The following is a 115,343-nucleotide window of genomic DNA, read 5'->3' as shown; positions in this document are numbered from 1 at the left end:
GTTGTGTCCATCGATGTTGCAAACGAAGTTTTTTTAACTGGCTCATTGTCTTCTCCCTTCCAGTTTTGTGTATCTCGTTTGTATTCCATCTGAATACATTGTATTCTATTTGAATACTTATGTCAAGGGGTGATTATATGTTTTTTTTCTTTTTTCCTCCATCTTTTGCTTTAAGATTAAAAGAACTTAGAACAAAAAGGGGACTTACTATGGAACAGTTGGGTAATGATATTGGAATTACAAGGGCATCAATTAGTAATTATGAAAATGAACAAAAAAAACCAAGTTTGGATATAGTAATAAGGTTGGCTGATTATTTTCAAGTTTCTATCGATTATCTTGTAGGACGTACCGACGACCCTACTTTTCACCGCGCAAAAAAGGACTGATTTCTCAGTCCTTTTCATAATGAATCTTAGATTTCATTAACATTTTTAGCAGAAGAATCTTTATCTTCTTCTTTATTTTCAAATTCTCTTAATTTATCATAAATCACTTCATAACTTGGCAGCTTATTACTGTCATCAAATCCTAACCTAAAACACCGATCTGTCAATCTATTCATATAAGAACCTCATTTCTTCTGTTCCTTGATCTAATACTTATCTGATTCTATCTATAATATCCATTATCTCTTGCTTATAAATTACTTTACCAATATCTGTGCTTGAACAATATGGATTATCGTAGTGTTTTGATATTTCTTCTTTCAGAATATCCTTATATTTTAAAAGTTCTTCATCAACGATAGCGCCAACTGATATATCAAGAAATTCATTTTGCATATATCTTCCCATAAATTTTAATACTCCTTTCAAAGTAAACTCAAATTTCATCATAATATATTGTTTTTATGTAATTCTTTCTGTATGCTTTTTGCTCTATCTTTAGTACAATATTGCATAAATAATTCTGGTGGATATTTATCAATTTCGTCCGTACAGAAGCACTCAACGTCTTTTACATTACAAAGACTCATTAATTTTTTCTCGCTAATATAATTGCTAATATAAATACTTCCATTTGTCACAATGGGAAAACATTGACACCTTTCTGCTTTCTCTAATAACCTCTGCGCATCTTCATTGTTTAAATTTCCATAATAATAATTCATGTATTGCCAAGACGTAAAATCTATAATGATACCGTTTTCGTTAGATATATAGCTATGTGGACGCGGCACATCACTAACGAATTTATGTTTAAATGATTCATCAAAATAATAATTCAAATAACCGCACAATAAATTCGATGCTTCATGACAGCAGCCCGGAAAAATACTCTTATAATTTTCATACAAATAAAGTAGATATTCTCCTTTTATCGAATAGATAAATTGACTTAAATTCATTTTATTACCTCTTCATAGCTAACTATTAAACTATTAATTCAACTGATTTACTGTTGCAGATTTATATCATAAATTTCTTCCACAACATTCAGTAAATTATATCCATAACCGCCAAGTAATCCTTCCCATATACAATATTCATTAAACACATCTTGCTTTGTCATATTCATAATCTCGTCATCTTTTGAACCATCATCAGGCTCTAATCCTCTACGCTGCCTAATAGCTTCCATAATTTTTTTACTATATGTTTTTGGAACCAATTCTAACCAATTCACACTAACATGTTTCTGTTCCATTTCTCCATCTTTTGTTTCAAAATCTACATCACATTCACTATCTAATTCCCATGCATATCCTATAAAGAATCCGTACTGTTTTAAATTTCTATGATAAACTCTATCTCCATGCTTAAATTTATCGTCCATAATATCAAACCTTTCTCTTCTTGAAACAATCATTTTAACTCCAACGCTTTAATAATACTTCTGAGTTGATCCAATGAATATTTCCCTTCATTCCCCCCAATCAGAGAATGCATTTTTTATTTTACGATACAAATTCTCGCACTCTTGATCTTCTAAAATTAATTCCTTGGTTAAATAGAGTTTATAATTTTGCTCAACATCATGACGATGAGTAGAAATACTTAGAATATTAAATTTTTCTTCCCCGCCTCTATTTTCATTATCAATCGCCACAGTTATAAATTTACTTCCAATTTTTATTACAACCCGTTCTTTAATCCATTCATCTGGTTTGGTTTTATCTATATATCTCGCGACATTACTTCCCGGCAGGACTTTTAAGTATACTGTTTGACCTACATGAAAATCCTTTTTATCCATTTTTCCTCCCATCTCTTATGAAATAATCCTTTCAATTGTATTGATCTACTAATTCTCAATTTTGTATTTACTTCTATGCTGTCAAAAAATATATCCCAACTTTATTCCAATGCGCTTTCGTTTCTATATATTGCCTCCACAATAAACTTCTCTCTTTCAATTGGTTCTTGTCCATAAATTTTTGCTCTAAATTTCTCAAGTTCTTCATATATTTCTTCACAAAAAGTATTAGATATAATATCATAATTATTTTGTTCATTTGACTCAACTGAAAATATATTTGACTGTAATTTAAAAATATAATCAAGCATAACATGAAGATTACCATTTTTCGCATTTTTGTATTCCCTAAAATGAAAATTAGTATCTTTTATTTTTCTGAGCATATCTTTCTGTGGGGAATGAATCTTTTTATATAGTTCACGTTTCCTTTTTTGTCTAAAGAAGAAATATATTAAACCATATGCAAATTCGTTATCCCCATATTTTACAATATCAAACTCTAAATACTTATCGATAACTATTTCAACTTTATTTTTTAAATCAATTAATTTTTGATCTAATTCACTAGCTGCCTTATCTTCTAAAACATTTTCTAATTTATAAAATTTTACAGCATTTATATATTTATCAGAAATGTCGCCAAGATATTTACAATCTTTGAAAACTATATATTTTTCATAATCGGCTAAAATATAGTATTCATCTCTTTCTTCTAAGTACTTAATTTTAAGAAAGTTATTTAAAAAACTATTAGATATTATGTAGTAATTCTCCAAAGAGCTTCTTCTCTCGGTAGAATATTCTGCAATATAAATAAATACCGAGACTATTGTACCTGAAAATATACCGCTTGTTATAGTAAACACAAAGGATAAAATATTACTTTCACAATTGCTAAAATAAATTATAATTGATGCTAATAGCGAAAGGACTGAAATAATTATTGCAATTCTTAGGGTAAGAACCTTTGACTTCATATATTCTCCTTTCTTTATCACAATTATCACTAATTTGTTTTATATTCTCTGTAAATACTTCTTTTCGGACATAACCATTCTATTATATTCTCCAACGCTCATAGTACACGCAGCGTTGGTCATCATTATCACAAGCAAGTTATTTCCACAGCATTGAAAACTTGATAATATTTTGTAATCTTTATTCATTTACTTCTCCTCTATTATACTTTTTCCCAATGAAAAAAGCCACTAGAATTTATCCAGTAACTTTTTTCATTTCTATATCTCATATTCTATTTTCCACCATACTTCCAATTGGTTGTGTCTCCACTTTTGTCAGGACATCCGAATTTGTCTGCCTTAACATCATAACCGCCCCGGTTGAACTTCATGTCTATCTCTCTCTGTGACATTCCATTTGTCCGATCCATATTCATCTGACCCCAATCTGTACACTTTCCTTTCGGTGACGTTCTATTGTGGGCTTCCCAGCTAGGGGCTTTACAAATAATATAAGTGATTCCAATAATAATTATTGCTGCCCAAAATTCTCCAACTCCCATTTTATACCTCTTTCTGCCTACTTTGTAGGTCTTTAATTATTCTTATTTAAATTTCTCTTATAAAATTATCTTCCCCACACAACATACTCAAAATATCAATTGACTTGGTAAAACTATTCATACTCCTGACATATTGAGCCAGATTACCAATTTCATTTACTCTACAGTTATGGAGATTTTCCCAGTAATATCGCGGAAGGTAAACTGTTGAATTGTAAGACAATGGCTTTGGGACAAAACACACTTTATTTCTATATCCTAAATTATCGAATCGTTTTAACAAATCATCGTTATTGTTTTTAAGTGTCAATTTTATAAATAGGTTATTATTATGAATTCTTACTTTTCTTTTATCCCAGTCAATCTTTGCCTCATTAAAAGAAGAATGGTGATTAAAGTTAAAAATAATCTTATTATCACCAAACCCCAACGAACCCCTAGATGGAGAACAAGAATATATGTCACACTCCTCTTCTAATATCAGTTCTTGTTTTAAATAATAGTCTAAGTTTTCTAACAGCTTTATATAGTCTATAGAAGAAGTAAAAAAATTAATGAAAGGTGAGTTAAACTTCAACGACAGATAGTTATATACTGTACCACCCCAACAGTCATCTGATATTATTGTTACCGGATTCTCAACAAGGGAACAATATCTTTTGAAGTCAAAGTAAGGAATATTAAATACTTTTCCATTTATTATTTTGTTTTCAGGAACACCTACTTCTATTGCCTCCTTTTTTATGTCCAGATATCTTGATAGATTGAATATAATTATATAATCATAGTCATAATTACAAATATCACGCTTATCGATTAATAATTTACCATCAATATACTTCGCATATTTATCTTTAGATATTATTGCTTCTACCGATAGGTTGTTTTTTAATTCTTCAAAAAGCAGTTGGTTACAAGCCAAATTGTATTCATTACCAGCTCCCCAAACTAAACACTTCTTCATAGCCATTTATCCCCGTTTCTCTCAGTATTTCAGACCAATACTTTTTTCATAATAGTTTAATATTATTATATCTAACTATTAGGCTTACGACAATGTTTACTTTTAAATCACTCGGATTACTCCCTTAATCAGTCTAATTACAGAACTCATATTAAATCCATCATCAGCAGTCTCATCAATGCTTATTTGAACAATATCTCCAATCATAAAGACCCTCGCAATTTCAAATATTAGTTTATTGTCAACCTTTTCTCTGTACGCAACAAATAACAGGGCATCATTTTCCGTCAATTTTAAAACCTCATATCTCTGTAGGGTATCTCCATACCATTCATTCAGTTTATCTAAATATTCTTGTTCCATTTTTATTAACCTCCTTTAGTGCTCACGAAAGAAACATGTATTTCATCCTCCGAAATCCTTCATTATCTCTCCGTATGAGTCTTCTATTTTAATTAATAACGATTGTAGTGTTTTATACTGTTCACCATCTGTCTGATCTATGATCTTATTCTGTAATCCTATAATATCGGCAATAATGCAATCCCTGGCATAAGCAGCACCTTTATTAAATTCACTTTGCATTAAAAGTCTTTTCCTTTCTTGAGTTGAGGTAAAATTAAAAGCAACCGGTTTATATTCTCCGATTGCTTTATCTACGACTAGAGTTATTGATTTTTCGTTCTGATTTCACTTTCAATCTCTTTTAAAAAATCTTGTGCGGTTCTGCCCTTGTTTTCGCCTATTGTAAAGAAGTATCCGTTGGTATAACAATATACATACTTACGTTCTATTATTAACCAGTGTAGTTCTTCAACAGCTACAACTTCTGCTCCAATATCTTTAAGCTGATTTAAAATAGTATCTTTATCAAATGCCATAGTGATACCCCCTTTGATTAAGTTTAACTTTTTTACTTGTAAATGCAATATTTATAACATATTGCAAAAGTTAAATCAATTCCATTTTCATTCTTGTAAAGCTTGAGTATTTAGGTTCTTGAAATCCCAGTTTCCTATACAGTGGCATGCCTAATTCAGATGCCATTAGCTCTATAAGAGATAAGTCCTGCCTTTGCGCTTCTTCTATCAATAAATTTATAGCTTTTGTGGCATAGCCCCTTTTGCGACATTCAGGATATGTAAGCACATTGAGAATCGTTCCCTTTTTCCCGGTTGGTACTGACAAGTTTGCGGGCATTTCAGAAATCGCCAAGAAAGCACACGATACAACATTTTCATTATCATTTTCTACAAGGGCAGCAAAGAAATCAATATTGAGATGCTTGGAGTAGTATTTCAATAATTGAGAATGAAATAAGTCACTCATTTCTTTTGTAACTTCCCAGTTTTCAGAGGTATAATAATCAAATCTCAACTTTATAAGCGCATCAATATCTTTGTGATTTGCCAGCCTTATATTCATTTTGTTACCCCCTACTATAATAATCTTCACGAATAGAATACCACTCAACTCACCAACTATCAATATTAAGTTTTCACTATGCGGTAATTCATTAAACTCTATTTAATTATTATCCGACTCTGTGCCACAGGAAAGGTACATTTTATTCCCAATCATATTTAAATCGGTTTTCTTTTTGATCCTTAATTCGTTCTTGCATATCTATTAATTCTCCAATCAAATCTTCGTACTTTTCATCTAGTAGTTTTTGTGCTTTATTAGTAACCAGATCGCCAATTTCCTCTTCAACTCTTTTCGCGACTTGTGAAAAATTCAATTCAATTCCTCCAACAGAAAATATAATCGGATAAGACCCATCTTCTTTCTTTTCCATTTGATCAATTAATTCATGGTTTTTACCAATTGCAGCACATATCATCCACATTTCCATACCTTCGTTCTTTGGTTTGTAATTTATCATTATATCCCTCCTTATCTCCTATAAACTGTGAATTTTACTGGTCATACACCTTTCTTATAGCATCATTATATTCTAAATCGTTATTAGTTATAAGTTTAACGTCTGATTTAGACAAAAAGGCTTTGAACGCCGGTGATTGTATAAAAGTCATAACTTCTTCCGACAATTCAAACATTCTATAATTCTTATATATTTTAGTGCTTCCGCCCCAAACATTGAAATTATCCATAAAATTACTAACGCTCCATGGGCATTCAAATTCCAAGTAACACATATATCCGTAACCAATACAAATATTAGTTTCTAATATAAGATTTTTCATATTTTATATCTCCTTTAAGTTTAATAATATAGTCTTCTGTTATTCATCCGTTAATAATATGCGGTCAGCGACTACCACTCATAGCAGCCGGTGCTATGTATTACAATCTCATGAATCGGATCGCCTCGTCAGCGTTAAAATCCTTTCCTAAGATTGCTATTAGCAACGCCATCCAGTTTTCTTTATTCTCTAATGTGTTCATAGTTTTATTCTCCTTTTATACAGTGCTTAACTTTTTCTGTTCATTTAGAAGGACTTCTGCAAAATCCAGTACAGCCTCTTTTAATTCTCCTGTGTCACAACGTTGTTCTCTGTTACCATTCTTCAGACAATAATGCCCGTGTTCAGGTATAACCTGTATTATAAGTCCATCGTAGTATATTGACATATTCATGATTGTTCCTCCTTTGTCTTATCTCAATAAAACATCTCGTATTTCGTCTATTCTAATTTGGGGTATCATTTTATCTAACCATTCACATCTCTCCGATATAATCTCGATTTTTTCTGATTCGTCAAGAATATTCTGTAGCATACCTCTGGTAAATGAATTATGAAATACACTTGAAAATTCATCAATAATATAATTGTATAATTCATTCATGGCACTAATCATTGCACTCATGTTTAATCCCTCCCTTAATCAACTATCAATCGGCCAGCGCCTAATAGAAAAAGAACCAGCGCGCCGGTTGCATCTTCATTTACGGACAAAATAAAAGAAGCTATGCTTAGTAGTATTAGCGCAGCTCCTAGTAGTTTCTGAAATACATTTCGATTCTTTAATATTTCTTTAAGTTTGTCCAGGAAGGACTTCTTCTTGTAGTAAGTATTTTCGTATTCAATTTTGTATGCTGGTAACATGGGTTCCTCCTTTTAAGATTGTTCGTTATCCAAATGCTTTCTGATCCACGCCATTTTATCTACAAATGGGACAGATTCCCAAACAATAGGCATCTGTGCAAAGTCATTCTCACTAATGTTTTTAATATCAATAAACTTTAAAAATGAATTCATATTATGGCTCATGTTTTTCTCCTATTCACTTATTAAATAGTAGCCAATAATGACACTTTCCTTGAATGAAATTATTATATTTCTATTTTTTACCCATTCTGGTTGACTATCGAGTATATTTATAGCTTCTGCCCTTGAATTGTAATGTAGAGCCTCTTGTAATGGTGAATATCCTATAATATCTTCTTCTCCACCATAATTATGTGCTAATTCCGAAATAAAATCGAAACTATTAGCATTCCTATAATGCGTTCTAGCAATTGCGTATTTTACATCCATAGTAATTTTCCTCTCCTTCTGTCACATCCAGCATACGAAACCTGTTTTTTATTGTGTTTTAAAATATGTTTAGTAACCAAATTCAAAATCTAATATATTACTAGATGTTTCTGATTCTATCCACAATTTAGCAGATTCTAAATTTTCTTTTAAAGAATATGGTATTTGTAGAAAAATGTATTGACAATCGTTAGCCATGTCTTTCAATGATTTATTGGGTTCATATTCAACTGTTAAATCTAATTTTTCACAATCTAAGCAATTAGCCCATATTCTATATTTATAATAACTTCCATCTGAAATAAACCTTACTTTATTCCTGAGTTTTTCATTAGTAACTAGTTCCATGTAAACTTCCATAGCTTCTTTTGTTACTAAATTTTCAGACACTAAGTCTTTCATGATATTCATAAACCGAAGTAGTCCTTCACCGTCCCAATAAGCACTTTTGAGTACATACTCAATTATCATGTTTTTGTTATCTGGACTATATCCGCGAATTCTTTTATATTCTTCAACGTGATCTTTTAGATCAGAAGTATAAAAATTTACCGTTTCGTCAATTGCTCTCATATCTAATAAATTTAAATCAAAATTATTATTTCCCATACTTTTTTCTTCTTTCTACCTGTTTAGGCTAAAAACAATGCCATATATCAAGTTTATCCAACTCTTCTATTAGTAAATTCGTATCGACTTCTTCTTTACCACATAACACTTCTGTTATAGGAATAGAGCCTCTCCCATTTAATTTTGACAAATAATAACCTTCTATTTCGGCATTACCATTTGTATATCCAAAATCCACCTCTAAATCAAGAGCTGCGTAACCAGTTTCTAACTTTCTATTAATTTCCGTTAATATCTTTTCCATATATTTAACATCACCTTTCTTAATTGCTATTTGATTATTATTTCTAATACTGAATCTTTATTAACATACCAATCATTCACTTCACAATAATTGTATGTTGTTTGCCCTTTATCCTTAAGATCAATAACTCTACATTGCCACGATATAATATTTTTCAATTTTGACTGGTCATTCTCATATATGACAACCTTAGTTTCACTACTGAAATGTGAAAGCAGACTTTTTATTTTCATAACGCTTTATCCTTTCTATTAATAATCAATTTATAAATTTCGTAGATAATTTTCTTTGCCGAGATAATTAGATTCGTCTATCGCATTTAGAACTTTAATTGTACATTTTGCATCATATTCAGCCCCTAATTTCTCTAACATTAACTGTTGATTTCTCAATATTTGTTTTATTGAAATCCATAGTAAATCTTTTTCTGACATATCCACGTCCTACTCCTTTCATAACTCACATAAAAACCGTCTCTTATTGTTGTTGTAAAAAAATTTCGTATTCTTTCTTATAGTTTTCTTGTTTGTATTCTGGTAATTCTCTAAACTCTTTCTTGGTCATAAACTCATAAATGTTTAGCCACTGGAAAAATGTTAGTTGTTCAACCATTCTGTTATTAACTACAGACATTGTTCTGTTCTCCTTTTAACATAAAATCTATTTTTCATGGTGTATTGACGCGCCTAATCTATTGCCACATGTACATTTAAACTCCAATGTTATTTTAGCTAATTTGCCATTAATGGATTCAGAGTAATGATGAGTGGGAATCGCCCAAGCTTCTTTTCCGCATTTATTACACATAATACTAAAACTTTCTTTACTTCCGTATTCTTCTGTCCCGAATGATTGAATCATGTTAAATTCTCCTTCTCTTTTTTTATTTTTACATAGGAAATTACAAATTCATGCGACATTTATTTTTAGTTTCTTCTGTTCTGTCTTATTAAGACTTCTAACAAGTTTACCTTCTTTGTTTCCTGTCCCAATAAGCAAACCCTCTTGAATCATTACATCAATGATTTTTCCAATATGTTCTATTGTCTGTCCAGTTCCTGCATTCCTTCCGTCATTTAACCCGACTCTTCTCAATCTAAACTTATCAGAAAGACTTCTGCACACATCAAAAACATAATAAAATTTATTAGTTCTTGTAGTTCCATAATTTTCAAATAATGCCTTACGTATTTCTTCATCTTTCCCGTTTAAATATTCCTCATACTCACTATCAGAAATATCATAAACCGTATCATAAAGATCTACCCATCTAAGGTAAAATGTATTATGTTTCTGTAAAGTCTCCGCAATTTGCTTGACTTCATTCTTTAAAACTTCACCGCTAAAATTTTGTGGGTGCAAATATAGGTGCTGTTTGCCTTTCTTGATATATTCACAACCCCACTCTTCTGTATCAATTTCTGTTTCCCATCCTAAAGGCTGCAATGCTGCTTTTACCTCTGAATAAAATGCTTTCCTGTCTTCTTCTTCAAAACTAAATGAAGGATAACCGTATCCGGACGCTTCTATTCTAAAATAGATATTCACATATTCATTTTCATAATCAGTTTCAGGATTCCAATTATTTGTTAATGTGTGGTCTGCTCCATATTCGTTACCGATTCCATTTTGATGATATTTAATTGATTCCATATAGTACCTCCATTCTACAATTCATTTCCAATAATACTGACAATCTCATTCAATTTTTGATAAATCATATCTTTATTAATTCTCTTTGCTTCCTCGATATAATCCGTCAATCCCTCTGCAATTTCCAACACATCACGCAAACAACATTCCTTACTTTCCAAGTCAGATAAGTAACTATCTGCATCTGTTTGAGCACGTTCCTGGGCATATAATTTTTCTGCGTCTACATCGACCAATTTAGACGATATAAGGCCCGCAAGTTCATAGCTGCAATGAGTTTCAACTGCTTCTATAATGTCCCTATTTGAGCCGATTAAGACGGTTTTACCACTGTTTAATGCTATATTTTCCATCGGATATGCCTCCATTTCTTTAATTAACTTGCTATGTAATTTTTATCATTCTCAAGTAATACTTTATAATCCATCAAGGCAGTATATAATTTTTGAGGAATAACATTCCTATATTCCCGCGCAATCTTTTTTATTTCATTTTCCTTTTGATTAGCATATACATAATATGCGTCATCTAAGGTTTTAAAGGTTCCAAGGTGTTTTGTATTATATGATGCCGTGTAACCATTTTTTGATCTTCCAATACCTGACGGTAAACCCGTTTTATTTGGGTGAAATACAAACAACATATTAATCCTTTGTGGAACAATCAAACACTTTTCAGGAGAATATACAGTATTCCCTTGAACTAATATATCTTTATCGATATGCATTCGCCCTTCACCTATGGTATAATAATTTTCATCAAACCATTTAGCAAAGTTCTGATAATTGTGCCACTCTTCACATACTGTACAAATTCCATAATAAGAAGGGAATTTATTTTTCAATGAGGTTTTATAACATCGTTCAATAACTGCGTTCCATATAATATAAGATTGTGGGTGCTTACCATTTTCAAGAGTTGTCTTATATTCTCCTATCCCAACAAAACCAACACCACAATGAGTTTTGTCATATGGATTTTTAATTTGTCCTTTCTTAAAATTCATGTAAATTGTTTCGACCCGATATTTGTGTTTGTCTTGAAATTCTACAACAATTGTATTTTTCTTATCTTCTATAATTTTCATTAAAGTACCCTGATTGTTTGGTTTTATTTCTCCGATTATGTTCTTATTCCTCAATTAACCCTCCTCCTTTTATGCAAACGTCTTTCCGTCTGACTCCCTTACTTTAAAGTTCCTGTATTCAACTACTGGCTGACCAAAATATTTAATACAATCTTCAAAATACCTAACATCAAAACAACCGTATTTAGACTGACGTAAGTTATCACTTAACTTTATATGCGTTTCTTCTTCCGGTAAATCGTGCCAACCTTCATATATTGCCATACTGCAATCATAGAAGTTTATATACACGTCAGAGCGCTTTCTTGCCCTCCTGACTGTCATTTTTATAGCATCGGTATATTGTGCATATTGACAAGGTGAAGCCCCTTTAAACACGATTTTATCAGCTACAGGAAAGCCAAACTCATTCATATAAACAAGCGTATATTTGTTGCCTATAACTAATTTGGCGTTGATAATTGCTTTCTGAAATGGCTCTGCATTTTTAATATAGAACTGTCTGAACTCCGCTATTATGTTTGGCTCCATTTCACCGGATTCTACAAAATAGGAAAGAATGTCATTATTTGTAAGTTCCTTCTGCCATCTTTTACAAAAAGAAAAGAGTAGTTTGTCATACTCTTCCTTTGTTTTTGATTGTGAAGTGACTGTATAATATTCTCTAGCAATACGATTATAAAATCCTGCGTTGCTTCTGATATATGGTAACATGGCTATACCTCCTATAAGTCTTTCTTGCGGTCAACGTCAGTAACTCTAAATGAAATATTCTTCATTCTTATAAAATCGCTGTAATTGTCAGGAACTTCATAGCCGTTCTGTTTAAGTAGTTCATAAGCTGTCTGTCTGTATGCGTCTTCATATCCATAAGTAAAAGCCTCTGTTAATACTTCATCATTTACATACACTTTTACACTATGATAGGTGTTACCGTATGACTTCTGAAACCATCTTTTACCTACTACTTCAATACTTCCGTTTATCTTCTTCATAATAAATACCTCCATATGATTTATTTTTCGTGTTATTTCCACTATAAAAGCCACTAGAGTTATATTCTCTAATGGCTTCTGACTGGAAACAAAATATTGGGTGTATTAGAATTCACGGCCTTTCTACCATAGTAGTTTATCGCCCATATACCGTTGCCCCTCTAGGGATACTGTCAGCATTGACTCTTTCTAATAATCGCTATATCGGTTTCCCTCTATGCCACCCAATCAAATAAGAATTTTATTGTTTCTCGACTTCCTCTATTGATAATATTTTATATACATCATGCCGATAGCATTCTTTAAAATCATGTCCGGCTTCCTGTTTGGAGTTTGCTGTAAAAACATCTGATCCAATAGTTTTATTACTTCTCTCAAAAGTCACTTTGTAATTTTTCATTTTCTTTACCTCTCCTTTATCTCTTCCTTTATAAATTCTTCCAGCTGCTCTATTCCGGCTTGCTGTAGGTTGGTCAAATTATATCTAACCAGGAACTTAATAAGTAAATTACCGTATCTGTCACTATGGTTTGATATTATGGTTATAAGTTCATCACGCCTTTTCTCGTCCATGCTTTACCTACCTTTCAATGAAGATAACCGCTTCGCTATCATTGGCGGTTATGACTCTGATTCTATAAATTTTGCTAAACAACTTGAATTGTGAAAAGGTAACTCTTTTGATCATGGTATAACCTCCTGTGATTGTGTGTTGTTGGGTTTATTACTTATTAATACGGACAATATTATAATCATCCGCATTGTAAGTAATAATCAAACGTTTTCTTTAAGCTCTAAATCGTGGAACATTTCACTAGGTTCTAATTCATAATATTCACATAAAGCAGAAAAAGACTTGATAACCTTTTGCCATTCATCTTCTTTTATGTATTGAATCCACGGTTGTTTTCCTCTGCTTTGTAGATCAATATGATACTTATTTTTGAGTTGCTTATATAATTCTGTCCATGCTTTAGGAACTGAAATTCTCGCGAAAGCAGCCATTTTACGTACTGCAAAATTAATTCGGCTCCTATCTTCCCATTCAAGTATGCCCTGTGCTAGTGCCCTCTTAGACTCTTCTAGCTTTTCAATGTGCCGATTCTTAAAGTTCATCATCTTTGTAGTAGCAATAGCAAAAGCGTTAAGATCACCGCTAGCATAGGCCATTCCAACGGATAACATTAACGCCTGTTCATTGTCAATATCTTCAGTTTTAGTTGAGTTAGAAGTCTTTTCTTCTATATTAAGTAGTTGAGTGCGGACTTCCTTTGCTATGGGTGAATCTCTTAGAAGCATTCCTATTCTTAAAATAGCTCTGCGAGGGATTAGGGTGTTACCTCTGTTACTAAAGCGCATACCTTCAATTTCAAAACCACCGCGAAAGTTAGAAGGTAACAACTTGTTACTTTCTAAAAATTCCTTCGTTCCTGATCCACTAAGTGATTGAAGCCCATCTTCTTCAAGTTCACTTCTATTTCTTTGAATAAGCATTTTAATAGCACTTTCTTCAACCTCGTAAAATTCTGCTACCTGCCTAACAGTAGCAACTTCGGTTCCCGGAATAAGCAAAAGTTTCTTTACCTTTTCCAGAACTTCGGTTTTAGAAACTAACTTTTCCCTTAGTTCCTTACTTTCTAATAAATCTAATTCAATCAAATGATTTCCTCCTTTTCTTTTTGGTGTTTGATTTATTACTTATTCACACTCTTAACCGTGGCTTTTCAATTAAAAACTATGCTATCAAGCGTTACCATATGTCCTGTTTGGCAGTGGTTAGGAATACTGTTAAGATAGTTTGTTGTTTGATCCTCTATCAGTTAAGAGCATGATAAATAATAAAAAAAAGACTTCCTATATAATAAGGAAAGTCTGTAAATTCATCTTTGTATGTCTGATTCCTATATATTTCTATACCGCTTTTTATCTTCCTTTTATTAGCAGTGCAATCCATCTTTCCAATAAATCTTATAGCGGTCATTGATAAATTATAACCGGGATAATTCGGCTATTTGATAGAGTATCAATATTCTATAGCGGTTCTGGCAGCCAGCCTATCTATGTCGCAATTTCATATTTTCAGATTTATTTCTATATGTCCTCTTATCTCGTGTCCTTCACATCTTGCGATGCTATCCCCAATTACTACATATAGAAAACTTATATTATTATGTGCGTTATCATTGTTCAAGTGCCGTTTAGGTCTTATTACAATAGCTACAACGCAAACTTTTGCGACTAGCGGTTGACTGTGTGGTGATTGTCAATCGGTTGTGATGCTTGTAAATATTTATTCTCTATTTAGAATGGGATTTTCGTTGTCTGATTTGACAACTATTCAGAAATGTTGTAAACTTATCTTGCGACGGAAAGGTTTATACTTTTTCTGAATTGTCCTTATTCTGCTTTGTGGAGTGAGGACTTTTCTTTTTTCTAGTCCTCAATTTTTAACTTTATACCAGATTTCCCAATTTCAACTTTGAACTGCTGTTCTGAAAACTGTTTCATAAATGCTTCAAGAACGACGTTCATTTTTAAATCGTATTTTTCACAAGCTGACCGAAAACTATCTGATATGTCAGTATCAATTGAGGTTGCAAACTGTTTTCTCATTTTGCTTACCTCCTTTTGATATATTAATCTTATCATATATTTTACTAGTTGTCAACTAGTTTTTAATATATTTAATTCAGATTTGAATTTTTCTATAAAATGTGTTATACTCAACTTGCATTTGTTTGTTGAGTGGACACTCTCCATAGTGTTCCCTCGAATTGGGTGGTGTTTGCAGCACTGCCCTTTTCTTTTTTAGTAATTAGTTTCGGTCTAATGACTTACTTATGATACCACCGCGAAAAGGTTTACTATTTGGTATCGTGTTATGCTGTTTTGTATCTCTTAACTTATATTAAGTATATCATATTAGTTTCTATTTGTCAACCGTTTTTATTTCTTTTTGTGATATTTATTTACTTTTGTACATTACTTTGATATACTGTTGTAACAAGAAAGTAGGTGTTATTTTGAATCAATTAGCTTTGTTAGTTGATGAGCATATCAATAATCACGGTTTAAAGTATAATTATATTGCCGACAAGGTCGGTATATCACGTCAGGCTTTATATAATCTGTTAAGAAAGAAAAACTTTAATATCGATGATGCTAACCGTATTCTTACTGCTATTGGTTATCAGATCAGTTATGAAATAAAGCCACTAGAACTATGATATTGATAATGTACAAATTAAAAAAGAGTGTAAAACCCTAATAATTCAATAGGCTTTACACTCTTTGTTTTTATGTATATATCTTATGCGATTCTTTTTTCTAAATCTTCGATACGCTTTTCCAGTTGATCTATTTTCTTGATAAGGATAGACACTGATTCTCTTTCAAGTTTACAGGCATTTACTTCATGTTGCATACTTTCGAGTTTATTATCCATTTTGTCGAAATGTTTGTCTATCTGGTCAAAGCGGTTATTCATATTAGTTTCAACACGTCCAATCTCGTTTATGATGGCGTTTAACATTTCATTCATTTCTTTATCCATAAAGCGTCCCCCTTATATATAAATATGTCTCATGCGATTGTCGATAATTTATCTTTAACTTTTCGTAATTCGTTTTCAAGGATATTAACACGAATGACTAACATTTCTTTTTCATTTTCAACCTTTAAAGCTTCGTCAAGTTTTCTTGATATATCCAGATGACCTTCGGCTACTCGCATAATATTGCGGTTCGTCTCATTTTCAAGCGTAAGTCGGATGTCCTTTATATCTCTTACAACATTTTCAAGCTGTTGCTCGATTGGAGTTATTCTTTTATCGAATAAACCGGATATAGCTTGTAATAATTCATTGTCAGTCATGGTCTATACCTCCTTGTACATGCGATTATAGCATATTCGGAGTGTAAAGTCTATTCAATTATCAAGGTGCTTTGTAATACTAAATACCTATACTAAATAAGGTTTAATGTCGATAGTATCGGAAATATCAGACAATTTGGAGTTGAGGACATTTTCTATTTCCTCGGTGATATCTACTTTATAAGCGAGTGATTGAAATATTGATATACACTTACTGATTATTTCGTCTTGTATGGATTGTGGTAATTGACATACGTATATGGACATTGTGTGATCTCCTTTATTATATATTGATGTTTCCGACCTACTCCCAAGAGGGAGTAACGCGCTAGGCTTATTGGTTACTATCTTGTGTTCTTTAACTGTCTTTATTATACTACTTTTAAAGTAATATGTCAAGCGTTTAAAGTAATATTGTTTACTTATTTAGATATATTTACTACTATATTTGACATATATACTACTTTTAGAGTATAATTTATGCTATTCAACATGTGTGAAAGAAGGACGTTATAATGTTAAAAAGTAGACTAAAAGTATTACTTGCTGAGAACGAAACCAATCAACGTCAGGCAGCTAATAAATTAGGAATTAGGGAAGCAACCTTGAATGCTATTGCGAATAATAAGATTAAACAAATACCGGTCGATGTTATATGTAAACTGTGTAAAGAATTTAATTGCAATATTGGTGACATATGGACTTATATAGAAGATAATGAGGAATTGTAGAGAATGATAGGAATAGAGGGTAAAAGGGGAATGTATTATGGGATTGAACGTAGATTTATATGAGTATATCAAAAGGGTATTGAAGATACGTAGGGTAAGTGATAGGCAGCTTAGTTTGTGTATGTCATGTATGGATAATCCGGTAAGAAATATGAGCCGGAAATTAAGGTCTGATATGAAGATTTCTTTTATTGTTGCTATTGCCGATTGCTTGAATTGTGATGTTGATATTAGGTTTATTGATAAGGATAGTGGGAATGAGATTGTGTTATGTGGTTAGATGTGATGATGTCATTATAGTATATTGTTACCATAGCTTATTAACGTATATTTGAATTGGAAATAGTTTTAAACTATTACAAGATGCATAGTCCGAACGCGACAAGTATACTTGTCATAATGTGATATATTTCTAACATCATATGTGATATATTGAATCTTAATTACGTCAATAATATATCAACAACAAGTATATTTTTATTTGGATAAATGTACATTTACCAAATAGTTACACTTTCAACATAACTGCAAGTCCAGTGTTTATGCGGTTTTCAAGGGTGGGGGTAGGTTTACATTCTAAAACCGGGTTCGTTTTGCTGAAAAGCCCCTATCTCTTCCACTCACACACCACTTTCAAATCCCAACCTCGAATTACATCTAAATCTTACACAATTAACTAAAATCACCAAAATTCACTTCGGTAGCCAGTTCGAGCAAATCCCACAAATACAACGAAAACTAAATTTTCAGACAATTTCAAAACACCAAATTCCCACATTCAACACCCTTCAAACCCTCATATTTACTAGCTTTTCTCGAACTCTGCTTAAAATCATACTTATAATAGAAGAAACACATCCATTTTAACCTTTTCCCGTCACACCCAAATATCCAACAAATCCAGTATAATCAATACTTTCACATCACTCTTCTACTCGAAACCGAATCACTCTACCGAACTCTCATATTTTTATCAATATAATCGACATCCAATATTCCAACAACAATTCAATACAATTCATAATCAGATTCAAAAGTAAAAATAGACATCACATTTAGATCAGTAAAAATAATTACTGGTCTTTTTTACACCATTACATGCTTTTATATTTCATAAAATCTAATCTCAAATGGAGAATTATATATTAGAAACCAAATCACAACGCTTTCACAAACAAAGGAGAGATTATTTATGAGCAATCTAAAACTTATTACAACAGAAGAATTTGGAGAGATTGAATGCAACTTCTATCGGAATAGAAACGATGAAATTTTACTCACACGAGAACAAGTAGGGACTGCATTGGAATATTCTAATCCATCTAAAGCAATACAAAAATTACATCTTAGTCATAAAAACAGATTAGAGCCATTATGTATTAGGACAAAATTAGGATACCCCAATATTGGGGGTGACCTATCCAAAAGTGAAGAACAAGAATGTGTATATTACACAGAACGAGGTATTATGGAAATTTGCCGCTATAGTAATAAACCCAAAGCAAATCAATTTATGGATTGGGTATGGGATATTGTTGAGAAATATCGTAACAATGAATTACTTCCAAATATGAAACCAATAACGGATGCAATAACTACATTAGCGCAATCAATGGCGACATTAACTACAAACATGACTGCGATGCAACAAGACATTCAAGAATTGAGGCAATCTCAAAAGAATCGTTATTTATTAGAAAAGCGTTATCCATCATCATGGTATAAGAAAACGGCTCCAAAATACAAGTTATTGCAGGAATATTTTGATTGTTCCAGATCAGAACTATATTCTAATATCTATAAAGAGTTAGAGGATACATATGATGTGGATATTAACCAAATTCATGAAGACTATTGCTATGAAAATCATCTACTCAAAGATGAATGCTATCCAATGGATGCAATAGAACACGATTCCAGATTACGTGATGCGCTTACATTGCTTATAGACTCTAGCTTAATTAAATTCGGATTACAAACTGAAGATGAGATAAGGAATTTTAAGCGAAGAACACTTTTTGATAATGTACCAGATAAAACAGAGAATAAGTAATTACACCACCCTAGTCCCCACTCGCAAAATCCCAAAATAAACGAAAATAGTAGTCTTCTTTTTAACTATATAGTCTTCTCTTTAAAAGGCTCGCCCAAATCGACACTCACAGCAACATATATATTTCAATTTTCAGCCAATATATATGCTGCCACAACAACACATATATTTTATTTTAGGAGGAATCTGACTTGAGGAATATCAAGAAAAAAGAACAAAAACCAAGAAGAGAAATACCATATGAAAGTGAATCATTTAAAGACGGATCATTTACTAAGGAAGAATTAATTCAATATGGATTATCAGATGATGATATATTCACAATCCTTGAATATCAAGCTCTTTTGCCAGTTTTGCAAGAGGAAAACGAGAATTGGATTAGTGCAAAATTATTACATACTCAGTTAAAAGTAGGCAAAGACTTTTCGGAATGGATAAAGAAACAAATTGATGATATGGACTTACAAGAGCCAATCGACTATAAATTTGATTCCCCTTCAAAGGGGTTTCAAACTACACGAGGTGGTGACCGACGTTCTATTGACTATTTTCTTAAAGTTTCTACCGCAAAAGAAATTGCTATGGTTGCTGGATCTAAGGGTGGTCGTACTTCTAAAGAGTTGAAAGAGATGTCAAGGTTAGTACGCAAATATTTCATTATTATAGAAAAGGCTTTTAAGAATCGTGCGAAATGGAATCATAACCGTAAAAATACACTAATTAATTGTAAAGAACTACGAGGAGCGCTGATTACTAAAAGAGAAGAATTACTTAATGGCGTACCTGAATGGATCTCAAGTGTAAATTTATAGTAAGGCAAGAACACCCGCGACTTTAGTCGTGGGATGAATTGCCACTACAATTCGAAATAAATAGAGAATAATACTATGAGGTGATGATTATAGAAGTAACTCATGGTAGAGGCTACGTATATTCAATACAGTATCATATTGTATGGTGCGTAAAGTATAGACATAAGATTTTAACTCCACAAATAGAGAATAAATTAATAGAGATATTAAATATGATTGCTGATTGTGAAGATTTTCAAATTATCGAATGTAATACTGACAAAGACCATATTCACATTCTTATTAACTGTTCACCACAACATTATATTCCTAATATGATTCAAAAATTAAAAGGTGTTTCTTCACGATTGCTCATGAAAGAGTTTGGAGAAATATTAAGAAAAAGATTATGGGGCGGACACTTATGGAATCCTAGTTACTTTGTAGCAACTGTATCAGAAAATACTGAAGAACAAATAAGAAAATATATTAAAAATCAGAAAAGAAAGTGAGGTGAAATAATCAGTGGAAAAGGCTTATAAATATCGCATATATCCAAATAAAGATCAAAAAGAAATAATTCAGAAAACTTTTGGATGTTGTAGATTTGTATATAACAAATATTTAGCAATGAGAATTGACAAATATAAAGAAAATAAAGAATCCTTTACATATAATCAATGTGCTAGCGATATGAAAAATCTAAAATCAGAACTAGAATGGCTTAAAGAAGTTGATTCCACTGCTCTTCAATCCTCACTTAAAGATTTAGACAATTCTTATCAAAAGTTCTTTAAAGAAAAAACAGGATATCCTAAATTCAAAAGCAAGAAGAATAATCATAAATCATATAAGTCTAAGTATACAAACGGTAATGTTCAATATTTGGATAGATACATCAAACTTCCTAAACTTGGTTATGTAAAAACAAAGAATAAACTAATTCCAGAAGGTAGAATTGTAAACGCCACTATTTCACAAGAACCTAGTGGAAAATATTTTGTATCGTTGTGTTGTGTAGATGTTCCTGAAATGGAATATAAACCAACTGGAAATGATATTGGAATAGACTTAGGACTAAAAGAATTTGCAATAACTAGTGATGGTGAAATGATACCAAATCCAAAATATCTTGCAAAACAACAAAAGAAACTTGTTAAATTACAAAGAGAATTATCTCGAAAATCAAAAGGTGTTTCTAATCGTAATAAAGCAAGAATTAAAGTAGCAAGATGTCATGAAAAAATTGCAAATCAACGTAAAGACTTTTTGCAGAAATTATCTACTCAGATAATCAAAGAAAATGACATTATCTGTATTGAGGATTTACAAATTAAAAATATGGTTAAAAATCATAAATTGGCGAAATCAATCTCTGATGTGTCGTGGTCTGAATTTGTGAGAATGTTAGAGTATAAGGCAAAATGGTATGGAAAAGAAGTTATAAAAGTAAATAAATTCTATCCATCTAGTCAAATATGTTCCTGTTGTGGAGAAATTACTGGTAAGAAAACATTAGATATTAGAGAATGGGATTGTCCATATTGCAACACACATCATGATAGAGATGTAAATGCAGCTATTAATATATTAAATGAAGGATTACGAATTAGAGTAGTCTAGACATAAAAGCGGTAGGGACTACCGTGTTAGCTTGTGGAGAACATATAAGACCAGTCTGTATGATGGCAAATTCTGTGAAGCAAGAATCACGTGGCTTTAGCCATGTGAGGTTCAATCTTATGAAGAACGTAAGAGAATCTTACAGACTGAATACAATCGTGTGAAAAGTAGAAAAACAAAATATGTATAGAGAATATATAGATGAAAGGTAGGTGAACTAGACAATAACCGTTTCAGAAAATAATAAATCACCAACAAAAAACGAAATCATACCGGTTCTTCCACAAATACCAAACCATTACATAAAAGTTCCAAAGGAGGTTATATCGGCAAGCACTTTGCCAGAACACCGAATTTCCCTTCTTATTTATTTTAACTACAACCAAACGTGGGACACCATGATTCACTACTCTCCCATTTATATGATTCAATGGTGTTCTTATAAACCTAATTGGAGAACGGCATCAGATGGCAAAAAAAATATTTATGAAAAATTTCTTAATTGTATGGATTGGTACTTTATAAACGGATACATATTGGACTTCGATTCTGGAAGATTTATACAAAATTTATTTCAATCTTCTTTGTTAAATATGGATAAGATATTACCCCCTAAAAATTTTGGAATAATTTATGATTTTGAAATTGAGGCAATAATGAATTACAAAATATCTTATAAGCCATTAAATAAGAGTATTATTCTTCTTTTACTCTCATATATAAGGGCATTTACATGGGTTCGTAGTAATGAAATGAGTGGACATTCTGAAAAGTCTAAAAAGAACAAGCCGGAAATATTTCATTCTCAATTTGAATTTATGGAGAATTATATAGGTGTAAGGGCAAAGATGATTTCTAAGGCAACAATTGTGTTAGAAGAACTGGGAATTATCAAAACATATAGAATGCCCTCATATAGAGACGATAAAGGTCAATGGCATACTGATGATATTATTTATATTTGTCCATATAAGATAGTTTCAGAAAGAAAAACGTTTAGATTATGTTCTAAGGATGAATATGACTGGGAAAAAGAATTGGAATATGGAATTCAATATCTTCGAGAATGTAAATATTCAAGTAGGAAATTTTATCAAGAATAACAAATCAAACAGATAAACAATTGTAACCATTAACAATATTGGAAAATCACCAAAAAGGAGAATCCAAATGACACCTAAAATTTTGAAGATGAAAGGAAACCTATTAACGAATGACAGAAATCGAAACAAGCACAACTACAAAATCAAGTAATTACTACTATACTCTTCTACACTCACACCCTTGTAAGTCCCGTAATGAATTACATAGAACTTTTGGAGGACGAATTTATAATAGTGACTTTTCTGATAATAGAGGAAAAGATAATATAAACGGATCTCCCATCGCAAGCCGTATTGAATCGGATGCTAGATGGGAAGAAAAATTGAGAACCGGAAAGGACGGTAGAATATGGAATTGGTAGAAAATATGATGGAATTTATATCCGGTAGCAGGACGGCTACTGTTACATTTTCAAATCAGAAACACATTAATAGAATAAAGAAGTTATATAAAGAACGTCCCGACGAGTTTAAATACTTTCATCAGAATAAAGATGGCTCCATTGTAGCGAAATTACCTCTTAAATGGCTAAAAATCAATCCGGGTGCAAAGGTAGATCCTGATAAGCCGAAAAGAATAGTTTCGGAGGAACACAAGGAACGGATGAGAGCTGCGCTTGCAGAATATAGAAATAGTAAGAATAGGTAATACTACAATGTCCACAACTCTTCTATTTATTAATGAATTAGGTATCAAATCGGAATGAAAATGTATTTTAGGTAATCTACTGTGCCTAAATGTTTAAAGTGCAAATTTGATTAAAATTTTATTTAAAATTAAATAGATTAATAACTACATACCCTTATTTGCCAGAAATCAAATGATATATATTAGAAAATTAAAATATAAGACCCTTTTGGGTAACTACATAGGGTAAATACATTACTACTAAAAATAAACTATACATCTTAGAACAGAAAGGAAGAATTATTATGACTAATAACACCCATAAATATAGAAAAGAAGGTTTTGCAATTATCGTTCCAATTAATGACGAATATCTGATTAGGGCAAATATATCAAAGGCCGGTAGGGATTTACCAAACCATTATAATTTCACATTAGAAATATCAGAAACAAATCGTAACATTTTCCAGCTTATTGGCGATAACGAAGTATATTGCATGGAATCCGATTTTATCAATAGGGATGTTACTGATTATATATTGAAAATCCATAACGAAGGATTCTTTGATGCTATTGCTTCCAGATATACATATGCCATGAAATTTCTGGATATAAGTATGGACATGCTTGTTAGGGTAGATGAAATCCATAGGGAAGGCGGTCAGAATGTTTAGATTTATACGCTCATTATTTCACTCATATGATGTTGGATATGAGTATTGGATTAGATTGGGTGATATACAAATCACTCCACAATTTCAGTCCATTAAAATCGGTTCAATAAAGTACGAAAGGAAATGGCAGTTTTATCGTAGAAATGGTTATTGTGAAAGTAAAATAATTCTCGATAAAGACTTTGTGCTCTTAGACGGATATAGCTCGTATAAGATACTGAAATCTGCCGAGGGATTAGACGCAAAAGTTCCGGTTTATTTTGTGGAAACCTATATTTCCGAGAAGGACTAGCAAGTGGTTATGGAGATTAATTATTAATATTGATTTGAGCGATTTTGGCGAGTCGTTTAGAGAATAAATACATGTAGTATAATTCAAAAATTCGAAAAAATAACTGAATAGAGGAGGGTTTAGGTATTTTAGACGTACAATGTAATATGTACTCTGTTGATACTGGGCATTTTTATAGCAATCGAGAAAAATATTTACATAATATGAATTGTAAGTATCGTAGAGAACGTAATTATTTAAATAATAAGATTCCTAACTTAGAAAAGAAATTAAAGGATTATGGATATTCTAAAGAAGATATATCATTATTTAAGTCAGATAAATTAGAAGAAGTTGAAGCTGAAATACTATCAGAACATATAGATACTATTCAAGAATATATAAAATGGAATAATCTTATAAGGCATAAAAGAGAAAAGGCGAAAGATTCCAAAGACAAATTACTTGTTCTTCTGAAAAATAAGGTAAATCAAAATGAAATAACCGATGGTAAAGATCATATCCGAGAAATAAATGAGGATAGTTTAACCGACAATAATGTAATATCTGTTTTTGATTCTGCCCTCACCAGGACGATTGGAATAAAACAAGATGAACTTACAGACGCATTGATGGTTGTACAAGTATATTATTTTGATGTTTTTAAAGATATCTCGTTTTATGGATTTACATATAAAGGTGAAAAATATAAGTATTTCACTTCATCTGCCGGGCAGATTCGTAAGAAAAAGGCAGTTTTTATAAAATTATCTGTCTGGAACCGCATTGAAAAAACTGTAATGTGTGGCTTGACTATTGATAAAATCAATTCGAAGGGTGGGAATAATGTAAACAAGCATCTTGCCTACATGGCACTTACCAATTCTGCCACCGACTTATGGGGGGATTTTGACATTGAAAAATCAATAGTAATTGATGATTTTGAAACGAATGTATATGGTACTTTTGATTTCATAGACGAATTAGATTATTCTATCACCAGAAAAACTGATTATGTTCCAATTACTCACACGGACGGAGCTGGTATGATGCTACCAAGTGTAAGCCAAAAAAACTTTATGTTTCGCGCACCGTGGATTAAAGGATTATTAGGAGTATTTGACTTTAGAAAGTTTGTTGAAGTCAGCCAACACTCTCCTATCATTAAAGATATTTATGGACAAGAACATGATGTTATTAAAGAAGATATCAAAATAATATTTACTAAAAGTCAGTTTAAAATGTATAAGTATTATGAGTCGTGGGATGAGTATAAAAACTTTTACAAAAGGTATAATTGTACTGCCGGTATTTGTAATATTGAAGAAGACAGAATAAAAAATGCAAAAATCAATTATCAGATGCTTCAAACTCTCACGAATATTACTGATACAGAGATAGATGTTTTAACACAAAAATCCGCTGAAAAAATAGAGAATGTATGTACGTCAAAAGATACAATGATGAATATTCTGGGAGTTACTCCATATAACACTAAAATGACTCCTTTCCAAAAAGCCATCAAGATATATCCCCCACTTTTATCAGATACATATGCGAAAGATGCAATTCGCGAGGTTAAAGATAGTCTTTTAAAAAAATACCGTAGTGGGAAACTTGAAGTGGTTGGTAAATATACATTCCTACTTCCAGATTTTTATGCGGCTTGCGAGTATTGGTTTGGAGGTATAAAAAACCCCAAGGGACTGTTGTCCGATAAAGAAGTTTTTTGTAATCTGTTTAAAAAGAACGACAAACTGGATTGTCTTAGAAGTCCACATTTGTATAAAGAACATGCTATAAGGTTCAATATTGCTAGCGAAGGATATGAAGACAGAGTAATGCAAATTAGAGAGTGGTTTACTACTAACGCTGTTTATACCAGTGTTAACGATTTGATAAGTAAGATCCTTCAGTTTGATGTCGATGGAGATAAGAGCTTAGTTATAGCAGATCCAAATTTTATAGCGATTGCGGAAAGAAATATGAACGGAGTTGTGCCACTTTATTACAATATGCGTAAAGCTGAACCTATGCAATTAAACAGCAAAAATATCTACTCTGGACTTAATGCTGCTTTTACCGGGGGGAATATCGGCATATACAGTAATAATATTTCTAAAATATGGAATGATGAAGTTTTTATTCATGGTTCAGAAAAAGATAAACAACATGCTATTGACTGCATAAAACGATTGTGTTGCCAAAATAATTTTGTAATTGATTAACTAGTAGTCACCTCATACAGCGATGTATGTTGAATAAGTATGTGAACCTAGAAATCTAGGGTGTACATTGCACGATTAGGAATCGTAGGAAATGACGATTAGGTAATGTGCTAACTGGGAAAATCTAAGTAATTTTAACCTCCTAATAGAGAAATATATATTAGGAGGTGTTAGATGAAATTTATAAATCAACAGAAATATAAAGATAATTATGGGATTTATGGAATTGTGAATAAAGTGAATGGGAAAATATATGTTGGGCAAACAGGAGAAAGATTCCAAAGAAGATATTGGCATCATCGGTGGAAACTTAGAGATAATAGTCACGATAACTCACATTTGCAAAGAGCGTTTAATAAATATGGCGAAAATAATTTCGAGTATATTGTATTAGAAATAGTTACAGACATTAATCTATTAGATGATTTGGAAATAAAATACATAAACCAATACAAACAGAAAGGTAAAAATTACAATATGCTTTCTGGGGGTGGCGGTAGACGTGGTCTTTCAATGTCTGAACATGCAAAGAGAATAATTGGAGATAAAAATCGCCAACATATGTTAGGAACCAAACACACAGAAGAAACAAAACAAAAAATGTCCGAAATAAGAAAAGGTAGGCACATTAATAGGAGCACGGATATTCTTGATACGGATACTGTCAGTCAAATTAAAACACTGTTAATTAGTGGCAAAACAGCTAGTCAAGTTTCGAAAGAACTAAATGTGAAATATAAACTAATTAATAATTTAATCTCAAACAATACTTGGAGTACCGTCGTTGTTGATGGATGGGAAGAATATCAAAAAAGTAGAAAGCCATATAAAAGACTGACTAAGCAAGACCATAAAGAAATATACAGATTACATTTTAACGAGGGATATAGCGAACTTTATTTAGCGGAAATGTATAACAGAACTGTTAATATGATTAAATTTATATTGAAAGATGACTCTAATAAATTATATGACAATCCAGTGCCAAGCCTCGACCAGAGGAAGGTCAAACGACTATCCCATCGGCGTTGAAATACGCAACAGGAGTAGGAGTTGGATGAAATGCCAACTGGGTGAAAGTCCCTTAAATCGAAGTGCATACCACGAGAAGTCTTCTAAGGAACCTGTGGATAGACACAGGGTGATGATATAGTCTACCCCCACCGGTGAAACAAACGGTGTTAAAGTATTACGAAAGTAAGGGTTTAACGGTACGCCAAAACTTTATACAAGCCTGAATTCCCAAAACACATAAATGACGGGATTCAAGAATTCACCAAAAAGAAATTACCCGCATTTTTCAAATACGCTAAGGACAAAGAAAAAGAACAGGTCGAAAAACGAAATCAGAGTTTTGTCAATAAAATCTTTGATAGAATCCCCAATAAAGCGATTAATACCAGTGGCCTAAATCTCGGCTCTATTGATTATCGTTTGTTAATGGGAAATGTGAATATGGTTTGCTGCGAAGAGGTAGTCAATTTATATAACGAGTTAAATAGAAAATACCGCTATATGATAAATATGAAGGACGAGTATATTGATAATCTGAGATATGTTGCTTGTCAGATTAGAAAATTGTTTAGCACAACTGGATATTCAGACGAAATTATTGCCGATATGTTGGTGGAATATTTATACGGACATAAAAAAAGATACAAGCAATTGCTTTGGTTCTGCTATGGTCAATGTGTTGTAAATAGTTTGGAGAAAAATATTCAGATTAAGAAAACTAAGTTTATTCAGTGTATTAATTGTGGAGAATGGGTTGAAGTGGATAATATGTCAAAGTCTCAAAGATGCGAGTCTTGTCAACAGGAAGAAAATAAAAGAGTCAAAAGAGAATATTGGAGAAAGACTCATAACTAGAATTATCTTATCAGCTAAATAAGACCCGTTATTTACGGACGAAAATTATCAGTCAAAATAAAATAGTCCGTAAATAACGTATTAAAATTTGTGTGTATATGGAGAACGCATATCGCTAAAATAACTACTATAAGGAGAATTATACAATGTTATCAATTACAAATCAAGATATGTTTCTAACAAATCGAATTCGTTCAGATAGGAGGTAATATTTGACGGTTACGCAAGAAAATATTATTAAAAAGATTGCTGATAAAGAAGATATGAATGTAGCAACAGTCCGACAAATTTTTAAGACGGCAGAGAATATTATATTTGACTACTTATCTTCTTCCTCTCCTACTGAAAAAATAGATATTAAAATTTTCAATGGAATGAGCATTGGAAGAAATTATATAGGTAAAAAATCTTATACAAAGGGAATGTTTGAAGATTTAGATTGTCCAGAACATGTAAATTTAAAAGTATCTGTTTCAAAATATTATAATAATAAAGTTAACGAAAAGTTATTTGAATAAACAGAGAATACATAATTGTGACAAATAAAACATAATTAATTGAGAATAAAAGGAGCGAATTTAATATGAGAGAAATTAGTATTACAGAGGCACTTAACGAATTAAAATTGTATGATTCGAAAATCACAAAATCTATTACTAATGCATCATTTGCAGGAGGTGCTAAAAAGTCGTCTGATAAAATCGGTGTAGTTTCAAAAGAGGCTTTTATTGATAGAGCGAAGTCTACATATCAGTCTTCTATTGATTTAATTGCAAATAGAAATGCTTTGAAATCTGCCATTGTAAAATCTAATGCAATTACAGAGGTTCAAGTTGCTGACAAGGTTATGACGGTTGCAGAGGCTATTGAACGGAAAAATTCCATCGAATATGAAGAAACCCTACTATTTGAAATGAAAAGGCAGTATGTGAATGCCACCGACTTGGTAAATAAGGAAAATAGGAAGGTTGATAACAAGGTTGATGAATTACTGGCAACCCTTATCGGCAAGGACTCAGATAAGAAAATAAGCAAGGAAGATCAGGAAGCTATTGAGAAACCATACCGAGACAAAAACGAGTTTGAGCTTATTGACCCAATTGAAATTTACGATAAAATTGTCAAGCTTGAAGAAGAGATTGATAATTTCAAAAGCCAGGTAGATACTCAGCTTGTCATTTCAAATGCTATTACAAAAATTGCAATTGATTTTTAAGTCATAAATACATTGTAGTTATTACGAAAACCTAAAACTTACACCCCGTCACCTATGCGGGTATCTACGGATAATCATAGGTAAAATAAAATCAAGAATAATTCTTAATAGAATAATTTGAATTTATCAAATATTGATGAATAGCAAATACATTATCGACGAAAATGTATTTACATATACATAAAAGTATGATAAAAGCTCAAAATTCAATATTTAGAATTTAAAGATTATATTTTAAAACTCTTTATTTATAAAGTTTAAAACGTAATTACTAAAATTCGATAAAACCCTTGGTTAAGTTTCAATCGCGCTGTGTAATTGACGATTAGGTTTGTACAAGGCTGTAATGACTACATAAAAATTAATAAGCTTTTCACTTATCTCTTCTTTTCATATCCGGTGGCGGTACTGCTATTTAGCGGTATCGTCATTGGTGTCTCAAAAACAATATTTGTATCATTCGTCTAGTTCGGTTAAGGACAATTGATTTCCAATCAATGAACGCGAGTTCAAATCTCGCATGATACTTCCCCATTACGGGAACCAACAAAATATACACTAACTACTACTATCCTATCGGTTTCCGGTAGGAATTTTTAATTATGGAGGATTTTAAGAATGGCTAAAAGTGCAATTGTACATAAGGTAACAACCACGGAAGAAATTAAATTGTCAGGTGTTGTATCTGAAAATGGGCTTGCTATGGATTTGGACGGAGAAACTAAACAGCTTGCAGATTTCTATAAAAAGTTTGCCGGAAAGCATATAGATGTTTCTATGAAGGAAAAGACAGAAGAAGAAATTACTGATGACGAATCTGAAGATAACGAGTAAGGGTGGTGAACACAATACATAACAACGAATTTCTCAGAGAACAACTAGATTTACTTAAAAGAAGACAAACTGATGAGGGCGTAGAGTGGCAAGATATTACTGACTTTAGATCCAATAATCTTGGCGATTCAGAACATAGAGATACCATTCGTAAAGGAAGTAAGTTACTTTATGAATATTTAGATGCTGGCTGGATTAATGAGCCAATTAAAGACAACTCATCTTCTACTATTGATTTTGGTAGTCCTTCAGATAAGATTTCAATTCAAAAAGAGAGAATAAAAGCCCAAACTGAGCGCTTAGAGACTAACAAATGGATACGAGAGCTGTCTAGGGACGAGTTAGTTACACAGCATATCGTTGAGGCAATTAATAACATAACACCATTAGAAATACCTGAATTTAACGGGATGCAAATTTCAAATCGTGTGGGTGTCCTGTGTTTTGGTGATGAGCATTTTGGCGCAGAATTCGAATTATATGGATTACATGGGGAAGTTATTAATTCTTATAATCCAGAAATTTTTATCCGTAGAATGTGGGATTTACAACATCAGGTTATTAACATAATAAATAAAGAAAACCTAGATGAAATTAGAATATTTTCTATGGGAGATTTTAGTGACGGAATCTTGCGAGTTTCTCAATTATTAAAGCTTAGATATGGTATTGTGGAGGGCACAGTATTATACGCTGAGTTTATATGTAATTGGTTAAATGAATTATCAAAATATGTAAATATTAAATTCCAAATGGTTAAGGGTAATCATACTGAACTTCGACTTATTGGGCAGCCAAAAGGTACATTTACAAATGAGAATATGGACTTAGTAGTCAGGGCCATGATTAAGGCTAGATTAGTAGATAATCCGAATTTTGAACTGATAGAGAATCCTACGGGTATGATATATGATGAAATATTTGGATTTAACTTTTTAGGTATTCATGGAGAAGTAAAATCTATGGAGAGGGCTATAAAAGATTTCTCCCATACATATAACACCAAAATCAGCTATTTGATTGCCGGTCATCTGCATCATTCAAAATCTGAAACGATAGGTGTAAATTGTGAAGTTATTAATGTCCCTAGCGTTATAGGTGTTGACGACTACTCACTATCTTTAAATAAAACCTCTAACGCGGGTGCTACAATGCTTATTATTGAAGAAGACAGGGGTAAGACCATAGAATATTCTATTAAGCTAAACTAATTAAGCAAACATAACAAGTTGCATTTATATTTTGCAACCATTTTCGGAGAGTGTTACACTCTCCTATTTTTGTATAAAGAAAGAAGGGAAATTTTGATTAATAAATATGCGAATTTGAAGATTAAAGACTACGAGGATGTTTATAGTCTAGTCGAGGGCTTTGTCCGTGGAGCACATTCAATAATTAAAGACCAAGAAAAGGACTCTATTGCAATTTATGCAAAGGCAGATTTTATATACTCTATTTTTAAAATACTTATAGAGGAACATGATTTTGAGGTTGGTTTTATTGATCTTGCGAGATTTTATTATAATAACGAATACGACAGTGAATATTGTATCAGAATTACCGACGAGGGTCACATAACGATTGAAAAGGCAAGAAACGATGAGTTTGCACCTTATAAACTTTACAATGAAGTATCTATGTTTTATCAAGAAGAATGTGAACAGGATTTAATTGTTATATCTGTTGAAGATAATAGTAATATAACTATTTTATTTGGAATTGGTGAAGATGAGGAAGACAATGAATGTGAATATCAGTGTAAGTGCGGTTGTAATCAAGACACCACAATAAATTATAGCACTGGCAAAGATGGAGAAATGCATGGTTTTACGGCAAGTAAGTCTGACGGCAATAGTTATTGTAGTTACTCTTTTTACACGGATAATATTCTGGATAAAGATATAATTAAGGACTTATTAGGAGAATTTTGGAGCTAATAGGCTTAGAGATTATGTGTGCGGTGAAAGTGGCTACCTATCAGTGTTGAGGCTGATTAATAAATGAACGGAAGGAAGTGATAATAATATGGCAGAACGCAGTAAGCGAATTAAAATGCATGATGAAGAAAAGTTAAAAAACATTAATCCGGAAACTCTTAAATTATTTCAGAAATATCAAGTAGATATGTCTATTCGTGATTTATCACAAAATTCAATTGACGCGTACAATTCTGATCTGAAACAGTGGTTTATCTTTATGCATGATAATCAGTTTAATCTTTCTGTTTTAGATGCAACTGAAGACGATATTACAGAATATTACTATTGGAGAAAACAACAAGGAAATAATGTTAACAGACAAAAACGTGTTATGTCTTCTATATCGGCATTTTACAAATTCCTTCGCAAAAAGAAAATCATCAAGGAATCTCCCGTTGAATTTATAGATAGGCCTAAATCGGGGCAACCTATAGCGGTTCAAACATATTTAACTAAAGAACAAGTGCAATTGATGCGTGAAAAGCTTGATGAATTTAAAGACATTCAGTTACAAGCATATGCATTCTTATCTCTTACTACTATGGCAAGAGTTCATGCTATTGCAAATTTGAAATGGGGTCAGGTAGATTTGGAAGAACGTATTTGCTCTAATGTACTTGAAAAAGAGGGAAAGCTTGTAGAATTAAGCTTTAGTGTAGAAACAAAAGAATATCTTGAAAAACTTATAGCGTATCGTAATGAAAATGGCATTAATGACTATGGATGGTTATTTATTACCCCTTATGTACGAGAAGATAAGCCTATCCAAGATGGCACACTTAATGAATGGTGTAAAAAAATCGGAAACATGATTGGAGTACCAACCCTACACCCTCATGACTATCGTCACTCATATGCTACATTGCTTAAAAACGCTGGCGTTAGCCTTGAAGATGTATCTACTATGTTGAATCATTCTGGGGTAGATGTCACAAGGAAATTTTATATTAAAAATGACACTTCTAAAGTAAGAGAACTTAAGGATAATGTTGTAATTTAAAAACGAAATCCAAATTTCCTTTGGAGAATTAATTATTGAGGTCGGAAATGGTTCCCGACGCACTCCGTAAGGAGTACCTGAGATGCTAGACACACCGCCCAGTCAATAATTTAGTTCATCTACCATGCTGTAGAAGGAGTAACGGAGTTCGCTGGAACTCTTGCAAAGGCAAAAGACCGAAGCCTTAATTGGTACTATGTGCCCTAGAATGCGTAAGAAAGTCCGCGTATCTCTGCGTTAATGAGAATTATAATTGGAGAGAGCCGTATTGATTATGGTTGTGAGACATTAATCTTAGTGGGTGGTGTCTTGCGATAAAATTTGTAAATGGCTGTGCGCCTGACATTCTGGAAAGACAGAAACATCAGGAGGGTCTTCAGTGCTCTCCTATTTTAATGGTACGTTATCCTAATTGGTAAGGAGCCGGTCTTGAAAATCGGTGATGTCTTAAAGCAATCAGAGTTCGAGTCTCTGGCGTACCGTCATTTAAAAGGGGAACTATTTATCCGACTTTCAATTATTTGTAAGTCGGTTTTATTTATAAGGAAATCGACAAATGCAAAACAAAAGAAAGGATGGATTAAATTATGGCAGGAGTTTTACTAAGATATGGTGATAAAGCTAATGTGAATGTTGCGGAATTTGTATGCGATAGCACATCGGAAGTTAACAGTCTCCCCACAACTACACAGCATGGGACGGGAATATTTGCAGAGTACAAACACACAGTACCCATGGGTTCAACGTGTATAGTAGGCAATCAAGATGGAGCTGTATTAGTTTATATGCTCTATGGCTTTGGTTGGAAAAACATGGGGGAGGTGTAATTATGGCATTAGATGTTATTGGATTATCATTAGCAAAATCATATACCGCTTCTTCTTTGGAAGGAGCCGGTGCTTTAAAAGGTGATCCCGGCAAGTCAGCTTACGAAATAGATGTTTCAAATGGCTTTACTGGAACCGAGGCTGAGTGGTTAGAATCTATAAAGGGTGAAAAGGGTGACGATGGACAAGATGGAATATATGTTACCTCAATGAATATTTCAGAAGATAATAAGGTTACTGCTCTTCTATCAAACGGCAATACTCTACAAGTGGGCACTTTAAATACTGTTAAGGGTGATAAAGGAGATTCCGGTGCCGTACCACGTATAGACGATGAAACTAAACGTTGGTTTATAGGTGATTATGACACCGGATATGTGGCAGTACCCAATACTGAGATAAGTTTTAATGATTTAACAGATTTTCCTATGATTCCAATTGCACTATCTCAATTAACTAATGATGAGAACTTTATTAAGAACACCGTAAATAATCTTATTAATTATTATACTAAAGCAGAAACATATACTAAGGCGGAAATATCCAACCTCGTCAGTAATATAAACAGACTGACCACTTCTATTGTGACGGAATTACCTACTGAAGATATATCTACTACAACCATTTATCTAATTTCTGCCGGAGAGTCTATCTATAATCAATTTATGTATATCGAGGGCGAATGGGTAACATTAGGTAACACTAATATGAATTTAAGTGGATATGTTACGTCATCTGAACTCAGTCTAGCTCTAGCCGAAAAATCAGATATTAATCATACACATGGTACTCTTCACTCTCATGAAAATAAAGCATTGTTAGATACCATTACTTCGGAGTTGATTCAAAAATGGAATAGCAAATTTAGTGGTAATTATAATGACTTAACTAATAAACCTATTATTCCTCATGTAACAAATGACTTAACTGACGAGCTTAGAGAGGGGTATGATGATGCTGTTAATAAAAAACATGCTCATAATAACAACCTTTCTGTTCTAGATAAATTTTCAGAAGGTGTTGACGGAAAACCTCTCTATAATAATAGCCCTATTGGGGGAGAAGGGGGAGGAAATTCTGGAGCAAATATTGATGATGAAATAACTAGCACAACTACTACTTGGAGTTCTCAAAAAATATCAGATAGAGTACAGGATGTAGAATTTATTGCAGACAATATCAGTATTGCTCAAAAATCTACAAATAAAAGAGGATATACAAACTTATTATCTTCTGAAATCGAATTACCGCTAACAAAGGCTACAGCATTAGGAACGGCTGTTAGTAGAGCTATAAATCTTGATGTAACATTACTTGATGATATCACTAATTATAATATGATCGAAATAGTTGTTTCTTTAAAAAACTCTTCAATTGACATTGAACCTACAGTAAATATGTTTAATGTAAGTTCAATAAAATATAATGATAGTGATATCATAAATGATCAAAATGGGTCATTATTGAAAGTTTCTGCGGACATTGCAACCACTAGCGCTGGCGCGTATGGACATATGAATTGCAACGCCACTATGTGGTTTAAAGATTCAAAAAAACTTTTTATCTACATCACCAACAATCCGTCTACTTCTAGTTCATATACCGGAATTACAATATTATCTATTAAAGGAATTAACTTCGATAGTGTAGTTATTGATCCTGTCGAGCATGTAAACACTACTAACGGAATTGAAGATACTCCTGTAGGTCATATAATAACACAAATGGGAGTTACTGCACCGAATCACTATTTAAATTGTGATGGAACAATATATAACATAGTTGATTATCCATATCTTTCTCAGTATATTAAAGACCAGTTTGGAACATTTAATTATTTTGGCGGAAACGGAACTACAACCTTTGCTGTTCCAGATTTAAGAGGTGAATTCTTAAGGGGTACTGGTGCTGCTACGAGGAATACTGGTACAGGGGCAAGTGTAGGTGTTCATCAAGATCCCACCAGTTTACCCGGTATGTTTCCATACGCTACATCATCTGGTTATAACTCTTTAATTATAGACTATAAAGAGGAAAAGAAAAGTAATTCATTTTTAAATGCGGATTCTAATTTAACAAATTCAGCTAGATTCTATAAAGCATTGGATTTAGGCACATTAACACAAATCGCAACTCCTTATACATATGCTTATACTACTCGTCCTACTAATACTGCCGTTCTTTATTGTATAAAATATGAACCAACATATTTTATGAGTATTCAAGGATTGATAGAAGAAACTACTTTATGGGAAGGGTCTGTAGGAACTGCCACAGTAGCTAATGTAACTAATACCATAAGTCTAATTGATTCCATTACTAATTTTGATAAGATAGGTTTGGAATTTATCGATGTAAATCCTAATAGTTCATTGGTTCGATATAATCGATATGTGGAAACTCTTAGTAACACTATAAAAAAAGCAATTGATTTACATTCACTTACTCAATACGTTTCATTTCCATTTAGCATAAATGAAATAAATTGTCTTACGGACATTAAAGCAGGTGAATCAACGTACAATAGTTTTGTATTGATTCAATCATGTAGCTATATAACTAAGGTTATAGGGATTAAATATAAAACTTTTGATTAAAAAGCAGGAGGTGTGATAAGTGAAAATACAAATAGATTCAAATAATTATATTACTGGTTGGAGTATTGTCGGAATTTCAAATGGTTCTGTTGATATGGACTATTTACCAGAGGATGAAGTGATATATTATCCTGCCTATCAGCTATTGTCAAAAGAGATAATAAAGACAATTACGGTTAATGAACCTATTCTCAAACAGAGAGAGGAGACATTTCCTATTTTTGACGGGGGCGGAATTGATACTGGTGAAACAATAACGGAAATAGTTGAATATTATGAAGATAATTTTATTGAAAAAGAAGTTGTAGAAATAGAATATTATTATCAATTGGACGAACATAAAAAACAGCAAATTTTGTATGAAATACAGAATCCTCCGACACCGCCGCCTTCTTTAAGAGAAAAGATTACATCACTAGAGACAGGTTTGGATGAAATGGCTAATATTATCATTATAATGTCAATGGAATAGGTAAGGATAAGGATGGAAAATATGATAAGTTTTCTTAATGTGATTAAGAGAAGTATTAAAACAAAAGCTTTTACAAAAGATTATTATCAGGAAGTAATAGCCAAATGGAACTTAAATGGATGGCTTACAGATGAGGAAGTTACAGAAGCTCTTGCTTATCTTGATGAAGTATTTAATGTATAGTCGTGTAAGTTTTAGAAATAAATAATTACAAACATAAGAGGGTGGTAATTACTGCCCTCTTCTATTTTGGTACAAAACTGCGCTTTCATTTGGAAAGTTAAATACGAAAATTCTACAAGCACTACTGCTTCGGTGGGCAGTGCTTTTTTATTATACAACTTAGTTGAAAGGTGGTGCGAGTAAATGGCACAAGAAAAATCAAATAGACGCGTTGCTACTACTACGCCGTCTAAAAATACAGAAATCGCAAAAATAAGGCATTCTAAAGATGAAGAACCTAATTTTTATAAGTGTCCTTCATGTGGTACAAATTACACAAAACTAGATGATAATTTTCCTTCTTCTCAAAGTGAACTATATGCTGGCTGGAACTATCACCTACCTGTTTGCAAAAAATGTTTAGATCAAATGTTTGTTCATTATACAGAGGCTTACGGAAACAATGAGGATTTAGCTGTTCGAAGAATATGTGAAAAGTATGACATTTATTACTGTACAAGTCTTTTAAACGCAAGTAGGAAAATTACAAAGAATCGTTCTCGTATTCATACTTATGTATCAAGATCTAACCTTACTCAATATATAAAAAAAACTTTTGACACCACTCTTGACGAAGAACGTACAAATACTATTTCTTCTATTGAAGAGTATGATGTAAAAAAAGCCAACGGTGAAATAAATATTACAAAAGCAACTTTAAAACGATGGGGAGTTGGAGTTTTTGAAGATGACGAATATCCTATTTTAGAAGAACATTATAAGATGCTTAAGGAAAATAATCCAAATGCAGATAATAATCAAGAGATATTTATAAGGTCATTATGTCATTTAAATCTACTTATGATAAAGGCATTAAAAAACAAAGATTTAGATGGATATACGAAAGCAAATGGTGAATACGCAAAAACTTTCAAACAGGCCGGACTTAAAACTGTAGAGGAAAAAGATAACAGTAATGATGAAACCTTTTGTATGACATTGGGATTTATATCAGATTACACTCCCGAAGAATTTTATCAAGATAAAGAATTGTATAAGGATCACGATGACATTGGCGAGTATATGGAAAGACATATTTTAAGACCACTAATTAATCTTGAGACTGGAAGCTCCACAAGAGACAAAGAGTACTTTGTTCCAGAAACAGAGGAAGACTATGAAGAAGAATGATTTGTCCACATATGCTGATAATAATCAACTTAACTTATATAGAAATTTTCCAAGTACGCATTATTTAAGTAATCCTAATAATGTTCTACACGTATTAGCGTGGGCTACCTTTTGGCGTAGAAACATGCATCGATTTGTTATGGATTATTTAAAAATAAACCTATATGAATATCAAGCAATTTCTATTTATTTAATGGGGGTTTCTAATCTTATTTGCATAATTGCCAGTCGAAACGATGCTAAATCTTTTATCGTTGCCGTCTATGCGGTTGCCAGATGTTTGTTATATAAGGGTACAAAGTTTAGGATTGGAGCTTCTACTGAGAAACAAGCTAAGTTAATTGTCTCCGAAAAAATAATAGATGAGTTATGCGATTGGTCTCCTATCTTAAAAAAAGAAATAGATTCCTATGGAGTACGTAGTAATGATATTTTTGTAAAATTTAGAAATGGATCAAAAATTACTGTTTTTGTTGCAAATGAAAACGCCAGGGGATTAAGGTCTAATGCGATTGCAAGGGAAGAATTTCGACAAATTAAGAAAAAGGTCGAGGATTCTGTAATTTCACCATTTCAGACACCACGTAAGCCAAAATATATGCTTAAAGATTATTATAAAAATAATCCGATATTAGAGGAAGAACCGGTAGATATCTATATCAGTTCTAGTTGGTACGATGATGGTAACTGGATGTGGGATATTTCTGCACAGGCATTAGACGCTATGAAAAACCACAAGGGCGGTGTGATGCTTGCTTTTGATGAAAGTATAACATTAAAACATGGCTTAAAGACTATGAAACAGATGATAAAAGAAAAGAAAAAGCAAGATCCGGCCACATGGAAAATTGAGTTTCTGAATCTAAAAGTTAGAGATTCCATTTCTTCATACTTTACTTATAAAATGTTGATCGATAGGCAAATACTTAGACAGTTGTTTTATCCACGTAATATCCTCGATTTTAAGAATGGAAGAAAAAATAAATATTCTATAACAAAACAAGACAATGAACTAAGAGTCGTCTCAAATGATATTGCTTTTGTGGCAGGAAGTCAGAACGACAATTCAGTGTATGCTTGCATTCGTGCAATTCCAGAAAGTATCACACATGAAAATGAAAATAACATTATTGAAGTAAAGCAAGGATATAGAAGAAAATATCCATATATGGAGTCAAATCAGATTGGTGACACAACATTACAGGCAATTAGAATCCGTCAATTATATGAAGATTTTGAGTCTGACTACATCGTCATTGATGTTCGGAATGGAGGCTTACAGGTTCTTTACTCATTACAAAAAGTTTTATATGACACAGAAAGAAACATCGAATATCCACCTTTAAAATGTATGAATAACGAAGAATATGCTAAGACATGTCCTGATGTAAACGCTAAAGAATGTATTTATGCAATAAACGCTACACAAAATTTAAATAGTGATATTGCTACTGCCTATAGAAGAAATTTACTGGAAGGGAAAATAGACTTTTTAGTTCCTTATAGTATCGCAAAAGAGGAAATCTTAAACGGCGACAAGGATTATTACAATGAAGTTGACGTAGATAAACAAATCGAGTATGAAAGACCGTTTTTAGAAACTCAATCTATGATTAATGAGTGTGCAGAACTACAATATGAAAAAATGCCGCAGACTGGGATTATTAAAGTATTTGAACAAGGAAAGAATCGTAAGGATAGATATACAGCATGTTCTTATGGTTCTTATTTTATTGATCAATTAGAATTAGATATGTTAGGAAGTATGTCCGATTATGAGTATACATGTCTAGTAAACTAACAACATAATAGAAAGGAGGCTCTAAATGCCGGAAGAAATAAAGCGTAAACGGGGCAGACCTCCCAAAAACAAAACCGATACGATTTCTAAATCTGAAACAAAAATTCCTGATGCTTTTGAGAAATCATATGAATTCAACTCGTACTGTTCCCCCCAATATATTTCAGATGCGATTTTTAATTGCGGAGTCTATGATTATTTTTCTAAAGAAGAAATAGATTCCGTTTTAAGAAACCCCATCGTTAATCATGACACTGCCATCAAGCTATCTGAGTTTGTATATGGCAAATCTGGTATTATCGGTAATTCTATTGACTACTGCACTTCTATTATGACTTTAGATAGGGTTATTACTTCAAAGTCAAAAACCCGCAAGGCAGAATCAAACAAAGAGTTAATGTCTTCTGTTCTAAAGACAATTAATGACAAGTCTTTTATTAGAGACGGTTTGTTTACTGATATGCTTGATGGTATAGCATTTTACTACTTTGAGACCACTAAAAAAGCATCAGACAAATCAAAATTCATGTCTGATTATGAGGTGGAAAATATTGTGGAAATTAACGAACTGGGTATTAATGCTTCTATCATCACTCTGCCGTGGGAGTACACGAAAATAGTCGGCAAAAAAAACAGTAGATATGTGTTAGCTTTTAATTTACAATATTTTAATACTTATAACGGAGAGAGTTTAAACAGGAAACTTCGTAAGTATCCTAAAGAAATTGTTGACGGATATAATGATAAGACTCGCAAGGGTAATTGGCTTGTACTAGATAATAATAAAACGATGTGTGTAAAAATTAAATGCAAAGACAATGAGGCGTGGGGTAGAAGTTTAATTATTGCCGCTTTATCCGATGTTCTTTATAAGGATTATTTTACAGATACCAAAAGAAAGACATTAGATGAAATAAGTAATAAAGTTGTATACGAAGTTTTCCCCGAGAATAAACAGGGCAATGGTTCTAGTTTAAATCAGACGCAGCAACAAAATCAGCATGACACCGTTAAAAAGGCAATTATGAATAAAAACAGTCGTGGTGGTACTACATTTATATCTCTTGCGGCTGGTACTGAGCTTGACTCTGTAGATACATCAACGGATATTTTTGATGAAAAGAACGAAGCTAACCTAAATAACGATATTGCCGTTGATTTGGGAATATCAGCATCATTAATCGGCGCTATGTCCACCGGTAACTATGCGGCCGGTAGTCAAAATCTTGAAATGATAACAAGTCAATTATATACATGGATCTGCTTATGGAAAAATGAACTTGTACATGTAATAAATAAAAATATCATCAATGACGAAAAGAACGCAGTAGATATTTACTACTTTCCTACCTCTTTTGTAAATCGAAAAGAATTTTTTGAGATGATGAGTATGTTGTACACTCAGGCAGGTGGCAGCCTAACATTTCTTATTGCTTCCTCGGGAATTGACCCAGAGATATATTTAAATGTATTGGATTCAGAAGTAGATAAGGGATATTTTGAAAAGTACTTACCACACCTTACAAGTGCAACAGTTTCAAAAGATGATAACGTTGGCGGTAGACCTACGGGAGATAATCCAGAAGAAAATAAAGGTGGAAATTCATTACCTAGTCCAAGCGACAAAAAATAATTCTAATAATTAGAGAGCGGTTAATGCTGCTCTCTTTTTATATACAAAAATAAGGAGGATTAAAAATGTTTACTAGAATCCTCGAGATTTCAAAACGTGCTATTAAAGGGGGCAGAGTCCCAATTAAAATTGCTCTTCTAAAAATACATGACGACCCGAACGAGACAAATGACAACGGTCTACATTGGGATGAAACATGTGTCTTAAATGCAAAGGATAGTGCAAAGTTAATGCCCATTTGCGTTTCTTTTGTTGATGAAACAAAGAGCACGCCGTTGGATCATGGGTACACAGGAACAATTTTAACGGATGACGGTATTCAGGAGCCAGTATTTGAAAATAGCGAGACTGTTGGCGTAATAGAAAGCACAGAAATAGAAACTGTTACAGTTGATAACTCTGAAATAAAGGTACTCGCAGGAACCGGCTATCTATATATGCAACGCTATCCAAATTTTGTGAAATGGGTACGAGAAAACTTTGCATTAGGAAAGATAGATACGTCTATAGAATTGATGGGATTACCTTCTAATAATAACCAACTTAAATATTTAGAAGAAACTCCTACGGAAGAATTTAGAACTCCTTCGGAGTTTGTTTTTTCTGGGACAGCAATCCTTTCCGTTCTTCCAGCAGATTCTAATGCAATTTTACTTGAAGTAGCACAGAAAATTAACAAGGAGGAAAAATTTAATATGGAAGAAAAAGAATTAAAGGCGTTAATCCAGAGTGCCATTTCGGAATCAAATAGTAAAAATGATGAATTGACTACAAAGATTGATGAACTTAATACGCAATTGAGTGATAAAGAAGGGGAAATCTTTGAGCTAAATGCCTCAGTCTCTCAATTACAAAAGGCGCTGGACGACTTAAAAGCGGAACACGAAACCTACTGGCAAGAACGAGATCTTCTTGAAAAAGAGCTTGTAAAAGCAAAAGTTGCAACTAAGTTAGGTGAACTAGACTCCACTATTGGAGAATTTAATGAAGCAGAGCAGGAACCAGTTAAAGAAGACATTAATACTTTAAAGGCTAATATTGAAGCTTGTGCAAAGGTAGAGGAATTCGAATCTTTTACTTCTGAAATCAATTCAATTAAGGCAAAGATTTGCACCGCAATTGTAGAGAGACAGAAAAAGGCAGAAGCGGATGCAAAGGTTGCAGAACAAAATTCTGCAAACACAGAAACAGTTGATATTTTCAGCGAAATTAACAGCGCTGAAGATGATGATAATGAAGATGTAAACATTTTTTAAGGAGGAATAAAAGTATGGTAAGATTTGAAAAATTATCAGCTACGGAGAAGAATTATCCTTTTGTGGATGCTACTCTTGCTGCCGAGTATGTAAATGGTACTTTTGGAACGGTTGTAAATGGAGTATTCACTGCTGGAGCAACTGGTTTTTATACCATTATGAATTTGGAAGACGGTGATGATGCTAAGAGTGATGATTATAAGATTAATAAAGATACTCCCGCAAGAATTGCAGATTTATCTATTGTAAGTGGACAGATTGTTAATATTACTACTGCTCAGTTACCGGCATCTTATGCAAAGGGCGACAAACTGGTTTCTGTTGCGAATGGAACTTTAGCCGTACCGGGTACTGCGCCCACTGAAAAGTATCTTGAAGTAATTGAACCTACCAGCTATGGATGCAGGGCAAAAATCGTAAAATAACAATTTTGATTGGAGGAAATATAAATGAATTATTCTTTTGAATTAAACAATGCTAGAAATGATGCTACATTTTCTAGTGGTAGAGTTACAGAAAAATCGCCGGTTGTAGAGGTTTTCTCTGCGATGGTAAATGGAGAAGAGGTTGGGAAATTTGGCAAAAAGGCTGACGCAGCAGTTAAGTTTATTAAGGATTTGGGAGCAAAAGCGGCACTGAATGATCCTGTTGCAATTTCTGAGTTGAACGAAATCAGAAAATTTGTAATGAATCCAAAGCTTTTACAGGAAATTAAACTGTTATCAGTATTTGGTTCTTATAAGCCTTTAGGTTGGAACGACACTGCTTATCTTGAAAAGATTACATACGAAAATATAAGATCTGATATTCAAGCGGAAGGTCAGGATGTTTCTACGGCGTTCTCCAGGAAGAGCAAGTCTCCTCTCGCTCCAATTACAATTTCTGGTGGTCATAAGTCTGATTATAGAGAAATTGAACTTGGTGATATGACAACTGAAAATACTCTTATGGAGGAAGTTAGAAAAGAGATTAGAAATAAAGCTACTATGTATGTTCTGGAAACTGTATTTAAAGCAGTTGAAAGTGCTACTGGGGTTAGATATTTCTATGAAAATGCAGGACTTGCTAAAGCAAGTGTTGACGCATTGTTAACTAAAATTAGAAGGTATGGAAAGCCAAATGTACATGGCGACTATGCTCTTCTGGCACAGTTCCTTCCTTGGATTGGATATGCCGGAACGCTTGGTTCTAATGCTATTACAGGCGTTTCCCAGAAACTGTTAGATGAAATTGCAGATAATGGTATTATTGGTTCTTATAACGGATCAGTTCTTGTTGAAATTCCTAATGGATACAATTTTAATAAGATTGTAACAGATGGTGAAGGCGAGAAGAATTACGATGTATTATTACCCGCTGGTCTTGGTATTGTAACTCCTGCGGCTCCTGCAAATGGAATTGCTCCGGTTCAGTCCTTTAGTATTGGTGGAATGACAAGTTTCTCTGGTAATTCCGTGTCTACTGGGGAAATTATGACCAGATTTGATTTGAAAATTGCCGTTGGCGTTGCAGCCCCTGAATGCATTGCAATTATTCATGATACAAATCTTGATCAACTGTAAAATAGTTTAATTTAGAGGGTGGATTCTTCCACTCTCTATTTCTAAAGGAAAATAGTTTAATGGAAAACAATATATTTTATTGTTATTCAGTGAGATTGCAGAATTTCTTAGCTTCCATGAAGTTCCAATATGTTTCTATAAGTATCAATCATAATACAAATAAAAAATATTGGACTTATATAAAATCAGAAAAGCTAGATTCGGCTATTCAAATGTATAACAGCATAAAGCACAGTTATAATTGAAACTTCTACATAGTTGAAAGGGAAAAGAAATGATTGAAATTAATATGGACGAAAAGGTCACGGTTAGAAATATTGCACCGTGGAGTGTTGGATTTCCTAACATGGTAGGTCGGGGAGACACCACTATTGCACCAAATGGAACAACCAGAATCAAAAGGGATGAACTTTCAGACCAAATTAGCGCTGGTAATAAATTGTTGACGGGATTGGATTCATATGGTTCTCATGCCACTATTTATATTGAAGATTCTGACACAAGAAGATATTTTGAATTTGATTCAGAAGATGGTAAACGAACTCAGTCTGTTATTTCAAAAGACAAAATACAAAAGTGGTTTGAGTTAAAAACATTGTCAGCTTTTGAAAAAAATATCAAAGAGAATGTAAAGACCAGAGCAGAAAAAGCTTATCTATTAAAATCGATTGACGATCTTAAACTGGACTCATATGAAAAAATACAATTTTGCAAAGATTACTGTAAATTTACTTTAAGAGGTAACTAAATAAGGAGGCGGACGATGGCTACAACATTTTTTGACGTAATAGAATCGTTTGAGTCCTCTTTTATGGACAAAAAAGAAATTCCAGAGTCATTAGAAAAAATGTGGCTGATTAAGGCTATTGGAAATTATGGAGTAGAAATAAGCCCACTTATCTTTGACTCTGTATTGGAAGAATTCGGTTTTGACTTAGACCAATATACAATAGATGTATTAGCCACCACAATTAAGGTTTACTATCTTGAAAGAGAATATTCAAGAGTGAATAAAATAGCGTCTATTGTCGGAAAAGATTTGAGTATTAATGGTAACAGTAATTTATCAAAGTATACAGAGGATGAACTGAAAAAGACGAAAGCGGACTTGTTAGAAATGTTTGACAATCTTAAGCCCACCGCTTATAACTGATTGGGGGTATAACATGAAATCATGGTACTTAACCACACCCTCCCCAAATATTGTTTCTGGATATGAATCAGATACTATTACTGAATATGCTCAGAGTAATTTTACTGATGTTTTGGAGACTACATTTTCTGATAAGGTAACTATATACAATAGTGATTTATCTGAATTTTCTATTATTAACTGTGTTGTGCAAGGTAATATATCTGATACAAAGGAGAAGTCAACTGAACGTACTATACTATTTCCGATAGGAACTTCTGTTGCCGGTAAATATGTTTTCTTTGAAGGTGCTTATTGGCTGTTAATTGGATATCCTGGAAATAACAAGTCTTATGAAAAGATAACCGCTTCTCTATGTAATTTTAAATTAAGGTGGCAAAACCATGACGGAGTAATTATAGAAAGATTATCGCATTCCGAAGTGTTTTCGAGGGGTTCTAGTGGTGTTTCTGAAAATGAAACAATTGCCATTGGAGATGATCAGTATAGACTAATACTGCCAATTGACGAAGAAGTAAAACTTTTAAAAAGAGATATGCGTTTCCCTATTGATTTCGATGAAGCTGAAACCCCGGATGTTTATAGGCTAACTAATCGAAAGGTTGTATCTGGCAATTATCAAGACTCAAACAAAGGTGGAACCATTATATTTACGATGTCTTATGATGCATTTAATAAGACAACAGATAAATTAATTACTCTTGATAATGGTAAAGAAGTCTGGATTTGTGATTACTTCTCTCCCTCTCCCACTCCACCGGATGAAACGACAGATTTATCCGTTTCGATAAGTGGAAACACCAATCTAAAAATTGGATACGAAAGAATGTATACCGTATCATTTAAGGATTTGGATGGAAGTGTAGTCGACGATGTTGAATTTGAGTGGAATATTACAAGTGATTTTTCCGACAAGATAAATCAAACGGCTGACGGTAATAAAATTAAATTGAAAGTTGAAGATGATTCTCTAATTGGAGAGTCTTTTTTGGTGTCTATAATCGTGTCGGGAGTTGTCATATCAGAACTGACAATAAATATTGTTGAAGGATTTTAGGGGGTGACGGAATAGGTAAGGCAAGAAGTTATGAAATAATCGAATATCGTAAGCTTATTATGGATCAAATTTGCCGTTCAAAAGAGCTAATAAAACTCTTAGGTGAAGCTGATGCAGAATATCCAGAAGATATCATTCCTTATAAATGGTGCTTTCCTCATGAATATATTCCTGAAACCATAACGGAAACAAATAAATATATTAATTTCGATATTAGCACTTCTAACGATTCGAGAAATGATGTATATAAAAATGTAACAGTATATTTCTATGTGTTGTGTCATCAGGATGTAGTTAAGTATATAGAAAATGGCAGAATTTGTCTCTGGTATGATAAGATTGTTTGTGAATTAGATAGTATTTTTTGCAATAAAAATATACTTGGCATTGGAACTACTGTTCTGGTGGACAATGTCCCATATTCTCCACAAAAAAATTTCAAAGGACGACTACTAAAGTTTGTAGTAAAAGACTTTAATGATGGTGCGAAGTATGGAAAATAATAAAAGCTTATTAAATTCTAAGGTAATTCCCATAACACCGAAGATGTCTATTAGAATCCCTTCTGTTGGCGAAATATTAGATAATGAGCAGTCTTACTATAATATAACTACTTCTCTTACTGGAACACCATTTCAGTATATGGTTCAACTAGATGACATGGGCGTTGATTATACGTCCATATCTGATTATGACTTGTTTCTAATGTTATTTCCGTCATTTGCTAAAGAAGATTTAACTTTGGTATTCGGAGATTTAGACACAACAGACTTCGCAGTATCTTATAATCCTGAAAATGATACAAATATTATTTACAGTCGTAAAAACGATATAATTATAGATGAATATGTTTATTCGATTTTGGTTGATGCAATAAGGAAAGTAAATCTTACGGAACGTGTTAAAACCAAGCCGGGAAATGAAGAAGCAAAGAAATACTTGCTTGAAAAAGAGCGAAAAAAACAAAAGAGGAATGCAAATAATAAGCATGGTTCTTATTTGGAAAAATTGATAATCGCGTTAGTTAATAGGCCAGAATTTAAATATAACTATGAAGAAACTATGGATTTATCTATCTATAAGTTTAATCATAGTTTTAAACAGATACAATCTAGTATTACTTTTGATAATACGATGATTGGGGTTTATTCTGGAACGGTTGATACGTCCAAGTTAAAAGATAAATCATGCTTGTCATGGATTCCATCAATTAAATAAGTAATAAAGGTTACTCAAGACGCGAAATTATTCGTGTCTTTTTTAGTTTATAAAATTAAGGAGGCAAAAATGGCTGTCGATGTAAACAAATTAATAATTACACAGGTTGACCAGATTACAGCTTTTAATAACGCTGGTGAGTTAGAATTTATCCTTGACGAATTGCAGGATACAACTATAGCAAACAGTGAAGAGAAGGTTGATATTACTGGTAAAGGGGGAAGAAAGATTGGTTCCCTTAAGAAGAATAAAGCGGTAACAATTAGTGGTACTAATGGAGTATTGGTAGGTGGCGCGTTGGCGGCACAGACTGGTACTGAAATTGAGAATGGTACTTTTAAGGTAAGGGTTACGGATGTAATGACTGTAACGTCTAATGCAACCGCAACAGAGAAAACTGCTGTTGGTACAGTTGGGGCAGAAATTGGAACACTATACAAGAAAAATAGCAACGGTTCTTTGGGGACTAAACTTACACAGGTTGCCGCTGACCCTGCTACGGGAGAATTTACATACAATCCCACAAGCAAAGCGGTTACATTATTTGCAGGTGATGTGGCTGACGGTGCAGAGGTTGTAGCCTTCTATGATATCGAGGTTGAATCGGCAAAGATTTCTAATGATTCTGAAAAGTATAGTAAAACGCTGAAGCTTTATATTGATGTTACGGCTCAGGATAATTGCGATAATGCTTATCATGGACAGTTTATCATTCAGAGGGGCGACTTTAATGGAACTTTCGATCTTGTTATGGGTTCTGATCCTACCACTCAGGCGTTTGAAGCTGAATCTCTTGCCGGTGGATGTACTGGTTCGACGAATTTATGGGATTTAATCGTTTATTAACTATGAAAAGAGTGGAGAGTGACAACCTCACTCTCCACTTCTATCAATGAGGAATAAAAATGGGATATAAAGTTCAAAAGCCATGTAAAGTATGTGGGAAATTATATACGCCATGTGCAGATTGTGAAAACAACAAAGGAGTTTTCCATTGGAGATCCGTAGCTTGCTCTCAAGAATGTGCATCAAAATATTTTGATATGGTTATAAGCGCGAGAAATAAAGAGACAATAGTTGTTGTGGAAGAAAAAAAAGAGATTTCTTCTGATGATGCTAAAATAGTCTTAGAGAAACCAAAGAGGGCTAGAAAAGTAAAGATTAAAAATGAAGAAGAAAGTGAGCAGATTGACTAGGGATGGGTATATTAAACTCTAACATAATCTGTGATTGTTAGTTTAGTATACCCATTTTTTTTACGATGATGAATATATGGAAAATAAGAATAAATGGGATAAAGAGTATGCAACATCGTTCTTGAACGAAGTGACTTTTCTTAAGTCCAAAGGAATTAGATATACATGGGTATTTACAAATGATGAAGGAGTATCTGTGTGGAAATTCAGAAAAACAAAGGAGTTATGGGATACTCTCTCAGAGATGTATTCAGATAAGAAGTACGAGGTTTAGTTAAAGGGGTTGTACAAGACAATGTACGTAAAAGTAAATGGCGTACTCGTGACCAAGCCACCATGAGCAGCGGAACATTCGAGCAAGTCTATTACTATTTCCTATTTATTATTAAGGCGGTGATTTAAATACCAAAATACATAACCCACGATGATATTATGCGTGATTTGGAACGTAAGAAACGTATCGCGGAAATGAGATTTGAAGAAAAGAAGCTGAAATTTGATATTGTAAAAACGAAACATTATCTTTTATTTAATGCTATTGATTACATAAAAAATGGAAGTAAGGTTATTAGAGTAGATACGTTTACAAAAAAGTGGATTAATCGGCTGTTATGGTTTGGGTGCATATGGATTACAATGTCATATCACCTAGCATATATGGGCAAATACTCAATAGCCGAGACACTATCACAAACAGTATGTACTACTGTTATTGCTACGGTTTTAGGGTATTTAATTAAAGCTTTCTTTGAAACATTTTTCGAGAAGAAAAATGAAGTACAATTATCTGAAATAGAAACTAAAATAAATGAGAATCAGCAACAGATTATTCCTGTTTCTGTGTTTACGGGAGAAGAAGACTCTGTTGGATAAGGAGAAATTATGGAATTTTTGATAAATTACTGGTATGTTATTGTCGCTGTTTTAGCGATATTGGTGGTCATTGGAGTATCTGTTTATAAGTTTGCTGGACTTCCGACCAAGGAACAAATTACGAAGATAAAAGAATGGCTTCTTTATGCCGTTACTGTTGCTGAATCTGAATTGGGTAGTAATACGGGGTCACTGAAGTTACGAGCAGTTTATGATATGTTTGTAACTAAATTCCCCGTTGTGGCTAAGATTGTAAGTTTTGAAACGTTTAGCACATGGGTAGATGAAGCATTGGAAGAAATGAGAAAGCTTTTGGAGACGAACGAGGCGGTTAAACAGTTAGTTGATGGCGGAAATGTATGAGGTAGCTCATGGAAGAATTACAAGCTGTTATAAAAGAATATAAGACCAAAGGCATATCTTTGGCTACTATTATTAAGATTGTAAAAGAATTATATAAAGGTGCTTAACTTATGAAAGGGCGATTTCATTTGAATGATTTCGCTCTTTTTATATGTCTAAACAGAGAATAACTGTATGGGCGGCAATAGGTCGATACAGTTATTTTTTATATCTGATAGATGAGAGGTTATTGAACTCATCTCTTGGGTGGTGAATAATCGGCGTAATTACCCGATGAAGTGGAACTCCTCTGACCACGTTCGCCACTCTACTACTGATATCAGAGGATAAAAAATGGAGGAATTTATAATGAGTAAAGAAAGTAATGTTTTAGAAATGGTCACAGAAGTCGAAATTCTTGGTCGTACAATTAAATTATATGGCAGTATAGAATTTCCGTGGTTTATGGCCAAAGATGTAGCGGAGTGGATTGACTATTCCAAAGGAGTCAACGGCAAATATCAAATTACAAATATGGTTAAAAAGGTTGATGAAGGTGAAAAGGGACTTAAAAGTTTTATGACCCTTGGTGGAATTCAAGAAACGTGGGCTTTAACAGAAGACGGCTTGTATGAATGTTGCATGAGATCTACTAAGGCTATAGCCAAGGAGATGAAGAATGAAATAAAGAAGTATCTTAAATCAATTCGCTTAACGGGTGCCGCTATACCACGCGGGAATGAGGAAAAAATGATTGAATACTATTTTTCTTCATTTAGTGATGATGTAAAATTAATGATGGTAAAAGAATTACAAGTTAAGGTCGATGAATTGCAGGAATTTTACAATGATTTATTAAATACAGAAGGGTTATATCACATGAATCTTGTCTCAAAACAACTAAAAATAGGTAGAAATAAAATGCTTTCATACCTTAGGGATAAGAAGATATTATTCTACCAAGATAATGTGAATGTTCCATACCAGAGATTTATGAATCAAAATCTGTTTGCAATAAAGGAAACTCCATGCGCGGATGGTAAATATAGACCTGTTACATATGCAACTAAAAAAGGATTAGAATATATCAGAAAGCTTCTTCGTAAAGATGGATATTATGACAATCCGATTACTGAATAGAGAATTAAAATGATTGGACTCCATTAGAGAAATCTAGTGGAGTTTTATTATATAAAAAAGGATGTGAATAACATAGCAAAAAATCCAGGGAAGATATTTGAAGATAGTTTTGTAAATTCTGTACCCTCTCACGTATTGGTTAAAAGATTAAATGATGGAGCATCATCATGGAACGGCGGATCTGGGACAAGATTTACAGCTACTAATGAATGTGACTTCATTATGTTTGATGATACAACAAGAACCTTTTATGGACTTGAATTAAAGTCCACGATAGGATCTCTTACATATTGGCGTGAAGATTTTGAAGATAAAGAAAAGAAATGCAGCTTTAACATCAAGAAGAATCAGATTAAAGGGTTAGAAAAATGGAGTAACCACGTAGGAGTATTTGGATTTATTTTCAACTTTCGAAGCAAATCAAACAAAACATATTTTGTAGATATTAATGATTTTATTGGATACACGAATATGTTATCTAAAAAGTCTATTAATATTAACGATGTGTTACTAATGAATCCATTTGAAATCGAAAGCACTCTGTTAAGAACAAATTATAGATATAATTTGAAAAATTTTTTCAATAATAATTACATACCCATGTGAATGAAAGGAAATAAAATATGATTACATATATTAAATCTAAGCTATTCTATGCGAAACTTAAAATTGAAATCTTTAAAGCATTCTCTCAAAGTAATGCCTATATTGAGATGCTTACCAAACTTGCAATTGCATCTAAAGATATGACTGCCGAAGAAGTAAAGAAAGAATTTTTAAAAGAATTAGCCGGTGTAATTCATGATTCTGTTCATAAGGACGATACGAAAGATACGGATAAGAAATAATGGCTAAAGTATTTAGAACTACTATTGACTTGCAGAAATATATGGAGAAAGCTTGTGAAAAGGCCATCGAAAATGCTTGTAATAGACTGCTAGGTACTCTACAGGAGTTTATTGATTCAGAATACTATGATAAATATGAACCAGAATACTATCGGCGTACATATCAATTCTGGAAATCTGCCACTACGAAAATGCTGAATAAGACATCTGGTGAAATATTTATGGATGAAAACGCTATGAACTATGGGGCATATTGGGATGGTGAAACACAATTATATATGGCAGATGCCGGATATCACGGATCTGCCTATATTTATGAAGACGGGCATTTCTTTAAAAGGTTTGTTGAGTATTGTGAAGAAAATGCATTGAAAATACTAAAAGAAGAATTAAGAAAACAAGGATTGAACGTGAAATAAGAACTGATGAATCGGTTCTTTCATAAGAAATCATAGGAGGTTATGTGAATTGACAAAGAAACAAGAAAAAGAATTACTGGACAAATTTGAAAGCCATTTAAAAGATGCTAGGTTTCAAGGAATGAAAATTGGCGCTTCTGGAATACTTGGCGCTGTATTGAAAATGTGTGACGAAAACAAGTCAATTGAAGATATTAGAACCTTTTGTAAAACATCTCTTAACTTAGATGGAATGAAATAAGTTGTAGCTATTGCTCTCCTATTTTGGAGGGCTATTTTTATGTCCAAATTTAAGAAAGGAGAAATATATAAAATATGGATTCAAACCAATTTTCAGTTATTATACAAACTGTTTTAGAGAAATCCGGCATTACAAAAGAAATATCGGAAGTTCAAAAGATTGTAAATAACAATATGGTAAAGATTGTTCCCCAATTAGAAACCGCTTCTATTAAAAACAACTTAAAAGAAGTTAGCAAACTAATTGCGAACACCTTAAATAATTCGCTTGGTGGAGATTTTAAAATATCCGGGAATGATGTTTTTAAGGCGTTAACCGTATCTATGAATGAAGCTAATGTCGCAGCTAAAAAACTAGCCTCCGAAATGGATCGTGTTTCCGCTATGACGAAGTTCCAGAATTACATGTCGAATAATACCAAGATAACAAAAGACGCTAAAAATCAGCTATTAGAATGGATACATACTATAGAATCTGCTGATGATTTAACAAAAGACGACATAAGAAATATTAATACTCAATTTAAAACTCTTGATTCACAAATGAGAACGACAGGGAAACTAGGACGTTCTTTAAAAGATTCTATCGCTAGTGGAATTGGTTCTTTTGCTACATGGGTTAGTGCTACTTCGATTGTAATGGGGGCTGTTAACTCATTGCGAAAAATGTCAGATGCTGTTTTTAAAGTAGATACAGCAATGACAAATTTGTATAAAGTAACTGACGAAACAAGTATTAAATATAATCAGTTTCTTGACAGTGCCAACGATAAAGCGCAAAAATTAGGACGTTCTGTTTCTAGTTTAGTGGAGCAATCTGCTAACTGGGCGAAACTTGGGTTTTCAATTGATGATTCAGCAAAACTCGCAGAAATATCTTCTATTTATGCAAACGTAGGAGAAGTAGACGATGATACGGCAGTATCAGATATCGTTACAACTATGAAGGCATTTAATCTTGAAACATCGGATGCTATTACAATAGTCGATTCTTTTAATAAATTAGGAAATGAATTTGCTGTGACGGCGGCGGGTCTGGGTGATGGGGTAAGTAATGCTGCATCTGCTATGGCTCTTGGTGGTATGACATTAGAAAAAACTCTGGCTCTACTTACTGGTGGTGCAGAAATTACTCAAGAAGCAGGTGAGTTAGGCAACGCCTTGAAGGTGGGTCAGATGCGCGTAATGGGTATGAAGGGCGCATTAGAAGAACTTGGCGAAGAATATGAAGATTTAGAGTCTGTCAGCAAGATTCAAACACATATTTTAAATCTTACACAAGGTCAAGTGGATATTATGAATGAAGCTGACCCAACTAAGTTCAAAGATTATTATGATATTTTGGAAGATGTATCAGAGGTATATGATAAACTAGACCAGACTACACAAGCCGATTTGCTAGAGACATTGTTTGGTAAGCAAAGGGGTAATCAAGGTGCGGCTATTCTTCAGGCCTTTCAGTCTGGACAAGTACAAAAGGCATTAGATGCAACTATGGCTTCTGCTGGTTCAGCATATGCAGAACAAGAAAAATGGATGGATTCACTTGAGGCAAAGACAAAACAATTTGAAGCTGCGTTCGAGTCGTTATCTCAGACTATACTAAACTCCAATTTTCTGAAAGGTATTGTAGATTCCGGAACGGGTGCTATTAATATCATAGATTCTATAATTGATAAAGTTGGTATTTTAACACCACTATTGTCTGGAATAGGCGCTGTATTAGGCGCAAAGGGATTAGGGTTAACAATTTACTTGTCAAAGTTTTACAAGCCCATTTACATAAGGTTTTATAATAATGCTATATAACCGAATAGAAATGATCTGCGATTTGGTCGTACATCGAGCAGACTAATCCTTGGATTAATTAATCCTAAAAATGTCGAATATCGGGGGAAGCCGTAAGCCTATAATGGGTATCGTTATAGTAAATCTATAACGCACTAAGTACATATTGTACGAAAATGGTAATCACCGACGCGATATATGTTAGATTGAAAGTGTAATTTCATAATATATCGCGCGAGAGGCTGACAAGACACGATGGAATATAGGCGTAATTATATTCTATTGCAATATACATGATCCGTAACCTGGGCGAAAAGCCCTGAGAAGCGAATAGGGATGCGAACAGTATTTTCTACTGCCCTACTTGCACATATTACACAATCCCCTTATATCTTGGAAGTATAAGAGGTAAATTGACTTATAAATTAACAAACAATTGTTTTATCTTCTGCTATAATCATCATAAATGGACATAATAATCATATAGTGAGGTGAAACTATGTGCGGAAGGTATTATATTAGCGACGAAACTGTTGACGAAATAGAGAAAATTGTACGCCAAGTAAGCGAGAAGTTGGCGCATAAGAAAGGCGATGTTTATCCAACGAACCAAGTCCCGATTATCCATAACAATCTGGATTCTCTTGCATTATCTACTATGATGTGGGGCTTTCCTAACTATGCGAAAAAAGGCGTAATCATTAATGCCCGGAGTGAGACTGTCAAAGAAAAGAGGACTTTTAGTAAGCCCATTATGGAGACTCGATGTATAGTGCCAGCCGCAGGTTTTTACGAGTGGGATTCATCAAAAAATAAGATACGTTTTGAGAGAAGAGACAATAATATCTTATATATGGCCGGAATATGGAAATCATATGATGACGAAAATAGGTTTGTCATATTAACTACTAACGCAAACGAATCTGTGGTAAATATACATGACCGTATGCCCTTAATATTGGAGAATAATGAATTAGAAAATTGGATATATGACAACGGATTTACCGACTTTATTCTTCATAAAACCCCCGTACAGCTTAAACAGATACGCGAGTATGAGCAAACTTCTTTAATTATATAAGATTGGCACTTGAAATTATTTAGAAAATATTCTATACTTATTAAGTATTTAAATTTGTTATAAAAGTGCTACCGTAAAGCAAGACGGTTGCTCTGAAAATAAATTGACTAAAGAATCATAGTCGCTCGTTTTCTCAGGACGGGGCGGCTATTTTTCTTTTCTATTACTATTACATAATGTAATAATGGCAATCAACACTAATGTATAGGTGAATAAATCCGAAAAACTTACCATAAGAAAATGTCCTCCTCTCGTATAAATACCCCGAAAGGTTTCTATGTGAACAGAGCTTTTACTCTCTGATTGGAGAATAACCGCCTACCCGTATTTGGTAGCACTCTATGTAAGAATTATAAGTAATATGGTAAATATTGTCAAACTTTGTACTAAAAAATAATGAGAAAAAATTACCACTTGCCAAAGGAACAAATGTTCGATATAATCTTCCTCATAAAGAGGTGGCAAGTATGGAAAGGATTATATATCATATCGATGCTAATTCGGCATTTTTATCTTGGGAAGCGGTATACAGACTTAAACATTTAATGTCAAAAATCGACTTAAGAAGCATACCATCAGCGGTTGGTGGAAGTATTGAACAAAGGCATGGTATTATTTTGGCGAAATCAATTCCAGCTAAAAAATATAAAATACAAACAGGAGAATCTATCCCCGAAGCACTTAAGAAATGTCCTAATCTCGTCATTGTGCCGCCGAATTATAATTTATATGAGCAATCATCTAAAGCATTTGTAAGTATTTTACGTGAGTACTCTCCTACCGTAGAACAGTATAGCATTGATGAGTGTTTTATAGATATGACTGGTACGCGTTTACTTTGGGGTGAACCGATAAAAGTGGCTAATCAGATAAAAGACAGAATCCGAGATGAACTGGGATTTACCGTCAACATCGGTGTATCGACCAACAAGCTCTTGGCGAAAATGGCGGGAGACTTTCGAAAGCCTGATCTGGTGCACACGCTTTTCCCCGATGAAATACCGAACAAGATGTGGAATCTTCCAGTTTCTGATTTGTTTTATGTAGGAAGGGCGACAAACAAGAAATTATTAAATCTAGGAATTACTACAATCGGACAATTAGCACACTCAGACCCTATTATGTTAAGACATTACTTTAAAAAACACGGAGAAATTATTTGGGCTTTTGCAAATGGCTATGATTTTTCCAGTGTAGAAGCAATACGTCCAGACAATAAAGGATATGGTAATTCCTCCACAATCTCGTTTGATGCAAAAGACACTGTAACCGCAAAAAAGGTACTACTATCACTTTCAGAAACAGTTGCTGCCAGACTAAGAAAAGATAAGGTCAAAGCCGGCGTTATCTCAATAGGAATAAAGGATTCCGAGTTTAGGTATGCTGGACATCAAATGGTTATGGGAACACCAACCAATATTACAAATGAAATCCACCAATACGCGTGTACTTTATTTGATGAATTATGGGATGGTAGTCCAATAAGACATTTAGGAGTTCATACTACTAGGATTTTTTCTGACAGTGAGGCAAGACAACTATCCTTTATTAACAATATAGATTTTGAAAAGCAAGAAAGGCTGGACACAGCAATTGACAAAATACGTTTGAGATACGGGATTGACGCGGTTAAAAGGGCAACCTTTATAAATACACCTATCGATCATCTAGGAGGGGGAATTTCACGAGAAAAACGAACTGTTGATTATAGTAAAATAGATGTTATGTAGAGGAGGTTAATTATGTCGGCATTTGGAATCGGTATAAATACAGAAATGACTGATGCCGGAACAATTAATGGTAAGCAGTTTGAGGTTGCTTGTGATTGTTGGTTTACGAGTAAGTGTAACTCTCGTCCCATCCTCATAAAATTCGAAGGTGAAGACGGGGAAATTCAAACCATTAAAAATATTAAAGTTATTACACATGAAAGCAAAAACTATTCTGGGATACCCTCTATAGAATATCTATGTAAGGCTATTATTGGAGGGCTCATGCAAGAATTTAAATTGGTATTCTTCCCTATAGAGTGTAGATGGGTAATGGTTATATAGATACCATATATTACCACTATAACAAATAGTCCTCATATAGTAAGGTATAAGCAAAACATTATCTTATAATATGAGGACTATTATGTTGCCAATTTATATTTGCGAAGACATCCCAGAAAAACTAGAACAAATAAAAAGAACAATTAACAAGCATATAGAGATTAAAAATCTTGATATGAAGGTGGTTTGTGCTACTACAAATCCACACACATTACTAGAATATTTAAGTAATAATAGAAAAAACTCTTTATATTTTCTTGATATTGATCTAAAAGCAGATATTGACGGTTTCGTTCTTGCCCAAAGGATTCGTAAAATAGACCCAAGAGCTTGCATAGTTATCATTACATCACATACAGAATTAAACATGAAGACTTTTGAATATCGGATTCAAGCTATGGATTTTATAGACAAATCAGATATTAAAGAATTTGATAATCGAATACTATCATGTTTAACAGAAGCTTATACCCTAAGTAAAAAAGTTGAAAATCTATCCAAGCCATTAGTGTTAGAAATTGTTAAAAAACCAGTTATTTTTATCCTATCGGATATATACTATATAAAAGCGGAATCTCATACAATTACCATTGCTGAAAAAACTAAAATAACAAATTTATCTTATGACCTCTCTTCTATTTTGGACAAGTTAGATGATAGATTTTTTCAATGTCATAAATCATAAATCATATGTGGTTAACATAGAACATATCACGGCAATAAATAATTTTAGCCAAATCGCGATACTGAACAATGGGCGCGAATGTCCTATTTCTAGGAGATTCATAAAAGAATTAACTGAAAAATATAAAAGACACTGTAGAAAATTTTGATGTAGAATAACTTTATTTTACCATTCAAGTTGATAATTTAACTTAAGCGGTTGGCAATTTGTGCAACTTTAACAAAAAATATGTAATTTTCACAATCGAAACAAGTCATTACGAATATCCCCCATTGAAAATTCTGAATATTTTGATATAATTAAACTATACAAAGGGGCGCACCATTGTTAACTACTAAACTATAAAACGAACATATGAAATATATGTTTGAGACTTGTGTTGACGTGGAGGTAGCAGAATGGTTGCTGAAATCAGAAGTGATGTGACTAGAGTTGTTATTCTCGATATTTCAGGCATTTATGCAAAAATACATAATGATGGATATTTTCCGAAGGATATAATTTCAGAAATAGAGAATCAATATAGAGATACGTTGCGTTGGCGCGTGATTATAGTCTAATACATAATAATATAAGCTGCTTATAAATGATAAATTAAGGACTGATTTAAATCAGTCCTTAAATATTTAAATTCCAAATAAGTCTTGTATTTCCTTTTGTAAATCGGTCGGAGCATCTTTTAGTAGTTCCTTATAGCTTAACTGCGTAAGTTTATTTTCAGCTCCTAATCTAAGGATAGAAATCTTATCCACGTCTATATTCTCAAAGGAATTGATATTAATAAGCTTGTCTATGGACACTATTTCATCACGTATAAGTTGTGGTAAATGTTTGGTAGAAAACGCCCTGTTTATCACTAGAGGGTCGGATGATACTTTGACAAAGGCTCTTTTTTCTCCTAATAGATACATAAACTCTTTAAATCCAATGATGTTATTCATATTATTTGTACGAGTCGCCACATTGTACGCAGCGAACTGCATTAATGAAAAATCCTTATATACAGTTTTCGTGATAGCTATTTTTCTATTTATAACTAAATTTTTATAACCCAAAAACACTAATAATGCATTGTATGATGCGTGTATTTCTGAAAATGTTAACATCAAAGTATTTATATCCTTATTTGAATACCCATGTTTTTCAAACATTTTTTGATCATAATAATGCGTTAATTCATGATAAATAGTGCTTCTGGTAACTTGTTGTGCATCTTTATCTGATATGTTATCCGATTTCAAAAACACAGTACCATTCTCATGCTTTCCGCCCGTACGCATTGTATTATCAACTACACAAGGTATCGGAGAGCTTGATAGAACACTATTGTCTTTACAAGCATTATAAAATTCTTTGTATGTATTCATATAAAAATCATTGAAACTATTCATATTAACACCCATAGGAGAATTTATATGTTAAATATCTCAGACGTAAAAATTTTAATTGATGATCAAATTGCTAATGGATTTATTCCATCATGTGAACGTCGAAAAAGTATTAACCGCTTTATTAAAACGTATTACGATGTATTAAGTGATCTCGGAGAATCAAAGCTAAAAATGTTTATATGTAAAATTTTATCATATATTGGTATATATTGGTAGCCAAAACCTTTGTTCGGATAATACAAAAAGGAACCTCTAACATCAAAATTAGAGGTTCTTTTGATATTTAAATGTTTACAATTAGCGCATCCCAACTAATATTCAATGCTACAAGATAAATATACTTTTATTTTGTGAGTAATTACTCCATACCCCTTATATGTATATGGCATACTAATACGCGTCTCTTTTGATAGAATACCAAGTTCATAAAAAGAAGGTTCAATTTTTATGTTATCTTTTACGGCAAAATTTTTAATAGTATCTATATAACAATTGTATTGTTTATATCTCTCGATTTTATAATCCACTCTTTCGTTGGACTTGTAATTACTTGTTCCAATTCTTCCAGTAGGATTACTAGAGCATGTTTTTTTAATACATTCACGTAAATATGAACATTCATATTTTGCAGATACACATTTTTTATTATTAGATATAAGAGAATACTTTCCGTTTTGGGCTTCATTGATAAGTGCTTGTTTAATCCCAAAATAATCACGATAAGCACAATTTGATATTATTTCTTTTTCAGCTTCCCATTTTTCATCTGCTACTTGTTCTGGTGTTTTTGTATTTTTATTTAGTTCATCTATAAAAGACATAACCCCTCCTATCCTCTACCTACCATTCATATCCACACGAATTACAGTGGAACGATTTGTGTCTTTTAGTTCCTAGCAGTCCAAACATAATTGTATTTGTTGCTTTCGCTGTGGTTGATATCTTTTTTAAATTGGTACTATTACAAGTAGGACATTTAGGGATATTATTTTTATCCTCTTCTATTTCCTTTGTCTGATTTTGTGAATTAAATTGTGTTAATTTTAATTGATATTCTATAGGGTCGGACTCTTTAAGATCAATCATAGCCTGTAGAAACACGTTATCGTGTGATGTATTAAATAATATTTTTATTTCTGATCCTGTAACTTTTGTTTCATAAAGTTCAGTTTTACATTTTGAGCAAATATTATCTTCTGGAACTTTAAAATTGGTATATAATCCTCTATATTGAAATGGATTGCTATATGGAATTTCTTTAAAATCATTTATGCATTTTTTGCAAATTACTAATTTATCGTTATCTTTCATTTCCCCTCCAAATTTGTATTTATTATTCCAAGTAATATATACAGATTATACCATTTTACATTAACGTTGTAAACTTTGACAAAGATGGTGGAGTGACAACTTGGTTAAGTAAATTAAAAACTGAACTGCCAGAAGTAAGTGAAGAAACTAAAAAGACATTATCTGAAATTCAAAAAAGTGTAAATGAAAGTTTAGATATCGGCATTTCTCCTGATTTTACTGATGGTTTTGTTGGTGAACTCGAAATTGCCGATGATAGCTTAAAGAAATTCCTTAAAACATGGGACGGTACTGGTGATGTTACAGAAAAATATAATCAATACTTGAAATCGGCCTCTGATTCATCTTCCACCTTTTCTGCCAATCTCAAAAAGGTATCGGCAACTCTTAAATCCGTAGCCGCAAATATGGCAATCATGCTTGCAATAAATGTTGCAGTGCAAACCCTATCAAAGGTATGGGATAATTTAAATGTAACAGTTGAAGAGCAAAGGGACAAAGTTGATTCTTTAAAAGCATCCTACGAAGAATTAAATAGTGAATACGATTCATTAAAGGAGAAAGATAGTTTATCGTCCTATGAAAAAGATAGATTATCTTATCTTGAACGCAGATTAGATTTAGACAAACAAATTCTTGAGATTGAGCAAAAACAACTATATAAAGAGCAAATTGGTACAGGTAACTGGACAGATGCATTTGATGAGGACAGTCTGCTTAATAAAAAATCGAGAGAGTTAAATACTAGACCGGATGCCGATAATCTTGCCGGTGTTTCCACAAGGTCAACAAAAGAAATCGAGAAGTATTTAGGCTTATCAGAAAAGCTCAGAGATCTTGTAAAAGAACAAAGCGAATTAGAAGAAGGACGTACTGCAAAGAGTGAATATCTTGAAAGAAGAATGGCCTTTATACAAGAAAAAGAGGCAAATTCTCTAAAAGAATTACAAGAGTATCAAGATGAATTAGTCATTAAACAAGGTGAATATCTTGAAAATGCCCAGACCGCACAAGAAGCTGTCGATAGTGGGTTGCTCACTGGTAAAGATTTAGCATCTGCGCAAGAAATGGCAGACTATTGGAATCAGATGTATCAAGATGCTTTGGGTATTCAGTTTTCTATTCAGAAGGCAACTAACACATATAATCCGGGTGAGAAAAACGGATTAGTAAGAAGAGCTTCTAACAAGTTTGGAAACATTTCTGATTCAGACATGGGTACTTTTAGCGAAGAAGATCTAAAATTAATACTAGAACTTGATGTTGACCCAGATTCTATTACCTCAGTTGAAGACTTAAAAGCCAAAGTAGAAGAACTTAAACTTGGCGTAGAGGAAACAAATGAAACTCCACTTTCTATTGGATCTGTATCTTCTCTCATCGACCAACTCAATAGTCAACTTAAACCCGCATTTGATTCTTTGCAGAAAGCATATCAAAATATCTTCACTGAGGACGGATTTTCACCAGAAAACGTTGATCTCTCTATGCTTAAAGACATCAAATCAGCTATTGAAGAGATAAACGAAATTGACGGTATAGATATTGATTTATCTTCTTTTGATGATTTAGCAAAAGTTCTTACAAATCCCGCCACTACTGCTACTAAAGCTCAAAGTGCTTTTGATACTTTTGCGGCTTCTATAATTAATGGAACAAACGCAATTGACGGCATGGACGAAAGTACAGCACAATTAGTTACGTCTATGCTTGAATCTTTGGGTGTAGCAAATGCTGAAGAAGTTGTAATGGCTAAACTTACTTCACAAGTTGAAGGATTGGCGCTGGAAAAACAGTTTGCTGCTCAGACAGGTAAAGAATTAGTAACTGCAACATCTGATGAAGTATTAGCGTTTCTAAATCATGCCGGGGCATCAGAAACTGCTAGACAATATCTGTTTAAACTAATATCTGCCGAACAAGTTTTTGGAGATACTGATTTAAGCGTAGAGGATAAAATTTCCAAACTGAAAGAACTTGCTACTGCATATGGTCAAACTGCTATTGCTGCAAGAATTGCCAATCTTGAAAAGGCTAATAAAGACGGACATGTTCCAATTAATTATAATGATGAGCTAGCATCTCTGCAAAAAGAAATTAATGATTCTGTTAATAATGTGAAAATTGATTTTGCTAGTGTGGGTAGTGGTTCGGCTGGAAGTGCAGGAAAAGAAGCCGCCGATAAATATATAGAAGCCTTTGAAGACGAGTTATCAGAGCTTAATCGGTTAAAAGATATAGGCATTTTATCTGAAAAATCATATTTAGACAGCTTAAGAAAATTGTATTTAAAATATTATGCCAAGAAAGAAAAGTATTTAAAGGAGTATCAGGAACAAGAGAAAAATTATCTCCAAGGTATGAAGTCTCTATACGAGTCAGCTTTTAGCTACATTACAAAACAAATTGATAAACGAATTGACTCTATCCAAAAACAAAGTGATGCTCAAATTGCGTCCATGGAAGCCCAGAAAAAAGCCGCTGAAGAGTTCTACCAAAATCAAATCGATGAGTTAGACGAGCAAATAGATGCCATTGACAAGGAAATCTCCGCAAAACAAGAACTTATTGATGCCATAAACGAGGCGGCCGATGCTCGTCAAAGGGAGATAGACCTTCAGAAAGCCCAGTACGATTTAGAGCGTATGCAGAATCAAAACACTCAGCTTGTATATAAAGATGGTCAAATGGCATACGAAGCTGACACTTCTGGCATACGAGAAGCGCGTGAAGAAGTTGAAAGTAAAAAGCGTGATATCGAAATCGCTACTATTGAAAAGGTTATCGATGGTTTGGAGAAACAGCGTGATGTTCTGGAAGAACAACAAGAAGCTCTTGAAAAGGCTTTAGATGCTTCGAATGCTTATTGGGACGCAGAAATCGAAAAGATCGAAAAACACTTCGATTCCATGATTTTAAATTTAGAAGAAACTAAGTCGAAATTCACTGAACTTAGTGAGGTCTTCGAAAACGCCCAAATGGAAGCCACTCTTCAAGAACTCGGTATCAACATGGAAGTTCTACTTAGTGGTTCGTCAGAAGAATTTGATAAGTTGAAGAATAGTTACGTCGGTATTCTTGCAGACATGAGCAGAAGTAATGATGAGGTCGTAGGTAAACTATCTCAATTGTCCGGTGTTAGTGCAGAATCTGTAAGTTATCTTGAATCTACAAAAGGAGCGTTCGAGAATCTTGGAGCAACAACGCTTGATCCTCTTTCTACTGACGTTGAAGAAACGGCAACTTCTGTTGAAGGACTTTCCACATCTGCCGGTGAAGCGTCTACTGCTGTTGGTGATATTGGTACTAATGCGTCTAATACTACTGCAAGTATTACTCCACTTAATGATGAGATTCAAAAATTAAAGGATTTACTGGATGAACTGACAACACTGTTTGGTAAATTAGAGTTCCCCACTCCCGGAGAAGAAGGATATGCACAGAAGCTTGAAGCTATTGCTACGGCATTTGGAAATATAGCAACTAAGTGCAAAGAGTTTGAACAGATTAATTTCTCTTCCATTATTGGAACGGGTGGAGAAGACATTCAGAGTACTGGATTTACTGGTTTGGGTACTGCTATATCAAACGCCGTTATCATCATTGAAACGCAGATGGATAAGCTAAAAACTGCATTGCAAACTGGAAATGATGCTTTTAAAGATCAGGTTAGTTATATTACTGACACATATGTTCCTGCTTGGGAAAGTTTGCAAACTAGACTTGGTGAAATTATTGGTGTGGGCGGCGGTGGAACTTCTAAAGAAAACAAGGACACAACTACTACTTCCAATACTAAACCTAAAACCGAATCTGCTGGCGATGGTAGCATCGTTGATATCATGCAGACTGGCGGGGATGAAGTATCCGCTAAATTACAAGACCCATGGTTAACATCATTTAATGAATTTGCTACTGGCGAAAATTCAATCCAAAGTATTGCGAATCTCATTAAAGATATTGTAACTGAAATGGCTACGTCTATACAGTCTCAGTGCGAAGCTGCCGCAAAAGCTATAAAGGATCTGGCTGATACGGCGTTAAATTCATCTATTAGTATTGGTGGTCATGGTGGTGGCTCTAGTAAACCTTCGAATGCAAAAGCATACGCTAAAGGCTCTGACGGACTTCCACGTAATGAGAAGAATGCTTTAGTTGGTGAAGTTGCTCCTGAATTGGTTGTAGACCCTGAAACTGGACAGTATTCGATATTCACTACTCCTACTATTACAGACTTGAAAAAAGGCAGTATTGTTTACGATGGAGATGAGACTAAAAAGATTCTTAGCGGTAAGGGGATTGCGTCTAACAATGCTTATGCAGAGGGTACTGCTTCTCGTTCTAACATTGTTCCTATTGACTATACAGCCCCGGGGAATGAAAACCTTCGTAAGTTTATGGAATATATGGAGAGAAATACAAACGCGCTCGATATTGTTGCTACTATGAAGAATCCATTAAGTGATATTGCGGATTCGGTAAACAGTATTAGTAATGTAGTAAATAACAGCACAAATAATATGAGAAATGTTGAGGTAAGTGTTGGAGATATTTATTTACAAGGTGTTCAAGATACAAATAGTCTCTCTAGTGCTATAATCGAAAGATTGCCCAATACATTAGCACAAGAACTTCATAGGAGGTAGTGGTATGGATGATAGTAAAAATGATAGAAATTGCAGTTATTCCTTCGATGATCCAGATCTTCCGGATGCACCTAGACTTGAGATCTATAAAGAGACGTTTGGAGACTTAATAAATATTACGGATGAATGGTATAAAAATAATAGAGGGTAGTTCCCTCTATTATTCATCATCATTGCTTTTTTCATCCGATGCACTTTCTGGTTTGATGATTACTCGTGAGAATGTTTCTGTAACCATAGTAATCGGTGGTGCTTCTGGTAAATCATCATCATCGTCTTTATATCCCATGATTTTCCTCCTTTTATAATGACTTTAAATAACTACTGTTTATAATAATATCGCAAGCATAACATATGAAAACTGAAACGATAGAAATTATCATCCATTTATTTAAAGTTCTGTGAGCCTTACTTTTTGCTAAATTTTGTGCACGATTTATCGATGCTGCTTTTATATAATTATCACGCATTATTTTTCTTATATGATTTTCTATAACTTCGTCTGATTTTTGTTTTTCTTTTCCTATTTTATAAGTCAATTTTACGAAGTCTTCGGTTTCCTTGATGGGATAGTATCCGTATTTATAATTGGAATATGCTCTATAAAATTTATACATTGTAAATAGGAAACATTGGAGAGAAACGATGCATAGAACAAAAAAGATAATGTTGAATCCATTTCCAAGACAGTCCTTCCAAACAATTGCTTCACCTGTACCTATAATGGTTATTATTGCGAGAGCGTTAGATATTTTAGAATTAAGTCTGTCGTTAAAAGACATCTCGTGATTGTATAGTTCTTTGTATTCTTGTAGTAAATCCATAATCATTCCCCTTTAGTAAATTTAAATATATTATATAACGTTTATTATTAAAATAACAGACTGAACATATATTCTGCATCCGAAAAAGAAAGGAATCCAATGAGCGATATTTTAAATAAAGATATACAAGCAGTAAAGCTATTAGTAGAACAAATTGTATCTGCTATTAAAAATCACGAACATAATTATGATAGAACCTTTTTGTCGGTAGTTAAAGAAATTACTGTAAAAGGAACTGTCAATTACTACACCATTCAAGATGAATCAGGTGTAAATAGAAAAGTTAAATGTGCAATACCAAATGCACAACTCACCATAGGTCAGAGCGTATGGTTGAAAATCCCTTGTGGAATTATTGAGAGAATGTACATATGTGGAATTAATTAAAAAAGAAAGGATGATTATATGGCAAAGCCTATATTAACTAGAATATCTCCTTTTGACGGAATGAAGGAAAAGATGGTTAGTTTTTCGTGGTCAGGAAACCAGTCTTATGCCAATCGTTTGATTATATACGAAGCAAACACTTTGGCAACTGTCTATGATGTAAAAGTAACTTCTATGACATATAATCATACAATTCCTTCAAACACTCTAACAAATGGAAAGAAATATATCGCTCAATGCCAAGTATTTGATATTGAGAATATTGCCAGCGAGCTGTCGGATAAAATCTTTTTTATAACTTATGAAACGCCGGAATTTTACTTTTATAATATAGAAAATGAACAGACGATAAGGGCGGCTTCCTATGAAGCGATTATATATTATTTTCAACCAGATTATGAGGAAATACAGTCATACAAATTCTATTTATATGATGGTACAAAAACTTTGCTGTCAGAAAGTGATACTTTATATGATGGAAATAATATCAAATATACTTATAAGGCACTAGACAATCATACTAAATATTTTATTCGATGCTCTGGTAATACCGTAAACGGTATGGAAGTAGATACTGGATATATTCAAATTTATACCGACTATAAGATTCCTTCTTCTTATGGTTTAATTTATGCGGAAAATGATCCACAACACGGATATATCAAGCTACATACAAATATCACCGTTATTGAGTGTAGTGATGATAAGATGTTTAATTTTCAAGATGGAATGATTGACCTTAGAAATGACGCGATTCACTACGAAGAGGGATTTGTTATTCCTGATAATTTTACTTTGATTCTTCGTGGAATGGCCTTAAATCAGACTGCTACTATTCTTGAAATGAGCAATACACAATACACTATCACAGTTAGTTCATATCTACATGATGACGGAAAAACGAGGTTCAAACTTACTGTTCCAAACCCGTTGGGAAATTATATATTGTATTCCAATCCAGAATCCTTCGCCGAAAACGCAATGGCTGGTATTTGGGTACGTAGAATTAACGATGTTTACAGCTTGAAAGTGTTTATCGAAGAAGATTACTCTCTTGAAAATAATATGTGGTACGGTAGGCAATTACCAAGTAACCCCGAGTTATATGATTCATGGATAGATACGGAAGATATGTTTACATACGTAGTGGATAAAGATGTTATGAAGGTCTATACGTCAGATGATGAACCGGAAGAAAATATAAATATTGATGACTTATGGATATAGAAAGGGGATGATGAAATATGTTTTTTATAGGAAATAATATTTTGGGTGCAGATGTCAACACGCTCCCACTAACCCCTACGTCGGTTAAAAATATGACTTATATAGTGTTACAAAATGGGTTGTTCGATTGTTTGTATATAACCAAGGAAACTCAGTCAGAACCTACTATGGATTGTCCTGATGAATGGAATTTTGATACTATCTTTCACGCCGATTTTAATAACTCGACTTCTGCTGGTAACGTAAACTGGAATCTGAACACAGTCTCACACATACTGATTAAGCGTAGGGATAACGTGAATAATAAATGGATTACTATAGCTGTTAAGAAAATAGATACTCTTGAAGATTTTACTTCCGGTATAATCACAAATGATTATTTTAATGCTAGTAACACACAGTATGAATATGCACTACTCTCCACCTTATACGGGACTGAAAGTGAATACTATACAACTTTTGCAGATTCTACTTTTGATTCTATTTTCTTCGCAGAGAAGAACAATATTGTTGGTTCTCCTGCCTCCGATGGATTTTGCGACACGGCAAGAGTATTTCCATCTTCTAACAGCGTAACCATTTTAAATAAATATCCTACTTATATCCGTAACACAAAAGCTAATTATGATAAAGGTTCGTTCAAGGGTAAATTTTTATATCTTGACGAAGAGACTTGTGAATTTGAAATCGAGGACGGAGAACGAATTAAATTCCAAAGAAAAGTAATCGATTTTCTTTCCGATGGAATGCCAAAGTTACTTAAACATTTCGATGGTAGAATATGGCTAATTCAAATTACAAGCGATATATCGGATACGGCAGACTCTACTTACAATAATAGAGATGTGTCATTTGAGTGGGTAGAGATAGGTAATTATGCATCCGAAGAGCACTTGTATAAGTCTAATTTATCTGATGTTACTGAAGAGTGGTGGAATTTATGATTACTAAATATGATATAGATTTAATGACTCAACTCACAATAAATTACAACGTTAGAATAGAAATTTTAAAGGAAAACGGGATTATACTAGACGTGTTACAAGGTACTATTGTTGGAGGATCTATCTCCATCGATAGTACCTCTTCTATTCGTAGAACTTTTTCAGTCACTTTGATTCCCACATTATTTGATCGTAATGATACAAAAATATCCGAAGAAGGTGTTGTCTGGATTAACAAAGAGTTACGATTATATATTGGCGTTTTAGACCTAAGAAAACAAGAATATGAATACTATCCAATGGGATATTTTGTTTATACTAATACTTCCGGGAATTATGATGCAACAACTAATCAGCTAACAATAAGCTGTAATGACTATATAGCTAAATTGGACGGTACAAAGAATGGACAATTAGGTGCGCTTACTACTCTCATACCAGCCTATGAAGAGAATCCAGATACAGGCGAGGTTATCAAATATAACATTATACGCGAAGCTATGATAACTGTACTAACGCAGTTGGGTTATATAAATAACTACGTGATAGACGACATCGGGGAATACAAGGCCATGCCTCAGAATAATGACGACTGGCAAAAATACAGACTGGAAAATCCTCTTTGGAACACAATTCCTTATGATTTAGAGTTTTCTTCCGGTATTTCTGTTCTCAGTATCTTAGAGAAAATCCGTGACCTTTACTCAAATTATGAAATGTTCTTTGATGTGCAGAATACGTTTATATGTCAGATGATTCCGAGTTGCTATAGAGATGATATTGTATTGTCGAATGAGTTTCTACAGACTGTTTTAATATCTGAAGGTGTAAACACAGAATTAAATAAAGTGCGTAATATTTGTGAGGTATGGGGAAAGGTTATTGAAGCTGATTTCTACACAGAAGATTGTACATACGACGGAAGTACATATTCCTGCACCATTGAAGGATATGATGACAAATATTATAACGGAGATATTATTGCTATTAAAATTCCTTCCATGAACGAAACAGAAACAAAGCTGAACGTTAACAGTCTTGGGAATATTGATATCATGGATGAAAATACAGACACTCCCATTAAGAATAACATCCTAGAAAGTGGCGTTGTTTTTGTATTCAAGATTAAAACTAAGCGTATAAACAATGAAACCGTTTATTATGCTTATTTACTCGGTCATTGGCAAGCACATGGATTGAACGTCTTAACAGATGGTACAATCGGAGATAATTATACTTTTGGGGATGGAACTATTATACCAAAGTTCTCTAAAGAATATTTCCAGAAAAAATACAACTGCGAAAGCGTAGAATTTCAAACAGTACAGAACTCTCCTTTTACCGTGCAAAAAATCGGTGAAATACTTGATGTAAAAACTGGTGGAGAGTATGAAAATATTACCTCTGACTCTCTCGCACTTTCTCGTGCCGAGTGGGAAAACTGGAAAAACGCAAGATTGACTGACAGTATTACTTTAACCACCAACCTTGTTCCTTTTTACGATGTAAATATAAAGGTGTCTTACCAAAATTCTGATTCTGATATGGAAGAGCAATATATCATAAAGTCCATAAATCACGATTTAGCGTCTTGGACATCAACCGTAACTATGTATAAATTCTATCCTTTATATGATGACATTGTTAAAGAAATGGGTACTCATAAAGCTCTTTCTGGATATAAGCATGGTGTATTGGGTAAGTACACACACGAAGAGCTAACTAAAATGATTGGAGGCGGTAGCTATTAACAAAACACCTAATCTAAATCTACAAAAGCCAACAAGTGATGAACTGTATAGTGTTCAAGTTCAAAATACCAATATGGACATATTGGATTCAACTATCAAAACAATGCAGAATACAGATGCAACACTGGCTAAACAGACGGATTTAGAATCTCATATAAATAATAAAGATAATCCTCACGCTGTCACAAAAGAACAGATTGGTCTTAGCAATGTTGTTAATCAACGGCAGATACCGGCAGTACAAACCACTGTAACAGATAATGGAATACCAGTTTTTAATGGTAACGGGAATAGTCTCAAAGATAGTGGTTTCACTATAGGAAAGTCCGTTCCTGAAGATGCAATTTTTACTGATACAGTTTATACACATCCTATTAGCGGCGTTATTCCTAATACATATAAAAGCGTTACTGTAGACGAAAGAGGACACGTTGTGGATGGTACGAATCCTACGACATTAAGTGGGTATGGAATTACGGATGCTGCAACCATTGACCATACACATGCTACGGGAGAAATTTTAGCGTCTTACGATTTGCCCGGTTATAATTCCACAGAACAATTCGTAATTCCTCAAAATGCAGCATGGATAGTTGCTACATTTCAGGTGTTTGGGTCAGATGCCGAAGACAACAAAGTATTTCAAGAAGCCAACTCCATAACCCTACCTATAGGAGTTGCAAGCAACTGGGGCGTAGGCGGTACAAATCCCTTTTACTTAGGCGGTATTGGATTATTATTTACATTTACGTCTGTAGATCAAATTAAGATAGTTTTAAATGTACAAGGCTCTTATACGGTTGAAGGAGTCACAAAGTTAGCCGCAGGATATTATAAAGATGATGACTTGTCTAGTGAAACTATTGATGTAAATATCGCTAAGATACATTTCATATCTTAAAACATAAAAAGGAAGTGATTCAAATAGAAATAACACCAATGCTGGTTAATCCAGACACAGAACCAGAAATAACAATAAATCCCGATACAAGGGAAATAACAGTACCACCAGAATTATATAACATTGCCGTTGTTGCAGATGATAACGCAGAGATGGTCAAAATAAGAATTCCTCGCTACTTCGATGGAGAGGATTTTTCTTTGCGTAATTGCACAATATCCTTCAACAACGCTGCTAAACACCGAGGTAACTATACAGTAAGAAATATATTAATTGAAGAAGAATCAATAGTGTTGGACTGGTACATATCGAAATTTGTAACAGAAAAATCAGGCAAGATATATTTTGTAGTTGAGTTCAAGAAGGAAATTGATAACAGGGGAATGTCATATAGTTGGTCTACTCTTTCTGCCGAGATGAATGTACTGCCCGGACTCGACGATGCGATAGAAATAGATGAAAGAGACATTTCTTTGTATCAATCTCTTCTCTCTCATATTCAAGCAAATGACTTAAGGGTTGCTAATTTAATGACCAAATTTGAAGATTTGTATCAGATTCAGATGTCAATTGAATTATTAACATCTCAGCTTACTGATTTAAAATCGGCCTTTGAATTGGTAGAGGATACAACTGCTTATTTAGAGAGCGAAACTTTGGTAGAGGAGGGGTAAAATAATGAAATTTGATTGGATTGTAAACAAACTAAAGGAACGAATTTATCCCTATACTCATGCTGACGCTGTTATTATGGATGATGAAGGAACAAAATTATCGGATAAATTTACAGAAGTAGATGAACATTTAGCAGATACAGCTTTGCACGTTCCCATCGATGGAAATGTTGGACAAGTTTTAACCAAAACATCTGATGGAAATGTATGGGAGACAATAGATAATGAAGCTATAGAAGTCGTCGATAATCTGACTACGGATGACTCTACAAAAGCACTAAGCGCAAAGCAAGGAAAAGAGTTAAAGGCGTTAATTGATGCCGGAAGTGGTGGGGGAAGTTATAGTATAAAAGACTATGGTACGTGGTATACGGACGGTCATATTTGGACTGGTACAGAAGTAGATGACAGAGATTTTGATGTCGCCGCCAATACCAATGTATATAAAAATATTCTAATTCCTCATTCACTAAATCTAAATGTTACGTCTATACGTATGAGAGGTTCGTTCAGCAAATACGGCAGTACTGTAACGACCTACGAAAAAATAACGGGAGTGATAACCACTGGTGGTATAGAATATGATAATTATTTTGTTGCAATAAAGAACCTTTGGACAGCTACCCAAACACTAGGGAAAAGCTCGTTTAGGATAGAGTACCTTTCATCAAATTAAGGGAGTATGATTTTATGGCAAATGTAATTAAATTTATTAAACAAGGGTAGGTGATTATTATAGATGATTTTATTACCGCGAATGCTTCTTCATACACCCACGAATACAGCAATTTTCCATACAGCTTAATAACCCAGCACAATTTCAAGGACGCAGACGATTCAGTCGCGTCTTTAATTAATGAAATAAACGGGTATAAGGAACGTGGATTATTCGAATTAGCTAGTAAAACGATAAAAGAAAATGAAGATGTATTAGCCCAATATTCTCTCGGCGGAGCTGAAACGATAAATACTATTGAAGAGGAAATAAGAAATGGTCAGATAATGACTATTCAGAAATCCCAATTGATATATTCTGACGATGACGAGCCTGAAATTATGGCAAAAGAAGATATTTGGATTGGAGCGTGATTAAGTGCAATACCCATATACTTCTATTTTTCCAGATGGTGTTGATGAAAGAACTTACTTTCATGATGTCGATTTGGATAATTTACCGGTTGTTGAAACATATGACAATCTAATTAAAAATAATAGCTTTACAGATGCAAATGTATTTTTGAGTCAACAGAATGGTATTCATAACTATTCTGCTGACTTATTTAATTACATAGAAGCAAAAATTAGCACATGGCAACAAGTGATTATAGAGAAAGAAAAATATAATCCTTTTCACTACTCTTCTACTGATCCAGATGACATGTCAGTTGGAGAGTTTTGGATAAATTAATCGAAAGGATGAAATAAATGGCATTTACTGAAACAATTAAAACTGGAAGAAAATATAGAAAATGTGTAGATAACACCTCCGGAAATAAGGTTTATGAAAGATATTCTTTTTGGGGGAAAGCCAGTGACGTAGAGTTTAATGACGGTACTACGGCAGAAACCAAAATAGGAAGTTTTAAAGGTATAACCACAAACGAAAATCAAGTTGCTGGTTATGCAGCAGATGTGACTCTTGTTAAGAGTATTAAGACATCGTTATCTAATTTAATTACGAGCTTGTCAAACTTAGTTGATTCTATAAACACTAGATTAGGCGGAATGAGGTTTTATGAAGATTCTACCGGAAAGTATGTAGTAGGTGCTGATTCAGTGCCAAAAAAATTGGGTAATCCCTATGAAATTATAAAGATATGCCTTACAGACAGCCCCGGCGAATGGTTTGTTGGGGATACAACTGGTTATGAAGTTGTTAATTCTTCATCCTATAATTTGGGCATTTATTCTGAAGTATACATACAAACTGACGCTATGACGGCTGCAAAGTATGGAGCTCCAGGAGTTCCAACAGTTTATAGAGATGGAATGAGACCAAGTTATAATGCTTCAACTGGAGTTATTAGTGCCAACTATGGAAGTTACTTATATCTTGGAGGAGGCAACGTGTGTAAAATGACAATATTATACCGCAATGAATAGGGAGGTTATTATGTCTATAAAAATCGGACACTCATCTATAGATGAAAACAATAAAATTTCTGGCGGAGCTGCCGGAGATCAAACCGAAAAAGAAGTCTGCATACGCTCTTGGTACTCTAAACCTTGGCAATTTGTTCTAAGATGTAAAGATTCTAACAAGGCGGAATTAATGGCTAATGCTTGCGAAAAGGGATGCACGAATGCCGCGATAGGATACGACCAGGGAAGTAGAAACTCTCTTAACACACAAGCCCAAAAAGTGAATTATGATTTAAGCAAAATAACAACTCCATGTGAATGTGATTGTAGTTCTTTTATGACGGTATGCGCACAGGCTGCCGGTATAAATATCCCTTACAATAGCACAAATGCCCCCACTACTTCTACAATGAAATCCGCATTTCTTTCTACAGGCGAATTTGAAGTATTAACAGATTCAAAATACATTACTACCGATGCTTATTTAAGACGTGGAGATATTCTTGTAAAAGCTGGCTCTCATACGGTAATGGCACTTGAAAATGGTTCTTCTTATAATTCATCTATTACTACTTCATCTGTAAATGCATCAACACAAAAGTGTATTGATGTCAGCTCATATCAAGGCGTAATAAATTGGACTCAAGTAAAAAATAGCGGTATCGCTCTAGCTATATTGCGTGGTGTTACTAAAAATGGAAACATGGATACTACTTTTGAAACAAATTATAGGAATGCAATATCCGCTGGCGTAAATATAATTGGAGTTTATCACTTCTCATATTCTCTCGACGAAGCAACTGCAAAAAAAGATGCCGAGAATATGATTAGTAAACTAAACGGCAAAAATATTGAAATTTATCTTGATTTAGAATGGGCAACACAGGGTGTTCTGGGAAAATCTAAAGTTACATCAATAGCAAAAACATATGTAAATACATGTAAATCTCTTGGTTATACATGCCATATTTATTCTAATTTAGATTGGTATAAAAATAAGTATAACGCAAGCGAGTTGTCTGCCTTAGGATGTAGATTCTGGATAGCAAGATATTCGTCAAGCGATGATGGTACTGTAAAAGAATCATTAAAACCAAATATAGGCGAATATATATGGCAATATTCATCCAAAGGTAAGGTTTCTGGTATTAACGGAAATGTAGATATGAATGTAATTTATAATTATACGAGTTCAAGCACACAGCCTGCCACTACTCCTTCTAATTCTATTACTGAAACTTCTATTACACTTCTTGGTAAAATCACCACCACTTCATCCAATTTAACTATTCGTTCACAACCAAATACTACATCTACAAAGTTGGGTTACTATACCAAAGCTTCTGTTGTTCAATTAATTGCAAAGACCTCAAATGGCTGGTATAAGACTGATAAAGGATATATTTCAGTAAGTTATGTATGTGATGCTATTGGACAAGTGTATAATTGCGGTGGGTTAAATTTTAGGAAATCTAATGAGTCAGAAATTGACAATGTAATTGAGACATTAAAACCGGGAGATGAAATCAATCTTCTAAAAGAAGAAAACGGTTGGTACAAGGCCAAAGCCAAATTGGAAGACGGTACTGTAGGTGTAGGATGGGTATCAAAGAAATACATAAAAATATTATAATTGGGGGAATCTCAAAATGTCGGAAGACGATAAGGTTAAACTAGGAGAGATCGATGCTCGTTGCAAGTCCAACACGCATCAGATTGAAGAAATTAAAAATGATATATCAGATATTCGATCTGAGCAGAAAGCGATATATGATATTAATACCAATATACAACTTATGACCCAAACGATGGGAATCATGAAGGGTGATATTACAGAAGTAAAACAAGACATTGGTGGGGTTAAGGAGAAAGTAAATATCCTTGAAAATAAACCGGCCAATGAAACTTATAAAAAGGTTGATGGTATAAAAGATAAGGCGTTGTGGATTATTATAGGAGGAATTGTAACATATCTATTGTCCCAAATACTTCCTATCGTGAATTGGTAGGAGGTGCTGATATGTATAAGATATTATTATTAAGATCTACCCGTGGTGTTAACGGCGTGAATAGTTTGTACCATTTTTTAACGGAGATTGTTGTACATGAAGATGGTACATCTGAAGAAGTGATTTCTGAATTTGAAGATGAAGTTACACTAGAAACAAAAATATTGGAATTATTACAGACTCGTTCAAGGAATGATATTTACGTGGTGTCTGATAAGACATATACAATTGATATACTCTTCTCTCCTACCATTGATGATGGAGAAAACGAAGAGCCTGTAACATAAAAATAGCCAGATTGGAAATAGGTCAATGCGACTAAAATCCTTTCTGGCTATTTTTTACGATGCACCTTGTTCTCTTTGCTCTGTATATGTTCTTATTGCCTCTGTAACCTCATCAGGGCTTAATCCAGACGTGTTAATGAGTTCGCTAACGGACTCCAAGTCTTTGAGTTTCTTCTCGCTATAGAGGGCTTCTAGCTCGTTTTGTTCTGATTTGATTCTTGTTAATAATGCCGCTATTAATTCTTCCTTATCTACTATTCTTTCTTCGATGGATTTTTTAGGTTTTCTTCCTGCCATAATTTTCCTCCAAATAATTATAATAGTATAGTATATGGACAAGAATTGATATTTATTCACTAATCAAGCATTTTTAAATTATAGACTGGAAGAAGTGTCTTATCTTTATTTGTTAAATTCCATAGCTCTAACATATCCGTTTCTTTTATCACTTGATCTTTGGCGAGATGTAAATGAATATTTGCATTGTCTTTAACTAATAGCTCATAAATTAAAAAGGATTTCTTGTTTTCAAAAATTATGTCTTTATAAAATACCATATAGCCATCCTCTACTTTCATATTTATCTACAAATATGATTATACAAACATTTGTTCTATTTGTAAATAAGAATTTTGCATGAGCATATACTCTACGGTGCATTATATTCGAATTCTATTGTATCCCCTTCCTGAATATCTTCCGCGAACCATCTACGTGCTATATCAATGAAAGAACCATCCTTATCCTTCTCACATGTTACAATTCGATTCTCGATTTTTACTATTTTTAATTTCATTACACTCTCTCCTAACACTTAAATAACATATTATAATAATAGTACACTCACAAGACAAAAAACAAGTATTATTACTATAATACGTTATTCAAATTACATATGTGCGTTATAAAAATGATTACACTTTTGATTACACTTTGATGACGATGTGCTTAAACCTCCCTATTTTACAGTGTTTTTGAAGTTGGTCACGAGTTCGATTCTCGTCATCAGCTTGTCTTATAATAGTCTGAAAGCCTTGATTGCAGGTTTTCAGATTTTTTATTGCTTTTAATTACACTTGATCAAACCTTTTTGAATCCAATAATCTCATTTAATAGATTTGGCTGGCAAACATCCTTGATCCTGCCAGCCATTTATATTAGATATTATTTTGATGGATCATCCTTTACAGCTATTTTTAGCATAAAGATAATTATAAAGCATGCCGTGCCTGATTGCATCTGTTATGATTTCTGTCATCATATTGATATGCACGCGATTCTGCATGGCGTAAAGGATTTCTCGATATTTCTGTACAGCATTTTCTTCTTTAAGTATAGCGTTTTCCAATCCAACGCAATAATTCTCGGGCGGAGTAAACTGTTCACCTGGAGCTTGTTGCGGCATCATACCTGATACCTCATTGTATATCTGATTAAATAATTCAAAATGACCAATTTCAGCTTCACGAATACCGCTGATTATTTCTTTTTCCTTATCCGAAGGAGCATTTTCTATCAACCAGCTATAAAACATCCTATCTTCATTTTCACCTATGAGTGCCTGTTGGATTAAATCGAGAGCGTTCTGAAGATTTTGGGGGTATGTGAACATTCCGACGGATTGAATCTGCTGTTGTGTTGCAGACATATCCAGCACCGGTACGTAAGGGAATTCCTGATTGTTAATGCCATATCCATAGTTGTTATATCTATAATAATTCAATTTACCATCTCCTGAATAAATTTACTTCTAATTATTATATGAGTTAAATATAAACATGTGCTTCCAAGCTCCTCTGCCTCTGGCAAGCCGAATTTGTTTTATTACTTATGCATAAAAGCAGCCACTAGCATTTTTCAATGAATGACTAACAATCAAAAGCGTTAACTATGTCCCGTTTGGCGGTGGTTCATGATACTTCCTGATCTGTCTGTTGTTTGTTGCTTGTGTGGCTGCTTACATTTTATTAATAATAAGAAGTCTTGTTTATAGACTCTTATTTCAGTTTTACTTTATCTCTATATTTTTATACTGTTTTTTATCTTCCTTTTATTAGTAGTACAATTCATCTGGTGAATAAATCTTATGACAGGTTTTTTTAATCATAATTGAGCTGATTCAGCCGTCTGATAGAAGTTCGTGAGTATATATATAATCAATACTGATTTGACAAACAGCGGAATTATAAGTAGAATTATAAACTAACAGGAGAATGTTAATATGAATAGTAAAAAAGTTATAGGTCAGCTAATGTTAGAGCGTGGCGTTGATTATGAATGGATGGCCGCCAAGCTGGGAATGCAGACACAATCGTTTAGAAACAAGATCAGTCGCGGAAGTTATGGATTAGATGATTTTATTGAAATGCTGGATATATTAGGATGTGATGTACAGGTCATAGCAAGAGACAGTAAAAAGATATTTGATTAACATTGTGGATTTGGAGATACGAAAGGAAAAGGGGAATAGGTTATGGATATGTATGAGTATATTAAACAGGCACTGAAGATACGCAGATTAAACGAAAGGCAGCTGGCTTTTTTGTTGGATAAGTCACCACAGAATATAAATAGAAGGTTAAAGGCTGATATGAAAGTTTCATTTATAGAAAGTATTGCTGACTTTTTGAATTGTGATGTTGATATTAGGTTTATTGATAGATATAGTAAGAGGCCGTTGATATGATAGGTTGTGAGAAGAGGGAAAACGGGTTCCTGCCAATTGATGAATGAACATTTATAATGAAATCGTTCAAGTGGACCTGTTGACAAAGCAGCCAAAACAGGTCCACCCAGATACTTGCTCTTGCTACATGACTCATGACTCTTTGATGTCGCTTATGCTCTTATACAATAGAAGAATTTGAAATTGAGTTTTCTCTTTGCATACCAGCAACTTCATCATTTATATCCACTGAAAAAATATGCGGAGTCATTACAAATATCATTGAAGTATCATCTGCAAAAACAATTATTCCGTATTCATTAATATAAACATCACCGGAAGCACTGGTAGTCGGGCCGGTAGTAACCGATATGCTGTCACCAACCGCAACATAATTGTAGATGTTCCTTATAAGGTCCGTATCACAGTTTTGAGGAAACGGATCCGGTGGATTTAAATAAGTTATCGAGTCATCATACACGCTATTCGGAAAATAAAGGATTGCTATTTTATCGATATTAAAAGCAACCTGCTCATCCCCCAGAATAAGCAGCGGTATACTTCCGGCATCCGGTGCTTTGTAAAGCGAGTTGATCGTTCCTGTTACTGTGGCAAGCCTGTTAGAGAAAATGCTAACGGATGCGCCTTGATATATTGTGACTATTTGCTCTAAAACATGTGCGAATTGATCTAAAGCAAAACAGCGGCTGTTATCAGCAATATCACTATTTAAAGAAAAAACCCGCAGATTGGCTTTAGAGATTACCGTATTAGGAAAAAATACAGCTGAGTTCGAAAGATTCACTAATGAAAAATTAATAGGGGCATCATCAACATTGAAAACAGCGATTCCACTCATAACGCCTGTTTTATTTGATGAATTACTATCAAATACATGGCCCTTATCAGAAATCAATTTAAAGATAGCACTGGGCGAACCAGCAGTTGCCTGTATAGCCGCCCACCAATCAACCATATATAGACCATTTTCAGAAATAGTAACAACGCCTGTCGTATCATTATAACTTACATTTCCTATCGCATCGACTATTTCATCAAATATAAAATTATTATTATTTAAAATACTATTATTATCACTTTTTTGAAGTTGTAATACTATATTGGCCATCATTTCATCCTTTTTATAAGATTTCAATTACCCTTCTTATATAAATAGTATGCTTTTTGATTGTAATATGTTAAAAACAACAGTTCCTGTTGTATGGCTCCGGAAGGACATGCTCATGGCGGACAAACAAAAAAGGCGCGGTAACCACCACGCCTTTTAGAATTTCTTCGTTTTTAAATATCAAATTTTATCATTGTATTTTGCATGCCATTTCCCGGTTATCTTTTCATGCTGACAGCCAGTTTTACCTTTTCAGCCAGCTTGTTTTTATTCAGGCCGTATTTCTCCATAAGCGCCTGCGCAGTTCCCGAATGACCGAATATATCCTCCACGCCATGACGGATCAGGGGAACGGGGTAGGTCTCGCCGAGCACTTCCGCTACTGCTGCTCCTAATCCTCCTATCACGTTGTGCTCCTCTGTCGTTACGATGGCACCTGTCTCTTTCGCCGCCTTTACGATAATATCCCTGTCTATGGGCTTAATGGTATGCATGTCGATGACTCTGGCCACGATCCCATCTCCCTTCAAAAGCTCCGCTGCTTCCAAAGCAATCTGGACCATGAGTCCGGTGGCTATAATTGTTACGTCATTGCCCTCTTTTAGGGTAACGCCCTTTCCTATCTGGAAATCATAGTTCTTGAAATTAGGAGTAACATTTTCCACCCCTGAGCGTCCCAGTCTGAGATAGCACGGACCTTCGTACTCAATCATAGCTTTTACGGCTGCTTCAGTCTCATTGGCATCGCATGGGTTTATTACTACCATTCCCGGAATGGTGCGCATCAAGCTTAAATCTTCAATACATTGATGGGTAGCTCCGTCTTCTCCCACCGAAAGTCCTGCGTGAGTACCTACTACTTTTACATTCAGCCTCGGATATGCCACAGAGTTTCTAATCTGGTCATAGCCTCTTCCTGCTGCGAACATGGCAAAAGTATGGCAGAAGACCGTTTTACCCGTGGCTGCCACCCCGGCAGACATTCCTATCATATTTGCTTCCGCAATACCGGCATTGCGAAATCTCTCCGGATATTTCTCCGCAAAATAGCATGACATCGTGCATATGGTCAAGTCTGCATCGAATGCCACAATATCAGGATTCTCTCCGCATTCACAAAGAGCGCGCCCATAGGCTTCCCTCGTTGAAATTATTTCTCCCATGTCTATACCTCCAGCTCTTCTATTTGTTCCCGGATTTCTTTAAAAGCCTGCTCATATTGTTCCGGGGAAGGGGTTTTTCCATGCCAGTTCACGTTGTTTTCCATGAAGGAAACGCCTTTGCCCTTTACGGTCTTTGCGATAGCCACAGTAGGCCTTCCCTTGAAGGACTTCGCCTGTTCTACAGCGTCCGCGATTGCTTCCGGATCGTGTCCGTCTATGCATATCACATTCCAGTTAAAGGCTTTAAACTTGTCGTCGATGGGATAGGGAGACATGATCTCCTCTACGGTTCCGTCAATCTGTAAATTATTGTTGTCCACGAACAGCATGAGGTTGTCCAGCTTATAATTTCCTGCTGCCATTACTGCTTCCCATATCTGTCCTTCCTGGATCTCTCCGTCACCGACCATCGCATATACCCTATACTCCTTTTGGTAAATCTGTCCGGAAACAGCCATTCCAACCGCAGCGGAAAGGCCTTGTCCTAAGGAACCTGCGGACATATCCACACCGCGCACTTTCGTCATCTCTACGTGGCCGGAAAGATCGCTGTCCACATTTCTAAATGTCTTCAGTTCCTCCACCGGAAAGAACCCCCGCAGGGCCAAAGTCGCATACAGCCCCGGGCTGGCATGCCCCTTAGACAATACAAAACGGTCCCTATCCTGCATCCTTGGATTTTCAGGGTCGATATTCATCTTGTCAAAATAAAGTACTGCCAAAATATCCGCTTCTGAAAACGAACCTCCGATATGTCCTGAATTTGGCACCTGTACCGCCTTCAGCGCTTGTTCGCGTATTTTCATTCCAAGCGACAGCATTTTTTTTCTTTGTTCTTGCTCCATGTTAGCCTCCTATCTGTAATCATCTGTAATTCGATGATTTCATCCTAATTTTATAATTCCCGAAAATCTCAAAAATTCTCACGGTTTATAACATGTTTGCGATATTTTATTTCATATATTTCAATTTATGAAATTTATTTTCATTCAGATACTATCATTATATTTCCTTATTGTCAACATTTATTACTTCTTTATTTTATAAAAAGATTCTTTTATGCAATACGGATAGAATATGAACAGCCTATTCAGCAAACTGCTATTTTTTCGCTAAGGATTAGTCCCGTTTTTATATTCCGTTTTAACAATATGCCAATTCATAATTACGATTCCAAAGACCATTCGGCATTATCCTGCTGTATGCCGAATAATCTTGCGTAAAGCCCTCCGGTCTTTAAAAGCTCTGCCCCGGCACCCTGTTGAACCACTTTCCCATTTTCCAATACCACAATGTTGTCCGCTCCCGCTATGGTACGAAGCCTGTGGGCAATCACAACTACTGTTTTGTTCTTGATTAACTGTGAAAGAGCCCCTTGTATTTCCAGTTCATTTTCGGGGTCAAGGGAAGCTGTCGCCTCATCCAGCAGTATGATCGGAGCATCTTTTAAAAGGGCGCGGGCAATTGAGATACGCTGCCGTTCGCCTCCTGACAGGGTATTACCATTTTCTCCAACAAGCGTGTCGTATCTATCCGGCAGTCGTGACACAAATTCATGGCAATTGGCTCGTCTGGCTGCCTCTTCAACTTCTTCCTTAGAAGCCCCTGCCTTACCAATAGCAATGTTGTTATATATAGTATCGTTAAATAAGACCACATCCTGAAATACAAAAGAAATCCACGTAAACAGATGTTCAGGATCAATGTCCCGTATATCTGTCCCGCCAATGCGGATACTGCCCGCATTTATATCCCAAAACCGGGCAATAAGCTTGGATATAGTGCTTTTTCCGCTACCTGAAGGTCCCACCAAAGCCGTGACCTTTCCTTGTGGAATACAGAAACTTACGTCCTTTATCACTAATTTATTCTGATATCCGAAGCTGACATTATCCAATTCAATTGTATAATGTGTCAAGGTAAGCGTATCGCTTCCTCCCATGGTCTTTTCCTCATAGACAGAATGAAGTCTTCTAATGGAAAGCATGGCATAAAGTAAGTCTCTCCATAAGGCAAGGGGCGTGGAAAGACTTGAATAGATTCGGCTTGAAAAAATGAGGAACATTAAAAAATAGGGAAGTGCCAGGCTCTCCGATACTACAAGATTTAATCCCGCAAAAATAGTAAGCGGAATACCAAAGCGAAGCATCATCATGGAAACAGTAGTAAGTGCACCATTCACCGTTTCCGTCTTAGTGCTTATTTTCATCAGATTTCGGTAGGCATTCTCAAGGCTTTTAAACTTGTCACCGCCCAGCCCGAATGCCTTGATCACCTTAATACCTTCCAGATACTCCTGCATCTGCTCAGATGCATCAAGCTTACTTTGCAGATGCATCTTCCCAATATAATCGTGTGTTTTACGGCAAAGCAACAAAAAGCCAAAGGAAACAGGAACACTGATAAAAATAGCCAAAGCCATTCGCCACTCAAAAACAGCCAGTAATGTGCAGGTCAGAAGCAGATTGAGCATGGTTCCGCCAAATGCCGGGATAATGGAGGAGAAGCTTTGTTCTATGGTTCCGCAGTCACTCATCATGTTTATGGTGATTTCCGTTAGATCCTTTTTACCAAAGTAAGAAAGAGGCAGTTTCCGCAAGTATTCGGCGAGAGTTGTACGCTTTTCTTCGGCTGCTTCATAGGCAGTGACGTAGGTTTTTCCATACTCATAGCGATGCACCACGAACACCAGCGCAACAACTGCAATAGAAGAAAACGCCAATACCCAAAGTTTCCACCAGCCAACCTCTTTTCCCCAGAAAGGCTGCAAAATTTCCATAAAAGTCATCATTAAAATCATAACCGGCAGCGATAAGCTGAGTTGAGCGAGAAAAGACGCAAGTATTGATTTTTTTAGTTCTTTATCTGATCGATCCGTTAAAATAAGTACCTTTTTCAGCATTTGATTCTCTCCTTATGCAAGACTCCATGTGAGTGCTCTGTTGTAAACATCCCACATATGCTTGTATTTTGCACCATACTGTATAAGTTCTTCGTGAGTCCCTTCTTCCGCTACCTTCCCATCGTCCACAACGATGATCTTATCTGCATTTTTAATAGTGGAAAGGCGATGAGCGATTACAATGACGGTTTTATTTTCCATCAATTTTTCCAGCGCGATCTGGATCTTCCGTTCATTCTCCGGGTCAGCAAAGGCTGTTGCTTCATCCAGAATGACAATAGGCGCATTTTTTAATATAGCCCGTGCGATTATAATCCGCTGTCGTTCTCCACCCGAAAGATATGTCCCACGACTTCCCAGCACGGAGTGATATCCGTTTGGCAGAGACTCGATAAACTCGTGGCACATGGCAGATTTTGCAGCCTCAATGGCTTGCACGTCAGTAGCATTTTCGTTTCCAATCTTAATATTTTCCAAAATACTTTTCTTAAAAAGAAAAACATCCTGAAATACAAAACTTACCGCACCCATCAGATCGGAGGGCTTTATATCCGTAATATTTACCCCTCCGACGGTTATCTTTCCGCTGTCAATATCCCAGAAACGGGGAATCAATTGTGCGATAGTACTTTTGCCGCTGCCGGAGGGACCCACCAATGCGGTAACCTGCCCCGGTTCTGCTACAAAACTCACATCATGAAGAGTCTCATTTTCATCATCTTTATTGTAAGAAAAGAAAACATGTTCAAAAGAAATGCCATTTCCTTTTGGTTCTTCGCCTTTCACAGCACTTTTTAAAACAGGCGTATCGAACACAGCTTTCACTCGTTTGATACTGGATAATACCATGAAGCTTTGTACAAACACATACATCAGCTTTGACACTGGTCCGGCAACGCCCATACTAAAAATTAAATAGAATAAGAAAGATATTGCAAATGCCTGATAATCCCGTTCACGGCTTCCAATTAGTATCCCCACAGGAAGGAGAAACAGAAACACGGAATTAAGAAGCACAAGAAAGGCGCAGTAAGTATTTTTTACCGAGTGGGTATAACGGATAGCACTGTCTTTGTATTCCAGGATTGTATCGTGGAATTTACGAAAAGAGTACACGGTTTGGTTAAATGCTTTTACCACGTAGATACCTCGTACATACTCCACGGCCGAGCTGTTCATTTTGTCCTGTAAATCCTGAAAACTATCCATAAATTCTCTGGACTTTGGATTGGATAAGTTTCCGGCCTGTGCAATAAAGCTAAGAACGATAGGAAGAAGACAGGCAAGACCCATTCTCCAGTCAAACAGAAATAAAACAATCAGCATAACAACAGGCGATGCCAGAGCGCCTACCGCGTCAGGAAGCTGATGGGCAATAAATAATTCTATTTTTTCGACATTTTCATCCATAAGTTTTCGTAATTTTCCGGTTGAATTACTTGTATGAAACCCCATTGGCAGTTCGCTTATGTGTTCAGCAAACTTCATGCGCAGCTCAAATAGAATTTTATAGGCAGCTCCATGAGATAGAACCGATGATATAAATGAGAACAAAAGTCCAAGGCCTACTGCACCCAATGCAAGCCACGCATAAATACCAGCAGTACCAAATGATATTCCCACAGGATTATTTGGCGCTTTTAATATTTCTCTGAGAATAAAATACACACAAATATACGGTACAAAAGAAAGTATCGCACTGGACACAGAAAACAGGCAGGCAAGCAGTATATTCACCTTTTTCTTGCCTGCCAGCTGTAACAGCCAGCTAATATTGCCGGTCTTTTTATTTGTTTGATTGTACATAACACTTTACTCCTCCGTTGGTTGATATTTTGATTGCAATCATATAAAATATAGTTAGTTATATCTAACCCAATATCAGTATAGAAAGACAATATAAACTTTTCAATACGATCGGAGCAAGGATTCCCGCATGTTCGCAAAAGGCTCCTTTTGGTTCAAATAAAAATGGGAGGTAGATTGTTATTATGGAAATTTGCGGAATTAAACAGTATATGACCTATTTAGAGCATTACTTCGGTATAAAAGAATCTATGGAATCCGATTATATCCGGTACACATTGCCGCAGGAAATTGGTGAAGGTTTTTTTGAATTGTTTCACTCTCCGGGTAAATATCAGGTCTGGATCACCAATGCCCAAACAAAACTGGATATTGATATGTCCTATACACAAGATGAGAATACTTATATTGGTATGTCCTATGTGGAAATTGACTCATGCCGTGAAAACATGATTGATAGATCAGATTCAGATATACATTCTTGGAGGACAAGTTGTTCGCTTCCTTCAGATAGTATTGTTTATGGCGTGTGCAAAGCGGGTAAGCCGATATATGCGGTCAATGTTATTTTATTTAAAGAATTTTTTCTCAATTGCTCAGAGAAATATAATGCAGATCAATATTTTGATGTTATAAAGACTATCCAAAGCTTTGACGAACAGGCTTTTATGCACGAACTTTATCCTATTCTTGCGGAAATGCTCCACTCCTCTTATAAGGAAACTGCAAAAAAGCTATTTATAAAAAGTAATATTTATGCTATCGCCGCACACCTTATCAGTTTGTGTGATGCAGAGCGCACACACCCAAATGTTACGCTGAGTAAATTTGATATTCAGCAAATCCGTAGTATTCCCTCTATTCTGAGAGAACAAATGAGTGATCCACCTTCAATCCCCTCGCTTTCACGCATGGTTGCCTTGAATGAATTCAAACTGAAAGCAGGCTTTAAGAAGGTTTTCAATACTACCATTTACGAATATTTGCGCCAAATGAGAGCCGAGCTTGCCATTGAACTCCTGAAAAAAAAATTCCCCCTATTGACTTGTAACCGTCTTGTCCCATAAGTTTTTTCTCTACTACTACTATATTCTCCTTAAATTTCTAATATAGAACCGGCTCATATTCGAGATGAATTTCAAAAACGGCTGAAAGTCAGATTCCCGTATTTACCGGACGCCGCTTGCGAATGATAAGCAGCATTCTTGTAATGAGCATCATTGCCGGAAGTTCAATGAGCGGCTCAATCACCATAATCAAATGTATAAGCGGTTCGTTCGGAAAAGCCATAAGCGCTACACCAAGTGTCATCGGTGAATTTTTCGCAATCGTCGTCAATGTCAGACTGGCTGTATCTTCATAGGAATAATGAAAACCCTTTCCTACTCCCTGCGCTAAAATGAAATTGATAATATAGAACAAAACGATCGGAATAAGTAATACCGCCACAACATTCAAGCTTGCTAAAAGATTTTTTCCCTTTGAAGCAAACATTGCCATAATCGCCATGGCAAGCAGTATAGTCTGCAAGGCAGTGAATATGCTGAATATTTTTTCTTTTTTGTCACTATTTTGTATCTTGTTTAACAGCCATTTCCCGATTTGCGCCATTAAAAAGGGAAAAATAAGCATGATCATCACGCTGTTTATCACTTCTTCAATGTTAACAGTACCTGTTACTCCGCCAAAAATCAGAAGATAAACCGGAAGCAACACTATCTGGAAAACAAGATTGACAGGTAAAACGGTCGTTGATAAAGGAACGTTTCCCTTTGCCACATTGGTGAATATCAGATACCAGTCGGTACAGGGGGTGACCATTAACATAATAAATCCAATCTGCATGACCGGAGAGCCGGTTAGGAATATTTTTCCTAAAATCCATACCAATATTGGTGTCCAGACAAAGTTGATTAAAATAGTTGTAATGGAAAACCGTACATTAGTAAATGCTTTGCGATAGTCCTTTAACGGAATATTCAAAAAAGCGCCGAACAACATGACAAACAAAAATGGAGTTACAAGATTCTCTGCATATTGTTCTATTATTCCAATCTGACCGAGTAACAGACCGAGCGGCATGGCTGCAAATATAATTAGTGTTTGGTATTTTTCAAATTTGCTCATTTAACTATTCCTTTTGTGGAGGTGTTTCTTCCCTCCCATTCTCATAAAGGGCAAATCTTCCTTTTTCTCTTGGAGACACAGGGCCATCCTGTGGCCATGGCCATCCGCCGAACTGGGTCTTGTGATAATCGTCATAAGCCTGTATGATTTCTTCCTGAGTATTCATTACAAACGGGCCGTAAGCAGCTACCGGTTCCTGAATAGGTTCACCCTCTAAAAGCAATAGTTTGCTTGTTTTTTCTCCATTTTTCAGAAGAATGCTTTTTCCGCCGGCCAGTTCGGAAAAATAACCGGAAGAAAGAGGGGTTGATTCAATCTGGATTGTATTGCCTGCATAATAATACAGCATTCTGCTCAAGGTAGATGAAATGCCTGGAATAACGAATTCTGCCCCAGGTTCCATAGTTATGAGCCAGATTCCAACATGGTTATTTCTATCTCCGGCCCATGAATCCGGGTTGGGCTCAGGACTCTCTGTCTGTCCGTACTGTCCCGAAATCAGGCGGATGTGCGTGTTTCCCCCCTTGTCGTCGGTATGAAGGATTACAGGAATTTCTTCATCCCACAACATTTTATAATGAGGAGGTACAAACTTACTTTTTGCAGGAAGGTTGATCCAAATTTGGAACAGTTCCATAGGATTGGGCTGAGTCTTGGACAAAAGAGGAAACATTTCAGAATGCTGGAGTCCTGCACCTGCCGTCATCCACTGAACATCACCGTTTCCATAACGCCCCATGGCACCAAGGCCGTCGGCATGATCGACAAATCCTTCTAATACTACCGTTACTGTTTCAAATCCACGATGAGGATGTACCGGAAATCCGGGAACAGTATCTCCGTAATACATGCGCCATGGAGCATCGTGATCGAATTCCCCTCCCGCAGGTTTCTCTTTACTGGGCACTATGGGTTCCATCTGATCGTTACCCATGGGGAAAGCATCCTGGTGGTGCATACACGCAATAAAAGGATTTTTTACCTGCATTTGAAATCCAAGTTTTCCGGTACTAATGATTTTATTCTCCATAACTATCCAGCTCCTTTTGTTTTTGGAATAAATGATATCATGAAACTAATTTATGCTCTTATGCTATCCATTATAGCATGTCATACTTCTGCATGGTAATGAATTTTTTGTCCGGCGACTTAGGCATAATATTATTTAACTAGCTTTATTCTACACAATTTGTTATATTATTGTTTGATATCACTTCTATAATTAAGGTAAAACGTCATCTGCATGAAAGTTTGTGTAAACGAGAGGTTAAAATGATTCAAATAATTAGCGATTTATTTGTTAATGCAACGATACTGATCGCATCAATATCTATCAGTAATATTTTAGTCAAAAAATTAAGTTATTTACTCGATAAAATAATTTCTAAATTTATAGTAGGTATTTTGGCAGGCTTTTTAGGAATTGTTCTGATGATTTATAGCGTACATGTTACACCTACACAAATCATAGATTTTAGGTTATTGCCCATTGTACTTATGGCTCTATATTCTTCCGCTATTTCAGCATTAACTTCAGCCTGTGTTATTAATTTTTTCCGGATAGCATATTTTGGTCTTAATTTTACGTCGGTTACTGCGGCAATTGTAGTTCTTATCATAACAATCGGGTGTATTCTAATATCGAAAATACAAACCAAAATGTCTTATAAATGGATTTATACAAATATTCTTATATTAATCGTAGGCAATATCAGTTTTATTTTAACCTTAGACTGTGATATGTATGGGACTGTTGTTATCTCATATTTTGTAGGTGTGATCTTATTGAGTATAGGGCTTTTTCATCTTATAAATTCTTTTTTAACAGAAGATATCGCATACGAAAAAGCATATGAAGAATCAAAAAAGGATTATTTGACCGGTCTGTTTAATTTCAGGCAACTGGACGAATCCTTAAACAAATCCATAAAAAAAGCAAAAGAACAGAATAAAAAGCTTTCTATTTTGTTTATTGATATCGATAATTTTAAAACAATTAATGATATTTATGGACACACTGAGGGGGACAAAGTATTAAAAATTGTCGGAAACATCTTACTTGAAACTTGCAGGAGCTTTGATATTGTATCCCGCAGAGGGGGAGACGAGTTTATGGTCATACTGGTAGATTGTGACTTACTCGAAGCAAAGGAAATAACAAAACGTATTCAGAAAAACACGGAGGAATACCGCCATAAATTAGAATCTGGCGAAAGTTATAAAGTAACCGTCTCTATTGGAATTTCTTCTTATCCGGATACTACATCGAATGAAAAGAAACTTATACAGCAAGCGGATGCTGCCCTTTACCGCGCCAAATGTGCCGGTAAAAATACATTTAGCAGCGCGGAAAGAGTTTAAATTCAGGAAAGAAGCTGCATATCTATCCTCCGCGAACAGAGCCTGTCCAAAAGCTCATCCGAATGACTTACGACCAGCATTCCAATATTTCGTTTCGCACTCTCCTCCTTTAGAAAATTCCATATCTTAGCCTGCATAATCAAGTCCAGCATCGTAGTGATCTCATCAGCGAGGAGAAATCTTGTCCCGGTCCCCAGTGCCCGTGCGATGCAGAAGCGTTGAAGTTCTCCGCCTGAAAGCTCTATGGGATAACGGTTCATCCACTCCGTTTCAATGCCAAGCTTCTCTATCACACACTCATCGATAGCTCCGGCCTCGGCAAGCACCTGAGACATTTTAAGCCGTGGGTTGATCACGAGTTCGGGATGCTGCCAGATCATCTGCACCGGGCAATAGCCCCGATAATCCTGAACCGGCCTTCCGTCCAAGGTGACAGTTCCAAAATCCGGTTCTACGTATCCTCCAAGAATTTTACACAGCGTAGTCTTTCCGAAACCGCCGGGCGCACACAGCCCTACGATTTCGCCGCTTTCTATCGAAAGGGAAACGCGGTTCAATATCTGTCTTCCGCCATCCTGATAGCAAAATGACAGCTCCTCTCCCTTTAGTATCATAATTTTGCCTCCTCTACATGCATTCCATTCCGGGGCATCGCCTGCCACAGTGCCCTTGTATAAGGGTGATATAGTTTAGACCCCTCCGCAAGATCCGAAGCCCGCACTTCCTCCAAGGTCGTTCCCGCATAAAATACTACTATCCGGTCGGCCGTCTCTATTGCCAGCTCCAAGTCATGAGTGATGAGCAGCACTGCCGCGTTATCATCAGCGATTTCCCGAAAGTGTCCCATCACGCGTTTTGCCGACGCGGCATCCAATCCGGGCGTAGGCTCGTCCGCAATTACCAGCTTCGGCCTTTCCTGTACCGCTGTAGAAATCAGAACTCTTCGCGCCATGCCGCCGGAAAGCTCGAAGGGATAGAGTCTTTCCGTCTCCTCTGTCAATCCGTAGCGCTTCAAAGTATTAAGAGTCCTTTCTTTTGAAAGCTTATCTTTGGCATTTTTGCGTATCTGAGGCCCCACCTTCATCAGCGGGTCTAAATAGGATACGTTTTGCGGCACCAAAGCAATTTCCTTCCCGCGAAGCTTCTCCACTCGCTCTTGTGTCAGGAGCTCTCCACAGTAGCTTATCCTGCCTCCCATAGAGGCGTTATATGGCAATATCCCTAAAATGGCGTGAGCGAGCAGGCTTTTACCGCTTCCGCTGGCACCCACCACTGCTACGATTTCTCCCTGATAGAGTCTGACATTTAAATCCTTTATCGTTTGTATTTGCTTTTTTCTAAACACTCCCATGTATTGTGAAAATGAAACAGACAAATTCTCCACATTAAGAACCGGTATTCTCTCCATCCTCTCCCTCCTCATTCATGTACGCTTGCCGGGGCAAGAAGCCGTCTTGCCATACTGCCGATATAATCGAATAAAATAACCACTAACACCAAAGAAACGCCCGGAAAAAACGCAAGCCACCAGCTCCCCGTAAGCAGATAGCGAATGCTCTCCGAAAGAATGACTCCGATTGCGGGCTGTTCCGGAGGCAGGCCAAAGCCCAAAAAGGTGATGCCGGCTTCATGCAATATGGCGTGAGGAAACAATAAGATCAAGCCTGTCATAAATTGAGGGATCAGGTGCGGAAGCATATGCATGGTTATTATTTTACTCCTGCCGGTTCCCAGTTTGGCCGCAGTCTGCACATAACCGCTTTGTTTAAGCTGCAGCACCTCTCCGCGTATTACTCTGGCCAGGGACATCCAGTGAGTACATAATACTCCGATCACTACTCCTCGAACTCCTTTTCCGCAGGCAAAAGAAATGAGAATGAGCAAAAGAATATGCGGAATCCCCATCATAAGGTCAATAAGCCACCCGATAATCGCATCCGCTGCTTTTCCCATGACTGCCGCCGCAGAGCCCAGTACAAAAGCGGTTACTGCGCTTACCGTCGCCGTAAACAGACCAATTCGTATACTCATGGAAAGTCCTGCCGCAGTACGGGCGAACATATCCCGCCCCATCCAATCTGTACCGAAAGGATATCTAAAAGACGGAGGCTGATTTTTACGTGCAAAATCGGTTTCCATAGCAGCGTCCCCATATAAAAACCCCATGATGAGAATACAAAAAAGAAATGATGCAGCAAGTGCGAGCAGCAGAACTACGACCTTTCGTCTATGAAACCTCATTGCCTTACCCCCTTTCTCATTCGGGGGTCAATTACTCCATAAAGGATGTCCGCAATAAAGTTTCCCGCAAACACGATGGCTGCACTGATAACTGCGATTCCAAGAAGCAGCGGAATGTCACCTCCCAACCCCGCTGTTACCGCTGCCTGACCAAGCCCCGGATAGGAGAAAACCTGCTCCACCAGAATCGACCCTCCGAAAATTTCACTGACAGAGGCAAATTGCAGCGTAATGGCGGGCAAAAGAACATTGCGAAAACCATGGTTCTTAAATATCTCCCACTTCCTTTCGCCCCGGGCAACAGCAAAGAGCACATACTCGCTCTCCATCACATCGATCATTTTTTCTCTCGTATGAAGGATAATATTCGATATGCCGGTAACACTCAGCGTAAGTGCCGGAAGGGCAGCATGCCACAGTCTATCCGAAATCCCCACTGCCGCAGCATCCATTCCCATAGGAACGCTCAGGCCTATGGGAAACAGCTTAAGCCAGACCGAAAACAGGAGTAAAAATATGAGGGCGAGCCAAAAGGCTGGGGTACTTGCCGTCAGCAGGGCATAGCCCTTAATGATCTTATCAATCATCCTCCCTCTGTTCATCCCGGACATAATTCCAAGCACAAAGCCTAAGCCCCCGGAAATCGTCCATGCGAAAATCATGAGCAATAGAGAATTTAACAGCTTTTGCACGATTACAGATGAGACGCTCTGCCTATACAAAAGGGAAACACCCATATCACCCCGCAGAAAGTCGCCTACCCATGCCAGATAACGCTCAAGGGGAGGCTCGTTTACTCCCCAATACGTTTCCAGCTTAATGACTTGTTCCTGACTGAGTGCACCTAGAGCCGTCTGTCCGACATTGGCCTGAAGTGGATCTACCGGGGACAAAGATACCAGAAGAAATGCTCCAATGCTCACAAACAACAGCAATAAAAGCATCCGTATAAATTTTTTAAAAATATGCCAAACCCACTTTTTCATCTTATTGTTCAAAGCTCCACCGGTCTACATTATTTACAATCGACCAGCCGTGCCCATGGGGATGAATCTTCTGTTTCGCGACCTGAAGATTTTCCTTCGCCCAATAAAGATGGTCTATATTTACCAGCCACACCCACGGTACATCCTCCGCAGTACCTGTACTTCCGTCCCACTGCGCTTTCTGCCATAGTTCGTACGACTCCTCCATATTCTCACAAGCCAGCGCCTGATCCATATAGGAGTCTGCCGTCTCGTTGGAATAAGGAGAATACTCGGCCAGGCCCGTCTCAGACATGGTATGATAAATATTATAAAACTCCATAGGCGTATGAGCGCCCCAGCCCCATGTCATAGGCTCGCCTTGAGCTCTGTCATAAGCCACATCCCATCCTACGCCCTCAATTGTCACGGCAATCCCCAGTGCTTTCATCTGATTTGCCGCCTCTGCGGCCAAAGCCTGCCTGACCGAATCACTTGCCGGATAAAGGAGATTTATCTGGGCCTTAAGGCCGTCCTTGGAACGGATGCCGTCCTCTCCCGCAATCCAACCGGCCGCCTCCAATATTGAGACCGCTTGGCCCAAATCATATTCCACCGCTGTGCCGGCATTGAACCACGGCATTTTATCACATACGCTATACGCGGGCGTCCCATATCCGTTCAGCACATTATCGATCATCTTTTGGCGGTCGATACCTATGTTAATAGCCTTTCTAACAGCAATATCGCTTGTAACATCATTTCCTATCCCTCCGTCTGACGGAATCGCCGGTAAATTAAAGCCACGGTTATCCACACTTTCAAAGCGAAGCAATTCATAACCGTCTACCGTCTGGTCTGAATAAGAAGCCGCGGTATAGGCCAAATCCACCTGTCCGGCTTTGACCGCCGCAAAAGCAGCTTCCTCCTCCATAAATACTATCGTTACCTTTTTCATAAGAATTTCAGCGCCGTAATAATCCGGATTAGCTTCCAGGATGACTTGCTGCCCCCTGTCCCACTGCTTCAGCATATACCGTCCGGAACCTATAGGATTACTGCCATAATCCGGTCCATATGCATGTGCGGGAACGATACCCACTGTAGCCATTGTATAGGGCCATATGGAATAGGGCCTGGACATGCAAAACTCTACCGTGTAATCGTCTGTGGCCTCGGCTCTGTCAAGCATCGTAAAATCATTAACGGAACTCTCCTCTTTAACGGTATTATATGTAAATGCCACGTCCTCGGCCGTCAACTTTTCCCCATCTGTAAAAAAAACGTCCTCCCTGATTTTCACAGTCCACAGCAGTCCGTCACCGCTTACGGAAATATCCTCCGCCAAATCATAAGCAATCTGCAGATCGTTAGTGGTAACGGTCAATGTGCTTTGAATCAATGGTTCATGCACATGCTCACCCGCCCCCCATCCATATGCAGGATCGAATCCGGCTTCCGGCTCCGAAGTGACGCCCATGACTATAACGACCGAATCCTTGGGATTATCCTGATTATTATTTAATCCGGATATATCGTAATTCTCCGTCTGCTTACTACAGCCTGTCAAAGAAGCGAACAACATCAGACATGATGCTAACACAAATAGTTTTTTCATCTCTTCCTCCGTAAAAATAAATTAATTATCCAAATCTACTTCTGTAACAAACATTTTTTCATGAAATAACATACATGTGCTATTATACGTGAATATAAAGAGACAGTCAATCGAACAGCCTGTATAACTATAAGAGAACAAAAGTGTGCTTCGCATACTCACGCGGCCCAATATTTCGACAGTACAGCTTTTGTTCCGCGCGCAGCTGCGCATCCTGCCCGAAGGGCTTTTATCTTATAGGACGTACTTTCCTATAAGGATTAGGGTGTCAAAAGGTCCTTTTGCAAACGTCTCAAGTCAATATGCTCAAAACAAAAAGACTCCTGCTCCGAATTCCAATATATAAGAAGTTCTAATTCTCAGTCTATTCGCGCCAAACATACCAGAAAACAAAAAACTCGCTGCGCTCAAACAGTTTTGTTTTCTGTTATGGCAAAAATATCCAGAGAAAGAACTTCTAAATATTTACATAGGCGCAGTCGTTCTTTTTGTTTTGGTCATATTGACCAGAATGTATTTATAAAGGACCTTTTGACACCCTGATCCTATAAGATAAAAAAACAGCCCGGACATTCATCCGGGCCATGTTTTTATTGACAACCTAAGTTTAAATACTGACATATAGCTTTATATAACTCGGAACAGCTACTTAAATTTAAACACATAGTTTCGTCCTCCTTATTGCTTATTTTGTTTATTTTGTTTTATTCGTATTAACTGATTACAAATAGATTGTAACAATTCTGTAATATTTACGCAATAGGAGATAAATGGTAAAAAACTTTTAAATAAAAAAAATATGGCCCGGACATTCATCCAGGCCATGCTTTTTATTGACAACCTAAGCTTAAATACTGACATATAGCTTTATATAACTCGGAACAGCTACTTAAATTTAAACACATAGTTTCGTCCTCCTTATTGTTTTTTTTATTTTTTTGTTTTATTCGTATTAGCTAACTACAAATAGATTGTAACAATTCCGTAACAATTAAACAATAGGAGATAAATGGTAATAACACTAGAGAATTGCCTTTCGAAGCTTAGCTTTAATTCTTTGGAGCGCATTGTCCGTAGACTTTTCATCTTTTCCGAGCACCTTCGCTATCTGCACGTAGCTCATTCCTGTAATATAAAGATCCAGCACTTGTTTTTCAAAAATGCTGAGCTCTCTTTCTATGGTTTTTTCCAGGTTTTCCACATTTTCCTTATCAATCACCATTTCCTCCGGGCTAAGCTCTGCCTTGGAGGCAAGGACATTTAAAAGCTCTGCCTCTTCACTTCCCGGTTCATCTTTCGATTTGACACTGCTGTACAGCGAAATATAGGTGTTTAAGGGCGCGTGCTTCTGCCTTACCGATGCTTGTACTGCCGTGTACATCTGTCTGGATATACATAAATCCGCGAAGGTAAAAAAGCTGGCATCTCTTCCGCTGTCATAATCCCGTATCGCCTTGAAAAGCCCTATCATTCCTTCCTGAATCAGGTCTTCGCTGTCGGCACCCAGAATATACATGGATTTCGCCTTACTCTTTACCAGATTTTTGTATTTATCCATGATATAATCGGTAATATTCTCTTCACCGTCTCTCAGACGTAAAATCAATTCTTCATCGCCATTTTGTTCATAGGAATCCATCATATACCCTCCTATTATAACAAGCCGCTTGCAATCTGATCGTTGCCGAAAGATTTATTAATTAATAATAATCGCTTCACCGCCGTATTCATAACTATTCTTCGTTTCCTGTTTCTTATTTGTACTGTCTTCACCACCCGATACAGGGGCAGACCCTTGGGGGGTGGATGTCTCGCTTTGTGCCGGTGGCGTAGTGACGATTACGGCGCTGTCAGCTGCCTTTTTATTATTTTCTTCTATCTGCCGTAATTCTTCCGCACTTAAGGGTTCTTCCCCGGTAAGCGCTTCTTCATTCTCCTGAATCTCTGTATTCACGGTATTTCCGGACACTTCATTGCCGCTCACTGCCGATTCGGTTCCGTTGCCGCTGACTGTCTCACCCTCAGGGGAATTCCCACTGACAGTACCAAGCAAAGCATCGTTTTCCATAATATGAATAACCTCGCTTGCAAAATGTTCCGCAAGAATCTGATAACCCGCCGGATTACCATGTACTCCGTCCGGCATATAGGAGGAAATAATCTGAGAATCATGAGTATCGAGAATATTGGAATTATATAGATCAATCACATCGATGCCATATTCCGCCGCCAGCTCCTTGACCGCATTCACAAACAAGCTCTGCGGAAGGAGATAGTCTCTCTGACTCATCAAGTAATCATGTAAAATATTAGGCAAAGGAGTAGCGAATATAATCTTCGCGTCAGGATAATTCCCCTTTAATCCTCTCATCAGTTCATCCACATCGCCGTAAAACGTCCGTGGCTTCCGTTCATTTATGTTTCCTATCTCGTCAATTGAAGCTGAAAATCCGTCGTTAGTGCCTCCCATAACGAGAATAACATCCGAATCCTCCGGAATCTCTTCATAGCGGTCAACAAAAGCCTCGTCCCAGTAACGTCCGTAGGAGGAACCACCGATTCCTAAATTATAAACCTCTTCCGCATTTAATATGCTTTTCAACACAGAAGGATAAGCATACTTCTGATAATCTTCAATATCCTTCATATTGTCGCCTGCCGTAAGGCTGTCTCCGAGACAAGCGATCTTCATACCTGAGAAATCAATCGTTCCATTGGAAATCACCGCCTTATCCTCTCCATTTACCATCATGGTTTCCAGATAGGAGGCACGAATATTTCTTTTTTCCTCTAAAGTGGTCTCCGTTTCTTCATGCTGGAATGAGATCACCTGACCATCCACCACTGCATTTCCTGATATGGTCTCTTGCCCGTCTTCTGTTGTTATTCCATTTCCCGATACAGTTTCCTGAGGTGCCTCTGCCGGCGCATTTCCCGATATGGTTTCCTGCCCGTCGTCTGTGGCTATTCCATTTCCCGATGTGGTTTCCGTCGGATTGACCTCTTGCGTTTCCGGCAAAGCTGCATCATTAACTGAAACGCCGGTTGATGCATCAATATCCTGCGATCTGGCCTTTTCAGGTATATCTATTATAATTGCAGAGTCCTCGCCGTACGATTCATCCGCAGACTGTCCATTTTCCGTTACTGACTGTCCCTGCTCCGCTACTTCTTCCGTCTGCTGTCCATCCGTTACTACAGAATCCGACATCGCTTCCTGCACAGGCGGTTCCTGAACCGGTTGGCCTTGTCCGGCCGCGTTATTTATTTTTTCATCCAAAAATTTCTGTAATGCTTCACCGTCCTCGGACAGTTCCTTAATCTGCGTCTGCATATCGTTTATTTCCGACTGCACTTCCTGATTCCTCACATCCAGCTCTTCCTGATGTATTCTTTCTTTATACAAAGTATAGCCCTTGTGAATCAACAATGCAGCAAGGATTACAGCTAATATAGCCATAATCCAAAATAAAATTTTCTGAATACGATACGAATCCCTTTTCATAAATTACCCCTAATTATTATTTTACAGCCTATGCAGCCTGCGGTTATTAAATCATACGCTGTCTGACTATTTCATAAGCGAGAACTCCTGCCGCCACCGATGCATTCAAGGAATCGATGTCACCCCTCATGGGAATGGACGCTATGAAATCGCACTTTTCTCTTACCAGTCTGCCTACGCCCTCTCCTTCATTTCCTATCACAAGGCCAATGGGGCCCTTCAAATCCAGCTTATACATAGAGGTTCCCTCCATGTCGGCACAGACAAACCACAATCCGAGCTTCTTCAAATCTTCGATCGTCTTGGTCAGGTTGGTAACCTTCGCCACCGGCGTATAGTTCAACGCTCCCGCCGAAGTGCGCGCTACCGTAGCCGTTAGCCCGGCTGCCCGGTTCTTCGGGATAATAACGCCATGAGCCCCTGCCAGATTCGCCGTCCTGATAATTGCACCCAGATTGTGAGGATCCTCGATATTATCCAGCAGGAAAATAAAAGGATGCTCTCCCTTTTTCTCTGCCGCCCTCAGTATATCCTCCACCTCCGCATATTCGTATGCGGCGGCATAAGCGATTACCCCTTGGTGTTTCCCGGTCTCCGACATCTGATCCAGCCTGTCTCTCGTTACGAACTTGACGATAGCATTCTGCTTTTTTGCCTCTCTTTTTATCGTCATAATAGGCCCGTCCTGACATCCGTCCAGTATAAATATTTTATCTATCGGTTTTCCGCAACGGAATGCCTCTATGACCGCATTTCTTCCTTCGATGGTAAATTCCTCGTATCTCATATTTCAAATATCCTGCCTCATCCGGTTATATAAACCTATTTAATTATATCTCATATCTTTTCCGAACATCCACAGCTTTTGGGAAAATTAAGCTTTTCTTAAACAAATATTCATATTATATTATAGCATAATATCTGCAGCAATAAATACAGTCATATTTACAGTAACTTTTTGTCATTATATTTACAACTCTATGCTTATCTTATGTAAACCCAACTTTACCAGTTCAATTATCCGGTCCATATTATCCTGAAGATAGAGGTAGCCGAGCAAAGCCTCCACTCCCGTCGCCTTTCGATAATCGTTCAGTGTGGCGTTCTTCGCCTTCGTATACGACTTAGCATTTCTGCCCCGTCTGTATACCGCCAGCTCTTCCTCCGTCAGCTCCTCCTGCAAGGCATCCCCCATAGCCGCCTGCGTAGCAGCATTCACGTATTTTACCGCCATCTTGTGCAGATTGTTGGCTGAACGATTACCTCGCTCTACCACAACCGTCCTTACAATGACATCATAAATACTATCTCCGATATAAGCAAGCGCAAGAGGCGAATATTCTTTAATATCCACCTCTTTACAGTTAAATTCCCTTTTTAGTTTTACAATTAAACTCTCTTCCATTTAACACCTTCGCGGGTATCTTCCAGAAGAATACCCTTATTCAGCAATTCGACGCGGATTTCATCCGCCCTCGCAAAGTTCTTCTCTTTTCGTGCCGTCTGCCTCTCCTCGATAAGCTTTTCAATATCAGCACTTGGAAGCTCTTCATTCTTCTCTACGATAAGGCCGCAGATATCGGACAGCTTTACAATTTCCTCCTTAAGCGCCTTTATAAATTCCGCCGTATTCGATGCGCTTACGTTGGTATTGATGAATTTTACCAGCTCGAAAATTACGGAAATCGCATCCGCCGTATTGAAGTCATCGTCCATGGCCTCATCGAACTTCCATACGAAATCCTCAGCCACTTTTTGCAATTCCTTCTCCTCCGCGCTCATAGGTTCCGCAGACGCATTTTCCAGCAGATAGCTTAGGTTGCTTACGCTGGTCACGATTCTCTCATATCCGCTCTTCGCCGCATTCATCAAATCCGCACTGAAATTCAACGGACTTCTGTAATGCGCGGACAACATGAAGAATCTCAGCACCTGCAAGTCATATTTCTCAGCGATGTCTCTTACCGAAAAGAAATTACCCGCGGATTTGGACATCTTTCTATTATCAATATTGAGAAAGGCATTGTGCATCCAATATCTGGCAAAGGTTTTGCCGTTCGCAGCCTCGGACTGCGCGATTTCATTTTCATGATGAGGAAAAACAAGATCCTCGCCGCCTGCGTGGATGTCGATTTCATCTCCCAGGTATTTCTTACTCATCACCGAACATTCTATATGCCAGCCAGGACGTCCATTGCACCAAGGCGACACCCAGTACGGCTCGTTACTTTTCTTCGGCTTCCAGAGAACGAAATCCAGGGGATCCTCTTTCTGATCCTCTCCCGACACGCGCAGAGACCGATTCCCGCCCTGCAAATCGTCCAGATTCTTATGAGAAAGCTTTCCGTATTCCTTGAATTTACGAGTTTTAAAATACACGGTACCATCCGCGGCCTTATATGCAAAGCCCTTTTCGATCAGACTTGCTATCATTTCCAGCATACCATCGATTTCGTTGGTCGCAAGAGGATGTGTGGTGGCCGGCCTTACGTTCATCGCTGCCATATCCTTCTTACATTCCGCAATATACCTTTCGGAAATTACCGCAGCTTCCACACCCTCATCTAACGCCTTTTTAATAATTTTGTCATCCACATCGGTGAAATTGGAAACGAAATTCACCTCGTAACCTTTATGTTCCATATAACGTCTAACAGTATCGAACACGATCATCGGCCTTGCGTTACCGATATGAATCAAGTTGTAGACGGTAGGTCCGCAGACATACATCTTTACTTTTCCAGGCTCTATCGGCACGAATTCTTCTTTTTTCTTGGATAACGTATTATAAATTTTCATTTCTCTTAACCTTTCTCATTTACTCATAAGACATTTTTCTTTTAATTATGTTTTTTCCTGCTCTGTACGCATCTGCCGTCTCAGCTCTCTCATAGAAGCCTCCAGCTCTAATATGCGGTTTGCCAGCTCGCTGTTCTCACGCTGCAATCCGGCTATATCCTCTTTTACCGGATCCGGAAGATTGATCTGGTCCATCTCTTCCTGCGGCAGTGCCTGATTATTTCTTTTCACCACCCGTCCCGGAACGCCTACTACCGTAGAGCCTGCCGGAACCTCCTCCAAAACAACGCTGCCCGCACCTATTTTAGAATTATCTCCAATTTTAAAGGAGCCTAACACCTTGGCTCCGGCGCTTATCATTACATTATTTCCTACGGTGGGATGTCTCTTCCCGCATTCTTTTCCGGTGCCTCCCAGCGTAACTCCCTGATACAGCGTCACATTATCGCCGATAATCGTCGTCTCTCCGATGATAACTCCGTGTCCGTGGTCAATGAAAAAGCCTTTTCCAATCTGTGCTCCCGGATGGATCTCGATTCCCGTCTTGCGAACACCTCGCTGGGATACCCATCTGGCAAGAAAATAATGTTTTTTTAGATACAATTTGTGCGCCAGCCTGTAATGGAGCATTACCTTGAAGCTGGGATATAAAAAAACCTCCATTGAACTATGAATTGCCGGGTCACGTTCTCTGATTACGGCAATTTCTTCCCGCACTCTTTTTAGAAACCCCATATCATTCCTCCATATCAAAAAAACTTCGTCCTCCTAAGAATATAAATTATAAGAGACGAAGTTATCCGCGGTTCCACTCTAATTAAAGACGATCAAAAATCATCTTTCCCTTGTGTAGCGTAACGTGCTTTTCCGTACCCGGATACTCAAAATTCTTCTTTCTCCGGATCAGCTCACAAATGCACTTGGGTTATCTTCGTATCGGGACTGCTTTCAGCCGATGACATTCCCTCTCTGGCATCGTCAGATAACTTACTCTTTTTGTTCGAAGCCTTTATCCTATTAAGACGAAGCATAATTCTTATTTCAGCATATGCAAAAACCCTGTATTTGTCAATACATTTTTACGTATTGCCCATATTTGCGGACATCGGCAGCATGGCAGCTGACGCTTAGGCGAATGCCAGTTTCCAGATATTCCTGCTCGAATACCTGAGCGTTTTCCATGAAATATGATACAAGCTGCCCCTTATCATAAGGGATCAAAAATTCAGCCGGCACATAGTCCGCATAAACAACCTGCAAAATCATCTCGGTCAGTTCTAAAAGTCCTTGCCCGCTCTTTGCCGACATGTAGATTTTATTATCTCCTACCCGTTTGGGCAAGGAATCCATACCGCATAAATCGGCCTTATTATAAATATAAATGACGGGAATATTCACAGCGCCTATCTCCTGCAAGGTCTCTTCCGTCACCCTTATCTGGTGTTTGTAATCTTTATCCGAATAATCGATGACGTATAAAAGCAAATCTGCGTTCTTGACCTCCTCCAAGGTAGAACGGAAGGCCTTTACCAGTCCGTGAGGCAGCTTGTGGATAAAGCCTACCGTATCGGACAGAAGAAATTCCTTATTATTTCCCGTATTGATATTTCTGACAGTGGTATCCAGCGTGGCAAACAGCATATCTTTTTCCAGGACCTTCTTCTCCTCGTCCTGTAAATATTGCTCTATCATAGCATTCATCAGGGTAGACTTTCCGGCGTTGGTATATCCTACCAGAGAAACCTTGGGAATTCTCGCCGACAGTCTGCGCTTGCTCTGGACTTCTCTTTCTTTGGAAACCTCTTCCAGTTCCCTTCTGAGCTCCACGAGACGCTTCTCAATTTTTCGTCTGTCCAGTTCCAGCTTCTTCTCGCCGGCGCCCTTGCTGCTCATACTACCGCTGGCGCCGCCCTGCCTCGTTAAAGCCTCATGCATTCCTACCAAGCGGGACAAAAGATATTGCAGCCTTGCCGTCTCCACCTGCAGTTTAGCCTCTCTCGTCTTCGCCCTTTTGGAAAAAATGTCCAGAATCAGAGTTGTTCTGTCCAGCACCGGCTTCTCCAGTTCCTTTTGAAGGTTACGAAGCTGGGAGGGTGTTAACGAATCATCGAAAATAACGATATCCACCTCCAAGGCTTTCGCATATTCCTTGACCTCCTGCACCTTACCGGTTCCAATATAATGAGCCTTATTCACTGCTTCCATCTTCTGCGTCACTACACCCGCCACGGCCATATAACAAGCCTTTGCGAGCTCTCCAAGCTCTGCCATGGAACGGTCGAAGTTCTCATCTTCACCAGTATCTAATCCTACTAACAGAGCCTTTTCCCATTCCTGAGGCTCCGGTTTAAATATTTCGTCTTCCATATCATGCCTTTCTTTATATAATGCAAGCTTTTTCGAAACCCGTATTCTATACAATCTCATTAATAAATACACGGGAAAATAATCTTACAGCCTTTAGTTTACATAATTCTATATCCTTTTGCTCACCCTGCGGCAATTCAAAGCAATCCTCCGGCGGACGATAGCCGAATATCCATGAGGCCAGCCGATCTATCGTTGTAGAACAGGAGACTTCCACTCCGGCATCCTGGCGTTTGTGTACATTGGCTTCTCCGTGTCCCACAGAACATTCCCATATGCCGTTGTTTTCTTCCAGCATCGGGTCATTAATCCGAATAGTTAACATAACATCTTCGCTGTCATCCTCTTCTCGACAAGCATCGTACGTTTTTTTTCTTAGCAAAGACAGCATTGATTTCACATTTATGATTCTTGCCATAATGATCGGTCTGTCTTCCACTTCCACCAGGAAACTGCTCTTTTTACAGAAATCATCATCATCGAACAGTGCCTCTTGAATATCCGTTTCCTGCCCTTCCTGCGTATATAGAAAATACCCGGTTATTTTCCTGCCTCTGTCTTTGGTCTGCAGTTCCTGCGAGTGGGATGCTGCTTTGCTTTCCGGTTCTCGCAGCAGATATATGACTCCATTTTGCACTTCCAGCTCCTTAATCAGCGTATCGTAATAAGCCTCGTCTCTTCGCATGAATACGTCGTAGTTTTCCTTCAAATGCGAGTTTGCATAATCCAATAATTGAGGAATCTCGCGCCTCTGCAAAACTGATATTTCCCAAGGTCTTAGCGAATTGTCGGAAGATGCGTCTTTTATCGTTTCCTGACGATCTAATACCTTCACTTTATATTTCTTTTTATTATAAATATAGACGAACTGGAAAGGCTCATAAATTTTCGGACTGGCAGGCATCAAAAAAGAAAAGGGCTGTTTCTTCTCATACATATAATCCATGGAAGCCTTCAGCAGTTCTCTCATATACCCTCTATGGCGGTATTTCTCCTCCGTAGCCACCCCAACGATATAATTTATTTCCAATGAAGTGAAGGTATCTCCTATCCGCATTTCCATGGCATAAGGCGACAAGTAAAGCATTGCAGCCGGAGTTTCACTTTTTAAATCCATTGCTGCCGGCTCTTCTGACTCGTCCATATCGGGGTATCGTACAAAGGCCCGGTTTCGCTCTGCCTTTTCTTCAAAATAATAGTCTGTAAATTTACGGGAATCTTCGGAAAATACCCGCTCCCACAAAGCTCTGAGCGCAAGGCATTCTTTTCCCTTTAATTCTTTTATCATATTTCTGATCATGCTCCTTCTAAACTTACCGGTGAGGGCAGCCGCCGCATCCTGCACACTTATCCTGGGAGGCCATATCCTGTGTGTAATAGTTCATCGGGCTTGTGAGCAGGCAGATCGCTTGTGAAGAAATTCCTTCTCCGGTTCCTGTAAAGCCTAAGCCTTCTTCTGTCGTAGCCTTCACATTAACCTGCTCAATCTCAATACCGAGCGCATGCGCGATATTCGCCCTCATGGTGTCGATATAGGGACGCATCTTCGGAGCCTGTGCGATGATGGTCGCATCGATGTTCTCTATTAAAAAGCAGTTTTCTTCCAGCCGCTTTCCTACTTCTTCCAACAGCTTTATGGATGAGACACCTTCATAAGCCGGGTCTGTATCAGGAAACAGCTTTCCTATATCGCCTAAAGAAGCGGCGCCCAGCAGGGCATCCATAACGGCATGTGTAAGGACATCTGCGTCCGAATGCCCAAGGAGTCCTTTTTCATAAGGGATGTCAACCCCTCCTATAATCAAGGGACGGTTTTCTATTAATTTATGAACGTCGTAACCCATTCCGATTCTCATATCTATTTTATCCTTTCTTATTGCTTGTTTATTCAGGGTGTGTACAGTACCGAAATTAGAACTAAGCGTTACCAAATAATGTCCGGTATAGCGCCGTGAAATGATTATAGCATTCTTTTCATTAAATAGGAATGAATTTATTGAAGTATATTTTTCGATTACCGTAAAACAGTCTCAATAAAAAGAATTGCCGCTCTATGGATATTTATCCATAAAACGGCATTCCTATTTTACTTTTAATACAGACTATTCGTTTTTAAGACCTGCGGTCAGCCTGCAATTCTTAACTGTAAGCTTTCCTTCCGTGGCAAACAAGGATAACGCCTCTCCCATTTTAGAATATATCCTGGTATTCAGCGCCACACCGTCTACATACAAAGTAGCAATCGTATCGTCTACAATCATCTGCAGATAATAACTTCTGTGTGCTTCCAGCTCAATCGGCCGTTCCAATCCGATATTCTGGTTCGCCGGCCACGGCCAATTCGGGCACTTCTCAAAGACATAGCGGTTTTCCGGTATCTGGAAGATAAATTGGTAAGACTCCGCATTTTCTTCGTTTTCATAGAACCTCACTCCGAAAGAACGAGTTCCTGCAGCGAATTCGATATCTGCCTCCCACTTAAAGATATCTCCGGTATTTCGGAATACAACAGTCTCTGTTCGTACACCCGGCGTATTGATTTCAAAATCTTTCGCCGCTTTTTCGTCCCGAAACGCATTCCAAACCGTATCGGGAATCTTTACTCCCAGTGTACCGTCTTCCCTCTGATATACCTCATGGGCTACAAAAGTTCCGGCCCACTGGAAGTTCTTGTTATCGTCGCAGTCCTCCTTGGTAGGGACCCAGCCGAATAAAATACGCTGTCCGTTCAGGCAGAAAGTCCTTCCGGCATAATATGCACGACCGTCAAAAGCATCATCCTCCGGCGCCAGCCACGGACCTTCCAGACTCTTGCTCATACGATAAATCATCTTGCTTCTGTCGCTGTACTCCGTAACGATGTGATACCACCAATCTCCCATTTTAAACAGGTCAGGCATTTCGTGCATGGTATAAAGTTCCGGCGCCCAGAAATCACCCTCGAACTTCCAGTTTTTCAAGTCCTTGGAGGTGAATTTGACAGTTCTTCCCGTCTGCCTCGTCTTGGGCCCTGTCTTTCTGGCACCCAGAATCAACAGATATTCTTCTTTTTCTTCATTCCATATCACCCACGGGTCTCTCCAGTCGTCCGGGTCATACCCTTCCTGAGGGCAGAAGGTCAGCTCTTCCCTGGATTTCGTCCAGTGCAGCAAATCGTCGCTGTAGGCGTGCATGAGCACCTGTGATGCTTTTCCAAGCTTCGGGTAATCCCTGTTATAGCCTGTATAGAAAATATGGTATTTTCCCTCCGCCTCAAATACGCTTCCGGCAAAAATAAACTGGTCTTGTTCCCCGTCCGTCCCTCTCGGAACTGCAACGCCCATATCCTCATAAGTTACAAAATCTGAGGTCGTCGCAAGATCCCAGCCGAAGGGTTCGCCGAAAGGACCGGGCTTTCTCGTATCTCTTTGATGATACAGATAGAACTTATCGCCGTATCCGAACGGCATGCAATCCCCAAACCATGTTTCAGGAAATTGATAATATAATTTGTGCATCTTCATTGTCTCCTCAATCATTTTCATTTGTTGAATCTTTACCCTTTCACTGCCCCGGCGGTCATTCCACTCAGCATTTTCTTACTGCAAAGGAAATAGAATAAGAAAGTCGGCAGCACCGTTACCGTAATGGCCGCAAAGGTGGCACCCCAGTCGGTCAGTCCGAAGCTTCCCACAAAATCGTTCAGGCCTAGGGTAATTGTTTTCATATCCGTGCTCCTGGTAAAGGTATAAGCACATATGTATTCATTCCAGCAGAACACTCCCTGCATCGTTGCAACCGTCAGAATAGAGTTTGTCGACATCGGAAATACGATGGAAAAAAAACTTCTGATAGGAGAGCATCCGTCTATAATGGAGGCCTCTATAATTTCATCCGGCATAAACTTGCTGAAGGAATAAAACAGCTGTATGGAATAGGACAGGGAAAAGGCAATCTGCGGCAGTATAATGGCCAAGTAGCTGTCGATCAATCCCAGCCTGTTAAATATGGTAAATAGCGGAATCAATGCCACCTGAAAAGGAATCATTAATCCCAGAAGGAAGAAATTCAGAAGAAATTTACTTCCTTTAAACTTAATTTTGCTCAGAGCAAAGCCCGCCATAAAGGAAATCAGAACGAGAGGGATCAATACTCCGACAGTAACGATGATGCTGTTTTGAAAATAAGTCGGCATATGGCTCTGGGTGAATACTTTTACGTAATTACTAAGGTTCAGCGCGGAGGGCAGCTCATAGGACGCCAGATTTCTGAAATCTTCCTTCGTCTTCATACTGGACATTATCACATAAAAGATAGGATATACCTGGAGCAAAAGCAGAAATACCGCCACAGCAAATTTCATTATCTTAAATATCAGCTTTTTAGTATTCATCTCTTTTTTCATGCTTCGTCCCCATCCGTCGTAAATCGTCTGAATAAAAATCCGATCAGCAGGCAGATCATCACGATCATGATAGCAACACTGCTGCCATATCCATATTTCTGACTGGTAAACGCCTGCTTATACATATAGGTAGTCATCAGTTCTGAAGCACTTCCCGGTCCGCCCTTTGTCAGAAGATAAGAAAATTCAAAAGACCTTAGCGAACCATTTAAGACAAGTACGCAGTTTGCTATAATAACCGGCTTGATGTACGGAATCTTAATGTTCCAGTATTGCCTGAACACGCCGGCTCCGTCCACAATTGCAGCCTCGGTCAAATCACTTGGCACACCGATTAGCGCTGCATAGAAAATAACCATATAAAGCCCGAGGTACTTATATGCCTCCGCAAAGGCTGCCATGAACAGCGCCAGCTCGGCATTTGAAATCCACTCCATGTAAATGAATTTATCACTGAACTGCGAAAGCAAAGCGTTTACAACACCGGTGGGCGTAACCGAAAAAAGCTTGGAAAAAATCTGGCAAAGCGCCACCGAGGAAATGACTACCGGCACATAATATAAGGTCTGCAGCCCAGCCCGGAATCGGGTTACTCTCGTGAGAAAAATAGCAAACAGCAACCCGCCGAATACCTGTATCGTCACACAGATTACGGTATAGATCAGCGTATGCAATACACTTTCCCAGAATGCTCTGTCCGATGTAAGCAATGTAATATAATTATTCAATCCGGCAAATGTCATTTCACCTACACCGCTCCAGTCGAAGAAGCTGTAATATCCCGCCCAGATAATGGATACCAAGACCATGACCGTATATAAGAGAAAAGCAGGAAGCAAAAAGGTCATGATTACGGATTTTTTGCCAAAAGTCGTCTGCATATAAATATGTTCCTTTCTAAACGTCCTTACTTTTGAATAAAGGTATCTACTGTAGCGTTAAATTCTTCCGGCGTTACAGAGCCCTGTGCAAGCTTCTGCTGTTCATCCACTATTTTCGTCAATACCTCTGAACTCAATTTATCATCCCATGATACCCATGCCTGATCTGCATTTTCGAACATCGGCTGCAAATCATAAAAAAGCTGAGGCATTCCATCTTGAATCTCTTCATTAAAGGGTGAAAAAATGCTTGCCTGATTATAGCATGCCTCCGAATAATGCTCACACATATAATCGAAGAAATCCTGCATCGTTTCATCATACGTAGCCTTGTTGAACGCTTCCGCAAATCCTGCGTGAATCGGAACGTCAGTAGACATATTCTCCATTCCGTCCACATCCGGTACCGCGAAGAATCCAAGCTGTCCGCTGTCATACATATCAGATGCCATGGAAATCTGCCCGGAACCGCTGTACATGATAGCACCCGTTCCCCCAAAGAACAAATCTGCTGCCGAAGTATAATCTACACTCATGAATCCGGGTTCGAAATAGCCTTTTGTTCCCAGATCATATAGCAATTGAACTCCCGCTTTCTGAGATTCATTGGTAGAAAACTTCTCATTGCCTGCATTATAATTCATAATGAAATCAGGACCTGTCACTCTCCATGACGGGAAGGATAGGTATCTCATCAGGCACCAATTTTCTGAACCTGCCACCAGAACCGGAATCTCTCCGATTCCAGATAATTTCTCACAAGCCGCTTCGAACTCTTTCCATGTGGTAGGCGGATTTTCAATGCCTGCTGCTTCAAATAAATCTTTGCGGTACATAAAGTATTCGCAGTAAAGTCCCTGAGGGAATAAATATTGCTTTCCATCCTCCGCATCCGTCAGGAAATCGACAACCGCTCCGTTCATCTTATCCGCATAGCCATTTCTATCCAGTTCGGCTCCGATATCTACCAGCGCATCGATATCCTTACATGCGGCGGATAAAGAACCGTTTGCGCATCCAAAGATGTCGGGAAGTGTATTGGAATTAATATACAACTGTAATTTTGTTACATAATCCGCATCGGAATTCACCAGTTCGATTTCATATTCCAGACCATTTTCTTCACAATAATTAGAAAGCAAATAATCGAATATCATATACTGCTCACCCGATTCACTTCCACGAAACAGTGCCGTTATTTTAGTTCTCTCCCCTGCCTGGGTTTCTTCTGGAGAAGCAACTTCACCCGTCTTTGCGGTCTCACTGCCTGTAGCGTTTTGTCCGCCCGTACTTCCGCATCCTATAAGCATTGTCGCTGTCATAGCTGCCGTAAGTACCCATGCTAATACCTTTTTCATCATTTTATATCCTCCTTGTTTTTCTTTGTTAGCAGCTTTATTTTAGCTTACACTTTCTTTACTCTCAATCCAAAATACGGTGCAAAATAGGACATTTGTGCACAACTTAGTTGTTTTGAACACAAATACCATCGTTTGACAAGGTCTTACATGCCGTGTGTGACCTTGTCAAACGATGGTATCCTACTTCAAATTAAACATGTTTTTTATATTCATTAGGTGTGATTCCATATCGGCGTTTAAATACTTTTATGTAATAGCTGAAATCCCGATATCCTACCATTTCAGCAATTTCATATTGCTTATACTTATTCTCTGCCATAAAGCACTCCACATTTTTAAACCGCACATCCGTTAAATATTCCAGAAAGCTCTTACCCGCATATTTCTTCAAAAGCCGGCTGATATAGGTCCTGCTCACATGAAACCGTTCGGTCAGTTCTTCCATGGATAAATCACTTGCATAATTGCTTTCGATATGGCTCAATATATTTTGTACCAGCATTTTATTTCTTTCGTCCGCATTTTCCGTATTTAGCTTGATAAGCGTCGAAAAGTTCCTCAGAAGGCAGCTTTCTATTTCCTCTACATCTTTACATTCCGCAATCTTACCGATTGAATCCTGCAGAATCGAAACATCCCAGTCTTTGTCACTGACATCGCTCTGTACCGCACAGGTGTATGGAAATTTCATGCAGCTTAACAGTAAATCCATAGCGGAAAATTTCTTGTTGCCGATATCCGATTCCGTCTTTTCAAAAATCGCTTTGAGCTCTACCTCCACTTTAGGGAATTCCCCTTGAAAAAGCGTCATCATGAGATGACTCTTTTCTCCGGTAGTAATATTAAATTCCTTTCGGCTTTTAAAATGAATGTCCTGATATTTCAAGATTACATCGTTTCCAAGATATACGCACTGTCTGCATGCCTCCTGAGCCTTACGGTACTGGTTGCTGGCATCATAGCAATCCTGTGATATATTACTTATTCCGAAATTCATTACCTCACCGCAATATTTTTTCACTTCCTCCTGTATCTTTTTGCAAGCCTTTAGCGCCATGTCAATACATTCGTCCTCCCTGTCCTGCGGATTGAACAGCAAAATGAAATTGTATTCCAGCGTCGCCATACTGTAATCGCTCAACACACGGATATGAAAGCGCTCAAAGATTTCTTCAAATATATTGATATAAGCAAATTCTTCGATCCACTTATCGCATTCTTCTATTCGTTTCGCTCCTATTACCTTTTTCCCCACTGCAACCAAAAACTTATCGATCTTCATGTTTAAAGAATTTTCCTGCGCCTTTAACTCATTCCGTCCCTGAAACCTGCCATGAAGCAGATTGGAAACGAAATGTGCCCTTAAAAGAGGAAGCGAGTTATTAAAGTGTCTTTTCAAGTTTTGAAAATAATCATTTTGTCTTTTATTCTCTCTTACCTCTGCCGCAATTTTATCGATCGTATGTTTCATTACATCGTAGTCGATGGGTTTAAGTAAATATTCCTTCACCCCGGTGCTAATCGCTTGTTTGGCGAACTCAAAGCTATCGTATCCGGTCAGAAGAATAATCGTTACCTCCGGAAACATTTCTTTTGCTTTGGAGGAAAATTCCAATCCGTCCATTCCCGGCATCTTGATATCGCTTAATATGATATCCGGTGCTGCTTCCCGAAGCTTCTCCATCCCTTCATTTCCATTTCTTGCAGCGGCTGTTAGTGTACATCCGAAAGCTTCCCATGGAAAGGAAGACAGCCCGTCTAAAATGATATACTCGTCGTCAAGTATCATAATTCTTAATTCCATGTAATGTCTCCTTCTTTCATTTCTCCAAGCGGCAGTAGAATGCGGATTTCTGTACCTTTTCCCAATTCGGATACAATTTCTATCTGTGCCTGACCGTTGTATACATAATTCAGCCGCTGCTTTACCGCATAAAGGCCTAGATTGGTATGAGTCCTTTCCGCCGTTTTCTCCTCTTCATCTCCCTTCTCCATGAGATTCTTTAACTTTTCCGGTTCTATACCCACTCCGGTATCCTTAATTAATATAAATGCCCTGTCTTCTCTTTTTTCTATAGAAATCGTCAATTCACATTCCCAAGTGGCATTCTCCACTCCATGTACGATTGCATTTTCCACCAGGGTCTGAATAGTCATCTTCGGGATCTGAAACTCGTTCAGTTTTTCTTCCATATAAAAATAAGTGTTAAACCGGTCTTTATATCTGGTTTCCTGTATGTAAATGTAATCGCGCACATAATTCATTTCCTCCTTCAGCGAAACCATACTTTTCTTATTGCTGATACTGCCTCTCATAAGATTACTGATTGCAGTTACCATATGGCAGATATTCTCCTCCCCCTTCTTCCTGGCCATCCAGTTGATCGTATCCAGCACGTTATAAAGAAAATGAGGATTTATCTGTGCCTGCAACGCTTTAAACTCCATATCCTTGCTGATAGCCTCTGCTCCCACCACTTTTTTCAAAAGTGTCTCCACCTGGACAATCGTATGGTTAAACACCGTATTCATATTACCGATTTCATCCGTTCTTCCTTCCGGCAGGCGTATCGTAAAATCGCCGTCTGCAAATTGCCGCATAGCTACACTCGTTTTTTCAATAGGCTCCACGATGAGCTTGGCTAACTTTTTCGAAAGCATGAAACAGACGATGATGCCGATAACTATTACCATAGCCGTTATCCGCTGAAAGTCCTTTAATCCTTGATGGATATAACTTACGGGAATCAGGCCGATTAATATGAAATGCGTTGTTGAGCTTACCTGATAGACGCACCAATATTTTCCTTCCTCTGTCGTATAAATAAAAGCGCCTGAATTCTCTTTTACATAAGACTCCAAATCGATCGTATCCACGCCCAAATCGTTGATAATCGCCTGACGATTGTTGTCTAACAGTATTATTTTTCCGTTTGTGGCAAGCTTCACCTTTTCCGTCATCTTGTCCAGATAGCTGACCTTAATAGAGGCCTGCAGAATTCCTATGGGTTCCATCGTCAGAGAATCTTTGATAAGCTTCGCCACATGTATATGTCCCGTCTCTTCTTCGTCATTATAGAAAACACACTTTCCGTTCCCTTCCTTGGCATAGCTTTCTATCTCCGCTTCGTCATACACGATATCGGAATAACCGTTTTGAAGCACGTAGCTTGCTCCGTTATATCCATATAGATTTATGTCGTTCATATAAACACTGGAATACATTTGCAGCAGCAGCCTCCTGATTTGTCCCGGTATGGAAAAATAGCTGAATACCTCTTTTCCGTCCGAACGAAACGGATCCGTACTGGTCAGCTCAGCCTGCACATTATTATTGCTCGCTATGTATTCGAAAGAATTCTGTACC

General features: G+C 36.3%; 144 protein-coding genes, 2 tRNA genes and 1 other annotated feature (2 of these 147 running past the window's edge). Of the genes, 74 read left to right on the top strand and 72 right to left on the bottom strand.

Annotation, left to right across the window (positions count from 1 at the left end; genetic code table 11):
* A protein-coding gene (locus tag V6984_RS09130) for a helix-turn-helix transcriptional regulator (protein ID WP_342759475.1) crosses the window boundary here: on the bottom strand, nt 1-46 show its 5' portion. 140 nt of this gene lie to the left of the window's left edge; the window shows 46 of its 186 coding nt (coding positions 1-46); its start codon is at nt 44-46; its stop codon lies beyond the left edge, outside the window.
* A 163-nt stretch (nt 47-209) separates the two neighbouring features.
* On the opposite strand from V6984_RS09130, the gene V6984_RS09125 reads away from it, so the two are divergent.
* Complete coding sequence (locus V6984_RS09125) at nt 210-389, top strand: helix-turn-helix transcriptional regulator (protein WP_342759474.1); 180 nt, start codon at nt 210-212, stop codon at nt 387-389.
* A 26-nt stretch (nt 390-415) separates the two neighbouring features.
* On the opposite strand, the gene V6984_RS09120 is transcribed toward V6984_RS09125, so the two are convergent.
* The 33 genes from V6984_RS09120 to V6984_RS08960 form a co-directional block, all read right to left on the bottom strand.
* The gene (locus V6984_RS09120; RefSeq protein WP_342759473.1) at nt 416-565 is read right to left on the bottom strand and encodes a hypothetical protein; all 150 of its coding nucleotides are present in this window, start codon (nt 563-565) and stop codon (nt 416-418) included.
* Between the two features lie 37 nt (nt 566-602).
* On the bottom strand, nt 603-797 hold the full coding sequence (locus V6984_RS09115; RefSeq protein WP_342759472.1) for a hypothetical protein: 195 nt from the start codon (nt 795-797) through the stop codon (nt 603-605).
* A gap of 38 nt (nt 798-835) precedes the next feature.
* Complete coding sequence (locus tag V6984_RS09110) at nt 836-1,351, bottom strand: hypothetical protein (RefSeq protein ID WP_342759471.1); 516 nt, start codon at nt 1,349-1,351, stop codon at nt 836-838.
* Nucleotides 1,352-1,398: 47 nt separating this feature from the next.
* Complete coding sequence (locus tag V6984_RS09105; RefSeq protein WP_342759470.1) at nt 1,399-1,812, bottom strand: hypothetical protein; 414 nt, start codon at nt 1,810-1,812, stop codon at nt 1,399-1,401.
* Nucleotides 1,813-1,866: 54 nt separating this feature from the next.
* Nucleotides 1,867-2,199: a hypothetical protein gene (locus V6984_RS09100; RefSeq protein WP_342759469.1), complete on the bottom strand. Its 333-nt coding sequence runs from the start codon at nt 2,197-2,199 to the stop codon at nt 1,867-1,869.
* Nucleotides 2,200-2,300: 101 nt separating this feature from the next.
* Nucleotides 2,301-3,200 (bottom strand): hypothetical protein, encoded by a 900-nt coding sequence (locus tag V6984_RS09095; protein ID WP_342759468.1) that lies wholly within the window; start codon nt 3,198-3,200, stop codon nt 2,301-2,303.
* Between the two features lie 254 nt (nt 3,201-3,454).
* Nucleotides 3,455-3,724 (bottom strand): hypothetical protein, encoded by a 270-nt coding sequence (locus V6984_RS09090; RefSeq protein WP_342759467.1) that lies wholly within the window; start codon nt 3,722-3,724, stop codon nt 3,455-3,457.
* 46 nt (nt 3,725-3,770) lie between these two features.
* Nucleotides 3,771-4,694, bottom strand: coding sequence for a DUF1919 domain-containing protein (locus tag V6984_RS09085; RefSeq protein WP_342759466.1), 924 nt, complete (start codon nt 4,692-4,694; stop codon nt 3,771-3,773).
* Between the two features lie 96 nt (nt 4,695-4,790).
* Nucleotides 4,791-5,051, bottom strand: coding sequence for a hypothetical protein (locus V6984_RS09080; protein ID WP_342759465.1), 261 nt, complete (start codon nt 5,049-5,051; stop codon nt 4,791-4,793).
* 42 nt (nt 5,052-5,093) lie between these two features.
* On the bottom strand, nt 5,094-5,273 hold the full coding sequence (locus V6984_RS09075; RefSeq protein WP_342759464.1) for a hypothetical protein: 180 nt from the start codon (nt 5,271-5,273) through the stop codon (nt 5,094-5,096).
* Nucleotides 5,274-5,356: 83 nt separating this feature from the next.
* Entirely contained in the window at nt 5,357-5,569 is a 213-nt protein-coding gene (locus V6984_RS09070) for a hypothetical protein (RefSeq protein WP_342759463.1), read from the bottom strand.
* A 70-nt stretch (nt 5,570-5,639) separates the two neighbouring features.
* Nucleotides 5,640-6,113: a GNAT family N-acetyltransferase gene (locus V6984_RS09065; protein WP_342759462.1), complete on the bottom strand. Its 474-nt coding sequence runs from the start codon at nt 6,111-6,113 to the stop codon at nt 5,640-5,642.
* A gap of 142 nt (nt 6,114-6,255) precedes the next feature.
* The gene (locus V6984_RS09060) at nt 6,256-6,573 is read right to left on the bottom strand and encodes a hypothetical protein (protein ID WP_342759461.1); all 318 of its coding nucleotides are present in this window, start codon (nt 6,571-6,573) and stop codon (nt 6,256-6,258) included.
* A gap of 34 nt (nt 6,574-6,607) precedes the next feature.
* Complete coding sequence (locus V6984_RS09055; RefSeq protein ID WP_342759460.1) at nt 6,608-6,895, bottom strand: hypothetical protein; 288 nt, start codon at nt 6,893-6,895, stop codon at nt 6,608-6,610.
* A gap of 217 nt (nt 6,896-7,112) precedes the next feature.
* A complete protein-coding gene (locus tag V6984_RS09050) occupies nt 7,113-7,289 on the bottom strand; it encodes a hypothetical protein (protein ID WP_342759459.1) in 177 nt (58 codons plus the stop codon).
* A gap of 18 nt (nt 7,290-7,307) precedes the next feature.
* Nucleotides 7,308-7,520, bottom strand: coding sequence for a hypothetical protein (locus V6984_RS09045; protein WP_342759458.1), 213 nt, complete (start codon nt 7,518-7,520; stop codon nt 7,308-7,310).
* Nucleotides 7,521-7,534: 14 nt separating this feature from the next.
* Entirely contained in the window at nt 7,535-7,759 is a 225-nt protein-coding gene (locus tag V6984_RS09040) for a hypothetical protein (RefSeq protein WP_342759457.1), read from the bottom strand.
* A gap of 12 nt (nt 7,760-7,771) precedes the next feature.
* Nucleotides 7,772-7,924, bottom strand: coding sequence for a hypothetical protein (locus V6984_RS09035; protein ID WP_342759456.1), 153 nt, complete (start codon nt 7,922-7,924; stop codon nt 7,772-7,774).
* A 9-nt stretch (nt 7,925-7,933) separates the two neighbouring features.
* Nucleotides 7,934-8,191, bottom strand: coding sequence for a hypothetical protein (locus V6984_RS09030; RefSeq protein WP_342759455.1), 258 nt, complete (start codon nt 8,189-8,191; stop codon nt 7,934-7,936).
* Between the two features lie 69 nt (nt 8,192-8,260).
* Complete coding sequence (locus V6984_RS09025; RefSeq protein WP_342759454.1) at nt 8,261-8,800, bottom strand: hypothetical protein; 540 nt, start codon at nt 8,798-8,800, stop codon at nt 8,261-8,263.
* 28 nt (nt 8,801-8,828) lie between these two features.
* Complete coding sequence (locus tag V6984_RS09020; RefSeq protein ID WP_342759453.1) at nt 8,829-9,065, bottom strand: hypothetical protein; 237 nt, start codon at nt 9,063-9,065, stop codon at nt 8,829-8,831.
* Nucleotides 9,066-9,328: 263 nt separating this feature from the next.
* Entirely contained in the window at nt 9,329-9,499 is a 171-nt protein-coding gene (locus V6984_RS09015; RefSeq protein ID WP_342759452.1) for a hypothetical protein, read from the bottom strand.
* Between the two features lie 43 nt (nt 9,500-9,542).
* Nucleotides 9,543-9,698 (bottom strand): hypothetical protein, encoded by a 156-nt coding sequence (locus V6984_RS09010; RefSeq protein WP_342759451.1) that lies wholly within the window; start codon nt 9,696-9,698, stop codon nt 9,543-9,545.
* Between the two features lie 27 nt (nt 9,699-9,725).
* Nucleotides 9,726-9,926 (bottom strand): hypothetical protein, encoded by a 201-nt coding sequence (locus tag V6984_RS09005; RefSeq protein WP_342759450.1) that lies wholly within the window; start codon nt 9,924-9,926, stop codon nt 9,726-9,728.
* Between the two features lie 48 nt (nt 9,927-9,974).
* Complete coding sequence (locus V6984_RS09000; RefSeq protein WP_342759449.1) at nt 9,975-10,718, bottom strand: hypothetical protein; 744 nt, start codon at nt 10,716-10,718, stop codon at nt 9,975-9,977.
* Nucleotides 10,719-10,732: 14 nt separating this feature from the next.
* Entirely contained in the window at nt 10,733-11,071 is a 339-nt protein-coding gene (locus V6984_RS08995) for a hypothetical protein (RefSeq protein ID WP_342759448.1), read from the bottom strand.
* Between the two features lie 23 nt (nt 11,072-11,094).
* Nucleotides 11,095-11,859, bottom strand: a complete 765-nt coding sequence (locus V6984_RS08990; protein WP_342759447.1) for a hypothetical protein — start codon at nt 11,857-11,859, stop codon at nt 11,095-11,097.
* Between the two features lie 15 nt (nt 11,860-11,874).
* Nucleotides 11,875-12,519, bottom strand: a complete 645-nt coding sequence (locus tag V6984_RS08985) for a hypothetical protein (protein ID WP_342759446.1) — start codon at nt 12,517-12,519, stop codon at nt 11,875-11,877.
* An 11-nt stretch (nt 12,520-12,530) separates the two neighbouring features.
* Nucleotides 12,531-12,800 carry a hypothetical protein gene (locus tag V6984_RS08980; protein ID WP_342759445.1) on the bottom strand — a complete coding sequence of 90 codons (270 nt, stop codon included), beginning with the start codon at nt 12,798-12,800 and terminating at the stop codon, nt 12,531-12,533.
* Between the two features lie 241 nt (nt 12,801-13,041).
* Nucleotides 13,042-13,200 (bottom strand): hypothetical protein, encoded by a 159-nt coding sequence (locus V6984_RS08975; RefSeq protein WP_342759444.1) that lies wholly within the window; start codon nt 13,198-13,200, stop codon nt 13,042-13,044.
* 5 nt (nt 13,201-13,205) lie between these two features.
* Nucleotides 13,206-13,373, bottom strand: a complete 168-nt coding sequence (locus tag V6984_RS08970) for a hypothetical protein (RefSeq protein ID WP_342759443.1) — start codon at nt 13,371-13,373, stop codon at nt 13,206-13,208.
* 201 nt (nt 13,374-13,574) lie between these two features.
* Entirely contained in the window at nt 13,575-14,459 is an 885-nt protein-coding gene (locus tag V6984_RS08965; protein WP_342759442.1) for a hypothetical protein, read from the bottom strand.
* A 774-nt stretch (nt 14,460-15,233) separates the two neighbouring features.
* The gene (locus tag V6984_RS08960) at nt 15,234-15,413 is read right to left on the bottom strand and encodes a hypothetical protein (RefSeq protein WP_342759441.1); all 180 of its coding nucleotides are present in this window, start codon (nt 15,411-15,413) and stop codon (nt 15,234-15,236) included.
* Between the two features lie 410 nt (nt 15,414-15,823).
* On the opposite strand from V6984_RS08960, the gene V6984_RS08955 reads away from it, so the two are divergent.
* Nucleotides 15,824-16,027: a hypothetical protein gene (locus tag V6984_RS08955; RefSeq protein ID WP_342759440.1), complete on the top strand. Its 204-nt coding sequence runs from the start codon at nt 15,824-15,826 to the stop codon at nt 16,025-16,027.
* Nucleotides 16,028-16,110: 83 nt separating this feature from the next.
* Here the strand turns inward: V6984_RS08955 and V6984_RS08950 are convergent, their stop codons facing one another.
* Together V6984_RS08950 and V6984_RS08945 are read right to left on the bottom strand one after the other, a co-directional pair.
* A complete protein-coding gene (locus V6984_RS08950; protein ID WP_342759439.1) occupies nt 16,111-16,353 on the bottom strand; it encodes a hypothetical protein in 243 nt (80 codons plus the stop codon).
* 29 nt (nt 16,354-16,382) lie between these two features.
* Complete coding sequence (locus tag V6984_RS08945) at nt 16,383-16,673, bottom strand: hypothetical protein (protein WP_342759438.1); 291 nt, start codon at nt 16,671-16,673, stop codon at nt 16,383-16,385.
* A 515-nt stretch (nt 16,674-17,188) separates the two neighbouring features.
* Here V6984_RS08945 and V6984_RS08940 point away from each other — a divergent pair.
* The 53 genes from V6984_RS08940 to V6984_RS08685 all read left to right on the top strand — a co-directional run bounded on the left by V6984_RS08940 (nt 17,189) and on the right by V6984_RS08685 (nt 59,828).
* Nucleotides 17,189-17,404, top strand: a complete 216-nt coding sequence (locus V6984_RS08940) for a helix-turn-helix transcriptional regulator (protein WP_342759437.1) — start codon at nt 17,189-17,191, stop codon at nt 17,402-17,404.
* Between the two features lie 37 nt (nt 17,405-17,441).
* Entirely contained in the window at nt 17,442-17,684 is a 243-nt protein-coding gene (locus tag V6984_RS08935; protein ID WP_342759436.1) for a hypothetical protein, read from the top strand.
* A gap of 912 nt (nt 17,685-18,596) precedes the next feature.
* Nucleotides 18,597-19,457 (top strand): BRO family protein, encoded by an 861-nt coding sequence (locus tag V6984_RS08930; protein ID WP_342759435.1) that lies wholly within the window; start codon nt 18,597-18,599, stop codon nt 19,455-19,457.
* 191 nt (nt 19,458-19,648) lie between these two features.
* Entirely contained in the window at nt 19,649-20,269 is a 621-nt protein-coding gene (locus V6984_RS08925) for an antA/AntB antirepressor family protein (protein WP_342759434.1), read from the top strand.
* Between the two features lie 86 nt (nt 20,270-20,355).
* Entirely contained in the window at nt 20,356-20,760 is a 405-nt protein-coding gene (tnpA, locus tag V6984_RS08920; RefSeq protein WP_342759972.1) for an IS200/IS605 family transposase, read from the top strand.
* Nucleotides 20,761-20,773: 13 nt separating this feature from the next.
* Nucleotides 20,774-21,871 carry an IS200/IS605 family element RNA-guided endonuclease TnpB gene (gene tnpB / locus V6984_RS08915; RefSeq protein WP_342759433.1) on the top strand — a complete coding sequence of 366 codons (1,098 nt, stop codon included), beginning with the start codon at nt 20,774-20,776 and terminating at the stop codon, nt 21,869-21,871.
* A gap of 593 nt (nt 21,872-22,464) precedes the next feature.
* Entirely contained in the window at nt 22,465-22,974 is a 510-nt protein-coding gene (locus V6984_RS08910) for a hypothetical protein (protein ID WP_342759432.1), read from the top strand.
* Between the two features lie 349 nt (nt 22,975-23,323).
* Nucleotides 23,324-23,623 carry a hypothetical protein gene (locus tag V6984_RS08905; protein ID WP_342759431.1) on the top strand — a complete coding sequence of 100 codons (300 nt, stop codon included), beginning with the start codon at nt 23,324-23,326 and terminating at the stop codon, nt 23,621-23,623.
* A gap of 284 nt (nt 23,624-23,907) precedes the next feature.
* The gene (locus tag V6984_RS08900) at nt 23,908-24,276 is read left to right on the top strand and encodes a hypothetical protein (RefSeq protein ID WP_342759430.1); all 369 of its coding nucleotides are present in this window, start codon (nt 23,908-23,910) and stop codon (nt 24,274-24,276) included.
* The gene (locus tag V6984_RS08895; RefSeq protein WP_342759429.1) at nt 24,269-24,568 is read left to right on the top strand and encodes a hypothetical protein; all 300 of its coding nucleotides are present in this window, start codon (nt 24,269-24,271) and stop codon (nt 24,566-24,568) included. Before V6984_RS08900 ends, V6984_RS08895 begins: the two co-directional genes overlap by 8 nt.
* Before the next feature lie 203 nt (nt 24,569-24,771).
* Nucleotides 24,772-26,775, top strand: coding sequence for a hypothetical protein (locus tag V6984_RS08890; protein WP_342759428.1), 2,004 nt, complete (start codon nt 24,772-24,774; stop codon nt 26,773-26,775).
* Nucleotides 26,776-26,949: 174 nt separating this feature from the next.
* The gene (locus V6984_RS08885; RefSeq protein ID WP_342759427.1) at nt 26,950-27,807 is read left to right on the top strand and encodes a GIY-YIG nuclease family protein; all 858 of its coding nucleotides are present in this window, start codon (nt 26,950-26,952) and stop codon (nt 27,805-27,807) included.
* A 483-nt stretch (nt 27,808-28,290) separates the two neighbouring features.
* Nucleotides 28,291-28,644: a hypothetical protein gene (locus V6984_RS08880; protein WP_342759426.1), complete on the top strand. Its 354-nt coding sequence runs from the start codon at nt 28,291-28,293 to the stop codon at nt 28,642-28,644.
* 212 nt (nt 28,645-28,856) lie between these two features.
* The gene (locus tag V6984_RS08875; protein ID WP_342759425.1) at nt 28,857-29,162 is read left to right on the top strand and encodes a hypothetical protein; all 306 of its coding nucleotides are present in this window, start codon (nt 28,857-28,859) and stop codon (nt 29,160-29,162) included.
* A gap of 65 nt (nt 29,163-29,227) precedes the next feature.
* Entirely contained in the window at nt 29,228-29,860 is a 633-nt protein-coding gene (locus V6984_RS08870; RefSeq protein ID WP_342759424.1) for a hypothetical protein, read from the top strand.
* Between the two features lie 453 nt (nt 29,861-30,313).
* Nucleotides 30,314-30,388, top strand: a tRNA-Gly gene (locus V6984_RS08865).
* Between the two features lie 90 nt (nt 30,389-30,478).
* Nucleotides 30,479-30,694, top strand: coding sequence for a hypothetical protein (locus V6984_RS08860; RefSeq protein WP_342759423.1), 216 nt, complete (start codon nt 30,479-30,481; stop codon nt 30,692-30,694).
* Nucleotides 30,695-30,696: 2 nt separating this feature from the next.
* The gene (locus V6984_RS08855; protein WP_342759422.1) at nt 30,697-31,905 is read left to right on the top strand and encodes a hypothetical protein; all 1,209 of its coding nucleotides are present in this window, start codon (nt 30,697-30,699) and stop codon (nt 31,903-31,905) included.
* A gap of 93 nt (nt 31,906-31,998) precedes the next feature.
* On the top strand, nt 31,999-32,631 hold the full coding sequence (locus tag V6984_RS08850; protein ID WP_342759421.1) for a hypothetical protein: 633 nt from the start codon (nt 31,999-32,001) through the stop codon (nt 32,629-32,631).
* An 88-nt stretch (nt 32,632-32,719) separates the two neighbouring features.
* Nucleotides 32,720-33,673 carry a tyrosine-type recombinase/integrase gene (locus V6984_RS08845; protein WP_342759420.1) on the top strand — a complete coding sequence of 318 codons (954 nt, stop codon included), beginning with the start codon at nt 32,720-32,722 and terminating at the stop codon, nt 33,671-33,673.
* Between the two features lie 397 nt (nt 33,674-34,070).
* Nucleotides 34,071-34,155, top strand: a tRNA-Ser gene (locus V6984_RS08840).
* A gap of 105 nt (nt 34,156-34,260) precedes the next feature.
* Nucleotides 34,261-34,500 (top strand): hypothetical protein, encoded by a 240-nt coding sequence (locus tag V6984_RS08835; RefSeq protein WP_342759419.1) that lies wholly within the window; start codon nt 34,261-34,263, stop codon nt 34,498-34,500.
* A gap of 2 nt (nt 34,501-34,502) precedes the next feature.
* Nucleotides 34,503-37,097 (top strand): phage tail protein, encoded by a 2,595-nt coding sequence (locus V6984_RS08830; RefSeq protein WP_342759418.1) that lies wholly within the window; start codon nt 34,503-34,505, stop codon nt 37,095-37,097.
* A 19-nt stretch (nt 37,098-37,116) separates the two neighbouring features.
* The gene (locus V6984_RS08825; protein ID WP_342759417.1) at nt 37,117-37,569 is read left to right on the top strand and encodes a hypothetical protein; all 453 of its coding nucleotides are present in this window, start codon (nt 37,117-37,119) and stop codon (nt 37,567-37,569) included.
* A 12-nt stretch (nt 37,570-37,581) separates the two neighbouring features.
* The gene (locus V6984_RS08820; RefSeq protein ID WP_342759416.1) at nt 37,582-37,752 is read left to right on the top strand and encodes a hypothetical protein; all 171 of its coding nucleotides are present in this window, start codon (nt 37,582-37,584) and stop codon (nt 37,750-37,752) included.
* 183 nt (nt 37,753-37,935) lie between these two features.
* Nucleotides 37,936-38,922: a hypothetical protein gene (locus tag V6984_RS08815; RefSeq protein WP_342759415.1), complete on the top strand. Its 987-nt coding sequence runs from the start codon at nt 37,936-37,938 to the stop codon at nt 38,920-38,922.
* Nucleotides 38,909-40,723 carry a hypothetical protein gene (locus V6984_RS08810; RefSeq protein WP_342759414.1) on the top strand — a complete coding sequence of 605 codons (1,815 nt, stop codon included), beginning with the start codon at nt 38,909-38,911 and terminating at the stop codon, nt 40,721-40,723. The genes V6984_RS08815 and V6984_RS08810 overlap by 14 nt, the downstream gene beginning before the upstream one ends.
* Nucleotides 40,724-40,748: 25 nt before the next feature.
* Entirely contained in the window at nt 40,749-42,356 is a 1,608-nt protein-coding gene (locus V6984_RS08805; RefSeq protein ID WP_342759413.1) for a hypothetical protein, read from the top strand.
* A 65-nt stretch (nt 42,357-42,421) separates the two neighbouring features.
* Nucleotides 42,422-43,612: a hypothetical protein gene (locus V6984_RS08800; RefSeq protein ID WP_342759412.1), complete on the top strand. Its 1,191-nt coding sequence runs from the start codon at nt 42,422-42,424 to the stop codon at nt 43,610-43,612.
* A 14-nt stretch (nt 43,613-43,626) separates the two neighbouring features.
* On the top strand, nt 43,627-44,037 hold the full coding sequence (locus tag V6984_RS08795) for a hypothetical protein (RefSeq protein ID WP_342759411.1): 411 nt from the start codon (nt 43,627-43,629) through the stop codon (nt 44,035-44,037).
* A 24-nt stretch (nt 44,038-44,061) separates the two neighbouring features.
* The gene (locus tag V6984_RS08790) at nt 44,062-45,174 is read left to right on the top strand and encodes a hypothetical protein (RefSeq protein ID WP_342759410.1); all 1,113 of its coding nucleotides are present in this window, start codon (nt 44,062-44,064) and stop codon (nt 45,172-45,174) included.
* 274 nt (nt 45,175-45,448) lie between these two features.
* A complete protein-coding gene (locus V6984_RS08785; protein ID WP_342759409.1) occupies nt 45,449-45,922 on the top strand; it encodes a hypothetical protein in 474 nt (157 codons plus the stop codon).
* Between the two features lie 15 nt (nt 45,923-45,937).
* Nucleotides 45,938-46,327, top strand: a complete 390-nt coding sequence (locus V6984_RS08780; protein WP_342759408.1) for a hypothetical protein — start codon at nt 45,938-45,940, stop codon at nt 46,325-46,327.
* A 13-nt stretch (nt 46,328-46,340) separates the two neighbouring features.
* Entirely contained in the window at nt 46,341-47,384 is a 1,044-nt protein-coding gene (locus V6984_RS08775; protein ID WP_342759407.1) for a hypothetical protein, read from the top strand.
* Between the two features lie 59 nt (nt 47,385-47,443).
* Nucleotides 47,444-47,887, top strand: coding sequence for a hypothetical protein (locus V6984_RS08770; RefSeq protein WP_342759406.1), 444 nt, complete (start codon nt 47,444-47,446; stop codon nt 47,885-47,887).
* Nucleotides 47,877-48,602 (top strand): hypothetical protein, encoded by a 726-nt coding sequence (locus V6984_RS08765; protein ID WP_342759404.1) that lies wholly within the window; start codon nt 47,877-47,879, stop codon nt 48,600-48,602. Before V6984_RS08770 ends, V6984_RS08765 begins: the two co-directional genes overlap by 11 nt.
* A gap of 69 nt (nt 48,603-48,671) precedes the next feature.
* On the top strand, nt 48,672-49,448 hold the full coding sequence (locus V6984_RS08760) for a hypothetical protein (RefSeq protein ID WP_342759402.1): 777 nt from the start codon (nt 48,672-48,674) through the stop codon (nt 49,446-49,448).
* Between the two features lie 59 nt (nt 49,449-49,507).
* On the top strand, nt 49,508-49,798 hold the full coding sequence (locus V6984_RS08755) for a hypothetical protein (protein ID WP_342759401.1): 291 nt from the start codon (nt 49,508-49,510) through the stop codon (nt 49,796-49,798).
* A gap of 76 nt (nt 49,799-49,874) precedes the next feature.
* A complete protein-coding gene (locus V6984_RS08750) occupies nt 49,875-50,072 on the top strand; it encodes a hypothetical protein (RefSeq protein ID WP_342759400.1) in 198 nt (65 codons plus the stop codon).
* A gap of 158 nt (nt 50,073-50,230) precedes the next feature.
* Nucleotides 50,231-50,671, top strand: a complete 441-nt coding sequence (locus tag V6984_RS08745) for a hypothetical protein (RefSeq protein WP_342759399.1) — start codon at nt 50,231-50,233, stop codon at nt 50,669-50,671.
* Between the two features lie 9 nt (nt 50,672-50,680).
* Nucleotides 50,681-51,034, top strand: coding sequence for a hypothetical protein (locus V6984_RS08740; RefSeq protein ID WP_342759398.1), 354 nt, complete (start codon nt 50,681-50,683; stop codon nt 51,032-51,034).
* A gap of 348 nt (nt 51,035-51,382) precedes the next feature.
* Nucleotides 51,383-52,153, top strand: a complete 771-nt coding sequence (locus tag V6984_RS08735; RefSeq protein WP_342759397.1) for a phage antirepressor — start codon at nt 51,383-51,385, stop codon at nt 52,151-52,153.
* A gap of 63 nt (nt 52,154-52,216) precedes the next feature.
* Nucleotides 52,217-52,759 carry a hypothetical protein gene (locus tag V6984_RS08730; protein ID WP_342759396.1) on the top strand — a complete coding sequence of 181 codons (543 nt, stop codon included), beginning with the start codon at nt 52,217-52,219 and terminating at the stop codon, nt 52,757-52,759.
* Between the two features lie 17 nt (nt 52,760-52,776).
* Entirely contained in the window at nt 52,777-53,001 is a 225-nt protein-coding gene (locus V6984_RS08725) for a hypothetical protein (protein WP_342759395.1), read from the top strand.
* Nucleotides 53,001-53,420, top strand: coding sequence for a hypothetical protein (locus V6984_RS08720; RefSeq protein ID WP_342759394.1), 420 nt, complete (start codon nt 53,001-53,003; stop codon nt 53,418-53,420). The genes V6984_RS08725 and V6984_RS08720 overlap by 1 nt, the downstream gene beginning before the upstream one ends.
* Nucleotides 53,421-53,469: 49 nt before the next feature.
* Nucleotides 53,470-53,661 carry a hypothetical protein gene (locus V6984_RS08715; protein ID WP_342759393.1) on the top strand — a complete coding sequence of 64 codons (192 nt, stop codon included), beginning with the start codon at nt 53,470-53,472 and terminating at the stop codon, nt 53,659-53,661.
* Nucleotides 53,662-53,735: 74 nt separating this feature from the next.
* On the top strand, nt 53,736-55,469 hold the full coding sequence (locus tag V6984_RS08710; RefSeq protein WP_342759392.1) for a phage tail tape measure protein: 1,734 nt from the start codon (nt 53,736-53,738) through the stop codon (nt 55,467-55,469).
* 478 nt (nt 55,470-55,947) lie between these two features.
* Nucleotides 55,948-56,529 (top strand): SOS response-associated peptidase, encoded by a 582-nt coding sequence (locus tag V6984_RS08705; protein WP_342759391.1) that lies wholly within the window; start codon nt 55,948-55,950, stop codon nt 56,527-56,529.
* Nucleotides 56,530-56,996: 467 nt separating this feature from the next.
* On the top strand, nt 56,997-58,259 hold the full coding sequence (locus V6984_RS08700) for a DNA polymerase IV (RefSeq protein ID WP_342759390.1): 1,263 nt from the start codon (nt 56,997-56,999) through the stop codon (nt 58,257-58,259).
* A gap of 12 nt (nt 58,260-58,271) precedes the next feature.
* The gene (locus V6984_RS08695; protein ID WP_342759389.1) at nt 58,272-58,583 is read left to right on the top strand and encodes a hypothetical protein; all 312 of its coding nucleotides are present in this window, start codon (nt 58,272-58,274) and stop codon (nt 58,581-58,583) included.
* 82 nt (nt 58,584-58,665) lie between these two features.
* Entirely contained in the window at nt 58,666-59,268 is a 603-nt protein-coding gene (locus tag V6984_RS08690) for a response regulator (RefSeq protein ID WP_342759388.1), read from the top strand.
* Nucleotides 59,237-59,416, top strand: a complete 180-nt coding sequence (locus V6984_RS22315) for a LytTR family transcriptional regulator DNA-binding domain-containing protein (protein WP_425324238.1) — start codon at nt 59,237-59,239, stop codon at nt 59,414-59,416. The genes V6984_RS08690 and V6984_RS22315 overlap by 32 nt, the downstream gene beginning before the upstream one ends.
* Nucleotides 59,417-59,666: 250 nt before the next feature.
* Nucleotides 59,667-59,828 carry a hypothetical protein gene (locus V6984_RS08685; protein ID WP_342759387.1) on the top strand — a complete coding sequence of 54 codons (162 nt, stop codon included), beginning with the start codon at nt 59,667-59,669 and terminating at the stop codon, nt 59,826-59,828.
* Between the two features lie 66 nt (nt 59,829-59,894).
* On the opposite strand, the gene V6984_RS08680 is transcribed toward V6984_RS08685, so the two are convergent.
* From V6984_RS08680 to V6984_RS08670, 3 genes are all read right to left on the bottom strand, one after another.
* Entirely contained in the window at nt 59,895-60,671 is a 777-nt protein-coding gene (locus tag V6984_RS08680; RefSeq protein WP_342759386.1) for a hypothetical protein, read from the bottom strand.
* Nucleotides 60,672-60,970: 299 nt separating this feature from the next.
* A complete protein-coding gene (locus V6984_RS08675) occupies nt 60,971-61,480 on the bottom strand; it encodes a hypothetical protein (RefSeq protein ID WP_342759385.1) in 510 nt (169 codons plus the stop codon).
* 19 nt (nt 61,481-61,499) lie between these two features.
* Entirely contained in the window at nt 61,500-61,970 is a 471-nt protein-coding gene (locus V6984_RS08670; RefSeq protein ID WP_342759384.1) for a hypothetical protein, read from the bottom strand.
* 92 nt (nt 61,971-62,062) lie between these two features.
* Here V6984_RS08670 and V6984_RS08665 point away from each other — a divergent pair, with 92 nt between their 5' ends.
* Together V6984_RS08665 and V6984_RS08660 are read left to right on the top strand one after the other, a co-directional pair.
* The gene (locus V6984_RS08665; protein WP_342759383.1) at nt 62,063-66,616 is read left to right on the top strand and encodes a phage tail tape measure protein; all 4,554 of its coding nucleotides are present in this window, start codon (nt 62,063-62,065) and stop codon (nt 66,614-66,616) included.
* 4 nt (nt 66,617-66,620) lie between these two features.
* Nucleotides 66,621-66,767, top strand: a complete 147-nt coding sequence (locus V6984_RS08660; protein WP_342759382.1) for a hypothetical protein — start codon at nt 66,621-66,623, stop codon at nt 66,765-66,767.
* A gap of 9 nt (nt 66,768-66,776) precedes the next feature.
* Here the strand turns inward: V6984_RS08660 and V6984_RS08655 are convergent, their stop codons facing one another.
* Nucleotides 66,777-66,905, bottom strand: a complete 129-nt coding sequence (locus V6984_RS08655) for a hypothetical protein (RefSeq protein ID WP_342759381.1) — start codon at nt 66,903-66,905, stop codon at nt 66,777-66,779.
* A gap of 13 nt (nt 66,906-66,918) precedes the next feature.
* Entirely contained in the window at nt 66,919-67,440 is a 522-nt protein-coding gene (locus V6984_RS08650) for a hypothetical protein (RefSeq protein WP_342759380.1), read from the bottom strand.
* Between the two features lie 99 nt (nt 67,441-67,539).
* Here V6984_RS08650 and V6984_RS08645 point away from each other — a divergent pair, with 99 nt between their 5' ends.
* The 13 genes from V6984_RS08645 to V6984_RS08585 are packed head-to-tail and all read left to right on the top strand — an operon-like array spanning nt 67,540 to nt 77,702.
* Complete coding sequence (locus V6984_RS08645) at nt 67,540-67,827, top strand: hypothetical protein (RefSeq protein WP_342759379.1); 288 nt, start codon at nt 67,540-67,542, stop codon at nt 67,825-67,827.
* A gap of 18 nt (nt 67,828-67,845) precedes the next feature.
* Entirely contained in the window at nt 67,846-69,054 is a 1,209-nt protein-coding gene (locus V6984_RS08640) for a hypothetical protein (RefSeq protein ID WP_342759378.1), read from the top strand.
* Nucleotides 69,055-69,071: 17 nt separating this feature from the next.
* The gene (locus V6984_RS08635) at nt 69,072-69,998 is read left to right on the top strand and encodes a hypothetical protein (protein ID WP_342759377.1); all 927 of its coding nucleotides are present in this window, start codon (nt 69,072-69,074) and stop codon (nt 69,996-69,998) included.
* Nucleotides 69,995-71,749: a DUF5048 domain-containing protein gene (locus tag V6984_RS08630; RefSeq protein WP_342759376.1), complete on the top strand. Its 1,755-nt coding sequence runs from the start codon at nt 69,995-69,997 to the stop codon at nt 71,747-71,749. Before V6984_RS08635 ends, V6984_RS08630 begins: the two co-directional genes overlap by 4 nt.
* Nucleotides 71,730-72,650, top strand: a complete 921-nt coding sequence (locus tag V6984_RS08625) for a hypothetical protein (RefSeq protein WP_342759375.1) — start codon at nt 71,730-71,732, stop codon at nt 72,648-72,650. Before V6984_RS08630 ends, V6984_RS08625 begins: the two co-directional genes overlap by 20 nt.
* A gap of 14 nt (nt 72,651-72,664) precedes the next feature.
* The gene (locus tag V6984_RS08620; protein WP_342759374.1) at nt 72,665-73,324 is read left to right on the top strand and encodes a hypothetical protein; all 660 of its coding nucleotides are present in this window, start codon (nt 72,665-72,667) and stop codon (nt 73,322-73,324) included.
* Between the two features lie 4 nt (nt 73,325-73,328).
* Nucleotides 73,329-74,000 carry a hypothetical protein gene (locus V6984_RS08615; RefSeq protein ID WP_342759373.1) on the top strand — a complete coding sequence of 224 codons (672 nt, stop codon included), beginning with the start codon at nt 73,329-73,331 and terminating at the stop codon, nt 73,998-74,000.
* A gap of 50 nt (nt 74,001-74,050) precedes the next feature.
* Entirely contained in the window at nt 74,051-74,413 is a 363-nt protein-coding gene (locus tag V6984_RS08610) for a hypothetical protein (RefSeq protein WP_342759372.1), read from the top strand.
* 4 nt (nt 74,414-74,417) lie between these two features.
* Nucleotides 74,418-74,732, top strand: coding sequence for a hypothetical protein (locus V6984_RS08605; protein WP_342759371.1), 315 nt, complete (start codon nt 74,418-74,420; stop codon nt 74,730-74,732).
* Nucleotides 74,733-74,749: 17 nt separating this feature from the next.
* The gene (locus V6984_RS08600) at nt 74,750-75,427 is read left to right on the top strand and encodes a hypothetical protein (RefSeq protein WP_342759370.1); all 678 of its coding nucleotides are present in this window, start codon (nt 74,750-74,752) and stop codon (nt 75,425-75,427) included.
* Between the two features lie 10 nt (nt 75,428-75,437).
* Nucleotides 75,438-77,039 carry a GH25 family lysozyme gene (locus V6984_RS08595; protein WP_342759369.1) on the top strand — a complete coding sequence of 534 codons (1,602 nt, stop codon included), beginning with the start codon at nt 75,438-75,440 and terminating at the stop codon, nt 77,037-77,039.
* A gap of 16 nt (nt 77,040-77,055) precedes the next feature.
* Nucleotides 77,056-77,415: a hypothetical protein gene (locus V6984_RS08590; protein ID WP_342759368.1), complete on the top strand. Its 360-nt coding sequence runs from the start codon at nt 77,056-77,058 to the stop codon at nt 77,413-77,415.
* A gap of 11 nt (nt 77,416-77,426) precedes the next feature.
* Nucleotides 77,427-77,702, top strand: coding sequence for a hypothetical protein (locus V6984_RS08585; RefSeq protein ID WP_342759366.1), 276 nt, complete (start codon nt 77,427-77,429; stop codon nt 77,700-77,702).
* 54 nt (nt 77,703-77,756) lie between these two features.
* On the opposite strand, the gene V6984_RS08580 is transcribed toward V6984_RS08585, so the two are convergent.
* The 4 genes from V6984_RS08580 to V6984_RS08565 all read right to left on the bottom strand — a co-directional run bounded on the left by V6984_RS08580 (nt 77,757) and on the right by V6984_RS08565 (nt 79,425).
* Nucleotides 77,757-77,999 carry a hypothetical protein gene (locus tag V6984_RS08580; protein WP_342759365.1) on the bottom strand — a complete coding sequence of 81 codons (243 nt, stop codon included), beginning with the start codon at nt 77,997-77,999 and terminating at the stop codon, nt 77,757-77,759.
* 59 nt (nt 78,000-78,058) lie between these two features.
* Nucleotides 78,059-78,280, bottom strand: coding sequence for a hypothetical protein (locus tag V6984_RS08575; RefSeq protein ID WP_342759364.1), 222 nt, complete (start codon nt 78,278-78,280; stop codon nt 78,059-78,061).
* A gap of 71 nt (nt 78,281-78,351) precedes the next feature.
* Nucleotides 78,352-78,498 (bottom strand): hypothetical protein, encoded by a 147-nt coding sequence (locus V6984_RS08570; protein WP_342759363.1) that lies wholly within the window; start codon nt 78,496-78,498, stop codon nt 78,352-78,354.
* 381 nt (nt 78,499-78,879) lie between these two features.
* Nucleotides 78,880-79,425 carry a rubrerythrin gene (locus V6984_RS08565; protein WP_342759362.1) on the bottom strand — a complete coding sequence of 182 codons (546 nt, stop codon included), beginning with the start codon at nt 79,423-79,425 and terminating at the stop codon, nt 78,880-78,882.
* A gap of 498 nt (nt 79,426-79,923) precedes the next feature.
* Here V6984_RS08565 and V6984_RS08560 point away from each other — a divergent pair, with 498 nt between their 5' ends.
* Nucleotides 79,924-80,133, top strand: a complete 210-nt coding sequence (locus tag V6984_RS08560) for a hypothetical protein (RefSeq protein WP_342759361.1) — start codon at nt 79,924-79,926, stop codon at nt 80,131-80,133.
* Between the two features lie 42 nt (nt 80,134-80,175).
* A complete protein-coding gene (locus tag V6984_RS08555; RefSeq protein ID WP_342759360.1) occupies nt 80,176-80,388 on the top strand; it encodes a helix-turn-helix transcriptional regulator in 213 nt (70 codons plus the stop codon).
* Nucleotides 80,389-80,548: 160 nt separating this feature from the next.
* Here V6984_RS08555 and V6984_RS08550 read toward each other — a convergent pair whose 3' ends face one another.
* The 5 genes from V6984_RS08550 to V6984_RS08530 all read right to left on the bottom strand — a co-directional run bounded on the left by V6984_RS08550 (nt 80,549) and on the right by V6984_RS08530 (nt 87,367).
* On the bottom strand, nt 80,549-81,523 hold the full coding sequence (locus V6984_RS08550; protein WP_342759359.1) for a hypothetical protein: 975 nt from the start codon (nt 81,521-81,523) through the stop codon (nt 80,549-80,551).
* A gap of 191 nt (nt 81,524-81,714) precedes the next feature.
* A complete protein-coding gene (locus V6984_RS08545) occupies nt 81,715-82,659 on the bottom strand; it encodes a transketolase family protein (protein ID WP_342759358.1) in 945 nt (314 codons plus the stop codon).
* Nucleotides 82,660-82,661: 2 nt separating this feature from the next.
* On the bottom strand, nt 82,662-83,504 hold the full coding sequence (locus V6984_RS08540) for a transketolase (RefSeq protein WP_342759357.1): 843 nt from the start codon (nt 83,502-83,504) through the stop codon (nt 82,662-82,664).
* Between the two features lie 320 nt (nt 83,505-83,824).
* Nucleotides 83,825-85,561: an ABC transporter ATP-binding protein gene (locus tag V6984_RS08535; protein WP_342759356.1), complete on the bottom strand. Its 1,737-nt coding sequence runs from the start codon at nt 85,559-85,561 to the stop codon at nt 83,825-83,827.
* 12 nt (nt 85,562-85,573) lie between these two features.
* Entirely contained in the window at nt 85,574-87,367 is a 1,794-nt protein-coding gene (locus V6984_RS08530; RefSeq protein WP_342759355.1) for an ABC transporter ATP-binding protein, read from the bottom strand.
* Between the two features lie 185 nt (nt 87,368-87,552).
* Between V6984_RS08530 and V6984_RS08525 the strand changes: the two genes are divergently transcribed.
* Nucleotides 87,553-88,434 (top strand): AraC family transcriptional regulator, encoded by an 882-nt coding sequence (locus tag V6984_RS08525; protein ID WP_342759354.1) that lies wholly within the window; start codon nt 87,553-87,555, stop codon nt 88,432-88,434.
* An 88-nt stretch (nt 88,435-88,522) separates the two neighbouring features.
* On the opposite strand, the gene V6984_RS08520 is transcribed toward V6984_RS08525, so the two are convergent.
* A complete protein-coding gene (locus V6984_RS08520; protein WP_342759353.1) occupies nt 88,523-89,494 on the bottom strand; it encodes a bile acid:sodium symporter in 972 nt (323 codons plus the stop codon).
* A gap of 4 nt (nt 89,495-89,498) precedes the next feature.
* The gene (locus V6984_RS08515) at nt 89,499-90,524 is read right to left on the bottom strand and encodes a pirin family protein (RefSeq protein WP_342759352.1); all 1,026 of its coding nucleotides are present in this window, start codon (nt 90,522-90,524) and stop codon (nt 89,499-89,501) included.
* A gap of 242 nt (nt 90,525-90,766) precedes the next feature.
* Here V6984_RS08515 and V6984_RS08510 point away from each other — a divergent pair, with 242 nt between their 5' ends.
* Complete coding sequence (locus V6984_RS08510) at nt 90,767-91,855, top strand: GGDEF domain-containing protein (protein ID WP_342759351.1); 1,089 nt, start codon at nt 90,767-90,769, stop codon at nt 91,853-91,855.
* A gap of 2 nt (nt 91,856-91,857) precedes the next feature.
* On the opposite strand, the gene V6984_RS08505 is transcribed toward V6984_RS08510, so the two are convergent.
* The 20 genes from V6984_RS08505 to V6984_RS08410 form a co-directional block, all read right to left on the bottom strand.
* A complete protein-coding gene (locus V6984_RS08505) occupies nt 91,858-92,469 on the bottom strand; it encodes an ABC transporter ATP-binding protein (protein ID WP_342759350.1) in 612 nt (203 codons plus the stop codon).
* A complete protein-coding gene (locus tag V6984_RS08500; protein WP_342759349.1) occupies nt 92,466-93,263 on the bottom strand; it encodes an ABC transporter ATP-binding protein in 798 nt (265 codons plus the stop codon). The genes V6984_RS08505 and V6984_RS08500 overlap by 4 nt, the downstream gene beginning before the upstream one ends.
* A gap of 11 nt (nt 93,264-93,274) precedes the next feature.
* On the bottom strand, nt 93,275-94,096 hold the full coding sequence (locus V6984_RS08495; RefSeq protein ID WP_342759348.1) for an ABC transporter permease: 822 nt from the start codon (nt 94,094-94,096) through the stop codon (nt 93,275-93,277).
* Nucleotides 94,093-95,040 carry an ABC transporter permease gene (locus V6984_RS08490; RefSeq protein ID WP_425324237.1) on the bottom strand — a complete coding sequence of 316 codons (948 nt, stop codon included), beginning with the start codon at nt 95,038-95,040 and terminating at the stop codon, nt 94,093-94,095. Before V6984_RS08490 ends, V6984_RS08495 begins: the two co-directional genes overlap by 4 nt.
* Before the next feature lie 43 nt (nt 95,041-95,083).
* Nucleotides 95,084-96,679: an ABC transporter substrate-binding protein gene (locus V6984_RS08485; RefSeq protein WP_342759346.1), complete on the bottom strand. Its 1,596-nt coding sequence runs from the start codon at nt 96,677-96,679 to the stop codon at nt 95,084-95,086.
* Between the two features lie 1,021 nt (nt 96,680-97,700).
* Nucleotides 97,701-98,321 (bottom strand): RNA polymerase sporulation sigma factor SigH, encoded by a 621-nt coding sequence (gene sigH / locus V6984_RS08480; protein ID WP_342759345.1) that lies wholly within the window; start codon nt 98,319-98,321, stop codon nt 97,701-97,703.
* A gap of 54 nt (nt 98,322-98,375) precedes the next feature.
* Nucleotides 98,376-100,139, bottom strand: a complete 1,764-nt coding sequence (locus V6984_RS08475; protein WP_342759344.1) for an SGNH/GDSL hydrolase family protein — start codon at nt 100,137-100,139, stop codon at nt 98,376-98,378.
* Nucleotides 100,140-100,230: 91 nt separating this feature from the next.
* Entirely contained in the window at nt 100,231-100,971 is a 741-nt protein-coding gene (rlmB, locus tag V6984_RS08470; RefSeq protein ID WP_342759343.1) for a 23S rRNA (guanosine(2251)-2'-O)-methyltransferase RlmB, read from the bottom strand.
* Between the two features lie 183 nt (nt 100,972-101,154).
* Nucleotides 101,155-101,589: a Mini-ribonuclease 3 gene (locus V6984_RS08465; protein WP_342759342.1), complete on the bottom strand. Its 435-nt coding sequence runs from the start codon at nt 101,587-101,589 to the stop codon at nt 101,155-101,157.
* Nucleotides 101,574-102,983, bottom strand: coding sequence for a cysteine--tRNA ligase (gene cysS / locus V6984_RS08460; RefSeq protein WP_342759341.1), 1,410 nt, complete (start codon nt 102,981-102,983; stop codon nt 101,574-101,576). Before cysS ends, V6984_RS08465 begins: the two co-directional genes overlap by 16 nt.
* A gap of 45 nt (nt 102,984-103,028) precedes the next feature.
* Nucleotides 103,029-103,718, bottom strand: a complete 690-nt coding sequence (cysE, locus tag V6984_RS08455; RefSeq protein WP_342759340.1) for a serine O-acetyltransferase — start codon at nt 103,716-103,718, stop codon at nt 103,029-103,031.
* Between the two features lie 48 nt (nt 103,719-103,766).
* Nucleotides 103,767-103,996 (bottom strand) — a binding site (T-box leader).
* A gap of 55 nt (nt 103,997-104,051) precedes the next feature.
* Nucleotides 104,052-105,350 (bottom strand): GTPase HflX, encoded by a 1,299-nt coding sequence (gene hflX / locus V6984_RS08450; protein WP_342759339.1) that lies wholly within the window; start codon nt 105,348-105,350, stop codon nt 104,052-104,054.
* A gap of 46 nt (nt 105,351-105,396) precedes the next feature.
* Entirely contained in the window at nt 105,397-106,638 is a 1,242-nt protein-coding gene (locus V6984_RS08445; RefSeq protein WP_342759338.1) for a GNAT family N-acetyltransferase, read from the bottom strand.
* 25 nt (nt 106,639-106,663) lie between these two features.
* Nucleotides 106,664-107,206, bottom strand: coding sequence for a 2-C-methyl-D-erythritol 2,4-cyclodiphosphate synthase (gene ispF, locus V6984_RS08440; RefSeq protein ID WP_342759337.1), 543 nt, complete (start codon nt 107,204-107,206; stop codon nt 106,664-106,666).
* A gap of 246 nt (nt 107,207-107,452) precedes the next feature.
* Nucleotides 107,453-108,847 carry a glycosyl hydrolase family 32 gene (locus V6984_RS08435; RefSeq protein WP_342759336.1) on the bottom strand — a complete coding sequence of 465 codons (1,395 nt, stop codon included), beginning with the start codon at nt 108,845-108,847 and terminating at the stop codon, nt 107,453-107,455.
* A 38-nt stretch (nt 108,848-108,885) separates the two neighbouring features.
* Nucleotides 108,886-109,734: a carbohydrate ABC transporter permease gene (locus V6984_RS08430; protein WP_342759335.1), complete on the bottom strand. Its 849-nt coding sequence runs from the start codon at nt 109,732-109,734 to the stop codon at nt 108,886-108,888.
* Nucleotides 109,731-110,615, bottom strand: coding sequence for a carbohydrate ABC transporter permease (locus tag V6984_RS08425; protein WP_342759334.1), 885 nt, complete (start codon nt 110,613-110,615; stop codon nt 109,731-109,733). The genes V6984_RS08430 and V6984_RS08425 overlap by 4 nt, the downstream gene beginning before the upstream one ends.
* A 26-nt stretch (nt 110,616-110,641) precedes the next feature.
* A complete protein-coding gene (locus tag V6984_RS08420) occupies nt 110,642-111,976 on the bottom strand; it encodes an ABC transporter substrate-binding protein (RefSeq protein WP_342759333.1) in 1,335 nt (444 codons plus the stop codon).
* A gap of 190 nt (nt 111,977-112,166) precedes the next feature.
* Nucleotides 112,167-113,780 (bottom strand): response regulator transcription factor, encoded by a 1,614-nt coding sequence (locus V6984_RS08415; RefSeq protein WP_342759332.1) that lies wholly within the window; start codon nt 113,778-113,780, stop codon nt 112,167-112,169.
* Nucleotides 113,771-115,343: the 3' portion of a sensor histidine kinase gene (locus V6984_RS08410; protein ID WP_342759331.1), read on the bottom strand. Its footprint extends 197 nt past the window's final position; only the last 1,573 of its 1,770 coding nucleotides appear in the window; its start codon lies beyond the right edge, outside the window; it ends in the stop codon at nt 113,771-113,773. Before V6984_RS08410 ends, V6984_RS08415 begins: the two co-directional genes overlap by 10 nt.

This window comes from Kineothrix sp. IPX-CK (genome assembly GCF_039134705.1).
Taxonomy (GTDB): domain Bacteria; phylum Bacillota; class Clostridia; order Lachnospirales; family Lachnospiraceae; genus Kineothrix; species Kineothrix sedimenti.
This window is presented reverse-complemented; position numbering and strand designations above follow the sequence as displayed.

Bases quoted from the DNA above. Each gene is read 5' to 3' on its own strand.
- V6984_RS09125 (WP_342759474.1), top strand. From the start codon at position 210: ATGGAACAGTTGGGTAATGATATTGGAATTACAAGGGCATCAATTAGT.
- V6984_RS09120 (WP_342759473.1), bottom strand. From the start codon at position 565: ATGAATAGATTGACAGATCGGTGTTTTAGGTTAGGATTTGATGACAGT.
- V6984_RS09115 (WP_342759472.1), bottom strand. From the start codon at position 797: ATGGGAAGATATATGCAAAATGAATTTCTTGATATATCAGTTGGCGCT.
- V6984_RS09110 (WP_342759471.1), bottom strand. From the start codon at position 1,351: ATGAATTTAAGTCAATTTATCTATTCGATAAAAGGAGAATATCTACTT.
- V6984_RS09105 (WP_342759470.1), bottom strand. From the start codon at position 1,812: ATGATTGTTTCAAGAAGAGAAAGGTTTGATATTATGGACGATAAATTT.
- V6984_RS09100 (WP_342759469.1), bottom strand. From the start codon at position 2,199: ATGGATAAAAAGGATTTTCATGTAGGTCAAACAGTATACTTAAAAGTC.
- V6984_RS09090 (WP_342759467.1), bottom strand. From the start codon at position 3,724: ATGGGAGTTGGAGAATTTTGGGCAGCAATAATTATTATTGGAATCACT.
- V6984_RS09085 (WP_342759466.1), bottom strand. From the start codon at position 4,694: ATGGCTATGAAGAAGTGTTTAGTTTGGGGAGCTGGTAATGAATACAAT.
- V6984_RS09080 (WP_342759465.1), bottom strand. From the start codon at position 5,051: ATGGAACAAGAATATTTAGATAAACTGAATGAATGGTATGGAGATACC.
- V6984_RS09075 (WP_342759464.1), bottom strand. From the start codon at position 5,273: ATGCAAAGTGAATTTAATAAAGGTGCTGCTTATGCCAGGGATTGCATT.
- V6984_RS09070 (WP_342759463.1), bottom strand. From the start codon at position 5,569: ATGGCATTTGATAAAGATACTATTTTAAATCAGCTTAAAGATATTGGA.
- V6984_RS09065 (WP_342759462.1), bottom strand. From the start codon at position 6,113: ATGAATATAAGGCTGGCAAATCACAAAGATATTGATGCGCTTATAAAG.
- V6984_RS09060 (WP_342759461.1), bottom strand. From the start codon at position 6,573: ATGATAAATTACAAACCAAAGAACGAAGGTATGGAAATGTGGATGATA.
- V6984_RS09055 (WP_342759460.1), bottom strand. From the start codon at position 6,895: ATGAAAAATCTTATATTAGAAACTAATATTTGTATTGGTTACGGATAT.
- V6984_RS09050 (WP_342759459.1), bottom strand. From the start codon at position 7,289: ATGAATATGTCAATATACTACGATGGACTTATAATACAGGTTATACCT.
- V6984_RS09045 (WP_342759458.1), bottom strand. From the start codon at position 7,520: ATGAGTGCAATGATTAGTGCCATGAATGAATTATACAATTATATTATT.
- V6984_RS09040 (WP_342759457.1), bottom strand. From the start codon at position 7,759: ATGTTACCAGCATACAAAATTGAATACGAAAATACTTACTACAAGAAG.
- V6984_RS09035 (WP_342759456.1), bottom strand. From the start codon at position 7,924: ATGAGCCATAATATGAATTCATTTTTAAAGTTTATTGATATTAAAAAC.
- V6984_RS09030 (WP_342759455.1), bottom strand. From the start codon at position 8,191: ATGGATGTAAAATACGCAATTGCTAGAACGCATTATAGGAATGCTAAT.
- V6984_RS09025 (WP_342759454.1), bottom strand. From the start codon at position 8,800: ATGGGAAATAATAATTTTGATTTAAATTTATTAGATATGAGAGCAATT.
- V6984_RS09020 (WP_342759453.1), bottom strand. From the start codon at position 9,065: ATGGAAAAGATATTAACGGAAATTAATAGAAAGTTAGAAACTGGTTAC.
- V6984_RS09015 (WP_342759452.1), bottom strand. From the start codon at position 9,499: ATGTCAGAAAAAGATTTACTATGGATTTCAATAAAACAAATATTGAGA.
- V6984_RS09010 (WP_342759451.1), bottom strand. From the start codon at position 9,698: ATGTCTGTAGTTAATAACAGAATGGTTGAACAACTAACATTTTTCCAG.
- V6984_RS09005 (WP_342759450.1), bottom strand. From the start codon at position 9,926: ATGATTCAATCATTCGGGACAGAAGAATACGGAAGTAAAGAAAGTTTT.
- V6984_RS09000 (WP_342759449.1), bottom strand. From the start codon at position 10,718: ATGGAATCAATTAAATATCATCAAAATGGAATCGGTAACGAATATGGA.
- V6984_RS08995 (WP_342759448.1), bottom strand. From the start codon at position 11,071: ATGGAAAATATAGCATTAAACAGTGGTAAAACCGTCTTAATCGGCTCA.
- V6984_RS08985 (WP_342759446.1), bottom strand. From the start codon at position 12,519: ATGTTACCATATATCAGAAGCAACGCAGGATTTTATAATCGTATTGCT.
- V6984_RS08980 (WP_342759445.1), bottom strand. From the start codon at position 12,800: ATGAAGAAGATAAACGGAAGTATTGAAGTAGTAGGTAAAAGATGGTTT.
- V6984_RS08975 (WP_342759444.1), bottom strand. From the start codon at position 13,200: ATGAAAAATTACAAAGTGACTTTTGAGAGAAGTAATAAAACTATTGGA.
- V6984_RS08970 (WP_342759443.1), bottom strand. From the start codon at position 13,373: ATGGACGAGAAAAGGCGTGATGAACTTATAACCATAATATCAAACCAT.
- V6984_RS08960 (WP_342759441.1), bottom strand. From the start codon at position 15,413: ATGAGAAAACAGTTTGCAACCTCAATTGATACTGACATATCAGATAGT.
- V6984_RS08950 (WP_342759439.1), bottom strand. From the start codon at position 16,353: ATGGATAAAGAAATGAATGAAATGTTAAACGCCATCATAAACGAGATT.
- V6984_RS08945 (WP_342759438.1), bottom strand. From the start codon at position 16,673: ATGACTGACAATGAATTATTACAAGCTATATCCGGTTTATTCGATAAA.
- V6984_RS08940 (WP_342759437.1), top strand. From the start codon at position 17,189: ATGTTAAAAAGTAGACTAAAAGTATTACTTGCTGAGAACGAAACCAAT.
- V6984_RS08935 (WP_342759436.1), top strand. From the start codon at position 17,442: ATGGGATTGAACGTAGATTTATATGAGTATATCAAAAGGGTATTGAAG.
- V6984_RS08930 (WP_342759435.1), top strand. From the start codon at position 18,597: ATGAGCAATCTAAAACTTATTACAACAGAAGAATTTGGAGAGATTGAA.
- V6984_RS08910 (WP_342759432.1), top strand. From the start codon at position 22,465: ATGGATAAGATATTACCCCCTAAAAATTTTGGAATAATTTATGATTTT.
- V6984_RS08905 (WP_342759431.1), top strand. From the start codon at position 23,324: ATGGAATTGGTAGAAAATATGATGGAATTTATATCCGGTAGCAGGACG.
- V6984_RS08900 (WP_342759430.1), top strand. From the start codon at position 23,908: ATGACTAATAACACCCATAAATATAGAAAAGAAGGTTTTGCAATTATC.
- V6984_RS08895 (WP_342759429.1), top strand. From the start codon at position 24,269: ATGTTTAGATTTATACGCTCATTATTTCACTCATATGATGTTGGATAT.
- V6984_RS08890 (WP_342759428.1), top strand. From the start codon at position 24,772: ATGAATTGTAAGTATCGTAGAGAACGTAATTATTTAAATAATAAGATT.
- V6984_RS08885 (WP_342759427.1), top strand. From the start codon at position 26,950: ATGAAATTTATAAATCAACAGAAATATAAAGATAATTATGGGATTTAT.
- V6984_RS08880 (WP_342759426.1), top strand. From the start codon at position 28,291: ATGATAAATATGAAGGACGAGTATATTGATAATCTGAGATATGTTGCT.
- V6984_RS08870 (WP_342759424.1), top strand. From the start codon at position 29,228: ATGAGAGAAATTAGTATTACAGAGGCACTTAACGAATTAAAATTGTAT.
- V6984_RS08860 (WP_342759423.1), top strand. From the start codon at position 30,479: ATGGCTAAAAGTGCAATTGTACATAAGGTAACAACCACGGAAGAAATT.
- V6984_RS08845 (WP_342759420.1), top strand. From the start codon at position 32,720: ATGGCAGAACGCAGTAAGCGAATTAAAATGCATGATGAAGAAAAGTTA.
- V6984_RS08835 (WP_342759419.1), top strand. From the start codon at position 34,261: ATGGCAGGAGTTTTACTAAGATATGGTGATAAAGCTAATGTGAATGTT.
- V6984_RS08830 (WP_342759418.1), top strand. From the start codon at position 34,503: ATGGCATTAGATGTTATTGGATTATCATTAGCAAAATCATATACCGCT.
- V6984_RS08820 (WP_342759416.1), top strand. From the start codon at position 37,582: ATGGAAAATATGATAAGTTTTCTTAATGTGATTAAGAGAAGTATTAAA.
- V6984_RS08815 (WP_342759415.1), top strand. From the start codon at position 37,936: ATGGCACAAGAAAAATCAAATAGACGCGTTGCTACTACTACGCCGTCT.
- V6984_RS08810 (WP_342759414.1), top strand. From the start codon at position 38,909: ATGAAGAAGAATGATTTGTCCACATATGCTGATAATAATCAACTTAAC.
- V6984_RS08805 (WP_342759413.1), top strand. From the start codon at position 40,749: ATGCCGGAAGAAATAAAGCGTAAACGGGGCAGACCTCCCAAAAACAAA.
- V6984_RS08800 (WP_342759412.1), top strand. From the start codon at position 42,422: ATGTTTACTAGAATCCTCGAGATTTCAAAACGTGCTATTAAAGGGGGC.
- V6984_RS08795 (WP_342759411.1), top strand. From the start codon at position 43,627: ATGGTAAGATTTGAAAAATTATCAGCTACGGAGAAGAATTATCCTTTT.
- V6984_RS08790 (WP_342759410.1), top strand. From the start codon at position 44,062: ATGAATTATTCTTTTGAATTAAACAATGCTAGAAATGATGCTACATTT.
- V6984_RS08785 (WP_342759409.1), top strand. From the start codon at position 45,449: ATGATTGAAATTAATATGGACGAAAAGGTCACGGTTAGAAATATTGCA.
- V6984_RS08780 (WP_342759408.1), top strand. From the start codon at position 45,938: ATGGCTACAACATTTTTTGACGTAATAGAATCGTTTGAGTCCTCTTTT.
- V6984_RS08775 (WP_342759407.1), top strand. From the start codon at position 46,341: ATGAAATCATGGTACTTAACCACACCCTCCCCAAATATTGTTTCTGGA.
- V6984_RS08770 (WP_342759406.1), top strand. From the start codon at position 47,444: ATGGATCAAATTTGCCGTTCAAAAGAGCTAATAAAACTCTTAGGTGAA.
- V6984_RS08765 (WP_342759404.1), top strand. From the start codon at position 47,877: ATGGAAAATAATAAAAGCTTATTAAATTCTAAGGTAATTCCCATAACA.
- V6984_RS08760 (WP_342759402.1), top strand. From the start codon at position 48,672: ATGGCTGTCGATGTAAACAAATTAATAATTACACAGGTTGACCAGATT.
- V6984_RS08755 (WP_342759401.1), top strand. From the start codon at position 49,508: ATGGGATATAAAGTTCAAAAGCCATGTAAAGTATGTGGGAAATTATAT.
- V6984_RS08750 (WP_342759400.1), top strand. From the start codon at position 49,875: ATGGAAAATAAGAATAAATGGGATAAAGAGTATGCAACATCGTTCTTG.
- V6984_RS08745 (WP_342759399.1), top strand. From the start codon at position 50,231: ATGCGTGATTTGGAACGTAAGAAACGTATCGCGGAAATGAGATTTGAA.
- V6984_RS08740 (WP_342759398.1), top strand. From the start codon at position 50,681: ATGGAATTTTTGATAAATTACTGGTATGTTATTGTCGCTGTTTTAGCG.
- V6984_RS08735 (WP_342759397.1), top strand. From the start codon at position 51,383: ATGAGTAAAGAAAGTAATGTTTTAGAAATGGTCACAGAAGTCGAAATT.
- V6984_RS08725 (WP_342759395.1), top strand. From the start codon at position 52,777: ATGATTACATATATTAAATCTAAGCTATTCTATGCGAAACTTAAAATT.
- V6984_RS08720 (WP_342759394.1), top strand. From the start codon at position 53,001: ATGGCTAAAGTATTTAGAACTACTATTGACTTGCAGAAATATATGGAG.
- V6984_RS08710 (WP_342759392.1), top strand. From the start codon at position 53,736: ATGGATTCAAACCAATTTTCAGTTATTATACAAACTGTTTTAGAGAAA.
- V6984_RS08705 (WP_342759391.1), top strand. From the start codon at position 55,948: ATGTGCGGAAGGTATTATATTAGCGACGAAACTGTTGACGAAATAGAG.
- V6984_RS08700 (WP_342759390.1), top strand. From the start codon at position 56,997: ATGGAAAGGATTATATATCATATCGATGCTAATTCGGCATTTTTATCT.
- V6984_RS08695 (WP_342759389.1), top strand. From the start codon at position 58,272: ATGTCGGCATTTGGAATCGGTATAAATACAGAAATGACTGATGCCGGA.
- V6984_RS08690 (WP_342759388.1), top strand. From the start codon at position 58,666: ATGTTGCCAATTTATATTTGCGAAGACATCCCAGAAAAACTAGAACAA.
- V6984_RS22315 (WP_425324238.1), top strand. From the start codon at position 59,237: ATGATAGATTTTTTCAATGTCATAAATCATAAATCATATGTGGTTAAC.
- V6984_RS08685 (WP_342759387.1), top strand. From the start codon at position 59,667: ATGGTTGCTGAAATCAGAAGTGATGTGACTAGAGTTGTTATTCTCGAT.
- V6984_RS08680 (WP_342759386.1), bottom strand. From the start codon at position 60,671: ATGGGTGTTAATATGAATAGTTTCAATGATTTTTATATGAATACATAC.
- V6984_RS08675 (WP_342759385.1), bottom strand. From the start codon at position 61,480: ATGTCTTTTATAGATGAACTAAATAAAAATACAAAAACACCAGAACAA.
- V6984_RS08670 (WP_342759384.1), bottom strand. From the start codon at position 61,970: ATGAAAGATAACGATAAATTAGTAATTTGCAAAAAATGCATAAATGAT.
- V6984_RS08660 (WP_342759382.1), top strand. From the start codon at position 66,621: ATGGATGATAGTAAAAATGATAGAAATTGCAGTTATTCCTTCGATGAT.
- V6984_RS08655 (WP_342759381.1), bottom strand. From the start codon at position 66,905: ATGGGATATAAAGACGATGATGATGATTTACCAGAAGCACCACCGATT.
- V6984_RS08650 (WP_342759380.1), bottom strand. From the start codon at position 67,440: ATGGATTTACTACAAGAATACAAAGAACTATACAATCACGAGATGTCT.
- V6984_RS08645 (WP_342759379.1), top strand. From the start codon at position 67,540: ATGAGCGATATTTTAAATAAAGATATACAAGCAGTAAAGCTATTAGTA.
- V6984_RS08640 (WP_342759378.1), top strand. From the start codon at position 67,846: ATGGCAAAGCCTATATTAACTAGAATATCTCCTTTTGACGGAATGAAG.
- V6984_RS08635 (WP_342759377.1), top strand. From the start codon at position 69,072: ATGTTTTTTATAGGAAATAATATTTTGGGTGCAGATGTCAACACGCTC.
- V6984_RS08630 (WP_342759376.1), top strand. From the start codon at position 69,995: ATGATTACTAAATATGATATAGATTTAATGACTCAACTCACAATAAAT.
- V6984_RS08615 (WP_342759373.1), top strand. From the start codon at position 73,329: ATGAAATTTGATTGGATTGTAAACAAACTAAAGGAACGAATTTATCCC.
- V6984_RS08600 (WP_342759370.1), top strand. From the start codon at position 74,750: ATGGCATTTACTGAAACAATTAAAACTGGAAGAAAATATAGAAAATGT.
- V6984_RS08595 (WP_342759369.1), top strand. From the start codon at position 75,438: ATGTCTATAAAAATCGGACACTCATCTATAGATGAAAACAATAAAATT.
- V6984_RS08590 (WP_342759368.1), top strand. From the start codon at position 77,056: ATGTCGGAAGACGATAAGGTTAAACTAGGAGAGATCGATGCTCGTTGC.
- V6984_RS08585 (WP_342759366.1), top strand. From the start codon at position 77,427: ATGTATAAGATATTATTATTAAGATCTACCCGTGGTGTTAACGGCGTG.
- V6984_RS08580 (WP_342759365.1), bottom strand. From the start codon at position 77,999: ATGGCAGGAAGAAAACCTAAAAAATCCATCGAAGAAAGAATAGTAGAT.
- V6984_RS08575 (WP_342759364.1), bottom strand. From the start codon at position 78,280: ATGAAAGTAGAGGATGGCTATATGGTATTTTATAAAGACATAATTTTT.
- V6984_RS08570 (WP_342759363.1), bottom strand. From the start codon at position 78,498: ATGAAATTAAAAATAGTAAAAATCGAGAATCGAATTGTAACATGTGAG.
- V6984_RS08560 (WP_342759361.1), top strand. From the start codon at position 79,924: ATGAATAGTAAAAAAGTTATAGGTCAGCTAATGTTAGAGCGTGGCGTT.
- V6984_RS08555 (WP_342759360.1), top strand. From the start codon at position 80,176: ATGGATATGTATGAGTATATTAAACAGGCACTGAAGATACGCAGATTA.
- V6984_RS08545 (WP_342759358.1), bottom strand. From the start codon at position 82,659: ATGGGAGAAATAATTTCAACGAGGGAAGCCTATGGGCGCGCTCTTTGT.
- V6984_RS08540 (WP_342759357.1), bottom strand. From the start codon at position 83,504: ATGGAGCAAGAACAAAGAAAAAAAATGCTGTCGCTTGGAATGAAAATA.
- V6984_RS08535 (WP_342759356.1), bottom strand. From the start codon at position 85,561: ATGCTGAAAAAGGTACTTATTTTAACGGATCGATCAGATAAAGAACTA.
- V6984_RS08530 (WP_342759355.1), bottom strand. From the start codon at position 87,367: ATGTACAATCAAACAAATAAAAAGACCGGCAATATTAGCTGGCTGTTA.
- V6984_RS08525 (WP_342759354.1), top strand. From the start codon at position 87,553: ATGGAAATTTGCGGAATTAAACAGTATATGACCTATTTAGAGCATTAC.
- V6984_RS08520 (WP_342759353.1), bottom strand. From the start codon at position 89,494: ATGAGCAAATTTGAAAAATACCAAACACTAATTATATTTGCAGCCATG.
- V6984_RS08515 (WP_342759352.1), bottom strand. From the start codon at position 90,524: ATGGAGAATAAAATCATTAGTACCGGAAAACTTGGATTTCAAATGCAG.
- V6984_RS08510 (WP_342759351.1), top strand. From the start codon at position 90,767: ATGATTCAAATAATTAGCGATTTATTTGTTAATGCAACGATACTGATC.
- V6984_RS08505 (WP_342759350.1), bottom strand. From the start codon at position 92,469: ATGATACTAAAGGGAGAGGAGCTGTCATTTTGCTATCAGGATGGCGGA.
- V6984_RS08500 (WP_342759349.1), bottom strand. From the start codon at position 93,263: ATGGAGAGAATACCGGTTCTTAATGTGGAGAATTTGTCTGTTTCATTT.
- V6984_RS08495 (WP_342759348.1), bottom strand. From the start codon at position 94,096: ATGAGGTTTCATAGACGAAAGGTCGTAGTTCTGCTGCTCGCACTTGCT.
- V6984_RS08490 (WP_425324237.1), bottom strand. From the start codon at position 95,040: ATGCTTTTATTGCTGTTGTTTGTGAGCATTGGAGCATTTCTTCTGGTA.
- V6984_RS08485 (WP_342759346.1), bottom strand. From the start codon at position 96,679: ATGAAAAAACTATTTGTGTTAGCATCATGTCTGATGTTGTTCGCTTCT.
- sigH (WP_342759345.1), bottom strand. From the start codon at position 98,321: ATGATGGATTCCTATGAACAAAATGGCGATGAAGAATTGATTTTACGT.
- V6984_RS08475 (WP_342759344.1), bottom strand. From the start codon at position 100,139: ATGGCTATATTAGCTGTAATCCTTGCTGCATTGTTGATTCACAAGGGC.
- rlmB (WP_342759343.1), bottom strand. From the start codon at position 100,971: ATGAGATACGAGGAATTTACCATCGAAGGAAGAAATGCGGTCATAGAG.
- V6984_RS08465 (WP_342759342.1), bottom strand. From the start codon at position 101,589: ATGGAAGAGAGTTTAATTGTAAAACTAAAAAGGGAATTTAACTGTAAA.
- cysS (WP_342759341.1), bottom strand. From the start codon at position 102,983: ATGAAAATTTATAATACGTTATCCAAGAAAAAAGAAGAATTCGTGCCG.
- cysE (WP_342759340.1), bottom strand. From the start codon at position 103,718: ATGGGGTTTCTAAAAAGAGTGCGGGAAGAAATTGCCGTAATCAGAGAA.
- hflX (WP_342759339.1), bottom strand. From the start codon at position 105,350: ATGGAAGACGAAATATTTAAACCGGAGCCTCAGGAATGGGAAAAGGCT.
- V6984_RS08445 (WP_342759338.1), bottom strand. From the start codon at position 106,638: ATGATAAAAGAATTAAAGGGAAAAGAATGCCTTGCGCTCAGAGCTTTG.
- ispF (WP_342759337.1), bottom strand. From the start codon at position 107,206: ATGAGAATCGGAATGGGTTACGACGTTCATAAATTAATAGAAAACCGT.
- V6984_RS08435 (WP_342759336.1), bottom strand. From the start codon at position 108,847: ATGCACAAATTATATTATCAATTTCCTGAAACATGGTTTGGGGATTGC.
- V6984_RS08430 (WP_342759335.1), bottom strand. From the start codon at position 109,734: ATGAAAAAAGAGATGAATACTAAAAAGCTGATATTTAAGATAATGAAA.
- V6984_RS08425 (WP_342759334.1), bottom strand. From the start codon at position 110,615: ATGCAGACGACTTTTGGCAAAAAATCCGTAATCATGACCTTTTTGCTT.
- V6984_RS08420 (WP_342759333.1), bottom strand. From the start codon at position 111,976: ATGATGAAAAAGGTATTAGCATGGGTACTTACGGCAGCTATGACAGCG.
- V6984_RS08415 (WP_342759332.1), bottom strand. From the start codon at position 113,780: ATGGAATTAAGAATTATGATACTTGACGACGAGTATATCATTTTAGAC.